At 67.8% G+C, this 84,329-nt stretch carries 87 protein-coding genes, 1 pseudogene and 2 riboswitches; of the genes and pseudogenes, 33 read left to right on the top strand and 55 right to left on the bottom strand.

Features of this window, described 5'->3' with window-relative positions; translation table 11 throughout:
• Positions 1–1,245: pseudogene (glmU, locus tag CF68_RS16550) on the bottom strand (bifunctional UDP-N-acetylglucosamine diphosphorylase/glucosamine-1-phosphate N-acetyltransferase GlmU); the annotation flags it as partial.
• Positions 1,246–1,586: 341 nt separating this feature from the next.
• Here glmU and CF68_RS16545 point away from each other — a divergent pair.
• Positions 1,587–2,414 carry a DUF6279 family lipoprotein gene (locus CF68_RS16545; RefSeq protein ID WP_010813349.1) on the top strand — a complete coding sequence of 276 codons (828 nt, stop codon included), beginning with the start codon at positions 1,587–1,589 and terminating at the stop codon, positions 2,412–2,414.
• Positions 2,415–2,665: 251 nt separating this feature from the next.
• Here the strand turns inward: CF68_RS16545 and ttcA are convergent, their stop codons facing one another.
• From ttcA to CF68_RS16530, 3 genes are all read right to left on the bottom strand, one after another.
• Positions 2,666–3,604 (bottom strand): tRNA 2-thiocytidine(32) synthetase TtcA, encoded by a 939-nt coding sequence (gene ttcA, locus CF68_RS16540; protein WP_035820628.1) that lies wholly within the window; start codon positions 3,602–3,604, stop codon positions 2,666–2,668.
• Between the two features lie 109 nt (positions 3,605–3,713).
• Positions 3,714–4,115, bottom strand: a complete 402-nt coding sequence (locus tag CF68_RS16535) for a dihydroneopterin aldolase (protein WP_011614433.1) — start codon at positions 4,113–4,115, stop codon at positions 3,714–3,716.
• An 87-nt stretch (positions 4,116–4,202) separates the two neighbouring features.
• Positions 4,203–5,054 (bottom strand): SDR family oxidoreductase, encoded by an 852-nt coding sequence (locus CF68_RS16530; RefSeq protein ID WP_084187269.1) that lies wholly within the window; start codon positions 5,052–5,054, stop codon positions 4,203–4,205.
• A gap of 15 nt (positions 5,055–5,069) precedes the next feature.
• Between CF68_RS16530 and CF68_RS16525 the strand changes: the two genes are divergently transcribed.
• Both CF68_RS16525 and CF68_RS16520 read left to right on the top strand, forming a co-directional pair.
• Positions 5,070–6,269: a class I SAM-dependent methyltransferase gene (locus tag CF68_RS16525; protein ID WP_035820625.1), complete on the top strand. Its 1,200-nt coding sequence runs from the start codon at positions 5,070–5,072 to the stop codon at positions 6,267–6,269.
• 16 nt (positions 6,270–6,285) lie between these two features.
• Complete coding sequence (locus CF68_RS16520; RefSeq protein WP_013955344.1) at positions 6,286–6,480, top strand: DUF2905 domain-containing protein; 195 nt, start codon at positions 6,286–6,288, stop codon at positions 6,478–6,480.
• Positions 6,481–6,489: 9 nt separating this feature from the next.
• On the opposite strand, the gene CF68_RS16515 is transcribed toward CF68_RS16520, so the two are convergent.
• The 4 genes from CF68_RS16515 to CF68_RS16500 are packed head-to-tail and all read right to left on the bottom strand — an operon-like array spanning position 6,490 to position 10,746.
• Entirely contained in the window at positions 6,490–7,344 is an 855-nt protein-coding gene (locus CF68_RS16515) for a carbohydrate ABC transporter permease (protein WP_035820621.1), read from the bottom strand.
• 1 nt (position 7,345) lies between these two features.
• The gene (locus CF68_RS16510; protein ID WP_035820618.1) at positions 7,346–8,293 is read right to left on the bottom strand and encodes a carbohydrate ABC transporter permease; all 948 of its coding nucleotides are present in this window, start codon (positions 8,291–8,293) and stop codon (positions 7,346–7,348) included.
• Complete coding sequence (locus tag CF68_RS16505; RefSeq protein ID WP_035820615.1) at positions 8,290–9,318, bottom strand: ABC transporter ATP-binding protein; 1,029 nt, start codon at positions 9,316–9,318, stop codon at positions 8,290–8,292. Before CF68_RS16505 ends, CF68_RS16510 begins: the two co-directional genes overlap by 4 nt.
• A 21-nt stretch (positions 9,319–9,339) precedes the next feature.
• A complete protein-coding gene (locus tag CF68_RS16500) occupies positions 9,340–10,746 on the bottom strand; it encodes an ABC transporter substrate-binding protein (protein WP_035820612.1) in 1,407 nt (468 codons plus the stop codon).
• A gap of 183 nt (positions 10,747–10,929) precedes the next feature.
• Here CF68_RS16500 and CF68_RS16495 point away from each other — a divergent pair, with 183 nt between their 5' ends.
• Genes CF68_RS16495 through CF68_RS16470 form a run of 6 tightly spaced genes read left to right on the top strand, consistent with a single transcriptional unit; the run spans position 10,930 to position 16,200 of the window.
• Entirely contained in the window at positions 10,930–12,213 is a 1,284-nt protein-coding gene (locus CF68_RS16495) for an amino acid ABC transporter substrate-binding protein (protein WP_152548500.1), read from the top strand.
• 25 nt (positions 12,214–12,238) lie between these two features.
• The gene (locus CF68_RS16490) at positions 12,239–13,135 is read left to right on the top strand and encodes a branched-chain amino acid ABC transporter permease (protein ID WP_035820609.1); all 897 of its coding nucleotides are present in this window, start codon (positions 12,239–12,241) and stop codon (positions 13,133–13,135) included.
• On the top strand, positions 13,132–14,148 hold the full coding sequence (locus CF68_RS16485; RefSeq protein WP_235205789.1) for a branched-chain amino acid ABC transporter permease: 1,017 nt from the start codon (positions 13,132–13,134) through the stop codon (positions 14,146–14,148). The genes CF68_RS16490 and CF68_RS16485 overlap by 4 nt, the downstream gene beginning before the upstream one ends.
• Positions 14,145–14,891: an ABC transporter ATP-binding protein gene (locus CF68_RS16480; RefSeq protein WP_035820607.1), complete on the top strand. Its 747-nt coding sequence runs from the start codon at positions 14,145–14,147 to the stop codon at positions 14,889–14,891. Before CF68_RS16485 ends, CF68_RS16480 begins: the two co-directional genes overlap by 4 nt.
• Positions 14,888–15,721, top strand: coding sequence for an ABC transporter ATP-binding protein (locus tag CF68_RS16475; protein WP_035820605.1), 834 nt, complete (start codon positions 14,888–14,890; stop codon positions 15,719–15,721). Before CF68_RS16480 ends, CF68_RS16475 begins: the two co-directional genes overlap by 4 nt.
• A 41-nt stretch (positions 15,722–15,762) precedes the next feature.
• Positions 15,763–16,200, top strand: coding sequence for a universal stress protein (locus CF68_RS16470; protein WP_035820603.1), 438 nt, complete (start codon positions 15,763–15,765; stop codon positions 16,198–16,200).
• Here the strand turns inward: CF68_RS16470 and CF68_RS16465 are convergent.
• The 4 genes from CF68_RS16465 to CF68_RS16450 all read right to left on the bottom strand — a co-directional run bounded on the left by CF68_RS16465 (position 16,197) and on the right by CF68_RS16450 (position 21,456).
• Positions 16,197–17,432, bottom strand: coding sequence for a multifunctional CCA addition/repair protein (locus CF68_RS16465; protein ID WP_035820602.1), 1,236 nt, complete (start codon positions 17,430–17,432; stop codon positions 16,197–16,199). The genes CF68_RS16470 and CF68_RS16465 overlap by 4 nt on opposite strands.
• Positions 17,433–17,488: 56 nt before the next feature.
• The gene (locus tag CF68_RS16460) at positions 17,489–18,187 is read right to left on the bottom strand and encodes a glutathione S-transferase family protein (RefSeq protein ID WP_035820601.1); all 699 of its coding nucleotides are present in this window, start codon (positions 18,185–18,187) and stop codon (positions 17,489–17,491) included.
• A 186-nt stretch (positions 18,188–18,373) separates the two neighbouring features.
• Positions 18,374–19,396, bottom strand: coding sequence for a complex I NDUFA9 subunit family protein (locus CF68_RS16455; RefSeq protein ID WP_035820600.1), 1,023 nt, complete (start codon positions 19,394–19,396; stop codon positions 18,374–18,376).
• A 107-nt stretch (positions 19,397–19,503) separates the two neighbouring features.
• Entirely contained in the window at positions 19,504–21,456 is a 1,953-nt protein-coding gene (locus CF68_RS16450) for a lytic transglycosylase domain-containing protein (protein ID WP_035820598.1), read from the bottom strand.
• A 105-nt stretch (positions 21,457–21,561) separates the two neighbouring features.
• On the opposite strand from CF68_RS16450, the gene CF68_RS16445 reads away from it, so the two are divergent.
• Entirely contained in the window at positions 21,562–22,146 is a 585-nt protein-coding gene (locus CF68_RS16445) for a 5-formyltetrahydrofolate cyclo-ligase (RefSeq protein ID WP_035820595.1), read from the top strand.
• Here CF68_RS16445 and CF68_RS16440 read toward each other — a convergent pair.
• From CF68_RS16440 to ahcY, 5 genes are all read right to left on the bottom strand, one after another.
• A complete protein-coding gene (locus tag CF68_RS16440) occupies positions 22,143–22,901 on the bottom strand; it encodes a Mut7-C RNAse domain-containing protein (RefSeq protein WP_035820594.1) in 759 nt (252 codons plus the stop codon). The genes CF68_RS16445 and CF68_RS16440 overlap by 4 nt on opposite strands.
• A 51-nt stretch (positions 22,902–22,952) precedes the next feature.
• Entirely contained in the window at positions 22,953–23,312 is a 360-nt protein-coding gene (locus tag CF68_RS16435; RefSeq protein ID WP_035820592.1) for a TfoX/Sxy family protein, read from the bottom strand.
• Positions 23,313–23,320: 8 nt separating this feature from the next.
• Entirely contained in the window at positions 23,321–24,151 is an 831-nt protein-coding gene (gene metF / locus CF68_RS16430) for a methylenetetrahydrofolate reductase [NAD(P)H] (RefSeq protein ID WP_035820589.1), read from the bottom strand.
• A gap of 61 nt (positions 24,152–24,212) precedes the next feature.
• Positions 24,213–24,563: a phage holin family protein gene (locus tag CF68_RS16425; protein ID WP_035820587.1), complete on the bottom strand. Its 351-nt coding sequence runs from the start codon at positions 24,561–24,563 to the stop codon at positions 24,213–24,215.
• A gap of 71 nt (positions 24,564–24,634) precedes the next feature.
• Positions 24,635–26,053, bottom strand: coding sequence for an adenosylhomocysteinase (ahcY, locus tag CF68_RS16420; RefSeq protein ID WP_010813332.1), 1,419 nt, complete (start codon positions 26,051–26,053; stop codon positions 24,635–24,637).
• A 123-nt stretch (positions 26,054–26,176) separates the two neighbouring features.
• Positions 26,177–26,292, bottom strand: a riboswitch (S-adenosyl-L-homocysteine riboswitch).
• Positions 26,293–26,350: 58 nt separating this feature from the next.
• On the opposite strand from ahcY, the gene thiD reads away from it, so the two are divergent.
• Positions 26,351–27,178, top strand: a complete 828-nt coding sequence (gene thiD / locus CF68_RS16415) for a bifunctional hydroxymethylpyrimidine kinase/phosphomethylpyrimidine kinase (protein WP_051591552.1) — start codon at positions 26,351–26,353, stop codon at positions 27,176–27,178.
• A 5-nt stretch (positions 27,179–27,183) separates the two neighbouring features.
• The gene (locus tag CF68_RS16410) at positions 27,184–27,618 is read left to right on the top strand and encodes a PGDYG domain-containing protein (protein ID WP_010813330.1); all 435 of its coding nucleotides are present in this window, start codon (positions 27,184–27,186) and stop codon (positions 27,616–27,618) included.
• 21 nt (positions 27,619–27,639) lie between these two features.
• Here CF68_RS16410 and CF68_RS16405 read toward each other — a convergent pair whose 3' ends face one another.
• The 8 genes from CF68_RS16405 to thiC all read right to left on the bottom strand — a co-directional run bounded on the left by CF68_RS16405 (position 27,640) and on the right by thiC (position 34,417).
• Positions 27,640–28,092 (bottom strand): PaaI family thioesterase, encoded by a 453-nt coding sequence (locus CF68_RS16405; protein WP_035820583.1) that lies wholly within the window; start codon positions 28,090–28,092, stop codon positions 27,640–27,642.
• Between the two features lie 103 nt (positions 28,093–28,195).
• Complete coding sequence (locus CF68_RS16400; protein WP_235205788.1) at positions 28,196–28,459, bottom strand: TraY domain-containing protein; 264 nt, start codon at positions 28,457–28,459, stop codon at positions 28,196–28,198.
• A gap of 35 nt (positions 28,460–28,494) precedes the next feature.
• On the bottom strand, positions 28,495–29,010 hold the full coding sequence (locus CF68_RS16395) for a GNAT family N-acetyltransferase (protein WP_035820581.1): 516 nt from the start codon (positions 29,008–29,010) through the stop codon (positions 28,495–28,497).
• A 13-nt stretch (positions 29,011–29,023) separates the two neighbouring features.
• Positions 29,024–30,160, bottom strand: a complete 1,137-nt coding sequence (locus CF68_RS16390; protein ID WP_035820579.1) for a thiamine phosphate synthase — start codon at positions 30,158–30,160, stop codon at positions 29,024–29,026.
• Complete coding sequence (locus CF68_RS16385) at positions 30,157–30,993, bottom strand: thiazole synthase (protein WP_010813326.1); 837 nt, start codon at positions 30,991–30,993, stop codon at positions 30,157–30,159. The genes CF68_RS16390 and CF68_RS16385 overlap by 4 nt, the downstream gene beginning before the upstream one ends.
• Before the next feature lie 3 nt (positions 30,994–30,996).
• Entirely contained in the window at positions 30,997–31,194 is a 198-nt protein-coding gene (gene thiS, locus CF68_RS16380) for a sulfur carrier protein ThiS (protein ID WP_035820661.1), read from the bottom strand.
• Between the two features lie 12 nt (positions 31,195–31,206).
• Positions 31,207–32,400 carry an FAD-dependent oxidoreductase gene (locus CF68_RS16375; protein ID WP_035820577.1) on the bottom strand — a complete coding sequence of 398 codons (1,194 nt, stop codon included), beginning with the start codon at positions 32,398–32,400 and terminating at the stop codon, positions 31,207–31,209.
• A 136-nt stretch (positions 32,401–32,536) separates the two neighbouring features.
• On the bottom strand, positions 32,537–34,417 hold the full coding sequence (gene thiC / locus CF68_RS16370; RefSeq protein WP_035820575.1) for a phosphomethylpyrimidine synthase ThiC: 1,881 nt from the start codon (positions 34,415–34,417) through the stop codon (positions 32,537–32,539).
• Positions 34,418–34,518: 101 nt separating this feature from the next.
• Positions 34,519–34,620: riboswitch (TPP riboswitch) on the bottom strand.
• A gap of 198 nt (positions 34,621–34,818) precedes the next feature.
• Here thiC and CF68_RS16365 point away from each other — a divergent pair.
• A complete protein-coding gene (locus CF68_RS16365; protein ID WP_035820573.1) occupies positions 34,819–36,480 on the top strand; it encodes an acyl-CoA dehydrogenase family protein in 1,662 nt (553 codons plus the stop codon).
• Between the two features lie 4 nt (positions 36,481–36,484).
• Here the strand turns inward: CF68_RS16365 and CF68_RS16360 are convergent, their stop codons facing one another.
• A complete protein-coding gene (locus CF68_RS16360; RefSeq protein WP_035820571.1) occupies positions 36,485–38,164 on the bottom strand; it encodes a GMC family oxidoreductase in 1,680 nt (559 codons plus the stop codon).
• Positions 38,165–38,479: 315 nt separating this feature from the next.
• Here CF68_RS16360 and CF68_RS16355 point away from each other — a divergent pair, with 315 nt between their 5' ends.
• Positions 38,480–39,883 carry a coniferyl aldehyde dehydrogenase gene (locus CF68_RS16355; protein WP_035820569.1) on the top strand — a complete coding sequence of 468 codons (1,404 nt, stop codon included), beginning with the start codon at positions 38,480–38,482 and terminating at the stop codon, positions 39,881–39,883.
• Here CF68_RS16355 and CF68_RS16350 read toward each other — a convergent pair whose 3' ends face one another.
• Positions 39,884–40,825, bottom strand: a complete 942-nt coding sequence (locus CF68_RS16350) for a Kdo hydroxylase family protein (protein WP_035820568.1) — start codon at positions 40,823–40,825, stop codon at positions 39,884–39,886.
• 202 nt (positions 40,826–41,027) lie between these two features.
• Complete coding sequence (metK, locus tag CF68_RS16345) at positions 41,028–42,191, bottom strand: methionine adenosyltransferase (RefSeq protein WP_029047350.1); 1,164 nt, start codon at positions 42,189–42,191, stop codon at positions 41,028–41,030.
• A 334-nt stretch (positions 42,192–42,525) separates the two neighbouring features.
• Between metK and CF68_RS16340 the strand changes: the two genes are divergently transcribed.
• The 4 genes from CF68_RS16340 to CF68_RS16325 all read left to right on the top strand — a co-directional run bounded on the left by CF68_RS16340 (position 42,526) and on the right by CF68_RS16325 (position 46,144).
• The gene (locus CF68_RS16340; protein ID WP_035820566.1) at positions 42,526–43,428 is read left to right on the top strand and encodes a lysophospholipid acyltransferase family protein; all 903 of its coding nucleotides are present in this window, start codon (positions 42,526–42,528) and stop codon (positions 43,426–43,428) included.
• Positions 43,425–44,318 carry a lipid A biosynthesis lauroyl acyltransferase gene (locus CF68_RS16335; RefSeq protein WP_035820564.1) on the top strand — a complete coding sequence of 298 codons (894 nt, stop codon included), beginning with the start codon at positions 43,425–43,427 and terminating at the stop codon, positions 44,316–44,318. The genes CF68_RS16340 and CF68_RS16335 overlap by 4 nt, the downstream gene beginning before the upstream one ends.
• A gap of 42 nt (positions 44,319–44,360) precedes the next feature.
• The gene (dapF, locus tag CF68_RS16330; protein ID WP_035820562.1) at positions 44,361–45,227 is read left to right on the top strand and encodes a diaminopimelate epimerase; all 867 of its coding nucleotides are present in this window, start codon (positions 44,361–44,363) and stop codon (positions 45,225–45,227) included.
• A 107-nt stretch (positions 45,228–45,334) separates the two neighbouring features.
• A complete protein-coding gene (locus CF68_RS16325; RefSeq protein WP_035820560.1) occupies positions 45,335–46,144 on the top strand; it encodes a polyphosphate kinase 2 family protein in 810 nt (269 codons plus the stop codon).
• Positions 46,145–46,158: 14 nt separating this feature from the next.
• Here the strand turns inward: CF68_RS16325 and CF68_RS16320 are convergent, their stop codons facing one another.
• Both CF68_RS16320 and pyrE read right to left on the bottom strand, forming a co-directional pair.
• Positions 46,159–47,466 (bottom strand): patatin-like phospholipase family protein, encoded by a 1,308-nt coding sequence (locus CF68_RS16320; protein ID WP_035820559.1) that lies wholly within the window; start codon positions 47,464–47,466, stop codon positions 46,159–46,161.
• A 90-nt stretch (positions 47,467–47,556) separates the two neighbouring features.
• Positions 47,557–48,243 carry an orotate phosphoribosyltransferase gene (pyrE, locus tag CF68_RS16315; protein ID WP_152548499.1) on the bottom strand — a complete coding sequence of 229 codons (687 nt, stop codon included), beginning with the start codon at positions 48,241–48,243 and terminating at the stop codon, positions 47,557–47,559.
• A 27-nt stretch (positions 48,244–48,270) separates the two neighbouring features.
• Here pyrE and CF68_RS16310 point away from each other — a divergent pair, with 27 nt between their 5' ends.
• Positions 48,271–49,047 (top strand): exodeoxyribonuclease III, encoded by a 777-nt coding sequence (locus tag CF68_RS16310; protein WP_035820557.1) that lies wholly within the window; start codon positions 48,271–48,273, stop codon positions 49,045–49,047.
• Positions 49,048–49,056: 9 nt separating this feature from the next.
• Here CF68_RS16310 and CF68_RS16305 read toward each other — a convergent pair whose 3' ends face one another.
• On the bottom strand, positions 49,057–49,458 hold the full coding sequence (locus CF68_RS16305) for a type II toxin-antitoxin system MqsA family antitoxin (protein WP_035820555.1): 402 nt from the start codon (positions 49,456–49,458) through the stop codon (positions 49,057–49,059).
• Entirely contained in the window at positions 49,430–49,768 is a 339-nt protein-coding gene (locus tag CF68_RS16300; protein WP_051591551.1) for a type II toxin-antitoxin system MqsR family toxin, read from the bottom strand. Before CF68_RS16300 ends, CF68_RS16305 begins: the two co-directional genes overlap by 29 nt.
• Positions 49,769–49,940: 172 nt before the next feature.
• Here CF68_RS16300 and argC point away from each other — a divergent pair, with 172 nt between their 5' ends.
• Positions 49,941–50,888 (top strand): N-acetyl-gamma-glutamyl-phosphate reductase, encoded by a 948-nt coding sequence (gene argC / locus CF68_RS16295; protein ID WP_035820552.1) that lies wholly within the window; start codon positions 49,941–49,943, stop codon positions 50,886–50,888.
• A gap of 69 nt (positions 50,889–50,957) precedes the next feature.
• Here the strand turns inward: argC and CF68_RS16290 are convergent, their stop codons facing one another.
• A complete protein-coding gene (locus CF68_RS16290; RefSeq protein ID WP_035820549.1) occupies positions 50,958–51,920 on the bottom strand; it encodes a M48 family metallopeptidase in 963 nt (320 codons plus the stop codon).
• Between the two features lie 150 nt (positions 51,921–52,070).
• Between CF68_RS16290 and CF68_RS16285 the strand changes: the two genes are divergently transcribed.
• A complete protein-coding gene (locus CF68_RS16285) occupies positions 52,071–53,330 on the top strand; it encodes a muropeptide transporter (protein WP_035820546.1) in 1,260 nt (419 codons plus the stop codon).
• A gap of 13 nt (positions 53,331–53,343) precedes the next feature.
• Here the strand turns inward: CF68_RS16285 and CF68_RS16280 are convergent, their stop codons facing one another.
• Together CF68_RS16280 and CF68_RS16275 are read right to left on the bottom strand one after the other, a co-directional pair.
• Entirely contained in the window at positions 53,344–54,192 is an 849-nt protein-coding gene (locus CF68_RS16280) for an acyl-CoA thioesterase II (protein ID WP_035820543.1), read from the bottom strand.
• A gap of 124 nt (positions 54,193–54,316) precedes the next feature.
• Positions 54,317–55,204: a DMT family transporter gene (locus CF68_RS16275; protein ID WP_035820540.1), complete on the bottom strand. Its 888-nt coding sequence runs from the start codon at positions 55,202–55,204 to the stop codon at positions 54,317–54,319.
• 109 nt (positions 55,205–55,313) lie between these two features.
• Here CF68_RS16275 and CF68_RS16270 point away from each other — a divergent pair, with 109 nt between their 5' ends.
• Positions 55,314–56,228 (top strand): LysR family transcriptional regulator, encoded by a 915-nt coding sequence (locus CF68_RS16270; RefSeq protein WP_035820538.1) that lies wholly within the window; start codon positions 55,314–55,316, stop codon positions 56,226–56,228.
• On the opposite strand, the gene CF68_RS16265 is transcribed toward CF68_RS16270, so the two are convergent.
• Positions 56,229–56,819 (bottom strand): TetR/AcrR family transcriptional regulator, encoded by a 591-nt coding sequence (locus CF68_RS16265; protein WP_035820534.1) that lies wholly within the window; start codon positions 56,817–56,819, stop codon positions 56,229–56,231.
• Positions 56,820–56,884: 65 nt separating this feature from the next.
• Here CF68_RS16265 and CF68_RS16260 point away from each other — a divergent pair, with 65 nt between their 5' ends.
• Entirely contained in the window at positions 56,885–57,313 is a 429-nt protein-coding gene (locus tag CF68_RS16260; RefSeq protein ID WP_035820532.1) for a VOC family protein, read from the top strand.
• Between the two features lie 10 nt (positions 57,314–57,323).
• Here the strand turns inward: CF68_RS16260 and metW are convergent, their stop codons facing one another.
• The 5 genes from metW to argB form a co-directional block, all read right to left on the bottom strand.
• Positions 57,324–57,935, bottom strand: coding sequence for a methionine biosynthesis protein MetW (gene metW / locus CF68_RS16255; protein ID WP_010813300.1), 612 nt, complete (start codon positions 57,933–57,935; stop codon positions 57,324–57,326).
• A complete protein-coding gene (locus CF68_RS16250) occupies positions 57,932–59,113 on the bottom strand; it encodes a homoserine O-acetyltransferase (RefSeq protein WP_035820529.1) in 1,182 nt (393 codons plus the stop codon). Before CF68_RS16250 ends, metW begins: the two co-directional genes overlap by 4 nt.
• 275 nt (positions 59,114–59,388) lie before the next feature.
• On the bottom strand, positions 59,389–60,060 hold the full coding sequence (slmA, locus tag CF68_RS16245; protein WP_035820526.1) for a nucleoid occlusion factor SlmA: 672 nt from the start codon (positions 60,058–60,060) through the stop codon (positions 59,389–59,391).
• Positions 60,057–60,995, bottom strand: a complete 939-nt coding sequence (locus tag CF68_RS16240; RefSeq protein WP_035820653.1) for a pyrimidine 5'-nucleotidase — start codon at positions 60,993–60,995, stop codon at positions 60,057–60,059. The genes slmA and CF68_RS16240 overlap by 4 nt, the downstream gene beginning before the upstream one ends.
• Positions 60,996–61,066: 71 nt before the next feature.
• On the bottom strand, positions 61,067–61,984 hold the full coding sequence (gene argB / locus CF68_RS16235; protein ID WP_010813296.1) for an acetylglutamate kinase: 918 nt from the start codon (positions 61,982–61,984) through the stop codon (positions 61,067–61,069).
• Positions 61,985–62,338: 354 nt separating this feature from the next.
• On the opposite strand from argB, the gene CF68_RS16230 reads away from it, so the two are divergent.
• Complete coding sequence (locus CF68_RS16230; RefSeq protein ID WP_035820523.1) at positions 62,339–62,569, top strand: cysteine-rich CWC family protein; 231 nt, start codon at positions 62,339–62,341, stop codon at positions 62,567–62,569.
• On the opposite strand, the gene CF68_RS16225 is transcribed toward CF68_RS16230, so the two are convergent.
• Positions 62,542–63,072 carry a DMT family transporter gene (locus tag CF68_RS16225; protein WP_035820651.1) on the bottom strand — a complete coding sequence of 177 codons (531 nt, stop codon included), beginning with the start codon at positions 63,070–63,072 and terminating at the stop codon, positions 62,542–62,544. The genes CF68_RS16230 and CF68_RS16225 overlap by 28 nt on opposite strands.
• A gap of 93 nt (positions 63,073–63,165) precedes the next feature.
• On the opposite strand from CF68_RS16225, the gene CF68_RS16220 reads away from it, so the two are divergent.
• Complete coding sequence (locus tag CF68_RS16220; protein ID WP_035820521.1) at positions 63,166–64,101, top strand: LysR family transcriptional regulator; 936 nt, start codon at positions 63,166–63,168, stop codon at positions 64,099–64,101.
• 185 nt (positions 64,102–64,286) lie between these two features.
• On the opposite strand, the gene CF68_RS16215 is transcribed toward CF68_RS16220, so the two are convergent.
• The gene (locus tag CF68_RS16215) at positions 64,287–64,775 is read right to left on the bottom strand and encodes a copper chaperone PCu(A)C (protein WP_035820519.1); all 489 of its coding nucleotides are present in this window, start codon (positions 64,773–64,775) and stop codon (positions 64,287–64,289) included.
• Positions 64,776–64,951: 176 nt separating this feature from the next.
• On the opposite strand from CF68_RS16215, the gene CF68_RS16210 reads away from it, so the two are divergent.
• Together CF68_RS16210 and CF68_RS16205 are read left to right on the top strand one after the other, a co-directional pair.
• Complete coding sequence (locus CF68_RS16210; RefSeq protein WP_035820516.1) at positions 64,952–66,346, top strand: ATP-binding protein; 1,395 nt, start codon at positions 64,952–64,954, stop codon at positions 66,344–66,346.
• Complete coding sequence (locus tag CF68_RS16205) at positions 66,343–66,954, top strand: response regulator transcription factor (protein ID WP_011614398.1); 612 nt, start codon at positions 66,343–66,345, stop codon at positions 66,952–66,954. Before CF68_RS16210 ends, CF68_RS16205 begins: the two co-directional genes overlap by 4 nt.
• 74 nt (positions 66,955–67,028) lie before the next feature.
• Here CF68_RS16205 and CF68_RS16200 read toward each other — a convergent pair whose 3' ends face one another.
• From CF68_RS16200 to CF68_RS16180, 5 genes are all read right to left on the bottom strand, one after another.
• Positions 67,029–67,322 carry a hypothetical protein gene (locus tag CF68_RS16200; RefSeq protein ID WP_035820514.1) on the bottom strand — a complete coding sequence of 98 codons (294 nt, stop codon included), beginning with the start codon at positions 67,320–67,322 and terminating at the stop codon, positions 67,029–67,031.
• Positions 67,323–67,620: 298 nt separating this feature from the next.
• Positions 67,621–68,952 carry an ATP-dependent protease ATPase subunit HslU gene (gene hslU, locus CF68_RS16195; RefSeq protein ID WP_035820512.1) on the bottom strand — a complete coding sequence of 444 codons (1,332 nt, stop codon included), beginning with the start codon at positions 68,950–68,952 and terminating at the stop codon, positions 67,621–67,623.
• Between the two features lie 50 nt (positions 68,953–69,002).
• Complete coding sequence (gene hslV / locus CF68_RS16190; RefSeq protein WP_010813287.1) at positions 69,003–69,539, bottom strand: ATP-dependent protease subunit HslV; 537 nt, start codon at positions 69,537–69,539, stop codon at positions 69,003–69,005.
• 218 nt (positions 69,540–69,757) lie between these two features.
• On the bottom strand, positions 69,758–70,744 hold the full coding sequence (locus CF68_RS16185) for a tripartite tricarboxylate transporter substrate-binding protein (protein ID WP_035820510.1): 987 nt from the start codon (positions 70,742–70,744) through the stop codon (positions 69,758–69,760).
• A 294-nt stretch (positions 70,745–71,038) separates the two neighbouring features.
• On the bottom strand, positions 71,039–71,938 hold the full coding sequence (locus CF68_RS16180) for an alpha/beta fold hydrolase (RefSeq protein WP_035820508.1): 900 nt from the start codon (positions 71,936–71,938) through the stop codon (positions 71,039–71,041).
• Between the two features lie 147 nt (positions 71,939–72,085).
• On the opposite strand from CF68_RS16180, the gene CF68_RS16175 reads away from it, so the two are divergent.
• From CF68_RS16175 to CF68_RS16150, 6 genes are all read left to right on the top strand, one after another.
• Positions 72,086–72,622, top strand: coding sequence for a Fur family transcriptional regulator (locus CF68_RS16175; RefSeq protein ID WP_035820505.1), 537 nt, complete (start codon positions 72,086–72,088; stop codon positions 72,620–72,622).
• Between the two features lie 30 nt (positions 72,623–72,652).
• On the top strand, positions 72,653–73,738 hold the full coding sequence (locus CF68_RS16170) for a GTP-binding protein (protein ID WP_035820502.1): 1,086 nt from the start codon (positions 72,653–72,655) through the stop codon (positions 73,736–73,738).
• Between the two features lie 612 nt (positions 73,739–74,350).
• Positions 74,351–74,770 (top strand): RNA polymerase-binding protein DksA, encoded by a 420-nt coding sequence (gene dksA / locus CF68_RS16165; protein WP_010813282.1) that lies wholly within the window; start codon positions 74,351–74,353, stop codon positions 74,768–74,770.
• A gap of 231 nt (positions 74,771–75,001) precedes the next feature.
• On the top strand, positions 75,002–76,285 hold the full coding sequence (locus tag CF68_RS16160; RefSeq protein ID WP_035820500.1) for a GTP-binding protein: 1,284 nt from the start codon (positions 75,002–75,004) through the stop codon (positions 76,283–76,285).
• Positions 76,209–76,676 (top strand): hypothetical protein, encoded by a 468-nt coding sequence (locus CF68_RS16155; protein WP_369798884.1) that lies wholly within the window; start codon positions 76,209–76,211, stop codon positions 76,674–76,676. The genes CF68_RS16160 and CF68_RS16155 overlap by 77 nt, the downstream gene beginning before the upstream one ends.
• A 159-nt stretch (positions 76,677–76,835) precedes the next feature.
• Positions 76,836–79,022 carry a TonB-dependent receptor gene (locus CF68_RS16150; protein WP_035820496.1) on the top strand — a complete coding sequence of 729 codons (2,187 nt, stop codon included), beginning with the start codon at positions 76,836–76,838 and terminating at the stop codon, positions 79,020–79,022.
• A 22-nt stretch (positions 79,023–79,044) separates the two neighbouring features.
• Here CF68_RS16150 and CF68_RS16145 read toward each other — a convergent pair whose 3' ends face one another.
• The 7 genes from CF68_RS16145 to CF68_RS16115 form a co-directional block, all read right to left on the bottom strand.
• On the bottom strand, positions 79,045–80,001 hold the full coding sequence (locus tag CF68_RS16145) for an MBL fold metallo-hydrolase (RefSeq protein WP_051591550.1): 957 nt from the start codon (positions 79,999–80,001) through the stop codon (positions 79,045–79,047).
• Positions 79,971–80,213 (bottom strand): DUF1289 domain-containing protein, encoded by a 243-nt coding sequence (locus tag CF68_RS16140; protein WP_035820648.1) that lies wholly within the window; start codon positions 80,211–80,213, stop codon positions 79,971–79,973. The genes CF68_RS16145 and CF68_RS16140 overlap by 31 nt, the downstream gene beginning before the upstream one ends.
• A gap of 21 nt (positions 80,214–80,234) precedes the next feature.
• Positions 80,235–80,663, bottom strand: a complete 429-nt coding sequence (locus CF68_RS16135; RefSeq protein ID WP_035820494.1) for a thioesterase family protein — start codon at positions 80,661–80,663, stop codon at positions 80,235–80,237.
• The gene (locus CF68_RS16130; RefSeq protein ID WP_035820492.1) at positions 80,660–81,160 is read right to left on the bottom strand and encodes a YbaK/EbsC family protein; all 501 of its coding nucleotides are present in this window, start codon (positions 81,158–81,160) and stop codon (positions 80,660–80,662) included. Before CF68_RS16130 ends, CF68_RS16135 begins: the two co-directional genes overlap by 4 nt.
• Before the next feature lie 41 nt (positions 81,161–81,201).
• Positions 81,202–82,137: a hydroxymethylglutaryl-CoA lyase gene (locus tag CF68_RS16125; RefSeq protein ID WP_035820489.1), complete on the bottom strand. Its 936-nt coding sequence runs from the start codon at positions 82,135–82,137 to the stop codon at positions 81,202–81,204.
• 35 nt (positions 82,138–82,172) lie between these two features.
• Complete coding sequence (locus CF68_RS16120) at positions 82,173–83,114, bottom strand: glyoxylate/hydroxypyruvate reductase A (protein WP_035820487.1); 942 nt, start codon at positions 83,112–83,114, stop codon at positions 82,173–82,175.
• Positions 83,115–83,223: 109 nt separating this feature from the next.
• On the bottom strand, positions 83,224–84,329 hold a 1,106-nt coding region (locus tag CF68_RS16115), incomplete at its 5' end, for a biotin/lipoyl-containing protein (protein WP_035820485.1).

The raw sequence follows: 84,329 nt of genomic DNA, 5'->3' as shown, positions 1-84,329 counted from the left end.
CGGTTTGGGGGGGGGCGCCTCCTTGGTCAGCGTGGTGCCGGCGCCCAGCGTGGCGCCGCGGCGCACCGTCACCGGGGCCACCAGCTGGGTGTCGGAGCCGATAAAGACATCGTCCTCGATCACCGTGCGGTGCTTGTTCACCCCGTCATAGTTGCAGGTGATGGTACCCGCGCCAATATTGACGCGCGACCCCACCGTGGCATCGCCCACATAAGCCAGGTGGTTGGCCTTGCTGTGCGCGGCCACCTGCGCGTTCTTGACCTCGACAAAATTGCCGATATGCACGTCCTCGCCCAGCTCGGTGCCAGGGCGCAGCCGCGCGTACGGCCCGATGCGCCCGGCGGGGCCAACCTTCGCCTCGTCGATATGGCAGAACGGGTGCACCTGGGCGCCGGCGCCGACGGTGCTGTTGCGGATCACGCAATGGGCGCCGATGCGCACACCGTCTTCCAGGTGCACGCGCCCTTCGAATACGCAGCCGACATCGATGGTAACGTCGCGCCCGCAGCTCAGTTCGCCGCGCACGTCGATGCGGGCCGGATCCAGCAGCGTCACGCCGGCTTCCAGCAGGCGCCGTGCCTGGTTGCCCTGGTGGATGCGCTCGACCTCGGCCAGCTGCAGCTTGCTGTTGACGCCGAGTGTCTCCCAGATCGCCGCCGGCTGGGCCGAGACGGTCTCCACGCCATCGGCCACGGCGCGCTCGACCGTGTCTGTCAGGTAGTACTCGCCCTGGGCATTGTCGTTGCGCAGCGTCGACAGCCACTTGCGCAGGTGGCCGGTGGGGCACACGATAATGCCGGTGTTGATCTCGCGGATCGCCTTCTCGGCCTCGCTGGCGTCCTTCTGCTCGACAATGCGGACGATGCTGCCCGCGGCATCGCGCACGATGCGGCCATAGCCGGTCGGGTCAGGCATTTCCACGGTCAGCACGCCAAAGCGCTGCGTGCCGGCTTCGGCCACGAGTGCCTGGAGCGTGGCAGCGCTGGTGAGCGGCACGTCACCATACAGAACCAACGTGGGCTGGCTTTCGTCCAACAAGGGAAGTGCCTGCATCACCGCATGGCCCGTGCCCAGCTGCTGGGGCTGTTCGGCAAAGGCGACATCGTCGGCGGCAACGGCCTCGCGCACGCGCCCGGCACCGTGGCCGACCACGACCACCAGCCGCGACGGCGACAGCGCACGTGCCGTGTCCAGGACATGCGCGAGCATGGGCCGGCCGGCTACCGGGTGCAGTACCTTGGGCAAATCGGAATACATCCGCTTGCCCATGCCCGCGGCGAGAATGACGATATTCACAAGGAGACCCCTAAGTGAGTGTGTCCGAAAATATTCTTGAAAACGCCAGCCGGGTGTTTGGCGGACTGCGCCGCCAGGCTTGGCGAAAACGTGCGGCCAGGCCTGCGCATAATCCCGCAATCCCTTGCCAGGACTTGGCTGGCGGCAACCTGGGTAGCCCGGCTGCGATGCGCGCCGATTTTAACATGGCGGTTTCTGCGCATCGGACCGCCGTTTCTGAATTTCACAATTGCTGGGCCCGGCGGATTTTCGCGATTCTGGGCGCGGCGGCCTTGTGCGCCTGCAGCGCCATGAAGCTGGGATACCAGCAGGGCGACCACCTGGCCTACTGGTGGATCGACAACTACGTCGATGTCAGCACGGCCCAGGAACCGCTCACGCGCGAGGCCATTGCGCGCTTTTTTGCCTGGCATCGCAAGGCGCAGTTGCCGGAAATCGCCACCTTGCTGCAGCAGGCCAAGGCCGACGTGCGCCAACCGGTGACCCCGGCCACGGTCGAGCACTTCCAGGATGCCTCGCAGCAACTGGCGCGCAAGTCGTTCGAACAGGCGATGCCCGACCTCGCCGACCTGTTGCTGACGCTGACGCCTGAGCAGATCGGCCGCATGGAAAAGAAATTTGCCGAGGGCAATGCCAAGTACCGCAAGAAATTCCTGAATCCAGACCCTGCCGAGCGCGAGGAAGCGCGCTATGACAAGGTGATGGACTACGCGCGGCTGGTCTACGGCAACTTCTCCAGCGATCAGGAAAAGGCCATCCGCGCCAGGATGGGCCCGGTGGTGCAGAATGCCGAGGCGCGCTACGCCGAGCGCGTCGCCCGGCAGCAGGAATGGCTCAGGATGGTGCGCTACGTGCAGGCCACGCAGCCGCCCAAGGCGCAGGTGATAGACGTGCTGCGCCGCTTCCGCGAATACTGGCAGAACCCGCCAGCCAAGCATGCCGCCAGCCACGAAGCCAGCATCAATGCGGGCATCGCGCTGACCGTGGCCATCGCCAACATGACCACGCCGCAGCAGAAGGCACACGCGCAAGACCGGTTCCAGAAATGGATCGACGACACGCATGCGCTGATACGCGAGAAGGCAAACGCCCCGGTGCAGTCGGCGGCGACGAACTGAGGGCTTTGAACGACCTCTTGTGTACTCCCTCTCCCGCGTGCGGGAGAGGGTTGGGGTGAGGGCCGGAGCTTCTACGGGCGCTATGCTGGATAAAACCGACGGCCCGGCTTGATGTGGTTTCTAGCTAAACCACCCCTCACCCCGGCCCTCTCCCCATGAGGGGGAGGGGAGAGGGAGAACACCTTGCTTAGGCTAGCTCGGGCGGCTTTGGCGCACCCAAAACCGCCGGCAAGCTTACGCTGTCGGCAGTCTTAAGTGCCGGCCTGCTCCGCCGGTGCCGCGGCAGCCGCGGGCGGGCGCTCGAAGCGCACGAACTCCATCCGGTTCTCTTCCACATTGCCGGCAAACATCAGCGGCTGCTGCTGGAAGGTGGTTTCGCCGAACAGTGACGCTTCATCCACCTTGGCCAGGCCGGTGGCCAGCCCGGTGAACGGGAACAGGTCGGTATCGGCCAGGTGCGACGGCACCACGTTGCGCAGCGCCGAGAAGATATTGTCGATACGGCCCGGGTTCTGGCGCTCCCAGTCCTGCAGCATCTCGCTGACCTTCTTGCGCTGCAGGTTTTCCTGCGAGCCGCACAGGTTGCACGGGATGATCGGGAATTCCATGGCGCGCGCGTACGACGCGATGTCCTTCTCCGAGCAGTACGCCAGCGGGCGGATCACGATGTGCTGGCCGTCGTCGGTCGACAGCTTGGGCGGCATCGCCTTCATCTTGCCGCCGAAGAACATGTTCAGGAAGAAGGTCTGGACGATGTCGTCGCGGTGGTGGCCCAGCGCGATCTTGTTGGCGCCCAGCTCCTTGGCGGTGCGGTAGATCACGCCACGCCGCAGGCGCGAGCACAGCGAGCAGGTGGTCTTGCCCTCGGGCACCTTCTCCTTGACGATCGAGTAGGTATCCGCCTCGACGATCACATATTCCACGCCGACCGACTTCAGGTACTCCGGCAGGATGTGTTCCGGGAAGCCGGGCTGCTTCTGGTCCAGGTTCATCGCGATCAGCTTGAACTTGATCGGCGCGCGCTTCTGCAGCGCCATCAGGACCGACAGCATGGTGTACGAGTCCTTGCCGCCACTCATGCAGACCAGCACGGTGTCGCCGTCCTCGATCATGCCGAAGTCGCCGATGGCCTTGCCGGTTTGCGATTGCAGCCTCGTCTCGAGGCGGTAGAAGTTGTTCGAGTGGCTCATGGAGCATCCTGTTGCATGGCGCCCGCCGGATGGAATGGCCGGCGCGGCGCGAAGGGGCAACATTTTACGTCAGGCGCCCGCAAGCTGCAGGCGCGCAGGCACTGGCGGCTCAGGCCTGCTTGATATGGAATACCTCGACGCCGACCGAATCGCAATCCGGGTAGACATCGGGCTTCTCGGTCGACACGCGCACGGCGCGCACCTTGGGGTGCTTGAGCATGGCGCGGGCCACGTCGTCGCACAGCGTTTCCTGCAGGTGCACGTGGCCCTGCGCCATGCGCTCGGCCACGGTGTTGCGCATGAAGTCGTAGTCGACCACTTCGTCGAGCTTGTCGGCCTGCGGGGTGCTCTGCGCCAGCGGCACGAACAGGTCGATATTGATCAGCACCCGCTGTTCGCCCTTCTTCTCGAATTCGTGCACGCCGATATTGATCTGCACTTCGTAGTTGCGCAGGAACATGCGTCGGCAGTCTTGCAGGCTGGGGTGGGAAAGGGCGGCGAGCATGGTCATGAGCGGGCTGCTGAGGGGAAAAAGGAAGCCGCGCCCGGCGGGCGCGGCACATCAGGCACTACGGTATTCGGGTTGCTGGCTTCCAGCTTACTCGGTCAGGAACATCACGTCGCGCGCCAGCGGCATCAGGTGCTGGCCGCCGTCCACGTACAGCGTGGTGCCGGTCACGGCGCGCGCCTGCGCCAGGTAGGCCACCGCCTGGGCGATGTCCTCGGGCGTGGACGACTGGCCCAGCGGAGTCACGCGGTGCGCGCGGCGGAAGCTTTGCTCCGACTGCTCGCCCGACACCAGCGTGATGCCCGGGGCCACGCCCACCACGCGCAGGCGCGGCGCCAGCGCCTGCGCCAGTTGCACCGTGGCGGTCTGCAGCGCGGCCTTGGACAGCGTGTACGACAGGAAGTCCGGGTTCAGGTTATCCAGCTTCTGGTCGAGCAGGTTGATCACCACGCCGCGCGGTTCGGCGGCCTTGTCGTTGCCGGCAGCGGCCGCCAGGGCCTTGTGCAGTTCACGCGCGAGCAGCAGCGGCGCCGCCACGTTGGTGCGCATATGCGTATCCAGCGACGCATATGAGAAGCTGGTCGCCACATCGTACTGGAACAGCGAAGCGTTGTTGACCAGGCAAGTGGGCACGCCCAGCGCGGCGGTGCAATCGGCCACCAGGCGGCCGGTGGCGGCCTCGTCGGCCAGGTCGGCGCGCAGCACCGCGGCACGGCGGCCCAGTGCGCGGATCTGCGTGGCCAGGGCCTCGGCCTCGTCCACCGAGCGATGGCAGTGTACGGCCACGTCCCAGCCCTGCGCCGCCAGTTCAAGCGCGATGGCGCGGCCCAGGCGGCGCGCGCCGCCGGTCACCAGCGCCACGCCGCGGGCGGTGGCGCGCTGGCTACCAGTGCTATGGGTCTGGTCACCGGTCTGGCTGGCAGGAGTCTTGGATGCGGGCATTGCTACAATCGCAGGATGCAGAAAGCCGCTAGTCTACCCCTTCCCCCCGCCGACGCGCAGGCCGCGTCCGATACCCTTACCGCTCGCATTGGCGAATCCATCGATGCGGCCGGCGGCTGGATCGGCTTCGACCGCTATATGGCGCTGGCGCTGTACGCGCCCGGCCTGGGCTATTACAGCGGCGGTTCGGCCAAGTTCGGGCGCGATGCCCGCGACGGCAGCGATTTCATCACCGCCCCGGAGCTGAGCCCTTTTTTCGCGCGCACGCTGGCGCGCCAGTTCGCGCCGCTGCTGGCGCAGGGAATGCCGCGCATGCTGGAATTCGGCGCCGGCACCGGCCGGCTGGCTGCGGACCTGCTGCTGGGGCTGGAGCAGGAAGGCCAGTCGCCGGACACCTACGCCATCGTCGAGCTGTCGGGCGAACTGCGCGCGCGCCAGCAGGCCACGCTGGCGCAGCGCGCGCCGCACCTGGCGGACCGCGTCACCTGGCTTGATACGCTGCCTGCTAGCTTTGAAGGCGTGATCGTCGGCAATGAAGTGCTGGATGCGATGCCGGTACAGCTCTACGCACGCAGCGGTGGCCGCTGGCATGAGCGCGGCGTAGTGCACAGCGTAGTGCGCAGCGACGATGCCGCCCCCGCCTTCCGCTTCGAGGACCGCCCGCTGGCCGATGCCGACGTGCCCGAGGCACTGCGCGCTATCCCCGGCGACCACGACCTCGTCACCGAGACCCATGCCGAAGCCGAGGGCTTTACCCGCGCGGTCGGCGCCATGCTGGCGCGCGGCGCGGCCTTCTTTATCGACTACGGCTTCCCGGCGGGCGAGTACTACCACCCGCAGCGCGCCGGCGGCACGCTGATGTGCCACTACCGCCATCATGCGCACCCGGACCCGTTCCTGTACCCGGGCCTGCAGGACATCACCGCGCACGTGAATTTCAGCGGCATTGCGCTCGCCGCGGTGGATGCGGGACTGACCGTGGCGGGCTTTGCCTCGCAGGCGCGCTTCCTGATGAATGCAGGCATCACCGAGCTGCTGATGGCGCTGGACCCGTCCGACGCCCGCGCCTTCCTGCCGCAGGCCAATGCGGTGCAGAAGCTGTTGTCAGAAGCCGAGATGGGCGAGCTGTTCAAGGTGATCGCGCTCACGCGCGGCCTGGACGACAGCGAACCGATGGACGGCTTTGCCCGCGGCGACCGCTGCCATACCCTGTAACGGCACCGGAGCCGCCATGCTGCGCTGGACCCTGACGATTTTCCTGAGCGTGATCATCCTGTCCGCGGCGCTGCCATGGCTGCAGAAGGTCGGGCTGGGGCGGCTGCCTGGCGATGTGCGCTTCCGGCTGTTCGGGCGCGAGTTTGTACTGCCGTTTGCTTCGACGATCCTGCTGTCGATGGTGGCGCTGGTGATCGGCAAGCTGCTTTAGTCCACCGAATCACTTGATCGCGCCGACAGTAAACCCCGCGACGAAGCGGTCAAGGAAACTGTTGTAGAGCGCAGCGACCGGCACGCTGACGATCAGGCAGGCGCCCATCAGCGAACCCCAGAAATAGACATCGCCCCGCACCAGGAAGGTCGGCACGCCGACGCTCACCGTGTACTGCGACGAACTGGTGATGAAGGTCAGCGCATAGACGAATTCCTGCATCGCCAGCGTCGCGCTGAAGATGACCACGGTCAGTATCCCGCTCGACGACAGCGGCACCACCACCTTCAGGAACGCGCCGAAGCGGCTCAGGCCGTCCATCATCGCGGCTTCCTCGATGTCGCGCGGCACCGCCTTGAAGAACCCCATCATCAGCCAGCTGCAGAACGGCACCGTGAAGCTGGGGTACACCAGCACCAGCGACCACAGCGAGTCCTGCAGGCCCAGTACGCCGATGATGCGCGAGAACGGGATGAACAGGATGGTGGGCGGAATCAGGTAGGTCAGGAAGATGCCGATGGCCCACTGCCGGCCCCATCGCCCTGACAGCCGGGCCAGGCTATAGCCGGCGGGCACGGCCAGCAGCAGCGTGATCAGCACCACGCCTACGGCCACGACCAGGGTATTGAACAGCCAGCGCAGATAGCGGGTCTCGCCGAACAGGATCCGCAGGTTCTCCATCGTGGGCGGCAGGTTGAACAGGAACGGGTTGTTGGCGGTGTTGATCAGGTCGTGCACATCCTTGAAGGTCGTGATCAGCATCCAGTAGAAGGGAAACGCGCAGAACGTCGCAAATGCGGCGATGACGCCGAAATGGGCGCCGCGCGCGGCCCAGCGTCGCCAGGTGATGGCAGCTGGGCGCATTTCAGGTCACCTCGGTGCGGCGCGCCACGGTCAGTAGCACGATCACGACCGCCACCAGCACCGGGAACAGGAACAGCGAGATGGCGGCCCCTTCCGCCAGGTCGCCGCCCTGGATGCCGGTGAAGAAGGCCAGGCTGGCCAGCACCTGGGTGGTGTCGTATGGGCCGCCGCGGGTCAGCACGTAGATGATGATCATGTCGGTGAAGGTGAAGACGATGCCGAACAGCAGCGCCACCAGCATGATGGGCATCACCAGCGGAATGTTGATGAGGAACAGGTGCCGCCAGAAGCCGGCGCCATCCATGGCGGCGGCGTCGTGGATGTCCTGCGGGATGCCGCTCAGGCCGGCGAGGATGATCACCGTGGCCAGTGGCAGCAGGCGCCAGACATCCACCACGATGACCGAGGCCATCGCCAGGTCCGGCTGGCCGAGCCACACCGGCCAGTTGCGCGGCCCCAGCACGCCGATCGCGGCCAGGGTCCAGTTGATGATGCTGTAGACCGGATCGAAGATCCACAGCCAGCCGATGGTGCCGAGCGAGATCGGCGCCACCCACGGCAGCAGGATCAGCAACCGCACCAGCCATTTGCCGCGGAAGTCCTGGTACAGGGCCATTGCCAGCATCTTGGCCAGCACCACCACCAGCGCCTGCGACACCAGCGTGAATACCAGCGCATTGCGCAGCGAACGCCAGAACGTATTGCTTTCCAGAACGCGCCGGAAGTTCTCCAGGCCGACGAAGTGCAGCACCTGGCTGCCTACCGTGGCATCCGAAAGGCTGTAGTAGATCGACAGCATGAACGGAAAGCCGACCAGCAGCGCGATGTAGATCACCGCCGGGGCCAGCATGGCGCGGCCGAGCCAGCGGTCGTCGTCGGCCAGGCGCTGCGCGGGCTGGCGCGCCTGGTCCTGCGCGGGCTGCCCGGTGGCGATGTGCTGCGGCTTCACGGTGCGGCTCCCAGGCTGGCCCCGGATTTCGCATCGAAGCGGCGCAGGTCGCGCTCGCGCACCACGAACCGGTGGCCGGTGCCGGCCTCGATCGGGACCGTCACCGTGCAGGGAATGCGCGAGACCACGCTGGCCGGCGGCAGCGGCGCTTCCAGCTTGCCGTACACCAGGCGGTCCGAGCCCAGGTTCTCGATGCGCGTCACGTCCACAGCAAAGGCGCGCAGCGCATCCGCCGCAGGATAGGCTTCGCGCGGCAGGAAATGCTCGGGCCGGAACCCGGTCACGACCCCGTCGGCCTCGATCAGGTTCATCGGCGGCGAGCCGATAAAGGTGGCGACGAAGAGATTGGCGGGATGCTCATAGACCTCCTGCGGCGTGCCGATCTGGTGAATCCTGCCGTGGTCGAGGATGGCAATGCGATCGCCCAGGCCCAGCGCCTCGATCTGGTCATGCGTCACGTAGATGGTAGTGATGGCCAGCCGGCGCTGGAACCGTTGCAGCTCGTCGCGCGCCGAGGTCCGGAGCTTGGCATCCAGATTGGACAAGGGCTCGTCGAGCAGGAACGCCACCGGCTCGCGCACCACCGCACGCGCCAGCGCCACCCGCTGGCGCTCGCCGCCGGACAGCTGGCGCGGCTTGCGTTGCAGCAGATGGCCGATGCCGAACAATTGCGCGGCCCAGTCCACCTTGCGCCCGACCTCCTCACGCGACATGTGCCTGGCCCGCAGCGGGAAGGCGATGTTGTCGAACACATTGAGGTGCGGGTACAGGGCGTAGCTCTGGAACACCATCGCCATGTTGCGCAGCCTGGGCGGCAGCGCCGTAACGACGCGGCCGTCCACCAGGATATCGCCGTGGCTGGGCGCCTCGAGCCCGGCAATCAGGCGCAGCAGCGTGGTCTTGCCGGAGCCGGACGGCCCCAGCAGGACCAGGAACTCGGCATCGCGGGCGCCAAGGTCGACGTTATCGACCGCGTTGGCGCCATCGAAATGCTTGGTGAGCGAGCGAACTTCTACCGAAGCCATATCCCCATATCCAGCCGCGCGCTACACCATGCCCTTGTCGCGCCACTTGGAGAAAATGCGCTTGCACGCGGCATCGGCGATCCGGACCGCGTTCTCCGGCGTCTCGTCGCCCGTGGCTGCCTTGGCGAACATGGTATTGAGGACCCAGGTATTGAAGATCTCGTCGACGGCGGCGTTGGCGTAGCCGGGGTAGCCGACATTGGTCGCCTGGTTCATCAGCGCGCCGAGCACCTTGTACTTGTCGCGCGGCGTGGCCTTCTGGTCGTCGGCGATCAGCTTCTGCAGGTCGGGCACGGTGCTGGGGAAGCAGGGGAAGTTGTAGAACTCGCTGCCCAGGAAGCCCTGCCGGAAGTTGTCGATATAGTCGACCAGGAACTTCTTCGCGCCAGCGATGTTCTCGGCAAATTTCCAGATCACGTAGCAGTCCATCACGTGCTCCAGCGCGATGCGCCGCACCGGCCCCTGCAAGGCCTGCGTAAGCCAGATGTCGCGCGCAATCGGCAGGTTCTTGTTCTCGCCCTCGCGGGTGATGGAGATGGCGTTCAGGCAGAGCGAGATCTTGCCGGCCAGCATGGCGCGGTTGTTGGACGATGGGTCCCATGCCAGCACTTCCGGCGTCATGGCCTCCTGGTACAGCGCCTTGACGAACTTCACCGCTTCCAGGGTGTTCTTCGAGTTCAGCACCACGGTGTGCCGGTCGTCCTGGATCGAGCCGCCGAAGGAATACAGGATGGCGCGCATCGCCATCGCGGTGTCGAGTTCCGCGGACAGCCCGACGCCAACCGGAATGCCGTGCTTGGCCTTGATCTTGCGGCCGGCTGCGAGGATGTCCAGCCAGGTGTCCGGCGGCTTCATGCCGACATCGTCCCAGAGGTCCTTGCGGTAGTTGATCGGGTCCGGCACGAAGCTGTCAGAGAAGCCGAAGTACTTCTTCGTCTTCGGGTTGTACGTGCTCTTGATCGCCAGCTCCATCGGCTTGCCATGCTTGCGCTGGCATTCCTCGTAGAGTTCGCGATGGTCGATCACCTGCTCCTCGTAGACTGGCGGCGGCGACAGGAACATGAACAGGTCGTGCCCTTTCTGTGCCGACACTTCGGCGGCGGCACGCGTGGCCAGAGCGGGAATGCCGACGTGGTCGACCACCACCTCGGTGTCATTCTTCTGGCCCCACTGCTTCACATAGGTGTCGTCGAACCACTTGTCGTAGCCCGGCACGAAGTGGTTCCACTGCAGGATCTTGAGGGTGTGCTTGGCCGCACGGGCATTCCTGGGGATAAGGAAGGGTCCGAGGCCGGCCGCAAGCCCGACGGCGCCCGTGGTCCGGATGAATCTGCGCCTGCCGGTGTTGGTGTCCGCGGTGTCGGTATCCGCATAGGTGCTGGTGGCGACGGCCGTATCGGTACCACCTGGATGCGCTGTCTTGGCCATGGCTATCTCCTTGTACGAGAAAGCGGTCGGCTCCCACCCCGGTTCAGGTAGCCAGCATCTTAAGGGTAGGCTTCATTTCATGAATAGGAAATCCCGATACATGTCATGAAGTGATGGAACCGTGACTTGCAGCCCTTCCCCTTTCCGAAATGAGTCCTAAGCTGGAAAGAGTGAGGAGGTGATATGAAAACCGCATCCACACGCAGCTTGCCAGCCGGTGCCAGGCGCGCCATCCACATACGCCTTGCCACCCTCTGCACCCTGGCCGGCCTTGGCCTGGCCCTGTCGTTCCCCGTGGCAGCCAAGGTGGAGGGCGACACCATCGTCCTCGGCGCCGCGGTCTCGCTGACCGGCAAGTACTCCACCAATGGCAATAACACCCAGGACGGCTACAACCTTGCCGTCAAGCGCGTCAACGAGATGGGCGGCGTCAAGGTCGACGGCAAGGCCTACAAGCTGAAGATCATTTTCTACGACGACGAATCGACCTCCGCGCGCGGCGCACAGCTGGCCGAACGGCTGATCAACCAGGACGGCGTCAAGTTCGTGCTGGGGCCATACAGTTCCGGCCTCACCAAGGCGATCGCCCCGGTCACGGAGAAGTACCGGATCCCGATGGTCGAGGGCAACGGCGCGGACCGCAACCTGTTCACGCAGGGCTACCGCTACATGTTCGCGGTGCTCAATACCTCCGACTACTACCTGCGCGCCGCCATCACCCTTGCTGCCGAGGAAGCGCAGCGGGCAGGCAAGTCGCCGAAGAGCCTCAAGGTGGCCATCGCCATCGAGAACGACAACTTCTCGCAGGACGTGCGCGACGGCGTGGAAGAGGATGCGAAACGCCTGGGCATGCAGGTGGTGATCGACGACAAGCTGCCGCCCGAGCTGAACGACATGTCGGCCACGCTGGCCAAGGTGAAGGCGCTCAAGCCGGACATCCTGGTGGTATCCGGGCATGAGAAGGGCGCGGTGCTGGCGGTGCGGCAGGTGGCGGAGATGCGCATCGATGTGCCGATGCTGGCGCTGACCCACTGCGACTCCGCGCAGATCATCGAGAAGTTCGGCAAGAGCGCCGAATTCGCGGTGTGCGGCTCGCAATGGGACCGCACGCTCAGCTACAAGGACCGCTGGTTCGGCACGGCCGACCAGTACGCGCAGCGCTTCGAGAAGGAGTACCACTACGAGGCGCCATACCAGGCGGCCGAGTCCACCGCCGCGGTGCTGGCCTTCGTCGACGCATTCGAGCGCGCCGCCTCGTTCGATACGGAGAAGGTCCGCGATGCCCTGGCAAAAACCGACCTGATGACGTTCTACGGCCCGCTCAGGTTCGACCAGAGCGGCAAGAACATCGCCAAGTCGATGGTGCTGTACCAGGTACAGGACGGCAAGTTCAAGGTGGTCGCGCCGGGCAAGTGGGCGTCGTCGAAGGTCATCTATCCGGCTCCTGCCTGGGCGCGGCGCAAATAGAGGGCTGCCGCGCGGCCTGACGCAGATGACCAATCTCGCGGTCCTCTTCCAGAGTCCTGAGCTGAACCTGCAGCTCGTAGTGGATGGCCTGCTGGCCGGCGCGATCTTTGCGCTGGCCGCCTACGGCATGGCGCTGGTATGGGGCGTGATGAACCTCATCAACGTGGCCCAGGGCGAGCTGGTGATGCTGGGCGGCTATATCGTGATCTGGCTGGTTGGCAAGGGCGTGCCCGCAATGCTGGCCGTGCCGGTTGCCGCAGCGGTGATGTATTGCGTGGGCTGGGGACTCTATCGCATCGTCATCTTCCGGCTGGTCGAGCGCGATCTCTTTGTCTCGGTGCTGGCCACCTTCGGCCTGAGCATCGTGCTGCAGCAGCTCGCCAACCTTGCTTTCGGCGCCAACGTGCGCACGCTCGATGCGGGGCTGGGCAGCCTGTTGCTGCCGGTCGGACTGGTGGTGCCGAAGATCAAGCTGGCGGCGTTCGCCGCAGCCCTGGCGCTGGGCGCCGGCCTGATGCTGTTCCTCAGGCATTCCCGCCGCGGCCAGGCGATCCGGGCTACCGCCCAGAACGCGCGCGCTGCCCGTGTGCTGGGGGTGGACGCCGATCGCATCTACGCCTCGACCTTCGCCCTCAATGCCGCCATCTGCGGCGCGGCGGGCGGGCTGGTGGCAATGACGTGGATCATCCACCCCTACCTGGGCCTGCCCTATACCGTGCGCGCCTTCATGATCGTGGTGGTGGCCGGGCTGGGCAGCATGCTGCCGGTGCTCGGCGCCGGCGGCGGGCTGGGCATTGCCGAGAACTATGCCGGCTTCCTGCTCGGCACCGAATACCAGACCGCCTTCCTCTATGCGCTGCTGGTGGTGATCCTGGTAAGCCGCAACCTGATGCTGCGCCGGCGGCGCGGCTACCTGCGATGAACCCGCACCTGCGCGGCGCGCGCCGGTCCGCATCGGAGGTCCCGGCCACCTCCCCGGTGGCCTGGCTGGCGCTGCTTGCGGGCAGCCTGGGCGCGCTGATCGCGCCGTGGCTGTTCGCCGGCATCACCACGCAACTGACCTTTCTCTGGCTGATGGTGCTGTTCGCGCTGACGTGGGACGTGATGGGCGGGCAGATGGGCTACAACTCCTTCGGCAACATCGTGTTCTTCGGCGTGGGCGCCTATGTCTGCGCGGTGGCGCAGCGCGACTTCGGGCTGGGCTACTTCGCCGGCCTGGCGGCGGGTACCGGCCTGGCGGCGCTGGCGGCCGTGGCGGCGGCGCTGGCGCTGGGTCCGGCCATGCTGGGCTTGCGCGGCCACTACTTCGCCATCGGCACGCTGGGCCTGGGCATCGCCTTCGCCGACGCCGCCGCTGGCTGGGACTTCATCGGCGCGGGATCGGGCATGACGCTGCCGCTGTTCCCTGGTGCTGCCGGCAGCCGCGAGCCGTTCTTCTACTACGCGATGCTGGTGCTGGCCGTGGTGACCCTGCTGTCGCTGCGCTGGCTCTATGCGCGGCCATTCGGTCTCGCGCTCAATGCCATCCGCGACGACGAGGACAAGGCCGAGGCGCTCGGCCTGCACACCACGCGCTACAAGATCCTGGCCTGGTGCGTGTGCGCCCTCTTCCTCGGCATGGCGGGCGCCCTGGCGGGCAACCTGGTGGGCTTCATCGATCCGCGGGAGCTGGCCTTTGCCGGCGCCACCTTCGGCGTGTGGATGGTGGTGATGGCAATCCTGGGCGGCAAGGGCACGCTGTGGGGCCCGGTGATCGGCGCCGCGCTGTTCCACCTGACCCAGGAGCTGTTCTGGACTTACCTGCTGAACTGGCAGCGCGTTGCGCTGGGCGTGCTGATCGTGCTGATCGTGGTGCTGTTCCCGACCGGCATCATGGGCTGGCTGCGCGACTACAGTGCCAACCGCCGCCGCATCACGGGGAGTGCCGCGCCATGACCGACCTGCTTGCGGTGCGCGGCGTCAGCAAGCGCTTCGGCGGCGTCGTCGCCAACCATGACATCTCCCTGCAGGTGCCGCACGGCAGCATCGTGGGCCTGATCGGGCCGAACGGTTCGGGCAAGACGACCCTGTTCAATTCGATCGTCGGCTACCACCCGATCGACGGCGGATCGATCGCGTTCGACGGGCGCGAGATCTCGCGGCTGCGCGTTCCCGAGATTGCGCGCCTGGGCCTGGTGCGCACCTTCCAGCAGACGCGGGTGTTCGGCAAGATGAGCTGCCTGCAGAACCTGCTGGTCAGCGTGCCACATGTGCATGAAGGACTCGCCGCCATGTGCACGCGGCAGGCACCTGCGGTGACGGAGCGGGCCCGGCAGACCCTGCGCATGGCCGGGTTGCAGGACCACGCGGACCAGCGCGGCGCCGACCTCTCGTTCGGGCAGCAGAAGCTGCTCGAGATCTGCATGGCCCTGATGAACGAGCCCAGGCTGCTGCTGCTCGATGAGCCGACCGCCGGCGTGAACCCGGTGATGATCGACAGCCTGATCGCGCTGCTCAGGGACATCAACGCGCGGCTGGGCATCACGCTGCTGGTGATCGAACACAACATGCGGGTGATGATGCAGCTGGCCGGCCACATCTATTGCCTGGCGCATGGCGAGGTGCTGGCGCAGGGATCGCCGGCGCAGATCACTGCCAACCGCGCGGTGATCGAGGCCTACCTGGGAGGACAGCCATGATCAGCGCGCACACCGCGGCCCAGCCGGCTATCCACGCGCCTGCCGCCACGCTCGCCGCAGCGCTCTCGCGTCCCCGGCCAACGATCGAGCAACTCGGGCAACTGGCCGGCGGCACGCCGATGGTCGCCGTGGACAACCTGGTCGCCGGCTATGGCGGCATGGAGATCCTGCACGGCTTCAGCCTGCGCGTGGCGCGCGGCGGTTCGCTGTGCCTGATCGGCCCGAACGGCGCGGGCAAGTCCACCGTGCTGCGCGCCATCTACGGCCTGGCCCGGGTCATGTCGGGCAGCATCACCGTGGACGGCATGCCTGTCACCCAGCTGCGCGCCGAGCAGAAACTCCGGCAGGCGGGCTTGGCCTACGTGCTGCAGGAGGGCTCGATTTTTCCCGATATGACAGTCGAGGAGAACCTGGCGATGGGCGGCTATCTGATGCGGCACCCGCGCGACGCGGCGGCAGCCGCCGAGCGCATCTTCCAGCGCCACGACGCGCTCGCGCAGCGGCGCGGCCAGCGCGCCAGCGTGCTTTCCGGCGGCGAGCGCAGGCTGCTGGAAATTTCGCGCGCGCTGATGATGGATCCGGCTGTATTGCTGGTGGACGAGCCCTCGATCGGGCTGGAGCCGCGCTATGTCGACATGGTGTTCGAGCTGCTGCGCCATCTGCAGCTTGAGGAAGGCAAGACCATCATCCTGGTCGAGCAGAACGCCCGCAAAGGGCTCTCATTCGCCGACCTCGGCTATGTGCTGGTGGCCGGGCAGCTGGCCATGGCCGGCACCGGTGACGAACTGAGCCGGGACCCGGAGGTCGGCCGGCTGTTTCTTGGCGCCTGAGCCACCGCTGCGGTGCGGCGCCGGCTTACAAGGAGACCAAAATGTTCAAGCATCTGCTCGTGGCGGTCGACGGCTCGGACCTGTCCGATACGGCCTACCGCAAAGCCATCGCGCTGGCCAGCTCGATACAGGCCCGCCTTACCGCGATCCAGGTCGTTGCGCACTATGACGTGATGCGCCTGCAGACCGCCATGCTCCAGGAAACCCGGCAACGCTTCATGCAGGAAGCCTACCGGCAGGCCGAGGCCTACCTGGCGACGATCGCGCAAGAGGCCGCCGCGGCCGGCGTGCCCTGCGAAACCGCCTGCCCCACCGGCGACCACATCTTCCAGGCCATCGTCGATGAGGCCGAGGCGAGGAAGTGCGACCTGATCGTGATGGCCTCGCACGGGCGGCGCGGAGTGCAGGCATTGGTGATCGGCAGCGAAACGCACAAGGTGCTGACGCATACCAAGATTCCAGTGCTGGTCTATCGCTAGCTGTCTATCCGCTGCGCCACCGCCGCCACGCGCGCCGCATGAACGCGGTCGCGGATCTGGCTGGCATCGTCGCCGCATGCGCGCGCGACGGCGCCGGCGTCGACGGCTGCCGCTGCGTCCAGCGCAGCCAGCAAGCGCGCCGCCTGGGGATACGCGCTCGCCTCAAAGCCCTTGCGTCCGCGCATGTCGGCCTCGCAGGCCTGCAGTGCTTCGGCAAAGCGGGCCGGCTTGCGCAGCGCATCGCAGCGTTCAAGCAGGCGCACCACGGCTGCCGCGCTGAATTCCAGCGAGCGGTGGATATTGCCGTGCTCGCGCGCCACCACCACCGCCAGGTCGCGGCAGTCGTTGGGAACGCGCAGCCGCGCGCAGACAGCTTCCAGCAGCTTGACGCTGCGCATCTCGTGGCCGGTATGTCGCGGCAGCACATCTTCGGGCGTGGTGCCCTTGCCCAGGTCATGCACCAGCGCGGCAAAGCGCACCGGCAGCGGCGCGCCCAGCGCCGCGGCGCAGTCGATCACCATCATCACGTGCACGCCGGTATCCACCTCGGGGTGGTAGTCGGCGCGCTGCGGCACGCCCCACAGCCGCTCCAGCTCGGGCAGCAGCCGCGCCAGCGCGCCGCATTCGCGCAGCACCTCGAACATGCGCGACGGGCGCGCCTCCATCAGCCCGCGCGCCAGTTCCTGCCACACGCGCTCCGGGACCAGGGCATCGACTTCGCCCGCGGCCACCATCTCGCGCATCAGGCGCATGGTCTCGGCGGCAACGGTGAAGTCCTGGAAGCGCGCGGCAAAGCGCGCCAGCCGCAGGATGCGCACCGGGTCTTCGGCAAAGGCGTCGGAAACATGGCGGAACAGGCGCGCGGCCAGGTCGCGCTGGCCGCCGTGCGGATCGATCACGGGACCGGCCAGGTTGCCGTCGGCATCGACGGCGCGCGCCATCGCGTTGATGGTCAGGTCGCGCCGGACCAGGTCGTCCTCAAGCGTGACATCGGGCTCGCAGTAGAAGGCAAAGCCCTTGTAGCCCATCGCGGTCTTGCGCTCGGTGCGGGCCAGCGCGTACTCCTCCTGGGTGCGCGGATGCAGGAAGACCGGGAAATCCTTGCCCACCGGGCGAAAGCCCGCGGCCTCCATCTGCGCCGGGGTCGCGCCAACGACCACGTAGTCGCGGTCCTGGCTGGGCTTGCCCAGCAGTTCGTCGCGGATCGCGCCGCCGACGGCATACACCTGCATCGTTCTGGCCTCGTCATGGGCTGGTGCCGGGCTGGCGCCCGGCACCAGCGGTATTGCTAGTGGTTGATGATTATCGCATCGGGACGATCAGGGGCCAGCCGGTAGGGTTCGTCGTCGGCCAGGAAGTCGCGTTCCTCGCGTGCGCCGGCAATCCATTGCTGCATCGCGGGCAGCGCCAGCATGAAGTCGGCATAGGCCTTGGCGTCCTCGGCTTCATCGGGCAGATGGATGCCGTAGGTGGCAAAGCGGCTCACCACCGGCGCAAAGAACGCGTCGGCCACGGTGAACTCGCCGAACAGGAACGGCCCGCTCGCGCCGTGCTGCTTGCGCAGCCCTTCCCAGATCGCGGCGATGCGCTCCACGTCGCGCTGCACGGCCACGTTCCAGCCGCGCCCGGGCAGCACCGCGGTCACGTTCATCGGCAACTGGCTGCGCAGGTTGCCGAAGCCCGAATGCATCTCGGCGCAGACGGCGCGCGCCACCGCGCGCTGGGCGCGGTCGGCCGGCCACAGGTGCTTTTCCGGGAAGCGCTCGGCCAGGTATTCGGAGATCGCCAGCGAATCCCACACCGTGACCTCGCCATCGACCAGCGCCGGCACCTTGCCCGCGGGCGAGTAGCGCGCGATCTCGGCGGCGAAGCTGCCGGTGAACAGGCGCACCTGCACTTCTTCGAAATCAATGCCGGCCTGGCGCAGCAGCAGCCACGGGCGCAGCGACCAGGAGGAATAGTTCTTGTTGCCGATGACGAGCTTCATCGTGGGTCCTTGGGGGAGGAAACGGAGGGAGACGGCGCAGGCGCGGCGCCCGCGGGCCTGCAGGACGGCATGGCGGCCGCGCGCCGGACTGGTCATTCTGCCAGCGCGGCCGCCCGCGTCAAAGTGAATTGCGCTAGCAACCGATATGAAATCCGGTCACATAGGGCGCACCGGGCCGCCGGCGCGTCAGCGGTGCACGCTGGCCCGCATATGCGTCATCGCGGTATCGCGGTTGCGCCCGGCCAGCGCGTCGGTCATGACCGACTCCAGGCTGGCCGGATGCAGGTTCAGTTCGGGTGCCACCGGGTGTTCCAGCACATTGTCGAGCTGCATCGAGTCGAGGTTGTCGCGCGACAGCAGCGGTTCGCCCGGCATATGCTCCATGATGCTGGCCTGCACCCGTGCCAGCGCATCGGGCAGCGCGATCACCGGGCGCGGATGCCCGGACGCGCGGCCGGCAAAGCGCACCAGCTCTTCCAGCGTATAGACCTGCGGGCCGCCCAGCTCATAGCCGTGGCCGATGGTGGCCGGGTTCACCATCGCGTTCAGGTAGGCCTGCACCACATCCTGCACGAATACCGGCTGGAAGCGCGCATGCGCACACGCCAGCGGCACCACCGGGGCCATCTGCTGCATGTGGGCGAACAGGTTCAGGAAATGGTCGTCGGGACCGAACACCACCGAGGGCCGGAAGATGGTCCAGTCCAGCCCGCTGGCGCGCACCACGCGCTCGCCGTCGCCCTTGCTGCGCAGGTACATCGACGGCCCGTTGCTGTCGGCGCCCAGCGCGCTCATATGCAACAGCCGGCGCACGCCGGTGGACAGGCAGGACGCCGCGATCTGCCGCACCATCTCCACATGCGCACTGGCAAAGGCTTCGCCGTAGGGGTCGGCGCGCTCTCCGTGCAGCACGCCCACCAGGTTGACGACGATGCCATCCACGCCCAGCGAGCCGATGGCGTCGTCCAGCGCGGCATTGTCGGCCAGGCCCAGCTCCACCACTTCCACGCGCGGCAGCAGCAGCAGGTGCTGCGCGTGCTCAATATTGCGCGTGCCGACCACGATGCGGTCGGGGGCGATGGGGGAATCGGGGTTGGCGCCAGGCTCAAGCGGCGCGCCCGAGGCCGAGGCAGCCCCGGCCAGGCGCGAGACGAGGTGGCTGCCGATAAAGCCGGCACCACCGATGACGAGGACGTTGCTGGTCTGCATGATGCCTCCGTGCCAAGAAAACTGCACGCCGCGGCACCCTGCGCCAGCCCGGGCCCGCCGGATCGTCCCGGCAGGGCCCGTCCTGCCCGCCCCCCGCAGGGGCAACTTCAGGGCAGGCTGGTGGTAGTCACCGCCGACGGCGCGACCATGCCCAGGCGCGATTTCAGCGACTGCGGCCGGCCACTCATCAATGCAGCATAGTACGTGGCGTTGGAAAGCACATTCTTCACATAGCCGCGCGTTTCATTGAACGGAATGGTCTCTGCAAAGATCGCGCCTTCCACCGGCCGCGCCAGCGTGCTGCGCCAGGCCTTGGGCCGGCCCGGGCCGGCGTTATACGCAGCCGACGCCAGCGTCCACGAGCTGTCCAGGTCGGTCAGCACCATGTTCAGGTAATTGGTGCCAAGCAGGATGTTGATATTGGGATCGCCCATCATCGACGGCGAAAAGTCGTTCATGCCGATCTTGCGCGCGACGTACTTGGCCGTGGCCGGCATCACCTGCATCAGGCCATGTGCGCCCGCCGACGAGCGCGCATTCATGATGAAGCGCGATTCCTGGCGGATCAGGCCGTAGACCCATGCCATGTCCAGGCCGACATCGTCGGTGGCGCGCTGCATGATGTCGCGGTACGGCATCAGGAAACGCAGCGTGAAGTCATGCTCGTTGCGGGTGCGGTCGGCGGAGTTGACGGTGCGGTCCAGCAGCTCCAGGCGGCGCGCATACTCGGCCGCGGCCAGCAGCTCGCGGTCGCTCATATTACGCAGCTCCCAGTTCCACTCGCGGTTGCCTTCGAAGCGCAGGTTCATGGCGTAGAACTTCTGCGCCCGCTGAAAACCGGGGCGCGAGCGCATGGCCATGGCCTCGGCGTCGCTGACGGTGGTGCGCGCCGGCAGCGTGATGCGGTTGCCCAGCTCTTCGCTGGCCAGCTGGCCGTAGAAGTTGAACTGGCCGGCGATCTGCTGGAAATTCTGCTGGGCCTCGGTGTCGCGGCCGTCGGCCTTGAGCGCGCGGCCATACCAGTAGATCCAGGCCGGGTCCTTGGCGCGCAGTTCGGGGCGCATCAGCTCCACCGCCTGGCGCACCTGCTTCCAGTCGCCCTGGCGCAGCGCGGCGCGCACGCGCCATTCCTGCGTGTCGTCGGAGAGCCACTGGTTGCCGCCCAGGTCCATCTGGCGGCGATAGTAGCCGGCCGCATCGGGCAGCAGCTTCTTGGCCGCGAACTGGCCGATCACGCCCCAGGCCGCGCCCTGCTCGTCGCGCGACAGCGTACCCTGGGCCGTGCCGAGGTAGGCCACCGCCTGCAACGGGTCGGTGCGTGCCATCTTGACGACAGTGGCGAGCGTATCGCCATCCGCGCGTGCGTCAGGCACCAGCGCGGCAATCTTGCCGGCCAGCGTGACATAGTTCTGCTCCAGCGCCAGACGCGCCTGGTAGGCGACATCGCTGCGCTGGATCTGCTGGCTTTGCGCCAGGTAGCCGATCAGGTCGACACAGCCTTCGCCGTAGTACCTGGGGTCGCTCAGCACATTGCGCGCATCGGCGGCCACGTTCTGCCCCTTGAGCGCGCGCGACAGCAGCGCATAGCATTCGACCTGGGTATCGTCCTTGAGCGCAAACTGCGGGTATTCGACATCGAAATTGGCCCAGTCGCGCTTCTTGCCCAGCACCAGCAGCCAGTCATTGCGCATGCGGTCGGCAATGGCCTCGCCCTTGTAGCGCTGCAGGAACACGCGCACCTGGTCGTCGGGCGCATCAATGCGCGCCAGGCCGCTGGCGTCGAACAGCTGCGGCTTGATGCGGAAGTACTCGACATAGGACGGGACCGGGTAGTCCACCAGCGTGGCCGAGATCGCGTAGGCACGCTCCACGTCGTTCTTGCGCGCGGCTTCGCGCAGCGCGGTGAAGGCCTCGTCGGGATCGCTCGGGATCACCGCCGCCTGCGGGCGCGACACCGCCTGCGGGCGCTTCTGCGCATGGACGGGCGTGACAAGCAGTGCACATGCCAGCGCGATCCAGGCGGCCCGGCCGGCACGCTGCAGATATACTCCCTTCAGCATTCTTTGCTTCCTTGTCGATGACGGCGGCGCCGGCGCCGGCAACCTTGTGCCCAGCCGCGGTTCCGCCGTCCGTGTTGGTTCGGACGAGGGGCATTATCCCACGCCATGTCATCCACTCCTGCCACGACCGCACCCAACCCCGCCGCCGAAGACCGTCGTGCACTGCGCACGCAGTTGCTGGCGCAGCGCGCCGCCCTGCCCGCGCGCGCCGAGGCCGACGCGCGCATCGCCGCCGCACTGTCCGGATTACTGGCCGGACTGGCCGTGCGCTGCCTGGGGTTCTACTGGCCGATCCAGCAGGAGTTCGATGCGCGCGACGCGGTCGGCCGCTGGCTCGCCGCCATGCCTGGCCGCAGCGCCGCGCTGCCGTCGGTCAGCCGCCCGGGCGCGCCGCTGGATTTCCACCTGTGGACACCGGATACGCCCATGGCCACCGGCCACTACGGCATCCCGGTGCCGGACGGCACCGAGGCCGTGACGCCCGATGCACTGCTCATACCCTGTGTCGGTTTCAGCCCGGACAAGTTCCGCCTGGGCTATGGCGGTGGCTTCTACGACCGCACGCTGGCGGCCATGGCGCAGCGGCCAGTGGCGATCGGCATTGGCTACGAAACCTGCCGGCTACCGTTGCAGGCGCAGCCGCATGACATCGCCATGGACTGGATCGTCACGGAATCCGGTCAGTTCTAGCCTGGCTCGGCCTCATCGCGCCGCACCAACTCGTCCACCAGCGCACGCATGCAGCGCCAGTGCGAGCCCTCCCAGAACACGCGCCGGCACTGGTCGCAGGTGACAAAAGTGCGATGGCGCTCCAGCACCCCTTGCGGCACGCGCCCCGCCGCGCCCGCCGCATCCAGCGCGCGCAGCGGCGCATTGCAGTCCAGACATAGCGAAAATGGCCGTGCGCTGCGCGCCAGGTCCAGCCGCGCAAAGATCTCCCGCACCTGCAGTTGCGACTTGATCGCGCGCACATAGCAGCCGTGGGTGATGCCGCGGCGCTTGAGCAGCTCGCGGTCGCGCGTCAGCACCACGCGGCCCTGGTCGACGGCGATGCGCTCGATCTCGCTGTCTTCGAAATGGTTGTCGTAGAGGGTGTCGAAGCCGGTCATGCGCAGCAGGTGCGCCAGGCCGCCCAGGTGCGCGTCGGCGACAAAGCGCATCACCCGCAGCGGCTGCTCGCGTACCCGCAGCAGCGGGGACACGTCGAGCCGTTCGAACTTGGGATAGACCGAGACCCGGTCGCCATCGCACAGCTGCCGCTCGAAGCCGGACGATTCGCCATTGACCAGGATCAGCTCGACTTCGGTATGCGGCACGCCCAGCGCCTCGATCATGTGCTTGACCGTGGCGGCGCGCGCGCAGGCGCAGGACAGGTCACGCCGGCGCTGGTCCGGCGCGAGGAAGTCGTTCAGTTCCTCGTAGAAGCGGAAGGTGGCGGTGACCATGGTGCCGAGTATGGCACTGTCGGCAGATCGGCGCGATAGCGGGACCTTGCCTCAGCCCGCATTCCCCAGCCGCAGCGCCGCCTCAACCGCCAGCTTCGCCCAGGGCGTCATCGCGCCGGGCGATTCCAGCGCCGCCGGCGGCAGGCTCAGGTAGTGGCGCATGGTGACCTCGCGCTTTGCCGACTGGTAGCGGAAGGGCTCGCTGCCCTCGGCCTCGAACTTGCCGCGCGTGGCGTCATCCGCCTTCAGGTAGCAGGTGCCGCCCGACACCAGCGCAAACATCAGCCCGTCATAGAACAGGCCATGGCCGCCGAACATGCGCCTGGCGCTGACAGGGCCGATGCGCGCCGCCAGCGGCCCCATCAGCTCGAGCAGATGTTCGATGAAGGGATCGGGGCGGCGCGTGACCATGGCGGGCTTTACAGCTTCAGGCGCTGCCAGATCGCCTTGGTGGCGCCGGCGGCATTGAGCGTGTAGAAGTGCAGGCCCGGCACGCCCGCGGCGAGCAGGCGCTCGCACAGCGCGGTGACCACGTCCAGGCCGAAGGCGCGGATCGATTCGCGGTCGTCGCCGAAGCTCTCCAGCCGCTTGGCCACCCAGCGCGGCACTTCGGCGCCGCACATCTCGGAGAAGCGCATCAGCTGCGAGTAGTTGGTGATCGGCATGATACCCGGCACGATCGGCACCTCAACGCCCTGCGCACGCACATCGTCGACAAAGCGGAAGTAGGCGTCGGCGTTGTAGAAGTACTGCGTGATGGCGGAGTCGGCGCCGGCCTTGACCTTGCGCACGAAGTTCTCGAGGTCGTGGCGCGGCGACTTGGCCTGCGGGTGGTACTCGGGATAGGCGGCGACTTCGATATTGAACCAGTCGCCGGTCTCGGCCCGGATGAACTCCACCAGCTCGTTGGCGTAGCGGAACTCGCCGATCTCGCCCATGCCCGAGGGCATGTCGCCGCGCAGCGCGACGATATGGCGGATGCCGCCCTCGCGGTACTGCTGCAGGATCGCGCGGATGCTCTCGCGCGACGAGCCCACGCACGACAGGTGCGGCGCGGCCTCGATGCCCTCGCGCTGGATTTCCAGCACCGCGTCCAGGGTGCCCTGCTGCGTGGTGCCGCCGGCGCCGAACGTCACCGAGATGTACTTGGGCTTGAGCGGGGCCAGCTGCGCACGCGTGTTGCGCAGTTTCTCCGTGCCCTCCGCCGTCTTGGGCGGGAAGAATTCAAAGCTGAAGTAGCGGTCTTGCATGATGGTGGCGCGCCGCGTTGGCGCGGCGCGCGGTATGGGATTCGTGTCAGTGCAGGCCGCGTCAGGCGGTGCGTTCGCCCAGGAGCAGGCTGGCCAGCAGCCACGAGATCACGCTGTACAGGATGGAGCCCAGCAGGGCCGCCCAGAAACCGCCGACGGTAAAGCCCGACAGCAGGTTGCCGACAAACAGGAACAGCAGCGCGTTGATGACGAAGATAAACAACCCCAGCGTCAGCAGCGTGACCGGCAGCGTCAGGATCACCAGGATCGGACGGATCAGCGTATTGACCAGGCCCAGCACCAGCGCCGCCAGCATCGCCGAGCCAAAGCTCTGGATGTGGATCGACGAGATGAGGTACGGCAACACGAACAGCGCAACAGCGTTGATGATCCAGACGACCAGTAGTCTCATGACGGCTCCTTGAATGTGGTTTCTCCCCCTCTCCCGCAAGCGGGAGGGGGAGCCCTGCCTTCCTGCGCGGATCAGTAGCGGTAGTGGTCGGCCTTGTACGGGCCTTCCTTCTTCACGCCGATATACGCGGCCTGCTGTTCGGTCAGTTCGGTCAGCTGCGCGTTCAGCTTGCGCAGCTGCAGGCGCGCCACCTTCTCGTCCAGGTGCTTGGGCAGCGTGTAGACGCCGACCGGATACTTGCCGCTGTCGCGTTCCTGCCAGAGTTCGATCTGGGCGATGGTCTGGTTGGCGAACGAGCTGCTCATCACGTACGACGGGTGGCCGGTGGCGCAGCCCAGGTTCACCAGGCGGCCCTTGGCCAGGATGATCAGCTTCTTGCCGTCGGGGAACTTGACGTGATCGACCTGCGGCTTGATCTCATCCCATTCGTACTTCTCGATCGAGGCGATGTCGATCTCGTTGTCGAAGTGGCCGATATTGCAGACGATGGCCTGGTCCTTCATCTTTGCCATGTGGTCATGGGTGATGACATGGTAGTTGCCGGTGCAGGTGACGAAGATATCGCCATGCTCCGCGGCGTAGTCCATGGTCACCACGCGGTAGCCTTCCATCGCGGCCTGCAGCGCGCAGATCGGGTCGATCTCGGTCACCCACACCTGCGCCGACAGCGCGCGCAGCGCCTGTGCGCTGCCCTTGCCCACGTCGCCGTAGCCGGCCACGATGGCAACCTTGCCGGCGATCATCACGTCGGTGGCGCGCTTGATGCCGTCCACCAGCGACTCACGGCAGCCGTACAGGTTGTCGAACTTGCTCTTGGTCACGGAGTCGTTGACGTTGATGGCCGGAAAACGGAGCTCACCCTTTTGAGCCATCTGGTACAAGCGGTGCACGCCGGTGGTGGTTTCCTCGGTCACGCCGCGGATGGCCTCCAGGTTGCGGCTGTACCAGCTCGGATCCTTGGCCAGCTTTTCCTTGATGGCGGCGAACAGGTAGGTCTCTTCCTCGCTGCCCGGCTTGGCGATGAGCGACGCGTCCTTCTCGGCGCGCGCACCCAGGTGCAGCAGCAGCGTGGCGTCGCCGCCGTCGTCCAGGATCATGTTGGGGGTGCCGCCGTCCGACCAGTCGAAGATGCGGTGCGTGAAGTCCCAGTATTCCTTCAGCGATTCGCCCTTGAAGGCGAACACGGGCGTGCCGCCGGCGGCGATCGCGGCGGCGGCGTGGTCCTGGGTCGAGTAGATGTTGCACGAGGCCCAGCGCACGTCGGCGCCCAGTGCCTTGAGCGTCTCGATCAGCACGGCGGTCTGGATGGTCATGTGCAGCGAGCCGGCGATGCGTGCGCCCTTGAGCGGCTGCGCGGCGGCGAATTCGTCGCGGATTGCCATCAGGCCGGGCATTTCGGTCTCGGCAATGGCGATTTCCTTGCGGCCCCAGCCGGCCAGGTTGATGTCGGCGACTAGGTAGTCTTGCTTCAGGTCGGTCACAGCGTTCATGTTTCACTCCCGGTGAAGAGTGGCACGCAGGTGACGAGTACGAGGGAATCTGGCAGCTGTGGCATGGCGCAAGGGCACATGCGAAGCACGCGGATAGGTCGACTCGCCTCCGTGCGGACCACGGATCAGCGAGCGCCGTTGAAGACAGTCCGAGCCTGGCGGATGGCATGGGGCGGCTGTGCCGCCGGCCGCGCGATGTGCTTCGCAGGCCTCCATCCGTTGCAACGCTCCTCGGAGTGGCGGTATTGTAGCGTGCCCGGGCGCCTTGCGCACCGGCTCCCTCCGATTCCTGCACAGATGATCCCAACGCCACCCCGTACCCTGACCATCGCCGGTTCCGACTCCGGCGGCGGCGCCGGCATCCAGGCCGACCTGAAGACCTTTTCCGCGCTGGGCTGCTTCGGCATGAGCGCCATCACCGCGATCACCGCGCAGAACACGCTGGGCGTGACCGGCGTGCATGCCATTCCCGCCGCCATGGTGGCCGCGCAGATCGATGCCGTGGCCAGCGATATCGGCGTGGACGCAGCCAAGACCGGCATGCTGGGCACCGCCGCCATCGTCGAGGCCGTGGCCGCGGCGGCGGACCGGCACGGCATCCGCAGGCTGGTGGTGGACCCGGTGATGATCTCGACCTCGGGCGCGACGCTGTCCGATGACGCCACCACGCAGGCCATGGTGCGGCTGCTGTTCCCGCGCGCGCTGCTGGTCACACCCAACCTGCCCGAAGCCTCGTACCTGCTGGGCCGCAAGATCACGCGCCGCGCCGAGATGGAACAGGCCGCCGCCGACCTGATCGCGATGGGCTGCCCCGCGGTGCTGCTCAAGGGCGGCCACCTCGAAGACGGTACCACCGCCGGCGGCCTGGACGACCTGCTGATGCTGGCCGACGGCAGCGTGCGCGTGTTCACGCATCCGCGTGTCGATACCCGCAACCTGCACGGCACCGGCTGCACGCTGGCCGCCGCGATTGCCGCGCAGCTGGCGCGCGGCGATGCGCTGGAGGCGGCGGTGGGCACGGCGCTGGACTATGTGGCGCAGGCCATCGCGGCGGGCGCGGGGCTGCGGCTGGGCGCCGGCAACGGGCCGCTGAACCATTTGTTCGCGCCGCGCGCGCTGGGCTGACAGACATGACGATGCTGGCCGATATCGACCTGCGCAGCGACCCGGCTGCCGCGTTCTACCTCAAGCATGAAGTCGTCGACGTGGTGTTCGCCACCGGGCCCGGCGAGCTGATCAGCCGCGAGGGACCCAACCGCTACCAGCCTGGCGATGCGCTGATCACCAGCCGCGGCGGCGACCGCTGGTGCGTCTCGCGCGACCGCTTCGACCCCAAGTACGAGGCCGTGCCGCCGCTCGCGCACGGCCAGGACGGCGCCTACCGCAACAAGCCGATCCCGGTACTGGCGCGCGAGATGCACGAGGCCTTCAGCATCGCGCGCAGCGCCGGCGGCGACGTGCTGCACGGCAAGCCGGGCGACTGGCTGATGCAATACGCGCCCGGCGACTATGGCATCACCGAGCGCGCACGCTTCGAACAGGTGTACCGGCCGCTGCAGGACTGAGCGGCCAGGCCGACGCCGGGGTCAGTTGCCGCCGGCGGACAGCGGCACCAGCTTGAATGCGGCCCGCGCCACGCACACCACGGTGCCGGCAGCATCCTTGACCTCGCCCTCGCAGAATGCAATGCGCGCACCGCGGCGCAGGCAGCGCGCCTCCAGCGTCAGCTCGCCGCGCGCTGCTGCCAGGAAATGCGTGGACATGTCGATGGTGATCACGCCGGTTTCCAGCGGCGCATGCGAGCGCGCCGCACCGCTCAGCGTGAAGTCCAGCGTCGCCATCAGCGTGCCGCCATGCACATCGCCGCGGCTGTTGACCAGCGACGGGTGCGCCGGCAGCCGCGTGCGGCATAGGCCCTCCTCAATCTGAACCGGCTGCAGGCCGAAATAGCGCATCAGCGGCACGTCGATGCCGAAGTAGGGCTTTTCGGGCGTGCCGGGGGCGACGGGGGTGATTTCGGGGGCGGGCTGGGAGGACATGGTAGGGATGGCGGGGGATGGTTGGCGGGGAATGCTGCCCGCCATCATAGCGGCGGGCTGCCGCTCGGTTTTGGCGGCTGGGCGAATGTCGCACAAATCTTGGTCAGCAGCGCGCCTTCTGGGGCTTCGCGCAGCCAGGCTCTTCCAGCGCCACTTCCAAAACATCGAGCGACACCGTTACTTCTTCGCCAGTGTGTAGTCGACGGACGACCATGTCCGCCAAATGCCGGTCTTCGAGATCATCCAAGTGACGGATGATGGCCTGGCGAGCGTAGAAAGTTTCACTCCGGCCAGTACGCCTGGCGAGCGCTTTCAGTCGCTGCTCGATCTGTTTCGGGAGCCGCAGGACGATCAAGGTGGCCTCCATTGAGGCTCACTAGTATGTCACCGCAGAGTCACTGCTCAAAGCACTTGCCGCATCGCCACGCGCTTCCGTAAGCCTGCCGCCCGCTGCGCCGCGAGCGCATCCGCCAGCAGCGGACAAAGCTCGTCTTCGCGCAACTGCCTGAACCCAAGCGACGCATAGAACGGCGCATTCCACGGCAAATGCGCAAACGTGGTCAGGTTCAGCGACCGCAATCCGTCCGCCCGCGCCCAGCCCTGCACCGCCTCAACCAGCGAGCGCCCGATACCGCGACGCCCATGGTCCGGGTGGACATCCATTTCATCGAGGTAACCGCATTCGCCTTTGCGGCTGGCCAGCGCAAAGCCGGCCAGTTCGCCGCCGCGCTCCGCCACCCAAAGGCGCCGCTCGCGCTGCGCGGCGGCAAGTGCCGATTCAGGCGTACTGATCAGACGCAGTAGCGCGGGCAGGTCGGCGTCAGGAAACAGCGCCGCCGCTGCCAGCTCGATCTCGGGCAGGCTCGCCAGGTCGTCCGCCACCGCAAGGCGGACGCAGTGCGCGGCGGTCGGCGCCATGGCGAGGCTGTGCTCAGGTGGCCGGGAACAGGCTGACCAGGTGGGCCACCGCGGCCGGCACGTCATCAGCCTCGGTCACCGCGCGCACCACGGCGGCACTGCCGACGCCCACCGCCAGCACCTCGCGCATATTGGCCGCATTGACGCCACCGATGCCCACCAGCGACGGGATCACCGGCTGCATCAGCTTCACATAGGCGCGGAAGCGGCCCATGCCCTGCGGCTGGGTCGGCATCACCTTGGTGGTGGTCGGGAAGATCGCGCCCAGCGCCAGGTAGCTGGGGCGGATCGCGGCCACGCGCAGCATCTCGGCATAGCCATGGGTGGAGACACCCAGGCGCAGACCCGAAGCACGGATCGCATCGAGGTCGGCGTCATCCAGGTCTTCCTGGCCGAGGTGGATGCCGTAGATGCCGCTGTGCTCGCCACCGTTGGCCGCGCGGTAGTCGATCGCTGCCTGCCAGTGGTCGTTGACGAACAGGCGCGAAGACGAGCCCTGCATGGCCTTCGCCGCGCGTGCGATCTCGGCGCGCACCGCGGCCGGGTCGTCGGACTTGAAGCGCAGCTGCACCGTCGGCACGTTCAGCGGCGCCAGGCGCTCGATCCATTCGGCGCTTGGCACCACCACGTACAGGCCCAGCGCGGGGCACGGCGCGAACGGCGCCGCGGCCTGCTCTGGCGCCGCCAGGGCGGCGTGCCGCACGTGCGGGAAGCGGGCAAAGTCAGACGGCCAGTCGGCCGAGCCCGGCTCCCAGGCTCGCGCCAGGCACAGCGCGTCGTGCGCGGGGAAATGCAGCGACAGGCTGGCCAGCAGCACCGCGACGAAGGCGGGCGAATGCGGCTGGTCGGTGTCGGCGGCAACGGAGAAGACCCATGTGCCCATCGGCGAGCGCACCGTGTCGATCCACTGGCCGCCCTCGCGGTCGGTCTCGATCAGCGTGGCGCCCGCAGCGGCGACGCGCGCGATCGTGCCTGCGTCAGCTTCGCCGTCGAACAGCAGCACGTCATGGGCGCCGGGTTGCGCCGGCGCGTCGGCCAGGCGCCAGGCCTGCCACGGCTTGTCATCGACGCCGAAGGTCTCGCCATAGTGTTCCAGCACCGCCTGGCGCAGCGGGCCGTCGCTGGCGGCATGCACGGCGCGGCGGGTCATGCGCGCTGCTCCGTGCTGTCGGCGTGCCAGAACGGCATGCCGACGACAGGGGTACTGGCCTGCGCCACCTCGCGCTCGGGCATCGGCCCGGCCAGGTAGGCGGTGCGGCCGGCCTCTACGGCCTGCGCAAAGGCGCGCGCCATATTGACCGGGTAAGCGGCCTGCGCCACCGCGGTATTGAGCAGCACGCCGTCGTAGCCCCACTCCAGCACCTGCGCCGCGTGCGACGGCAGGCCCAGGCCGGCATCGACGATCAGCGGCGTATCGGGCAGGCGCTCGCGCAGCACGCGCATCGCGTGCGGGTTGACCGCGCCGCGGCCGGTGCCGATCGGGGCGGCCCATGGCATCAGCGCCTGGCAGCCCACGTCGAGCAGGCGGCGGCACAGCACCAGGTCTTCGGTGCAGTATGGCAGCACCTTGAAGCCTTCCTTGATCAGGGTCTCGGCCACGGCCGGCAGGTTCAGCGTATCGGGCTGCAGCGTGTAGTCGTCGCCGATCAGCTCCAGCTTGATCCAGGGCGTCTCGAAGACCTCGCGCGCCATCATCGCGGTAGTGATCACTTCCTGCGCGGTGAAGCAGCCGGCGGTATTGGGCAGCACCGGCACGTCCAGCGCCTTGAGCATCTGCCAGAAGGCCTGGCCGCCTTCGCCGGCGCCCACCGCACCCTGGCGGCGCAGCGCAACGGTGATCATGGCGGGCCTGGAGGCCTGCACGGCCGCCTCCAGCGTGGCCGGCGACGGGTAGCGCGCGGTGCCCAGCAGCAGGCGCGAGCCGAACGACTCGCCATACAGCACGAACGGGTCGCGCAAGGTTTCGGAGGGTTCGAATGTCATGGGTCAGCCTCCCGTCACGGGTTGCACGAGGTCGATGCGGTCGCCTGCCGCAAGAATGGTGTTGGCGTGGGCGCCGCGCGGCACGAACTGGCCGTTGACCGCCGCGGCAAAGGGGGGCGCGATCTGCGCCGCGTTCACCGCGTCCGCCAGCGTGGCGGAATCGGCAAGGGCGAGCGGTCGGCCGTTGAGCAGGATATCCATGTCAGTCATGCGTTAGTGCAGCAGCCCGCCGGGTGCGGCCATGGTGGTGGCGGCGGGCGCTTCGGTCACGGCCTCGATCATGCCAGGCCAGCGCAGCGCGGCCGGCACCGCATGGGCGGCGGGATCGCCCTTGAGCAGCGCGCCCACCACCGCGCACGCGGCCTCGGTCACCGCCGGCGCAATCAGAAAGCCATGCCGGTACAAGCCGTTGACGCGCACCACGCGCGCGCGCTGGTCCACGCGGATCGCCGGCAGGTGGTCGGGCCGCGTCGGGCGCCGCTGCACGTTCAGCTCCAGCACGCGCGCTTCGCCGAAGGCGGGATGCAGCGAATGCGCCGCCGACAGCAGCTCCAGCGCGGAACGCACGCTCATGGGCGAATCATCCTCGCTTTCCAGCTCGGTGGCACCGATCACGTACAGGTCGTTGGGCTTGGGCGCGATATAGATCGGGTAGCGCGGATGCAGCAGCCGTACCGGCCGGTGCAGCCTGACGTCGGGCGCGTGCACGCGCACCACTTCGCCGCGCAGGCCGCGCAGCCCCGGCTGGGTGCCACCGGGTTGCGCCGGCCAGGACGCGCGTGCGCCCAGGCCGCGGCAATCCAGCACCACGTCGGCGCGGATGCCGAGTTTGGGCAGCGATTCGGCATCGACCTCGCCAGCCTCCCAGACGCAATGCACGCCTTCGCTGACCGCGCACGACAACAGCGCGCGCAGCGCGCCACGGTTGTCGAGCTGGCCTTCGCCCGCGAGCAGCAGGCCCTGCGGGAAGCGGCCCGCCAGCGCGGGCTCGACTTCGGCCACGCCCTTGCCGTCCAGCGCGCGCAGCCGCTGCGACACCAGTTCGGGCGGCGCCACCGCGCGCACGCGGCTGGTGAACAGCGACATCTCGGCGCGGTCGCGCGCATGCCAGACCACCAGCGTGCCGTCCTCCTGGAAGAAGACCGGCTCAGGCAATTCGGCCAGCCACGCGCGCCACAGGTCGACGCTGGCGATGCCCAGGTCGACGATGCGGCGCTCGGCAATGGCCGATTCCGCCAGCGGCGCCAGCATGGCCGCGGCCACATAGGCGGCCGAGCCCGCGCCGTCCGGCCCGGCCCGCTCCACCAGCGCCACGCGGGCGCGGCTGCGTACCAGTTGCCAGGCGGCCAGGCGGCCGGCAAGACCGGCCCCGAGGATGGCGACGTCAAACGACTGCACTGCTGTCATGAGGGGTGTTGTGCCGGACGGGGCGTGCGGCCGCGCCGGCCTCCTTGTTGTCGGTGCCGCCGCGCGAGGCGCTGCGCGGCGGCGAAACACGAGCGGGCATGGATGCGACGCCATGCCCGTACTGCCTGTCACTGCATCACGAGTAGATCTTGCTGCCCTTCTTCAGGAACTCGATCGACTTCTCTTCCATGCCCTGCTTCGCTTCCTTGGGCAGCGAGGCCGCGTAGTCGCGCACTTCCTGCGTGATCTTCATCGAGCAGAACTTCGGCCCGCACATCGAGCAGAAGTGGGCGATCTTGGCGCCTTCGGCCGGCAGCGTGGCGTCGTGGTACGAACGCGCGCGTTCCGGATCCAGGCCCAGGTTGAACTGGTCTTCCCAGCGGAACTCGAAGCGTGCCTTGGACAGCGCGTTGTCGCGCAACTGCGCGCCCGGCCAGCCCTTGGCAAGGTCCGCGGCGTGCGCGGCGATCTTGTAGGTGATGATGCCTTCGCGCACATCTTCCTTGTCCGGCAGGCCCAGGTGTTCCTTGGGCGTGACGTAGCACAGCATGGCGGTGCCCATCCAGCCGATATTGGCCGCACCGATGCCGCTGGTGATGTGGTCGTAGCCGGGGGCGATGTCCGTCACCAGCGGTCCGAGCGTATAGAACGGCGCTTCATAGCAGTGCTTCAGCTCTTCATCCATATTGGCCTGGATGCGCTGCAGCGGCACGTGGCCCGGGCCTTCGATCATCACCTGCACATCGTGCTCCCACGCCTTGGCGGTGAGCTCGCCCAGCGTGCGCAGTTCGCCGAACTGGGCGTCGTCGTTGGAGTCAGCGATGCAGCCCGGACGCAGGCCGTCACCGAGGCTGAACGACACGTCATAGGCCTTCATGATTTCGCAGATCTCATCGAAGTGCGTGTACAGGAAGTTTTCCTTGTGGTGCGCCAGGCACCACTTGGCCATGATCGAGCCACCGCGCGAGACGATGCCCGTGACGCGGTCGGCGGTCAGCGGCACGTAGCGCAGCAGCACGCCGGCGTGGATGGTGAAATAGTCCACGCCCTGCTCGGCCTGCTCGATCAGCGTGTCGCGGAACATCTCCCAGGTCAGGTCCTCGGCGATGCCGCCGGTCTTGTCCAGCGCCTGGTAGATAGGCACCGTGCCGATCGGCACCGGCGAGTTGCGCAGGATCCATTCGCGGGTTTCATGGATGTGCTTGCCGGTGGACAGGTCCATGATGGTGTCGGCGCCCCAGCGGATCGACCACACCATCTTTTCCACTTCCTCGGCCAGCGACGAGGTCACCGCCGAGTTGCCCAGGTTGCCGTTGATCTTGACGCGGAAATTGCGCCCGATCGCCATCGGCTCCAGCTCGGTGTGGTTGATGTTGGCGGGAATGATGGCGCGGCCCGAGGCGATTTCCTTGCGCACGAATTCCGGCGTGATGTCTTCCGGGCGCAGCGGCAGGCCGGCGCCCAGCGCGTTGCCGGGGTGCTGGCGCAGCAGCGCCTTGTATTCGGGCTTGTCGTACAGCGCCTGCAGGTTCAGCGATTCGCGCAGCGCCACGTATTCCATTTCCGGCGTGATGATGCCCTTGCGCGCATAGTGCATCTGCGACACGTTGGCGCCGGCCTTGGCGCGGCGCGGGTTGGTCAGCTGGGCAAAGCGCAGGTGCGCGGTGGCGGGGTCGTTGGCGCGGTCGCGGCCGTATTCCGACGACAGGCCCTTGAGCACTTCGGTATCGCCGCGCTCATCGATCCACTTGGCGCGCAGCGCCGGCAGGCCGGCCTTCAGGTCGATATGCACGTCCGGGTCGCTGTACGGGCCCGAGGTGTCGTACACCGGGATCGGCGGATTGGACATCTCGCCCTTGTCGGTGCGAGTCGACGTTTGCAGGATCGTGCGCAGCGGCACGCGGATATCCGGGCGGCTGCCGGTCAGGTAGGTCTTGCTGGAAGCCGGATAGGCGAATTTCTGGTCGAGGTCGCTTTCGAGCGATTCGAAGGATGCAGCGGGGGCAGTACGGGCCATGGGTGTCGTCCTCTCTCTTGCGGGGGTGGACGAAACCAGGAGCCTTGTGAGCGCTGCCTGGGGCCTGGGGCCTGGGGCGGCGAGTCCCGGAGGGACTGGAGACTTGGTCTTGTGAAACTTCCCACGCCGGTACTAGCCGGATCGGGTTCGAAGGGACTCTCTCAGCCGCACGGCCCATCCGTACGGCACCCCTGTTTCATCCAACGGGGTGAATTTAAGCACAAGCCCCTGGCGGGCGCTAGTGCCAATTCACGTCCATTTGTGGTGCCACAGCTGTGCGCACAGGTATCAAATGACGCATGCTGCAACGCACGAATCCCACGCAAGGGCATGGCAATGCACTCAAACGCGCGTCACGTGCTCTACCATGCAAGCAGGACGCGTCCACCTTCCATGCCGCCATGACTGAAGCTGCCACCCACCGCGTATTCAACCAGGTGCCCGATCTCGCGCACTACAACCTGTTCGCCACCGATCCGGCGCTGCGCGGCGCGCTGGAGCGGCTGGGAGGCGGCTGGCATGCCGGTGCGCTGGACCAGTTCGGCGCGCGCCTGGGCGAGCCGGAAGTCCAGCAATGGGCAGCCGATGCCAACCGCCACACGCCCGAGCTGCACACGCACAGCCGCACCGGCGAGCGCATCGACGCCGTGGATTTCCACCCGAGCTGGCACGCGCTGCTGGGCTTGCTGCGCAGCCAGCAGCTGCAGGCCCTGCCCTTCGCGCAACCGCGCGCGGGCGCATGGGTGGCGCGCACCGCCGGCTACTTCCTGCAGGCGCAGGTGGAATCCGGCTCGCTGTGCCCGCCCACCATGACCTTCGCCAGCATCCCGGTGCTGCGCAAGGAAACCGCACTGTTTGCCGAGCTGGAGCCGCGGCTCTATGCGACCGAACACGATGCACGCGACCTGCCATGGCGCAGCAAGAGCGCGATCATGATCGGCATGGGCATGACCGAGAAGCAGGGCGGCTCGGACGTGCGCGCCAACACCACCGTGGCGCGCGCGGTGCGCGGCGAAGGCCGCGGCGCGGAATACGCGCTGACCGGGCACAAGTGGTTCTTCTCCGCGCCGATGTGCGATGCGCACCTGGTGGTCGCGCGCATGGGCGCCGAAGACGGCCCGCTGTCGTGCTTCTTCGTGCCGCGCTTTCGCGACGACGGCAGCAAGAACGCGGTGCTGATCCAGCGGCTCAAGGACAAGCTCGGCAACCGCTCCAATTCCAGCAGCGAGGTGGAGTTCCGCGACGCCACCGGCATCCTGATCGGCGAGGAAGGCCGCGGCATCCCGACCATCATCGAGATGGCCACCAGCACGCGGCTGGACTGCGTGATCGGCAGCGCCGCGATCCTGCGCGCCGCCTTTGTGCACGCGCTGCACCATGCGCGCCACCGCAGCGCCTTCGGGCGCCTGCTGGCCGACCAGCCGCTGATGCGCAATGTGCTGGCCGACCTGGCGCTGGAATCCGAAGCGGCCACGCTGCTGATGATGGAACTGGGCCACGCCTTCGAGCACGCTGACGATGATCCGCTCGCGGCGGCATGGAAGCGCGTGGTCACCCCCGCGGCCAAGTTCTGGGTCTGCAAGCGCACGCTGGAAGCCACCGGCGAAGCGATGGAAGTCTGGGGCGGCAACGGCTATGTCGAAGAAAGCCCGATGGCGCGCCTTTACCGCGAGGCGCCGGTCAACTCGATCTGGGAGGGCTCGGGCAACATCATGTGCCTGGACGTGCTGCGCGCGATCCAGCGCAATCCCGACGATGCCGCACGCTTGCTGCAAGACCTGTCGCGCCGCGCCGGCGGCCATCCGGCGGTACGCGCGGAACTGGCGTCGCTGCAGGCCATGCTGCACGAGAACCCCGAACTGCTGGAAGCCAATGCACGCCGCTTTGCGCAGGGACTGGTGCTGACCGCACAGGCCGCGCTGATGCTGGCGCATGCCGATACCGAGAATGCCGAGCTGTTCGTCGCCAGCCGGCTGGGACGGCAGCACGGGCGCGTGTTCGGCACGCTGGATGCGGATGCCGACGTGCTCAAGCGGGTGTTCTCGCGCGGCTTCGAAGGCTGACGATTCACGCCTCCATCGATTCCAGCACCCGCAGCATCACCCGCGGCGCATAGCGGATCAGGTCATGCGCGCGCTCGCCGATCATGATGGCGGGCGCATTGAGGTTGCCGCCGACCAGGGTCGGCATCACCGACGCATCGACCACGCGCAAGCCCTCGACGCCGCGCACGCGCAACTGCGGGTCCACCACCGCCATCGCATCCATGCCCATGCGGCAGGTGCCGACCGGGTGATAGATGGTGTCGGCATGCTCGCGGATCAGCTCGCGCACGGCAGCGTCGTCGCTGCCATCGGCACGCAGGCCGGCGGAATATAGTTCGCGCCCGCCGAAGCCGGCCAGCTGCGGCTGCGCAAAGATGCTGCGCACGATGCGCACGCCGGCCACCATGTCGTCCAGGTCGCGCGCATCGCTCAGGTATTGCGGGTCGATCAGCGGCGCGCGCCGGATATCGTGCGAGGCCAGCCGCACCTCGCCGCGGCTGCGCGGGCGCAGCACGCAGACATGGCAGGAATAGCCGTGGCCGAAGTTCAGCCGGCGCATGTGGTCATCCGCCATGCCGACCACGAAATGCAGCTGCAGGTCGGGCTCGGGCAGATCCGGGCGACTGCGCAGGAAGCCGCCTGCCTCGGCGAAGTTGCTTGACATCATGCCGGTGCGTTCGCGCCGGTAGCGCAGCATTTCAGGCACCAGCCGCGCCAGGCCGCCGAACGACACGCCGAACAATTCAGGCACGGCCACGCGCTTGTGCAGCACGATATCCAGGTGGTCCTGCAGGTTGGCGCCCACGCCGGGCAGGTCATGCACGACGGCGATGCCGTGTTCGCGCAAGTGCGCGGCGGGGCCGACGCCCGACACCATCAGCAGCTGCGGCGAGCCGAACGTGCCCGCGCACACGATCACGTCGCGGCGCGCGCGCAGCAGGTGCCGGCGGCCCTCGCGCACCACCTGCACCCCGGCCGCATGGCGGCCTTCGAAGACAATGCGCAGCGCCTGCGTATCGGTCAGCACCTGCAGGTGCGCGCGGCCGCCGTTGCAGGCCCGGTCGCGCTTGTTGCCACCGTGCAGGTAGGCACGCGCCGCGTTCCAGCGCTCGCCCGCGTGCTGCGTGACCTGGTACCAGCCCACGCCCTCCTGCTCTTCGCCGTTGAAATCGTCGTTGCGCGGGAAGCCCGCCTGCTGCGCGGCCTCGATGAAGCGTTCGGCAAAGGGGTTGGGGGTGCGCAGGTCGCTCACGTGCAACGGGCCGTTGCCGCCGTGCAGCGGGTCGTCATCGCTGCCGGCCAGGCGCTCGTTGCACTCGGCGCGGCGGAAGTACGGCAGCACGTCGTCCCACGACCAGCCGTCGCAGCCGGCGGCGGCCCACGCGTCGTAGTCGGCGGCACGGCCGCGCGTGTAGATCATGGCGTTGATCGAGGAACTGCCGCCCAGCCCGCGCCCGCGCGGCTGGTAGCCGCGGCGGCCGTTCAGGCCTGGCTGCGGCACGGTTTCATAGCCGTAGTTGCGTGCCCCCGCGCGCGGCAGCAGCGCGGCAAGCGCCGCGGGTGTGCGTACCAGCACATGGTGATCGTGGTGCCCGGCCTCGACCAGGGCAATGGTGTCGTCGCCGCTGTCGGCAAGCCGCCCCGCCAGCGCACAGCCCGCCGAGCCCGCGCCGACGATGACGTAGTCAAAGGTGGTTTCCATCTGTCTCCCCGCGAGTCCGCAGGCGGCGCGCGTGCGTGAGCCGGGCCGCGCCAGTGCGTGCGCGCCCTGTCCGCCCAGCGGATGGCAAGCTGTGAGATTCAGTGTAGGCGCTAGCCCGGACGGTGGAGAAGCCCGGTGGCGCGGGCCGCCGGCGCGGCGCAGACGGGCGTTTGAATTGCCCTTCTGGTAGGAAACTTCCATTGCCATGGCTGGCACGCTACCTTATCGTGCGCGGGAACACGCGGACCGCTGCATCGCCACCCGCCGCGATCCGCTTCCACTGTCCCCGCTTGTCCCTTGCCCAGGAGCGCAGCAATGCGAGAAGTCCCCGACCTGTCGTCCGTCTTTGGCGCCATGCACGCCGCGTCGCGGCGCGACCAGCTGCCCGCCTGGGCCGTGCGCGCTGACCGCCTGCAGCGCCTGCGCCGGCTGGTGACAGAGAACGAGGCTGCCATTGCCGCCGCCATCCACGCGGACTTCACCAACCGGCCGCGGCAGGAAACCGCGCTGCTGGAGGTATTCCCGAGCCTGGGCGGCATCGACGACGCGCTGCGCCACGGCAAGCGCTGGATGCGCGTGCGCCGCGCCGCCACCGGCTTCTGGTTCCGCCCGGGCCGCTCGCGGCTGGTGCCGCAGCCGCTGGGAGTGGTGGGCATCGTGGTGCCCTGGAACTATCCGCTGTACCTGACGGTGGGGCCGCTGGCCGGCGCGCTGGCGGCGGGCAACCGCGCCATGGTGAAGCTGTCTGAATACACGCCGCGCTTTGCGGCCTTGTTCGCGCAACTGGTGCCGCAGCACTTTGCGCCGGACGAGATCGTGGTGGTCAACGGCGATGCCGAGGTGGCGAGCGCCTTTACCGCGCTGCCCTTCGACCACCTGCTGTTCACCGGCTCGACCGCGGTCGGCCACCATGTGATGCGCGCGGCGGCCGCCAACCTGACGCCGGTGACGCTGGAACTCGGCGGCAAATCGCCGGCGATTATCGGCGCCGGCGCCGACCTGCCGCGTGCGGTGGAGCGCATCCTGGTGGGCAAGCTGATGAACGCGGGCCAGACCTGCATCGCGCCAGACTACGTGCTCGTGCCGGAAGACCTGCGCGGGCAGCTGGTGGAGGCCGCACGCCAGTGCGTGGGCCGGCTCTATCCGGACCTGGCGCGCAACGGGGACTACACCAGCATCATCAGCCCGCGCCACTTCGCGCGCCTGGCGGCGCTGGTGGACGAAGCCGCGGCGCAAGGGGCCACCGTGGTGCCGCTGTCCGATGCCCAGCCGGACGCGCAGGCGCGGCGCCTGCCGCCGGTGCTGCTGCTGGATGCGCCCGAAGGCGTCACGGCGATGCGCGAGGAGATCTTCGGGCCGGTGCTGCCCGTGGTAACATACCGCACCCTGGACGAGGCGGTGGACTACATCAATGCGCGCCCGCGCCCGCTGGCGTTATACCTGTTCGAGCGCGACCGCGGCGCCATCGGCCATGTGATGAACCAGACCGTTGCCGGCGGCGTCACGATCAACGACACGCTGTTCCATATCGCCCAGGACGGCCTGCCCTTCGGCGGGGTCGGCGCCAGCGGCATGGGCGCCTATCACGGCCAGGCGGGCTTCGACACCTTCTCCAAGGTGAAGCCGGTGTTCCACCAGGCCGGCCTGAACGGCGCCGGCCTGCTCAAGCCGCCTTACGGCAAGACCTTCGAGACGATGTTGCGCCTGCTTCTGCGTTGATCAGGACACCAGCATTGGCCGCCCGAGCATGCGCGACAGCACCGCCTCGGGCGAGTGGGTGTGGTCGGAAATCGCCTGCGGCGCCAGGTAGATGGTCTGCTCCATCATCGCCCGCCCGCGCATGGCCGCGTGCAGCAGCTGGTCGCTGAAGACGATCCAGGTGGAACCCGGCGGGAAGTGGAATTCCTGCTGCGGCACCTTGGCCTGGTAGTCCAGGTCGGCCTTGGCCAGGTCATGCAGCTGCAGCATGCGATGGTCGTATTCCGAGCGCTTGCGCTTGGTGATATGCAGCAGCTTCATCAACGCCGCCTGGCCAGGCCACATGCCATGGGTCCTGGGCACGAACTTCTGCGCAAAATCGGCGAACGGCTCGCCCACGCGCCACACGCGCGCCGCGGCCGGGTCGATATTGTGGAACACGCGCAACAGGCGCTTGCCCAGCATCGGGTTGGACGGGAACGAGTCCACGTGCAGGCGGGTGTCGTCCTTGCGCCAGCTGACCGGGCGCCCGGCGATCTCGCTGGGCCGCAGCGAGGTGCCGGCGCGCGTCATGTGGGGGATGTATTCCGGGAACAGCGTGCGCACCAGCAATTCGCTGTTGTCGGCATAGCGGCGGATCAGCGTGTACAGGTCCGCCAGGTCCTGCGGGCTGCCCTGGGCGCCGCGCACCGCGGTGTCGTCGGCGCGCAGGTTGATGTTCTTGGACTTGCCGTCGGAATAGCGGCTGTCCAGGAAGCGCTCTTCGCCCGGCTGGAAACGGAAATTCAGGTTCGGGAAGTACAGCACGGCGCCCTGCTCCAGCTCGCGGCGCAGCGTGGCGCGTTCCTCGGCCGTGACCTGCGGCGCCCAGTCGGTATACGGCTGCGGGCGGATCAGGTTGAGCTGGCCGGCGGCGGGCGGCTGGGTTGAAGTCGAGGGGGCAAGGACAGGCGCTTCGGACATGGCATCCTCTGGAAACGGTCACCAGTGTTTGGGGTCGGCCGCCGGCGTGGCGGCTGGGGATGGCGGGATTTTACTCCCTGCAGTCAGCCGTGGCGCCGGCGTCACGCGGCGACTGGACCAGGATCAAGCCCGCGTAAAAAAACCCCGCGGGCCCTTGCGGGCCGGCGGGGCTTGCCGTCAGTGCTGCTGGCGCGGGTGGCGCTTACAGGCCGGCCGCGGCGCGCAGGGCAGCCGCCTTGTCGGTCGCTTCCCACGAGAATTCCGGCTCTTCGCGGCCGAAGTGGCCGTAGGCGGCAGTCTTCTCATAGATCGGACGCAGCAGGTCCAGCATCTGCACGATGCCCTTCGGACGCAGGTCGAAATGCTCCTGCACCAGTTCGGCAATCTTGGCGTCGGGGATCTTGCCGGTGCCTTCGGTGTAGACCGTCACGTTGATCGGGCGGGCCACGCCGATGGCGTAGCTGACCTGCACCTGGCACTGGCGCGCCAGGCCCGAGGCCACCACGTTCTTGGCCACGTAGCGCGCGGCGTAGGCGGCCGAGCGGTCGACCTTGGACGGGTCCTTGCCCGAGAACGCGCCGCCGCCGTGGGGCGAAGCGCCGCCGTAGGTATCGACGATGATCTTGCGCCCGGTCAGGCCGCAGTCGCCCTGCGGGCCGCCGATGACGAAGCGCCCGGTCGGATTCACCAGGTACTTGGTTTCCTTCAGCATCTCGGCCGGCAGCACCGGCTTGATGATCTCTTCGATCACCGCTTCGCGGATCTGGGCCTGGGTGATGTCCGGCGAATGCTGGGTCGACAGCACCACTGTATCCACGCTGTGCGGCTTGCCGTCGACATAACGCACCGTGACCTGCGACTTGGCGTCCGGGCGCAGCCAGGGCAGGCGGCCGTCGCGGCGCAGCAGCGACTGGCGCTCGACCAGGCGGTGGGCGTAGTAGATCGGGAACGGCATCAGTTCCGGGGTCTCGTCGCAGGCGTAGCCGAACATCAGGCCCTGGTCGCCGGCACCCTGGTTCAGGTAGTCGTCGGAAGCTCGGTCCACGCCCTGGGCGATGTCGGGCGATTGCTTGTCATAGGCGACCAGCACCGCGCAGCCCTTGTAGTCGATCCCGTACTCGGTATTGTCGTAGCCGATGCGCTTGATGGTGTCGCGCGCGATCTGGATATAGTCGACGTTGGCGGTCGTGGTGATTTCCCCCGCCAGCACCACCAGACCGGTGTTGCAAAGCGTCTCGGCCGCCACACGCGCATACTTGTCCTGCGCCAGGATGGCGTCCAGGACGGCGTCGGAAATCTGGTCGGCGACCTTATCGGGATGGCCTTCGGAGACGGATTCCGAAGTAAAAAGGAAGTCGTTTGCCACGAACTTATTCTCCAGGTTGGCTATTGCGTGCCAGCACGTTCGGTTCATGGCGGCGACGCTTTAGCGGTATTTCAGGCAGCCCGGTCAGAGCCGCATCGCCCCGCAAGTTGTCAGTTAACTCGGCGATACACGCTATTATACGCGCCTGCCGGACTCGTTGCAGCGCGCCAGGGGCGCCGGCGCAACACCAGCGCCGCCTTGGCGCGCGCTGGCCGTGCGCCTTGCCGGATGTCGGCACGCTGCGCGCGGATCTGAATACCGCCATCGAAAAAAACGCCTGTTGGCCCGCCCGTTTTCCGGCACGGACGCGCGACAGGCTCGCTTTTCGCGCCTGATGACCTTTCTTTTCTGGCTTATCTCCCGTTTTCCGCTCCGCCTGCTTCAAGCCATGGGGGGCGTGCTTGGGCTAATCGCGGCGAGACTGCCCGGCCGCTATAGCCAGCGCGTTAGGGAAAACTTCCGCCTTGCGTTTCCGGATGCGACCGACGCGATGATCGACGAAGCCGGCCGCTCGGCCGGGCGCATGATCATCGAGATGCCTTACTTCTGGAGCCGCAGCAAGATCGGCGCGAAGCTGCATGGCTTCGACGACGACATGTGGCCGGCCTTGGGGGCGCTGCAAGCGCGCGGTAAGGGGCTCATCATCCTGACGCCGCACCTGGGCTGCTTTGAAGTGCTGCCCCAGTCCCATGCCTTGCTGCGCCCGATCACCGCCCTGTTCAAGCCGCCGCACCAGCCGTGGCTGCGCGACTGGATCGAGAAAATGCGTACGCGCCCCAATGTGCATATGGCGCCGGCCACGCCACGCGGCGTGCGCATGCTGGTCAAGGCGCTCAAGCGCGGCCAGGCGGTGGGCATCCTGCCGGACCAGGTCCCGACCGGCGGTGAAGGCAACTGGGCGCCGTTCTTTGGCAAGCCGGCCTACACCATGGCGCTGGTGCGCCGGCTGCAGCAACTGACGCAGGCGCCGGTGGTGGTGGTGTTTGCCGAGCGGCTGCCGCGCGGCGCGGGCTATCGCGGCCACTACCGGGTGATCGACGGCGGCGGCATGCTGCCCGAGGATGCCGCCGAGGCCGCCGGCGTGATCAACCGCCATATCGAACAACTGGTGGCGATGGCGCCCACGCAGTACCTGTGGGGCTACCACCGCTACAAGCATCCGGCCGGCGCCGAGCTGCCGCCTGACTATACCGCCAGCACCGCGACCAAGACGACCACTGATCCTTCCCTTTCATGAGCCGCGTGTTCACCTGGCTCGGCATCGGACTGCTGACGGTGCTGGGCAAGCTGCCGTATCCGTTTGTTGCCCGCTTCGGCGAAGGGCTGGGCAGCCTGCTCTACCTGGTCCCCAGCGAACGCCGCCGCGTGGTGCGGGCAAACCTGCGCCTGTGCTTCCCTGACAAGACCGAGACCGAGATCGACGAACTGTCTCGCGAGAGCTTCCGCATCCTGTTCCGCAGCTTTGCCGAGCGCGGCATCTTCTGGACCGGCAGTGAAGCGCAGATGCGCCGCTGGGTGCAGATCGACGACCAGGCCGGCCTGGTGGCGCTGGATGGCACCCCGCATATCCTGGTGACGCTGCACCTGTCGGGCGTGGAAGCCGGCGCGATCCGGCTCACCATCCACCTGCGCGAGCATCTCGGCCGCTCCGGCGCATCGCTCTATACCAGGCAGAAGAACGACCTGTTCGACCACTTCCTGAAGCACGCGCGCGGGCGCTTCGGCGCCAACATGATCGCGCGCAACGACAGCGCGCGCGACATCCTGCGCTGCCTGAAGAAAGGCGAGGCGCTGCAGCTGATCGCCGACATGGATTTCGGCGAGCGCGACTCGGAGTTCGTGCCGTTCTTCGGCGTGCAGGCGCTGACACTGACCTCGGTGTCGCGGCTGGCACGCCTGACCGGGGCCAAGGTGGTGCCGATCTACACCGAGATGCTGCCCGACTACCAGGGCTATGTGCTGCGCATCCTGCCGCCCTGGGAAGACTACCCCGGCGCAAGCGTCACCGACGACACGCGCCGCATGAATGCCTTCTTCGAGGACTGCATCCGCCCGCGCGTGCCGGAGTACTACTGGGTGCACAAGCGCTTCAAGCACCGCCTGCCGGGCGAGCCCGAGATCTACTGAGCGCGCCGGCACATCCGGCGCCGCGCAGCTACAATCCCCACCATGAAACTCCAGTTCACCAAGATGCACGGCGCGGGCAACGACTTTGTCGTGCTCGACGGCATCCACCAGCAGATCGACCTGACCCCGGCGCAATGGCGTGCGCTGGCCAGCCGGCATTTCGGCGTGGGCGCGGACCAGATCCTGATCGTTGAAAAGCCGTCCCGCCCCGATGTCGACTTCCGCTACCGCATCGTCAATGCGGATGGCAGCGAGGTGGAGCACTGCGGCAACGGCGCGCGCTGCTTTGTGCGTTTTGTCACCGACAAGGGCATGACCGACAAGCGCTCGGTGCGCGTCGAGGTGATGAACGGCGTCATTACCCTGACGCTGCAGGACGACGGCCAGGTCACGGTGGACATGGGTGCGCCCGAGCTGGAACCGGCGCGCGTGCCGTTCCGTGCGGAAGGCCTGCCCACCCGCGCGGAAGGCGCGGACACGCTGTACGGCCTGGAGGTCAACGGCCGCACCGGATGGATCTCGGCGGTATCGATGGGCAATCCGCACGCGGTGCAGGTGGTGGACGACGTGGAGAACTTCCCGGTGCTGCAGGACGGCCCGGTGGTCGAGCACCATTCCGCCTTCCCCAACCGCGTCAATGCCGGCTTCATGCAGGTACAGGACCGCAACACCATCCGGCTGCGTGTCTACGAACGTGGTGCCGGCGAAACCCTGGCCTGCGGCACCGGCGCCTGCGCGGCCGTGGTGGCCGGCATCCGGCGCGGCCTGCTGGACTCGCCGGTACGGGTGCATACCCATGGCGGCGAACTGACCATTGCCTGGGACGGCGGTGCGGAACCGGTGCGCATGACCGGCCCGGCCACCACCGTGTTTGAAGGCAGCATTGACCTGGCAGCCCTGCCGGCCTGACCATAGGGGCTGTGCGCCCCATTCCACACGCTCCGCATTCCTTGCCGCGGAGCCCCGGCCGGGGCGTCCATTCCCTTGATCTTGCTGGTCAGACCGATGGAGCGCCCATGCCGCTGGACGATTTCCGCATCACCTCGGGCAAGCGTTTTCGCCTTGCCGACTTCGACCCGGGCAGCAAGCCGCTGTCGTGCGGCAAAAAAGAAGAAGACCTGGCCCGCATCATCGAGCTGAGCAACGCCCTCGACGCGCAGCAGGACATCTTCTACGCCGAGCACCGGCGCAAGCTGCTGGTGGTGCTGCAGGGCATGGATACCAGCGGCAAGGACGGCACCGTGCGCGGCGTGTTCCGCAGCTTCGATCCGCTGGGCATCCGCGTGGTGGGCTTCAAGTCCCCGTCGCCGGAGGAACTGGCGCGCGACTACCTGTGGCGCATCCACCTGCAGGTACCGAAGACGGGCGAGATCGTGGTCTTCAACCGCAGCCACTATGAAGACGTGCTGATCACGCGCGTGCACAACTGGATCGACGCCGCCGAGTGCGAGCGGCGCTTCCGCCAGATCCGGGACTTCGAGTCGATGCTGACCGAGACCGGCACCACCATCGTCAAGTGCTTCCTGCATATATCCCGCGACGAGCAGAAGGCACGGCTCGAAGCGCGCCTGGCGGACCCGGAGAAGCACTGGAAGTTCGACACCAACGACCTCGCCGAGCGCAAGCACTGGAAGGCCTACATGGACGCCTACGAGGCTGCCATCATGGCGACCAGCACGCCCGAATGCCCGTGGTACGTGGTGCCGGCCGACTCCAAGACACACCGCAACCTGATGGTGGCGGAGATCCTGACCAAGGTCTTCGAGGACCTCAAGCCGGCCTATCCGCCGGCCCGGCCGGAACTGGCCGGGATCAAGGTCGACTGAGCCGCCCGGCCGCCTCAGCCACCGTTGCCGCGGTGCACGTCGTGCGTGACGAAGGGGTGCTCGCGGCTGGGCATCGCCAGCCATTGCGGGTGGCGCAGGGTCTGGCGGATATCGTCCAGGCCGCTGGTCCAGTGTTCGTGCATGGTCAGCGAGCCGAACTGGTAGTCCTTGGCCATGTTCTCGAACGACTTGTCGCGGTAGATCAGCTGGATCACGTTGCGCCGGGCATCGCAAGCCTGTTCCGCGGCGCGCCGGTACCATGCGTTGTCGCGCTTTGACGCGGGCACCAGCGCCATCACTTCATTGAGCATGCGGCGCATGTTCTGCTGCTCGCGCATGTAGTCGGTAATGGCGCGCGTGCGGCTGGAATAGCGGATCTCCTTCTCGCGCTCGGCCACGTCGACCAGATCGTGCGGCAGCTTGCCGCGCGCGCTCCACAGGTCGACCTGGAAGATCAGCGCGTCGCGCCGCGGCTGCGCCGTCAGCACCTCGGCCAGCGGCGTGTTCGATACCAGCCCGCCATCCCAGTAGTACTCGCCATCGATCTCCACCGCCGGAAACCCCGGCGGCAGCGCGCCCGAGGCCATGAAATGCTCGGGGCAGAGCTTGTCGCGGGTATTGTCGAAGTAGGCGAAATTGCCGGTGCGCACATTGACCGCCCCCACCGAGACGCGCATCAGGTCGGGGCGGTGGTTGATCAGGTCGAAGTCGGCAAAACGCTCCAGCGTCGCCTTCAGCGGCGTGGTGTCGTAGAAGCTGGCATGGCTCGGGTCCGAGTAGCGCGACATCAGTTCCGGCCAGCTGCGCGGCTGGAAGAAGCCACGCTGGCCTTCCAGCATGGCACGCGCCGCATGCAGGCCATCGAACCAGATCCGCATCGGCTCGGGCCAGCCTTCGGCATGGTCGGCGAACCAGGTATGCGACAGGCTGGGCAGCCACGGCTGCGCGCAGATGTACTCCCAGAAGGCGCGCAGTTGTTCCACGCGGCGCTGGGGCGGATTGCCGGCGATGATGGCGGCGTTGAGCGCACCGATGGAGATGCCGGCAACCCAGTTCGGGTAGATGCCGCCCTCGGCAAGACCCTGGTACACGCCGGCCTGGTAGGCCCCGAGCGCGCCGCCGCCCTGCAGCACCAGCGCGCGCACGGCATAGGCCTCGTGCGCCGGCCGGTCCGGGGCCTTGGCAGCTTGGCGCACCGGCTTGCGCGGCCGCACCTGCGCGCCGCGCTCGGCCAGCGAGTCGCCATTGCCGGCCGATTCCGCCGTTGTGGATGGCGTTGCCGCCTGCCGCCCTGCCCGTTCCTGCCGCTCTTTTGCCGCCACGCCGCGCTCCCTCCCAGTCTGAAAGTCAGCCGTCCGCCCGCTGTCTGCGGATTGGGCGCCGGTGTCCGGCGCCCATGTTCATCAACGGTTTCAGACGCCGTAGCGCTGACGATAGGCCGCCACGGCCTCGCGCGAAGCCCCCAGCGCCGGGTCCTGCGACGCATCCAGGTACGCCAGCAGGTCCTTCAGGCTGGCGATCGCGATCACCGGGATGCCGAATTCGCGCTGCACGTCCTGCACCGCGGAATGGGTGCCGACCTGCTCGGCGGTACCGCTCTTTTCCATGCGGTCCAGTGCGATCAGCACCGCGGCCGGCTCGGCGCCGGCGGCGCGGATCATGTTCACCGATTCGCGCACCGAGGTGCCGGCGGAGATCACGTCGTCGACAATGACCACCTTGCCCTGCAGCTTGGCCCCGACCAGCGTGCCGCCTTCGCCGTGGTCCTTGGCTTCCTTGCGGTTGTAGGCGAAGCCGACGTCACGTCCCATGCCAGCCAGCGCCACCGCGGTGGCCGACGCCAGCGTGATGCCCTTGTAGGCCGGCCCGAACAGCACGTCGAACTGCACGCCCGAGGCCAGCAGCGTTTTGGCATAGAATTGCGCCACCTCGCCCAGCATCGCGCCCTGGTTGAACAGGCCGGCGTTGAAGAAGTAAGGCGACTTGCGGCCGGCCTTGGTGACGAACTCGCCAAACGACAGCACGCCCGCATCGAGCGCAAAGCGGATAAAGGTCTGGCTGAGATCGGCACCCGCGGGCGGTTTCTGCTGCGTCATCATTTCTCTCTGAATTCAAAATTTCCCCGAATGTTACGGATTATCAGCGCCAACCTCAACGGCATCCGCTCCGCGTCGAAGAAGGGCTTTTTCGACTGGATGGGCAAGCAGGACGCAGACATGGTCTGTGTGCAGGAACTGAAGGCGCAGGCCGCCGACATGACGGAAGCGTTCCTTGCGCCACATGGCTACCACGGCTATTTCCACTATGCCGAGAAGAAGGGCTACAGCGGCGTGGGCCTTTACACGCGCCATCAGCCCGAGCGCGTGGTCACCGGCTTCGGCATTCCCGAGTTCGACAACGAAGGCCGCTATGTGGAAGTGCAGTACCCGCACCTGGCGGTGATCTCGGTGTACGTGCCGTCCGGCTCCAGCGGCGAGGAGCGCCAGCAGGCCAAGTTCCGCTTCATGGAGGCCTTCCTGCCGCACCTGCTGCAACTGAATGCAAGCGGGCGCGAGATCGTGCTGTGCGGTGACGTCAACATTGCGCACAAGGAAATCGACATCAAGAACTGGAAGGGCAACCTGAAGAACTCAGGTTTCCTGCCGGAAGAGCGCGCCTGGATCGGCGAACTGTTCGACAGCCACGGCTATGTCGACGTGTTCCGCAAGCTGGACCCGCGCCCCGACCAGTACACCTGGTGGAGCAACCGCGGCCAGGCCTACGCCAAGAACGTCGGCTGGCGCATCGACTACCACCTGGCCACGCCCAGGATCGCCGACACCGCGCATCTTTGCTCGATCTACAAGGACGAGAAGTTCAGCGACCACGCGCCGCTGTCGATCGACTACGACTTCCCGCTCTGAGCATGGCGCTTACGCCGCCCGGATCTCTTCGAGCAGTTCCGGGTGGCGGTCAAGCAGCCTGAGCAGCTTGACCAGCGCCAGCGGCGGCTTGGTCCGGCCGGTCTCGTAGCGCGAGAACGCGTTGACACCGCCGCCGAAGATCTCGGCGGCCTCACGCTGGTCGAGGCGGAGTTTCTTGCGCACGCCGGTGATGTAGGCAGGCTCGACAAATGCGGCGTTGACCTGGCGGTTGAACGCGTTCATCAGCTTCATCACCCGGTCGCTCTCCTGCCAGTCGGTCACGGATTCGCCGCATTCCGGGCAGAACTCGCCGCGCACGGCTTCCAGGACCGTGGTTTCGCCACGATAGGTGTAGGGGACATCGCGCACGTCGGCCACCAGTTCAGCCGCGCCGCACACGGGGCATTTCATTTTGCTCAGCTCCTTCATCGTCCTTGAACGACACGACCAGCAGGTCTTCAGTCACGGTCAGCTTCAGGTACACCCCGCCGTATGGTGTCACCGGGCGGTAGACGTCCTGCCAGACGGTGTGATTGGCATAGGCCGTCATGCTCTTGTAGAAATCGGCACTGCTCAGGCCCGCGACCACCTGTGCCAGCCCGGCCATGTCAAAGCCGAGTGCCGATGCGCCCTCACGCGCGCACCGGGTGACGCGCACCCGCTTTGCTCCAATCAACTCCCTGACCCGCCAGAGCAGGTAATGCGCCGTCCCCTTTTCCATGCAAATTAACCTACTTGGTTATATCCTGCAAGCCAGGAACTGTGCCAGATCGCAATAATCCCATCGGTACAAACCCCTGCGACCAGCCCCCATCCCCGCTACAATGCAGGTTCCCTATCGCATGCGGCAGGGGACGTTTCGCATTTCCCGCACCTCATTGAGTGAGTCAGCCATGGTTTTCAAAGTGTTCGTCGATGGTCAGGAAGGCACCACCGGTCTCCGGCTGCTTGACTATCTCTCCGGCCGTTCCGACGTGGAACTGCTGCGCATTGCCGATGACAAGCGCAAGGACCCGGCCGAACGAGCACGATTCCTGAACGCCGCCGACGTCGCCTTCCTGTGCCTGCCCGATGCGGCCTCGCGCGAGGCGGTATCGCTGGTGACCAACCCGAACACCTGCGTGATCGACGCCAGCACGGCGTTCCGCACCACCGACAGCTGGGCCTACGGCCTGCCCGAGCTGGCGCGCGGCCAGCGCGAGAAGATCCGCGACAGCAAGCGCATTGCGGTGCCGGGCTGCCACGCCAGCGCCTTCGTGCTGGCAGTGCGTCCGCTGGTGGATGCCGGTGTGCTGCCGGCCGACTATCCGGTTTCGGCGTTCTCGCTGACCGGCTACAGCGGCGGCGGCAAGTCGATGATTGCCGAGTTCGAAGCCGGCGGTAACCCGAAGCTGGACAGCCCGCGCCCGTACGCGCTGGGCCTGGAACACAAGCACCTGCCCGAGATGCGCGTACAGGCCGGCCTGGCGCAGGCGCCGGTCTTCAACCCGATCGTCGGCAACTTCCTGAAGGGCCTGGCGGTGACCGTGCCGGTGTTCACGGACCGGCTGGCGCGCAAGGTCAGCGCCGAGCAGATCGTCGAGATCTACCGCAAGCACTATGAAGGCGAGCAGTTCGTGCGCGTGATGCCGTACAACAGCGCCGACAACCTCGACGGCGGCTTCTTCGACGTGCAGGCCAACAACGACACCAACCGTGTCGACCTGTTCGTGTTCGGCAATGCCGAGCGCCTGAACCTGGTGGCCCGCCTGGACAACCTGGGCAAGGGTGCGGCCGGCGCGGCGGTGCAATGCATGAACGTGCATGTGGGCGCCGACGAGGCCACGGGGCTGCGCGCCTGACGCGGCAGCAAGCCTGAATGAGGAAAAAGCCGGCATTGCCGGCTTTTTTCATTTGCGTCAGCGGACCGCTCAGCGTTGCAGCGGCTTCTGCCGGTCGTCGTCGCCGCTGTCCACCGGCGCGCCGCCCAGGCCCGCCATATTGGCGCGGTATGGGGGCAGCTTGTCCACCGTGGTATTGCTCGCGCGCGCGTAGAGCGGCAGCACCTCCGGCAGGTGCTTCTCCAGGTCGGCGATGCGGCTGCGCCCGGACGGATGCGTGGACAGGAACTCTGTGCCGGACTGGCTCACCTTGCCCATCTTCTGCCACAGCGACACCGCGGCGCGCGGGTCGTAGCCGGCGCGCGCGGCGATATCCATGCCGACCAGGTCCGCCTCGGACTCATCCGCGCGCGAGAAGCGCAGCGTCAGCAGGTGGGCGCCGGTGCCCAGCGCCATATTGCCAAGGTTGCCGAAGCCGAACAGCTGCGAGATCACGTTGGCGCCGAGGTTGGTGATCTCGGACTTGGCGGCGCGCTCGCGCGCATGCTCCTGCAGCGCGTGGGCGATCTCGTGGCCCATCGCCATGGCGATCTCGTCGTCGGTCAGCTTGAGCTGGTCGAGCAAGCCGGTATAGAACGCGATCTTGCCGCCCGGCATGCAGAACGCATTGACCTGTTTGGAGCCGATCAGGTTGATCTCCCACTGCCACTGCCGTGCGCGCTCGTTCCAGCGTGCGGTCTGCGGCAGCAGCCGCTTGCCGATGGTGCGCAGGCGTACCAGCTGCGGGTTGTCGGCGGCGGCCAGTGCATGCTTGGCGATGGCTTCCTGCTTGAGCTGCTCGTATTCCTGCGCGGCCTGCTGCTCGATGGCCTCGACCGGCACGATCTTGCGCACGGCCGAGCCGCTGCGGTCCAGCCGGATGCCGCCAGCCTCGCTGTCCTGCGCCTGGGCGGGCAGGCACCAGGCCATGGGCGCCGCCACCGCGGCCAGCGCCAGCGCGCGGACCAGCCGGTCACGGGTAGGACGCTGAACACCTTGCAGGCGGCGGAGCATTTGCGGTTCCTCGGACGCAGTGGAAGACCAGGCAGGCGGATCGGTGATCCGCGGCAACCATGCCGTGCCGCATGTGGCGGGCAGGCAAACAGGTGATGCAATAATACACGGCGCCCGCGCAGCCGCGCGGCGCTTCACGCCGGCCCGTTCATGACCTTCCAGACCTATCTCGATATCTTCCGCAACCGCCGCATCGGCGCCATGCTGGCGCTGGGCTTCGCCTCCGGGCTGCCGCTGGCGCTGACCTCCGGCACCCTGCAGGCATGGATGACGGTCGAGGGGCTGGATATCAAGACCATCGGCTTCTTCTCGCTGGTGGGCCAGGCCTATATCTTCAAGTTCCTGTGGGCGCCGCTGATGGACCGCTACACGCCGCCGCTGCTGGGGCGCCGGCGTGGCTGGCTGCTGGTGACGCAGCTGGGGCTGGTGCTGGGCATCGCCGGCATGGCCTTCTGCCCGCCGCGCGAGGCGCTGTGGACGCTGGCGGCGCTGGCCACGCTGGTGGCCTTCCTGTCGGCGTCGCAGGACATCGTCTTCGACGCCTACAGCACCGACGTGCTGCGCCCGCCCGAGCGCGGCGCCGGCGCCGCGGTGAAGGTGCTGGGCTACCGGCTGGCGATGCTGGTCTCGGGCGGCCTGGCGTTGTGGCTGGCCGACCGCGTGCTGGGCTGGCAGCAGACCTACCTGCTGATGGCGGCACTGATGGGCGTGGGCATCGTCACGCTGCTGTGGGCGCCGGAACCGGACGTGCCCGCGCGCGCGCCGCGCTCGCTGGAAGAGGCGGTGGTAGGGCCGCTGCGCGACTTCTTTGGCCGCCAGGGCGCGTGGTGGCTGCTGCTGCTGATCGTGCTGTACAAGCTCGGCGACGCCTTTGCCGGCAGCCTGTCGACCACCTTCCTGATCCGCGGCGTGGGCTTCTCGGCGGGCGAGGTGGGCATCGTCAACAAGACCCTGGGGCTGGCCGCCACCATCATCGGCGCGCTGTTCGGCGGCACCCTGATGGTGCGCCTGGGCCTGTACCGCTCGCTGATGCTGTTCGGCGTGCTGCAGGCGGTATCGAACCTGGGCTACTGGATCCTGGCGGTGACGCCGCCGCACCTGTGGACCATGGGGACGGCCATTGCGATCGAGAACCTGTGCGGGGGCATGGGCACGGCGGCCTTCGTGGCGCTGCTGATGACGCTGTGCAACCGCTCGTTCTCGGCCACGCAGTACGCGCTGCTGTCGGCGCTGGCGTCGGTGGGCCGAGTCTATGTGGGGCCCTCCTCGGGCTATATGGTCGAGGCCTGGGGCTGGGCGCCGTTCTACCTGGGCACGGTGGTGGTGGCGCTGCCCGGCGTGATGCTGCTCTGGGCCATGCGCCACACCGTGCATCGCTATGAGGCCCAGGCGCGCGAAGCGATCGCCTGAGCCCGCGCCTGCCTCACTCCTTGTAGTAGACGATCTGGTGCGAGCTGGTGATCAGCTCGCCGCCGGCGCTCCATAGCTGCGCGCGCTGGTCGAAGAAGCCCTGCCTGAACACCTGCGCCTGCGCGCTGGCCAGCACGTGGCTGTCGCCCAGCGCCGCCAGCGTGGCCGCATCGGCATGGAAATAAGTGGTCATCGACACCGTGCCGGCCGGCACGAAGCCCGCGCGCTTGAGGAAGATGCGCGGGTAGAAGCTGTCGGCCCAGGCCGCCACCGCGGCAAAGTCCGGCGTGCGCGCCGGCGCGTCGCGCAGCCAGAACTGCGTCAGGCTGTCCGGGTGCTCGGTGCCGGCCTCGGTGGCCGGCTTGGCGCCGCGCACCGGACGCATCTCGTAGGACTTGAGCCAGCGCACCGGCGCAAACCCGCTCATGGCCGGGAGGGTGTGGGCCGCTGGCACCTCCGGCATCAATGCCTCGCCGCAGGCCCAGGTCTCGCGGCGCACCGCAAACATGGCGGTGGCAGTGGTGGCCACGGCATCGCCCTGGCGCAGCTCCAGCGTCCAGTGCTGGGTCGAGCGGTTGGTGCGCACCGGGCGCGCCTCGATCTCGAACGGGCCCTCGGCGATCGGCCCGGCAAAGTTGACCGTCAGCGAGACCGGGTCGCCCAGGCGCTGCGGATGGTCCAGCGCCGCCTGCAGCAGCGTGGCGGCGGTGATGCCGCCGAACGGACCGATCATGTTCCAGTACTCGGGCGTGGTGCGGCCCAGGAAGCAGTGCTCGCCGGCCGGCTCCAGCGCCAGCGCGTCGTCAAAGGGATGGAGCGGGCTGGCGGCGGTGGCCGCCTGGGTCTGGGGCGCAGTGGGCATGGCTGGTATGGGTTGGTGACTCGCAGGGAATAGCACGATCGTTCGATCCGCTGCCTACACTAACCGTAGTCAGCGTTCGGGTCAAGACGGCAGTCCTCCAGCCGCTGGAACCATCGCGCCCGCATCAGCCTTGCACCCGCCGCCGCAGCGGCAGGCTCCAGCCCAGCTGGTTGGCGACCACGCCCAGCAGCACCAGCGCCATGCCGGCGACCTGCAGCGGCCCCAGCACCACGCCGAACACCATCACGTCGATGACGATCGCGACCAGCGGATAGATGAAGGACAGCGTTGCGATCGACACCACGGTAAGGCGCTGGAAGGCGCCATACAGTAGCGTGTACATCACGCCCGTATGCACCAGCCCCAGCGCCAGCAGCGCGGCCCAGGTGCCGGTGCCGTAGCTGCCCGCAGCAGGATGCGCCAGCGGTGCCAGCATCAACACTCCCAGCACCATCTGCAACCCGGCAATCTGGCCTGGCGGGATGGCCTGCAGCCGGCGCGTGGCCAGGGTCGTCACCGCATACAGCAGTGCGGCCAGCAGGCCCAGGCCGATGCCGGCCAGCATCGCTGTGTCAGTGGCGCCATGCTCCAGCCCGGTGATCAGCATCACCCCGGCAAAGGCCAGCACCAGCCATGGCAGCCGCGCGAACGGGAACGGCTCGCGCTGGATCACCGAGGTCAGCAGCAGCAGGAAGAACGGCTGGGTGTGGTAGACCACCGTGGCAATGGCGATGCCGCTGTACGCATACGCCGAGAACAGCGCCAGCCAGTTGAGCACCAGCGTGACGCCGCCCAGCGCCAGCCAGCCAAGCTGCGCGCGGCTCATCCGCACCCAGCCGCGCTGCAGCGTCAGCACGCCCAGCAGCGCCGCGCCGCCGAACAGGCAGCGGAAGAAGACCACATCGAGCGGCGGTTGGCCGCTGGTGACCACGAACCAGCCGATGGTGCCAGACAGCAGCATGGCCGCGACCATGCGCCAGGCGCCGCCTGGCAAGGGTTGTTGGGTAGGCATGACAGACTCCGGTCAGACAATGGCGCATTGTTCCACCATGCAATCTGCTCAACAATCCCGTCATTACTCAATTAGTATTTGATCTGAAGTCAAAGAATGAGGACGTGCAATGCCGGATATGCCACTTAATGCGATGGCCGTGTTTGCACGCGTGGTCGAATGCGGCAGCTTCTCGGCTGCCGCACTCGACCTGGGCATGACCCCATCGGCGGTCAGCCGGCACGTCTCCCGGCTGGAAGCCACGCTCGGTGCCAGCCTGCTGCAGCGGACCACGCGCGCCTTTGCGCTGACCGAGCTGGGCCAGTCGGTCTACGCCGCCTGCGCCCGCATGACCGCCGCCGCGCGCGAGGTCACCGCGCTCGCCGGCGAGCACGGCGGCTCGCCGCATGGCGTGCTGCGCGTGAGCGCGCCGGTCTCGTTCGGGCAGGCCTGGCTGGCGCCGCGGCTGCCGGCGCTGCTGGCCAAATACCCGGGGCTGGACCTGCAGCTGACGCTGGCCGACCGCATGGTCGACCTGGTCGAAGAAGGGATGGACGTGGCCGTACGCATCGCGCGCGAACTGGCGCCCGGGCTGGCCGCGCGCCCGCTGCGCGAGGTGCGCTACCGGCTGGTGGCCTCGCCCGGCTACCTGGCCCGCCACGGCACGCCGGCCACGCCCGCCGACCTTCCCGCCGCGCGCTGCCTGTACCTGGGCTACGGCAACTTCGGTGAGCGCTGGACCATGCGCCACCAGGCCGGCGGCGAGAAAGTGGAGGTGCGCATCCCGCCGCGCCTGACGCTGAACAACAGCCTGGCGATCATGAGCATGGTGGAGCGCGATACCGGCATCGGGCTGGTGCCGGACTTCTCGTTGGGCGATGCGCTGGACCAGGGCCGGGTCGTCACCGTGCTGGCCGACTGGGACATCCTCGAGCCCTACATCGGCACGGCCTACGCGGTCTACACGCCCACCCGGCATGTACCGCCCAAGGTGCGCGCCTTTGTCGATCACCTGGCCGGCACCGCCGGCGACGCGCCGCGCTGATCACCGCGCCGACTGGCCCAGGACCCGGCGCAGCAGCCACAGCATCGCGCCGCGCACGCGCACGGCATCGGCCCCGGCCTCGATCTCCAGCGCGGCGCGGTCGAACGCCGCCGACAGCAGCGGCGCCACGTCGCCCTGCGGATCCAGGCCAGCGGCCTCCAGCCCCTCACGCAGCGTGCGGGCGGCGTTGGCGTCGTCCAGCGCGAGCGTTTCGCGCAGTCCCAGCACCGCCGGCCCTTCCACCAGCAGCAGGCGCGTGCGGCCCGGCACTGTCATGGCCTCCAGGTAGGCCTGCGCCCCGGCGATCAGGGCGTCCGCGGCATCCAGTCCTGCGGGCGCCGCGGCTTCAATATCGTCCGCCACGGCAGCAGCCTCCTCCGCCAGCACGTGCCGGAACAGGTCGCGCTTGTCGGCGAAATGGTGGTACAGCGCGCCGCGCGTGATGCCGGCGGCGGCGCAGACGTCAGGGGTGGAGGTGTCCCCATAGCCGCGGCTGACAAACAGCGCGCGCGCGGCATCGAGCAGCGCCTGCCGGGTTGCCTCGGTACGTTCGCGGTTGGATCGGGCCACGCATAGCCTCCTTGCATACATGCAGCCTGTATCTTAATATGGATTTACATACAGACTGCATGTATCTGAACGACAGAGGAGCATCCATGAAAGTCAGCAGCTATTACCCCGTCATCATGACCGGCGAGGTTGCCGGCACTGCCGCGTTCTACCAGCGCCATTTCGGCTTTGTGGCGCTGTTCACCAGCGACTGGTACGTGCACCTGCAACTGGCCGGCGATGCGTCGGTCAACCTCGCGGTGCTGGACGGCAGCCACGAGACCATCCCCGCCCCGGCCCGCGGCCAGTGCGCAAAGGGATTGCTGCTGAACTTCGAGGTGGAAGACCCGGATGCGGTCCATGACCGCCTGCAGGCGGCCGGGCTGCCGATCCTGCTGCCGCTGCGCGACGAGGCCTTCGGGCAGCGGCATTTCATTACCGCCGACCCGAACGGCGTGCTGATCGACATCATCAAGCCGATCCCGCCGTCGGGAGAGTTTGCCGCGCAGTACGAGGCGGGCGCGCTGCCCGGCTGACGCGCCTGGCTCAGGCCGCGCAGACCCGGTACACCGCCAGGCTGCCGCGCCAGTTGCCGCCCCAGTTGACGGTCACGCCCTCGTGCATCACCACGCGGTCGATCACGCGCAGGCCGACCTTGGGCGCCAGCGCCTCGAAGTCGCTGATGGTCAGCACGCGCACGTTGGGCGTGTTGTACCACTGGTAGGGCAGCGATTCCGACACCGGCATGCGGCCGCGGAACACCGACAGCCGGTGCGGCCAGTAGCCGAAGTTCGGGAACGACACGATGCACTCGCGCCCCACCCGCAGCGTGTCGCGCAGCACCTGCGCGGTGTTGTGGATGGTCTGCAGCGTCTGCGACAGGATCACCGTGTCGAAGCTCTTGTCCTCGAACAGCGCCAGGCCGCCTTCCAGGTTCTGCTGGATGACATGAACGCCCTTCTGCGCGCACGCCAGCACGCCTTCATCGCGGATCTCGATGCCGTAGGCCTGCACGTCGAGCTCGTCCTGTAGCACGCGCAGCAGGCTGCCGTCGCCGCAGCCCAGGTCGAGCACGGTGGAATGGGGTTCGATCCAGCGCGCGATCGCGCGGAAATCGGGGCGCAGCGCCAGGATATTGGGATTGGCCAGGGCGTTCATGCGCCGATCTCCTCTGCGATGCGGTCGTAGTAGGCGCGCATCAGGTCGTGATAGCGCGGGTCGTCGAGCAGGAAGGCGTCGTGGCCGTGCGGCGCGTCGATCTCGGCGTACGAGACCGGGCGCTTGTTGTCCAGCAGCGCCTTGACCAGCTCGCGGCTGCGGCTGGGCGCAAAGCGCCAGTCGGTGCCGAAGCTCGCCACCAGGAAGCTGGCCTGGGTCTGCGCCATCGCGCGCGTCAGGTCGCCGCCGAAGGCCAGCGCCGGGTCGAAGTAGTCGAGCGCGCGCGTGATCAGCAGGTAGGTGTTGGCGTCGAAGTATTCGGCGAACTTGTCGCCCTGGTAGCGCAGGTAGCTCTCTACCTGGAATTCGACATCGAACGAGAAGCGGATGTCGTCGGTCTTCAGCTCGCGGCCGAACTTCTCGGCCATGTCCTCGTCCGACAGGTAGGTGATATGGCCGATCATGCGCGCCACGCGCAGGCCGCGCTTGGGCTTGACGCCATGCGCGTAGTAGTTGCCGCCGTGGAAATCGGGATCGGACAGGATGGCGCTGCGCGCGACCTCGTTGAAGGCGATGTTCTGCGCCGACAGCTTGGGCGTGGACGCAACCACGATGCAGTGGCGCAGGCGCTCCGGGTACATCAGGCTCCAGGCCACCGCCTGCATGCCGCCCAGGCTGCCGCCCATCACCGCGGCGAACTGCGTGATGCCGAACGCGTCGGCCACGAGCGCCTGTGCATTGACCCAGTCTTCCACCGTGACCACCGGGAACGCCGCGCCGTAGGGCGCGCCGGTGGCCGGGTTGAGGCTCATCGGTCCGGTCGAGCCGAAGCACGAGCCCAGGTTGTTGACGCCGATGACGAAAAAGCGATTGGTATCGAGCGGCTTGCCGGGCCCGACCATGTTGTCCCACCAGCCCACGTCGCGCGGGTCTTCCGCATAGACGCCGGCCACATGGTGCGAGGCATTGAGCGCGTGGCACACCAGCACCGCGTTGGAGCGGGCCGCATTGAGCGTGCCATAGGTCTCGACCATCAGGTCGTAGCCGGCAATGGACGAGCCGTTGCGCAGCTTCAGCGGCTCAGCAAAGTGCATGCGCTGCGGCGCAACCACGCCGACCGAATCGGGCGGCAGGTCGAACGCGGCAGGCGCGGCGGTCGGCAGGGCGACATCAGTCATGGAATCCGGCCCGTGGCGAACGGGCATAAAAAAAACCCGACCGGCATTTGCGTATGAAGCGTCGCAGCCAAGTCGGGATTCACTGGATTCCTTGCGGGATTCCGCGTGCCGGCGCCATCCACTACCGTGGTGGCATGGGGCGCCGACCCAACCTCTTTAGCCGCATTTGTAGTGGCAACCCGGAACTTGGTCCCTTGGCTGCCGCGCGCCCGCAAGCCAGTCATCAAATCGGCGCGACCGGGCAATTATAGAGCAATCGGCCCGGCGTGTTGATTTCACCCTAGCAAGACCCGCAGGTGCGCCTCGGCATGGTCCGACGGCGACTTGCGGAAGCCGCTCTTGGCATAGCGGTGCCACTGCCCCTGCACCGCCGCCATGATCAGCGCCGCGCGCGCCGGGATGTCGGCGTCCGCCGGGAACGCGGCCTGTGTCACCGCCATCTTCAGGCACTGGCGCAGCGAGGCCTCGATGCGGTCCACCACCTGGTTGATGCGCTCCTGCAGGCGTTCGTGCTCGCCCACCAGCGCCTCGCCGGTCAGCACGCGCGTCATGCCCGGGTTCTTCTCGGCAAACGACAGCAGCATGCGCACGATGGCATGGGCCTGGCGCAGGCCGTGCTCCTCCTTGTCGGTGATCTGGTTGATCAGGCCGAACACGGTCTGCTCGATAAAGCCGATCAGGCCCTCGTACATCTGCGCCTTGCTGGCGAAATGGCGGTACAGCGCCGCCTCGGACACGCTCAGGCGCGCAGCCAGCGCGGCCGTTGTGATCTTCTCCCCGCGCGGGTGCTCCAGCATGGTGGCCAGCGTCTGCAGGATCTGCACGCGGCGCTCGCCCGGGCGCGGGCGCTTGCGCACCGGCGTGGCCGGCGGCTGGGCTCCGTCCTGCGCATCCTGCGCACTGCCTGAAATGACCGCCTCTGGCTCGCGCCCGTTGCTTTGCGTCATGACCCGATTCTCCGCATTCGTCGTTGGAGTTGATGCATCGATTGTACTTTTATGTCCACATAGGCCGGCCGGTTCGGCACGCGGGCGCGCACGCGCCGCACGTTGTCGGGCTGCGCCTGCGGTGCCTGGGTCTCCGCGGCCACCAGCGTAACCGACTGCTCCTGCGCGGCGTGGCCGACATGGCGCCGGTCCTCTGCCTCCAGCGTCGAGCGTACCGCGGCATCGCGCCGGCTGCCGTCGTCGCGCACGGCGGGCACCTCATGCGGGCGCGATGGCGCGATCGTGCGCAGGTAGCCCGTCACCCACGCGGTGCGGATGCCGGTGCCGGCATAGCGCTTGAGGTGCGACATGGTGTCTTCCACCAGCACCGCGCGATGTGGCGCGATGCGGGTCTGCACCAGCAGCCGGCACAGCATGCGGCGGTCCGGCTTGGGCCGCAGGTGGCCATGCACCCACATCTGCTCGATTGCCACCACGCGCTCGAAGCAATGCCGTATGCCCGCTATCTCCAGCACCGCCCGCGCGTAGTCCTGCGGCGCATTGGTGACCAGGATCTTGCGCCCCGGCAGGCGCCGCAGGTGCGCGGCCAGCCCGCGCCGCACCCGCACCATGTCGGCCAACTCCGGGAATTCATGCGCGGCGCGCAGGAAGTCAGCCGGGTCCACGCCGTGGTGCCGGATCATGCCGAGCAGCGTGGCGCCGTAGCGCTGCCAGTAATCCACGCGCACGCGGCTGGCGGTGGCCTCGTCGCAGCCGAGCACGCGCGCCACGTAGGCGGTCATCAGCCGGTTGATGGCCGGGAAGATCGCATGCGAGGCGTCGTGCAGGGTGTTGTCGAGATCGAACAGCCAGACCGTATCGCCCGAGGTATTGCCCGCGGGGCGGCGGCAGAGGCGAGCGCGGACACGGCGCGGAGAAGGAAGACTGGAAGGCACGCCGGGCAACTCGGAGGGTGATGGGATGTCCGGGGCGGCCGGCCGCTGCCGGCACCGCCCCGAGGCTCCGCTCAGTGCGAGCGGATCATGGTGCCGAAGGCCTGCTCGGTCAGGATTTCCAGCAGCAGCGAATGCTCAATGCGGCCGTCGATGATGTGCACCGAATGCACGCCGCTCTTGGCCGCGTCCAGCGCCGACGAGATCTTCGGCAGCATGCCGCCCGAGATGGTGCCGTCGGCGAACAGCTCTTCGATCTCGCGTGCGGACAGGTCGGTCAGCAGGTTGCCCTTCTTGTCCATCACGCCCGGGATGTTGGTCATCATCACCAGCTTCTCGGCCTTCAGGATCTCGGCCATCTTGCCGGCAACCACGTCGGCGTTGATGTTGTAGGCCTGGCCGTCGTCGGAGAAGCCGATCGGCGAGATCACCGGGATAAAGGCGTCGTCCTGCAGCGCCTTGACCACCGCGGGGTTGATCGCCTCGATGTCGCCCACATAGCCGATATCGATGAAGGCGCCCGGGTTCTCGCGGTCCGGCATCTGCAGGCGCTTGGCGCGGATCAGGCCGCCGTCCTTGCCGGTCAGGCCCACGGCCTGGCCGCCGTACTGGTTGATCAGCATCACGATGTCCTGCTGGACTTCACCGCCCAGCACCCACTCGACCACTTCCATGGTCTCTTCGTCGGTGACGCGCATGCCCTGCACGAAGGTGCCGACCTTGCCGACCTTCTTCAGTGCCTCATCGATCTGCGGGCCGCCGCCGTGCACCACCACCGGGTTCATGCCGACCAGCTTGAGCAGGATCACGTCGCGCGCGAAGCCGTGCTTGAGCTTCTCTTCGGTCATGGCATTGCCGCCGTACTTGACCACGATGGTCTTGCCGTGGAACTTGCGGATATACGGCAGGGCCTCGGCGAGGATCTCGGCTTTCAGCGCGGGAGCAATGGCGGCCACCGTGGTTGCGGCAGGCCCGGGGTTGTCGGCGTTCATGGGGGACATCCGTGAGAATCAACAGGTATGATGGCTAATCGGCCACGTAGCCAGGGATAACCAACGGGGATCGCCCGAAAGTGCGCCATCCGGCCATGGCAGGCGCCGATTTTACAAGAAACCGCGCGGGGCGCGAGTCAACCGGCCGAACGTGGTCCCGCGAATTGCCTGCAAGCGGCGTGCAAGCGCCCCACGGGGCACCAACGCGTTCCGTCCACGCAACAACGTGCCGCCACCTCAGCCGTTTGGCTTGCGCCGCGGCACAGCGTTCCCCACCTTGACCATCATGCCCGCCGCCAGCCGCCTCTTGCCAGCCCGGATCCCCGACTTCCCGCCAGCGCCGGGAAGCCAGCCATGAGCGACCCCTCGGCCGTGCTGACCGGCCAGCTGCGCCCGGTCGAACATTGCAGCCACTGCGGCGCGGGCTTTGTCTGCGGCTACGTGGCGGGGCTGCCCGAGTGCTGGTGCGCCAGCCAGCCGCTGCTGCCGGCGCGGCGCATCGTGCCGGGCCAGCACTGCCTGTGTCCGGCCTGCCTGGCAGCGCGCCGGCAAGCGGCTCAGGAACCTGATTCCGCCGCTGGCTGAGGCGCCGGCCCGGGCCCTGCGGCGCTGCCCCACTGCATCACCAGCATCCCCGCCACGATCAGCGCCGCGCCCGCCAGCCGCGCCGGCGTGAGCGCGCGCACCGCAAAGCCGGCCAGCCCGAACTGGTCCACCAGCAGCGCCGCCAGCATCTGGCCCGCCACCACCGCGGCGATAAAACCCGCGGCGCCCAGCTTCGGCGCCATCATCAGCGCGGCCGAAATATAGAACACCCCCAGCACCCCTCCGATCCAGAGCCAGCCCGGCGCGCGCGCCAGTGCCGCTGGCGCCGGCAGTGGCACGCGCATCAGCCACAGCACGGGCAGCAGCGCCGCCAGGCTGACCAGCAGCGACACCAGCGTGGCCGACAGCGGATGCCCGAGCGTGCGCCCGAGGGTGGCATTGGCACCGGCCTGGAACGGGATCGCTGCGCCGGCCAGCACGGCCGTACCAAGCGGCAGCCAGAGTGAAATCGGGAGGGAAAACGGCAACTGGGTGCCTGACATGAAGCGCTCCATAGGGCAAGATGCGATGCCAGCAGTTTGAAATATCGCAATGCGAATTTCCAATTCTGCTTTCGTACGTTTATTATTCGCCGAATGAATAGCCTACGCGGAATCGACCTCAACCTGCTGGTGGTGCTCGAAGCACTGCTGGCCGAGCGCCATATCTCCCGCGCCGCGCTGCGGCTGCACCTGAGCCAGCCGGCGGTCAGCCACGCGCTCGGGCGGCTGCGGCAGCTGCTCGACGATCCCATCCTGGTGCGCGGCAAGGGCGGCCTGGTGCTGAGCGCGCGCGCCCATGAGCTGTCCGGCCCGCTCGCCGAGGCGCTGGCGCAGGTGCGCATCCTGCTGGGGCCGAGCGGCTTCCAGCCGGCCACCGCGCGGCGCAGCTTCCGGCTGGCCATGTCCGACTACGGCGCGCTGGTGGTGCTGCCGCGGCTGCTGCGCGCGGTGCGCAAGGCCGCGCCCAATATCGACCTGGTGGTGTCGCAGGCCAGCCGCGAAGGCATGACCGCTCAGGTGGCCGATGGCGAAATCGACATGGCGCTGGGCGTGTTCACCCACCAGCCGGAAGGCGTGAAATCCGCGGAGTTGTTCTGCGAGAGCTATGCCTGCGCGGTGGATGCCGCCACCGTGCGCGATACCGGCCGGCTCGACCAGGTGGCCTACCTGGCGCGCTCGCACGTGCTGGTGGCCACGCACAGCGAACGCATGGACGCGATCGACACCGCGGTGGCCAAGCTGGGGGGACGGCGCAAGATCGCCTGCGTGGTGCCGCACTGGAGCGTGGCACCGGCGCTGATCGCCGGGACCAACCTGGTGCTGACCACGGCGCGGCGCAGCCTGGCCGCGCTGGAGGAGGACCCGCGCTACGCCGTGTTCGCGCCGCCGTTTGCGCTGGACGACTTCACCTTCAGCATGATCTGGCACGAGCGCACCGAAGCCGATCCCGCCCACGCCTGGTTGCGCAAGCGCGTGCTGGCTGCGGCGGCCAGTCAGGAATTGGAAGAGCCGATCAGCTTGCGCGGCTGACGGCGCACCACTGGCTTGGCCGGCGCCGGCGGCCGTGACTCACGGCGCGGCGCGGGACTGGCAGGTGACTTGCTGGTTCCCGACTGGCCGCGAAAGACCAGCTTTTGGCGGGTGCCGTGCTGCTTGTTGGCCATGATGCTGGATGGATGGATGGCTGGATGGACGAGGCCGGGCCGGTCAGGCGCTCAGTGCTTGTGCTCGCCGTGGCTGCCGCTCGCGCCGGCGGCAGCGGGCACCATGTCACGCACTTCGGCCGTGACCTTCTGCTCGATCACCTTGCCCCCCTGCTCGATCTTCAGCGTGATGGGCACGGTGTCGCCCTTCTTCAGCTGCGACTTCAGGTCCATCAGCATCACGTGGTAGCCGCCCGGCTTCAGTTCGACGTCCTTCATCTTGGGCAGGTCCAGCGACTTGACCTGGCGCATGCGCATCACGTTGCCTTCCATCTTCATCTCGTGCAGCTCGGCCGCGGCCACCGGCGACGACACCCCGACCAGCTTCGCGTTGTCGTGCGCGTGCAGCACCATGAAGGCGCCGGAGGCAGTCTGGGTCGGCACCGTGCCGCGCACCCAGGCGTTGCTGACATCGACCTGGGCCAGCGCGGCGCCGGACGCCAGCGCGGCGGCGAGGGCGACCGATGCGGCCAGCGTGGCCGAGCGGAATTTGGCTTGCATGAAAGGCTCTCCTGAAAGCAGACATTAGACCATGGCGATGCCCGCCCGTGCATGCCCCAGGCAACCCCGCCATGCGGCGTACAGCCGGCTAGTCTGGCACCCTGCCCGGCGCGGCGCCAATGCGGCAAGGTGTCGCACGCACCGGTGCCCCGCGGCCGCATTGATACACTCGCGCCATGACCACCGCCGCAGCCGTGACCCGCTTGCCCGACCTCCCCTTCCTGTCGCCACTGCCGGCGGGCACCTCCGCCCGCCATGGCCAGGTGACGCTGCGCCGGCTGTTCTGGCTGCGCTGGGCACTGCTGGCGGGACAGGCGCTGACCGTGCTGAGCTGCGAGCCCATCGCCGGCATCCGCCTGCCCTACGGGCCGCTGCTGGTGGTGTTCGGCCTGCAGGCGCTGTTCAACCTGCTGACCGGCCTGCGCCTGCGCCAGCACACGCGGCGCAACAGCGCCCCCGGCGAGGCCGAGCTGATGGGCCAGCTGCTGGTGGACCTGACCGCGCTGTCGGCCATCCTGTTCTACACCGGCGGCGCGACCAACCCCTTTGTCTCGTTCTACCTGCCGGGGCTGGCCATTGCCGCCGCCATCCTGCCGTGGCGCCAGGTGATCGCGCTGGCGCTGTACGCGCTCGCCTGCTACACGCTGCTGCTGTTTGAATATGTGCCGCTGGACCTGCACAACCCGGACAACGCGGTGAACTACCACCTGGCCGGCATGTGGCTGAACTTCGTCGTCAGCGCGGTGATGATCGCGCTGTTCGTGGCGCGCCTGTCCGGCGTGCTGCGCCAGCGCGAGGCGCAGCTGAACCTGGCGCGCGAGCAGCTGCTGCGCGAGGCGCGCGTGGAAGACCTGAACGGCCAGGCCGCCGCGGTCGCGCATGAGATCGGCACGCCGCTGGCCACGCTGGCGGTCATCGCCGGCGAGCTGCGTGCAGATGCCTCCGACGCGGGCCGCGGCACTTCCGCAATCAACAGCTACCTGCCCGACCTGCAGACCATGGAACAGCAACTGGCGCTGTGCCGCACAACGCTCGCGCGCCTGCGCGAAGACCCGGCCACGCTGGCGCCCCAGCGCATCGACGGCTGGCTGCCGGCCTTTGCCGAGCGCTGGCAGCTGCGCCACCCCAACGCCGGCCTGCAGGCCAGTGCCACGCCGGGTGCCGGCGCGCAGGCGGTGGAAACCGCGCGCGTGGGCCAGATCCTGACCATCCTGCTGGACAACGCCGCGCGCAGCCAGCAAGGCGCCAGCCGCGGCCAGGAGCCGCTGCAGCTGCAGATCGCCATGGCGCCCGGCAATACCGCGCCGTGGCTGTCGTTCCGCATCGCCGACCACGGCGACGGCATTCCCGAGATGCTGCGCGGCCAGTTGGGCGAAACCCCGGTGGCCAGCCAGCACGGCGGCCAGGGCATCGGCCTGTACCTGGCGCAAAGCGCCGCCCGGCAGATGGGCGGCGAACTGGCCTGGCATGACCGCGCCGGCGGCGGCACCGTTGCCGAGCTGCGCCTGCCCGCGCTCTCCACCCTTTCCGCATCCGCCGCCACCGCCGCCACGGCACCACGAATCCCATGACCGACACCCTCACCCCGGTACCCGAAGCCACCGCACCGGCTGGCACGCCCTTCCTGGTCATCGACGACGACGAAGTCTTTGCCGGCACCCTGGCACGCGCGCTCACGCGACGCGGCTATGCCGTGCAGGTGGCGCATGACGGCCGCACCGCACTGGCGCTGGCATCACGCATCGAGTTTGCCTATGTCACGCTGGACCTGCACCTGGAGCCGCCACCGGACGCCGGCAGCACCGTGCCCGCCGAATCGGGACTGCAGCTGGTGTCGCCGCTGCGCCAGGCGTTGCCGGACGCACGCATCCTGATCCTGACCGGCTACGCCAGCATCGCCACCGCGGTGGCGGCGGTCAAGCAAGGCGCGGACGAATACCTGGCCAAGCCGGCCAATGTCGATTCGATCCTGACCGCGCTGATGGCGGGCGTGTCCGAAGATGCGGCACAGGCCGCGCTGGAAGAACCGGTGCCACTGTCGGTGGCGCGGCTGGAATGGGAGCATATCCAGCGCGTGCTGGCCGAGCATGACGGCAATATCTCCGCCACGGCACGGGCGCTGAACATGCACCGGCGCACCTTGCAGCGCAAGCTGGGCAAGCGGCCGGTGTCGCGGTAATTGTCACGGCAACAAGCAAAAAGGCCGCGCACAGGCGCGGCCTTTTGCATGCCCGATGGCAAGCGCCATCCGGGTTACAGGCGCAGCTGGACATAGTCCCAGTCCAGGCCCTCGGCACTGTCCTGTGGCGTGCTGCCTTGTGCGATGCGCATGGCATCGCCGGCATGGCGGTCCGCCAGCGTGAACAGCGCGCCCGAGTCCAGCGCCAGTGTTGCCGCCGCGGCAGCGGCCGCACCGACCGTGCCCGATTGCGCCGCTTCGGCAGCCGGAATGGCCGGACGCACACACAGGAACGCGGTCGCCGCCGCCAGTGCGGCCAGCAGGCCACCCGTGGCGAGCACTACCCGCCGGGTCTTGTAGTTGACCATCTGATTTCTCCTGCCAGTGAGTTGATGGGGATGCGGTGGCTCCCGCACCGGTCAATCGACCGTCAAGGTGCGCAAGGGTCGCATCGGCCGGCAGGGGTGCGCCAGCGGGCTTACCAATGCTTACGATGGTTACCGGGGTGTGGCAGGAGGAAACGCATGGACATTGAAATCCGTTCCCTGCACGCGGCGTGCATGTGATCGCCAAGCCGGGCCAGCGCCAGCCGCCGCGTCGTACAAGACGTCATGCAAAAAAAAATGGGCGCACCGTAGTGCGCCCTGGCATCGTGGCCGCGCTGATTTACAGCACGTAGCGCGACAGGTCCTCATTGCCGGCGAGGTCCCCGAGGCGCTCATCGACATACGCCGCATCGATCGTCACAGTCTCGCCCGACGACCTGGTGGCGTGGAAAGACAGGTCCTCCAGCAGCCGCTCCATCACCGTGTACAGGCGTCGCGCGCCGATGTTCTCGACCTTCTCGTTGACCGAGAAGGCGATCTCGGCCAGCCGGCGGATGCCGTCCGGCGCGAACACCAGGCTGACCGCTTCGGTGTTCAGCAGCGCCTGGTATTGCTTGGTCAGGCTGGCATCGGTCTGCGTCAGGATGGCCTCGAAGTCCTGCACGGACAGGGAATCCAGCTCGACCCGGATCGGGAAGCGGCCCTGCAGTTCGGGAATCAGGTCGCTCGGCTTGGACAGGTGGAACGCACCCGAGGCAATGAACAGGATGTGGTCCGTCTTGATCATGCCGTACTTGGTGCTCACCGTAGTGCCCTCGACCAGCGGCAGCAGGTCGCGCTGCACGCCCTGGCGCGACACCTCGCCGCCGCCGATTTCGCTGCGGCTGGCGATCTTGTCGATCTCGTCCAGGAACACGATGCCGTTCTGCTCGACATTGGCGATGGCCTTGTGCTTGAGCTCCTCGTCATTGACCAGCTTGGCGGCCTCTTCGTCGATCAGCAGCTTGAAGGCTTCCTTGACCTTCATCTTGCGGCGCGCCTTCTTGCCCTGGCCCAGGCCGGCAAACATGGTGCGGATCTGCTCGGTCATGTCTTCCATGCCCGGCGGGCCCATGATGTCCATGCTCGGCATGCCGGCGGAGAGCTCCAGCTCGATTTCCTTGTCGTCGAGCGAGCCTTCGCGCAGCTTCTTGCGGAACACCTGGCGCGTGTTGGAATCCTTTTCTTCCGGCTGCGCGAAGCCGATATCGCGCGCCGGCGGCAGCAGCACGTCGAGCAGGCGGTCCTCGGCCGCGTCCTCGGCCTTGGTGCGCACCTTCTTCATCTCGGACTCGCGCGTCTGCTTGATTGCCATCTCGGCCAGGTCGCGCACGATGGTGTCGACATCGCGGCCGACATAGCCCACCTCGGTGAACTTGGTCGCCTCGATCTTGATGAAGGGCGCGTCGGCCAGCTTGGCCAAGCGGCGCGCGATCTCGGTCTTGCCGACGCCGGTCGGGCCGATCATCAGGATGTTCTTGGGGGTGATTTCCTGGCGCAGGGGCTCGGCCACCTGCTGGCGGCGCCAGCGGTTGCGCAGCGCCACCGCCACGGCCTTCTTGGCCTTGTTCTGGCCGATGATGTGCTTGTCGAGTTCGGAAACGATTTCCGACGGGGTCATGGTGTGCGACATGGTATCCGTTCAGTGGGGGCTCGCCGGCCTGCGCGGTGGCCGGCCTGCGCTTATTCCAGCGTCTCGATGACGAAGTTGGTGTTGGTGTAGATGCAGAGCTCGCCGGCAATGGTCAGCGCCTTCTCGACCACGTCCTTGGGCGCCATTTCGGTGTTCTCGACCAGCGCCTTGGCGGCCGACTGCGCATACGCGCCGCCCGAGCCGATCGCGGCGATGCCGCCCTCGGGGTCGAGCACGTCGCCGTTGCCGGTGATGACCAGCGTGGTGTCGCGGTCGGCGGTGATCAGCATGGCTTCCAGCCGGCGCAGGGCGCGGTCCGAACGCCAGTCCTTGGCCAGGTCGACCGCGGCGCGGGTCAGGTTGCCCTGGTACTTTTCCAGCTTGGCCTCGAAGCGGTCCAGCAGCGAGAAGGCGTCGGCGGTGCTGCCGGCAAACCCGACCAGCACCTTGCCGTTGTAGATGCGGCGCACCTTGCGCGCGGTGCCCTTCATCACGATATTGCCGAGAGTGACCTGACCATCACCGCCGAGTGCGACCTGATTGCCGCGGCGGACGCTGACGATGGTAGTGCCGTGATACTGTTCCATGGTGGCTTCCGTGAATATGTCAGGACCGTAGTTGGCGACGCCCCCGGCGGGTTTCAAGGCCCTCGCGTGCGCCGGGCGCGGTCTGACCAATATAGGATGCCTGCCGCCACGTTGCCCGGCGCCGTGCCCAAACAAAAAGGGCCATGCGTTGCCGCATGGCCCTTGTCCGCGACGCGCGGGGCCACTGGCCCGCGCGCCTCGCGCATCACTCCACCAGATCAGTCCGCATACACGCCGGCCTTCTTGATCACCGGGGTCCACTTGTTGATCTCGGCGGTCAGGAGGGTGCGCAGCGAATCCGGCGTGGCGCGCTGTGCCGGCGCGGCTTCGGCGCCCAGCTCGGCCATCTTGGAGCGGAAGGTCGGGTCGGCCACGGCCTTCTGCAGCGCAGCCGACAGCTTGTCGATCACCGGCTTGGGCGTGCCCTTGGGCGCGTACATGGCGTGCCAGACCTTCACTTCCACGCCCGGCAGGCCTTGCTCGGCCGCCGTCGGGATATCCTTGAACGCTTCCACGCGGCGTGCCTGCATGGCCGCGTACGGCTTGACCGAGTTGGCCTTGAGATGGCCTGCGAGATTGGTGGTCTGGTCGCACAGCAGGTTGACCTGGCCGCCCAGGATATCGGTCAGTGCCGGCGCGGCGCCCTTGTACGGCACGGTGGTCAGTTCGGTCTGGATCGCGCTCTGGAACAGCAGGCCGCACAGGTGCGAAGCCGAGCCGATGCCGGCATTGGCCAGCGACAGCTTGCTGGCGTTGGCCTTGAGGTACGGCAGCAGATCCTTGAAGCTGTTCGGCGGCAGCGACTTGTTGCCGACCAGGATCATCGGCACGTCGGCGATTTCGCCGACCATCTCGAAGTCCTTGAGCGGATCGAAGCCCAGGTTGCGGTACAGCGCCGGGGCCGTGGCCATGCCGATATGGTGGATCAGCAGGGTGTGGCCGTCGTTCTTGGCCTGGGCCACCTTCTTGGCGCCGATGGTGCCGCCGGCGCCGCCGAGGTTCTCGATGATCATGGTCGCGCCCAGATGCTTGGACATGATCGCGGTCAGCTCGCGCGAGAGCTTGTCGGTCGGACCACCCGCGGCAAACGGCACCACCGCCGACACCGGCTTGCTGCCGGGATATTCCTGGGCGTACGCGCCCGACAACACACCCATTGCGCTGACTGCCAGCGCGGCCGCGACCATCTTTATTACTCGTTTCATGCTCTCTTCTCCTGATTCCCTTTGATACCCGTCTTGCAATGCGTTGCCGCCGGCCCGGCCCCTGCTTGTGCGGGGCGCATCTGGCGCGGTCTCTGTGGCCGCGCTCTTGGACCATGCCGGCTGGCTCGGCTGCCCCCACCGTAAACGGCAAGGGCGGGCCTTGATGTTAGCAACTCCAGACAATACGCAGGTATAGGGGCTAACCCGCTTGCAATCAGCCGCATATGGCGGGAAACGGGGAGGATATGGCAGAGATCGGATGCAAAGGCATGCGTTTGTGACACCCGGTGCGGCCTAATGGAAGAAACCGAGCATTTCCTCAAGCAGAGGTTCGGCGGCCTCTTCCGGGATGTAGTGCCCGCACGGCAGCGCCTGGCCGCTAATGTCGGTCGCCACCTCCTGCCACAGCGCCAGCGGCTCGAAGCAGCGCGCCACCACGCCATGCTCGCCCCACAGCACGCGCAGCGGCAGCGCGAGCCGGCGCCCCGCCTCGCGGTCGGCGCGGTCGTGCTCCAGGTCGATGGTGGCGGCGGCGCGATAGTCCTCGCACATGGCATGCACGCGCGCCGGGTCGCGCATCGCCGCGGTGTAGGCAGCCATGGCGTCGGGGGCGAAAGGCGTCAGGCCCGCGTGGCGCAGGCCCATCAGCTTCTGGATGTAGAAATCGGGCTCGGCGTTGATCAGCGTCTCCGGGAACGGCGCCGGCTGGATCAGGAAGAACCAGTGCCAGTAGGCGGCGGCAAAGGCCATGCTGGTGCGCTCGTACATTGCCAGCGTGGGCGCGATGTCCAGCAGCATGGCGCGGCTGACCGCGTCCGGATGGTCCATGCACAGCCGGTGCGAGACGCGGGCACCGCGGTCATGGCCGCACAGCGCAAAGCGCTCGAAACCGAATGCCGCCATCAGCGACACCTGGTCCTGCGCCATGGTGCGCTTGCTGTAGTGCTCGTGGCCTGCATTGCCGGGCGGGGCCGAGCTGCTGCCGTAGCCGCGCAGGTCGGTGGCGATCACCGTGAAGTGATCGGCCAGCGCCGGCGCCACCCGGTGCCAGATCAGGTGGCTCTGCGGGTGCCCGTGCAACAGCAGCAGCGGCGGCCCGGAACCGCCGCGCACGCCGGCGATCTCGACCTCGCCGACATGCTGCCGGAAGGTTTCGAAGTTCGGGAACAGCAGCGCGCTGGCGTCATTCAGCATGGGTCGTCTCCGCTCTGGGGCTTATGGGTAGTCCTGTGCCGATCATAGGCGCAAACCGCCTCATCGGCGTGGCTGCGCCGGCTTCGCCATTCGGCCCGCTGACGCAACTGAATTGCATCAACCGGGGGCCTATGGTTAAATCCGCCCATGACCCGTCCCAGTCCGGACCGGCCGGCCGCTGTGCCGGAACCGGCGATCCCCACCCCTGAGTCCCTGGAAGCCGCCCACGAGCGCCTGCGCCAGCTGGGCGCGCGCGTGACCCAGCCGCGGCTGTGCATCCTGGCCTGCCTGATCGGCAGCGATGAGGCGCTGACGCACCAGGCCGTGATCGACCGCCTGCCCGAACCGGGCGAGACCATCGACCGCGTCACCGTCTACCGTGTGCTGGACTGGCTGGTGGAACAGGGCGTGGCGCAGAAGCGTGCCGGCAACGACCGCGTGTTTCGCTTCAGCCTGGTCGAGCATGAGGCCGCGCGCGCACAGGAGCACCGCCAGCACAGCCATTTCCACTGCACCCGCTGCGACCGCACCTTCTGCCTGGACGATGCCAGCGCACCGGTGCAGCCGGCCGCGCCGCGCGTGCCCAGCGGCTTTGCCATCGAACATGTCGAACTGACCGTGAACGGCGTCTGCGCCGAGTGCGGCAAGCGTGCGCCCGCCCCGCTTGGCGGCGCTTCGCACTGAACGGCAATCTCTCATACCCGGAGAACAACAATGTCCAAACTGACCCCGGTCACGATCCTGACCGGCTTTCTCGGCAGCGGCAAGACCACCCTGCTCAAGCGCATCCTGAACGAGCAGCACGGCATGAAGATTGCCGTCATCGAGAACGAGTTCGGCGAAGAGAACATCGATAACGAGATCCTGGTGCAGGACGGCCGCGAGCAGATCGTGCAGATGAGCAACGGCTGCATCTGCTGCACCATCCGCGGCGACCTGGTGCAGGCGCTGTCGACGCTGCTGACGCGCCGCGACGCCGGCGAGATCAACTTCGACCGCGTGGTGATCGAGACCACCGGCGTGGCCAACCCCGGCCCGGTGGCGCAGACCTTCTTCATGGACGAGGAAATTGCCTCGCGCTACCTGCTCGACGCGGTGATCACGCTGGTCGACGCCAAGCACGCCCACCTGCAGTTGGACAAGCAGGAAGAGGCGCAGCGCCAGGTTGGCTTTGCCGATGCCATCTTCATCACCAAGTCCGACCTGGTGACCGAAGCCGACGTGGCCGAGCTGCGCCACCGCCTGCTGCACATGAACCCGCGCGCGCCGATCCGCCTGGTCAACTTCGGCGAGGCGCCGATCGACACCATCTTCGACCTGCGCGGCTTCAACCTGAACGCCAAGCTGGAGATCGACCCGGAATTCCTGAGCGCCGACGACCATGACCACGATCATGACCATGAGCACGGCGAGCATTGCGGCGACGACTGCGGCCATGACCACGGGCACGACCATGCGCACGGCCATGGCCACGCGCACGACCACCACCATCACCACCACCATACCGACCGCATTGCGTCGTTCGTCTTCCGCAGCGACAAGCCCTTCCACTACGGCAAGCTGGAGGAATTCCTGTCCGGCATCCTGGCCGTTTACGGGGAAAAACTGCTGCGCTACAAGGGCGTACTATATATGGACGGTGTGGACCGCAAAGTGGTGTTCCAGGGGGTCCACCAGCTGATGGGCAGCGACATCGGCGCCAAGTGGGATGAAGAGACCCCGGGCACGCGCATGGTGTTCATCGGCGTGGACCTGCCCCGCGACGCCATCCTCAAGGGCCTGGAGAACTGCCTGGCCTGAGTGCCCTAGTCGCCCCATCGGCGATGCCCCCTCCAGACCCCGCTCCGCGGCCGCCCCCCGTTCGGGGTACCGGGGAAATACCGAAGCGCCAGCCGGTTTTCCCCGTATCTCGGAGAAATTTGTTCAAGTACAATAGGCCGGATTTGATACCGGTGGCGCACCTTTTTCCCGCTGCCGGCATTTGGTCCATCGGATCTGGTGGACTTGCAAGGCGGCGGTTGTCGTCAGCATGAGGCAGGCCGCCGGCAGGTGCGGTCGCAGTGCTTCGTGCGGAGACCGCCTTTTTTCCGCCTGGGGTGCCCCGACGCGCGCCGTCACTGACTGACGCGAGAGAGAGGTGTCCCCATGACAGCCGCAACGAAGACCAAAGAAAGCCGCAGCAAGACTGGTACTGCAGCGGCAGAGACGCTCAAGGCGCAGCCTGTGAAGGCCGCGCCCGCTCCCCGCGGCAGTACGGCGAACGCCGAAGCGGGCGCAACGAAGGGAGGCCCGCGAAGCAGCAAGACTGCAGCCAGCCAGAGTGAAACAGCCGTGGCGCGCAAGCGCGCGGACAGCGCACCCGAGCGGACCCAGACGCCGCCGGCCGCATCAACAAGAGAATCAGCAGCAACCATGAGCAGCAACAAACTTCTGACTGAAGCTGAAATCCTGAAGATGAGCGACAAGGATTACATGAACGAAGCGCAGCTCGCCTTCTTCAAGCACCGTCTTGAGCAGCTGCGCGACGAAATCCTGAAGAACGCTGACCAGACCACGGAACACCTGCGCGAAACGGTCATCGTGCCGGATCCGGCCGACCGTGCCACCATCGAGGAAGAGCATGCGCTGGAACTGCGCACGCGCGACCGCGAGCGCAAGCTGCTGAAGAAGGTGGAGCAGTCGCTGCAGCGCATCGAGTCCGGCGACTACGGCTGGTGCGAGGAAACCGGCGAGCCGATCGGCGTGCCGCGCCTCCTTGCCCGTCCCACGGCCACACTGTCGCTGGAAGCGCAGCAACGCCGCGAACTGCGCCAGAAGCTGTTCGGCGACTGAAGCGCCGCGCGCCGGCACGGCCGGTGCGGCAGGCGTAACGTGACGGCCCGGTTACCCGGGCCGTTTGCTTTGGCGGGCCGCGTCCGCCTTGTCGTGCCGTCGCCACGGCCTACCATTGAGAATCGTCCGGCTGTTACGGCCCCGGCCTTTCTGGTAAATTCGCAACCTTGTTGCAACAACGCGGCCAGCGCCTGGGCTGCGTTGTCCCCCGTCACTTCCACCTCTCCTGCCATGGCTGATCGCCTGCCCGTCACCGTGCTGTCCGGATTCCCCGGCGCCGGCAAGACCACGCTGCTGAACCACCTGCTTGCGCACAGCGCGGGCCGGCGTATGGCCGTGCTGGTCTGCGGGCCGCAGCACGGGCAGGCGCTGGCGCCGCTGCCGCCCGGCTGCGAGGCCACGGTGTTGCCCACGGGCGACGCACTGCTCGGCGAAGCCGCCCGGCTTGCCGCCGAGGGCCGCTTTGACGCGCTGCTGATGGAAGCCGACGGCCTGGACGAGCCGCTCGCAATTGCCGAAGGCTTCCTGTTCGAGGCCGAGCATGGCGCCGGGCCCGACGCGGCGGTGCAACCCGACACGCTGGTGACGGTGATCAATGCCGCCACCTTCCTGCGCGATCTCAACGAGGCCGAGTTCCTGGCCGACCGCGGGCTGGCGCAGGCCACGGACGATGACCGGACCGTGGCCGAAGTGCTGGTGGCGCAGGTCGAATGCTGCGACGTGATCGTGCTGAACAAGGCCGACCTCGCCAGCGCCACGGAACTGGCGCGGCTGCACGCCGTGCTGCAGGCGCTGAACCCGCGCGCCGACATCGTCGAAGCCAGCTTCGGCAAGGTCCCGCCCGAGCGCGTGCAAGGCACCGGCCGCTTCGACTTTGAAGCCGCCGCGGACGCACCGGGCTGGCTTGCCGCGCTGCGCGGCGAGGTCCCGGCAGCCGACGCCAGCGGCGTTTCCACGATGGTCTACCGCCGCCGCCGCCCGTTCCACCCGCAACGCTTCGCCGACCTGATCCATACCGAATGGCTGCGCGAGCACGGCAGCGTGCTGCGCTCCAGGGGCCTGTTCTGGCTGGCCAGCCGCATGGACACCGCGGGCGACTGGAACCAGTCCGGCGGCGTCTGCCGCCATGGCGGCGCCGGCGCCTGGTGGGCTGCGCTGGATCCGGCCGAATGGCCGGCCGACACCGCCGAACGCGCCGAAGTAGAAGCCGACATGCAGCTCGACGGCGCCCCGGCAGCCTTCGGCGACCGTCGCCAGGAACTGGTGCTGACCGGCCTGGACCTGGACCATGCGGCGCTGCAGGCCCGGCTCGACGCCTGCCTGCTGACCGATGCCGAGATGGCCGCGGGCGCACAAGCCTGGGCGGCCTACCCGGATCCCTTCCCCGGCTGGGTCGACGACTTCGACGACGACCACGATCATGCCCATGGCCACGACCATGGCGACAACGATTGCGGCTGCGGCGATCCCGACCACCACCACGGCAACCACGCCGGCCATCCGCATGCGCACTGACTGGTTCGCCCGCCTGCGCACGCACGGCCCGGGCCTCTGGTCCGCGCTGTGGCTGGCGCTATGCCTGCTGCTGGCGCAGCACGCCGGGCTGACCCACCGCATCGTGCACGGCGGCCCGCTCGCGCCGTCGGCCTCCGTGACAACGGCCGACGCCGCCTCGGCCGACGACCCCGAGCCGCACCCGCTGGCGCAGAAATTCAGCGGCCACTCATGCGTGCTGTTCGATGGCGCCACGGTTGCCGACACCCTGTGCGGCAAGCTGCCGCTGCCGCAGCTTGCCTTTGGCAAACCGGTCAAGCCGGCCAACCTGGCCTGGCGCTGGCCCGACCTGCCCGCTACCCACCCCTTCCAATCGCGCGCGCCGCCGGCGCCGGCCATCGCCCTCGCCTGATCCGGGACGCGGCCCTCGCCGCGCACCCGGCCTGACCAATTCCGAGCTGAACGCCTGCCCATTCCGGCTGCGCGGCCACGCCCATCGCGGGCGGCCGGCGCCGTGCCGGGCAGCTGCCGTGCCAGCCGGGCCGATTGCCATTGCCTCGCTCCGCGCGCCATGTCAAAGAATCGTTACACCGTACCAACCAGCGCACCGCGCCTGACCCCGCTGGCGGCCCTTGCCGCTTCCCTCACCGCCACCATGGCCACCGCCTTCGTGGCGCCCGCCGCGCTGGCACAGGCCGCCGCGGCACCTGCCGCCGATAGCGCACCCGCAACGGCCACTGCCACCGCGCCAGCCGGCGCCACGCTGCGCGAAGTCGTCGTCACCGCCAACCCGCTCGGCAGCGACCTCAACGACATGGTGGCGCCGGTCTCGACGCTCGGCGGCGACGCCCTGGCCGTGCGCCAGGGCAGCACGCTGGGCGACACGCTCGACAAGCTGCCCGGGGTCTCGTCCAGCTACTTCGGCCCCAATGCCAGCCGGCCGGTGATCCGCGGCCTGGACGGCGACCGCATCAAGGTGCTGCAGAACGGCGGCACCACGGTCGACGCCTCCACGCTGTCCTACGACCACGCAGTGCCGGTGGACCCGCTCGTGGCCGAGCGCATCGAGGTCGTGCGCGGCCCGGCGGCGCTGATGTACGGCGGCAACGCCATCGGCGGCGTGGTCAACGTGATCGACAACCGGATTCCGAAGGAGCCGATCGAAGGCATCGGCGGCGCGGTCGATGCCAGCGCCACCGCGGGCGGCGACCAGGCGCGCAACGCCAGCGCGCTGATCGAGGCCGGCAACGGCAAGTTCGCCGTCCACGCCGACGCCTTCGCGCGCAAGACCAGCGACCTGCGCATCCCCGGCTACGCCCGCAGCCACCGCCTGCGCACCGCCGATCCGCTGCCCGAAGGCGAGACCGAAGCCTATGGCCGCCTGCCCAACACCAGCGCGCAGCAGGAAGGCGGCGCGATGGGCGGCTCCTACACCTGGGCCGATGGCTTCGTCGGCGCCAACTACAGCGCCTACCGCAATGAGTACGGCACGCCCGCCGAGGACGACGTGCGGCTGAAGATGCGGCAGGACCGCTTTGCGCTGGAAGGCGAGGCGCGCAACCTGGCCGGCAACACCGCCGGCTGGCTCGAATCGGTCAAGGGCAAGTTCAGCTATACCGACTACGAGCACAAGGAAATCGAGGGCGGCGAGACCGGCACGATCTTCAAGAACCGGGGCTGGGATGCGCGCCTGGAGGCCAGGCACGCGAAGATCGGCAACATGACGGGCGTGATCGGCACGCAGTTCGGCCATACCGACTTCTCGGCACTGGGCGAAGAGGCATTCGTGCCGAGCACCAATACGGATAACGCGGCGCTGTTCGTGTTCGAGGAACTGCCGCTGACCGCTTCCGGCGACCTCAAGCTGAACCTGGGCGGGCGCCTGGACCACAGCAGCATCAAGGCCAGCGCCAACGGCAACGACCGCTTTACCGATGCCAACCGCAGCTTCAACGCCACCAGCGCCTCGGCCGGCCTGCTCTACAAGGTCAACCCGCTGTGGTCGCTGACCAGCAACCTGTCGTACACCGAGCGCGCGCCAACCTTCTACGAGCTGTATGCCAACGGCCCCCACGTGGCCACCGGCGCCTGGGAGCTGGGCGACCCCAATGCCAACAAGGAACGGGCCACGTCGATCGACCTGGGCGTGCGCTTCAAGTCCGGCGCGCACAGCGCCAGCGTGTCGGGCTACTACAGCCGCTTTGCCAACTACCTGGCGCTGAACGCCACCGGCCGCACGCGTGACGAAGCAGGCGACGTGGTCGCCGCCGGCAGCCCGGATGCGCTGCCGGAGTTCCAGTACCTGGGTGTGCCGGCCACGCTGTACGGCTTCGAGGTCGAAGGCAAGACGCGCTTGCTGCAGAAAATGCTGACCACCAGCGACACGCTGGACTTCGAGGCGCGCGCCGACTACGTGCGCGGCGAGAACCGCGATACCGGCGAACCGCTGCCGCGCCTGGCACCGCTGCGCCTGGGTGGCGCGCTGGTGTATGGCGCGGGCCCGTGGGGCGCGCGCGTGGATGTGACCTACGCCGCCAAGCAGACCCGCGTGCCAACCAACGACACGCCGACCGATGCCTATACGCTGCTGAGCCTGGCGCTGACCTACAAGTTCAAGGTGTCGGGCACGCAGACGCTGGTGTACCTGCGCGGCGACAACCTGACCAACCAGGATGCGCGCAACTCGGCGTCGATCCTGCGTGATATCGCGCCGCTGGCCGGGCGCAGTGTGAAAGTGGGGTTCAGGACGTCGTTCTGAGGATGCAGGCAGGCGTGGTGAATCAATCCCGGTTCACCACCCACTCCCCCTCCACCGCCAGCGCCTTCACTCCCGCCAGCGCGCGCACCGTCTGCGCGCAGATCTCGGCCATCGCCAGCCCCGGCATGAAGCGCTGGCGGATGCGCACCATCAGCGGCGCGGCTTCCATCCATGCCACCAGCGCGTCCTGGGCCATGCGCTGCTGCTCCAGCAGCTTGAACTTGACCAGCACCTTGACCGCATGGCTGGCATTGCGCGCCGGGTCGGCGCTCAGGTAGGCCAGGCGCCCCCGGGCGCGTTCGACCGCCGCCGCCACATCGGTGAACATGCGGCCGTGGCCAGGGATCACCAGCCGCGCGTCCAGTTGCGCGATCCGTTCCAGCACCGCCGCCTGCTCGGCGAAGCCGCTCTCGCCATCCAGCTCGGGGAAGATCACGCCGAAGCCGTTCTCCCACAGCGCATCGCCGGAAACCAGGATGTGCTCGGCCGGCGCGAACAGCATCACCGCATGCGGGTCATGGCCGGGCGCGGCCACGACTTGCCAGTCGATGCCGCCCAGGCGCAGCGTGTCGCCGTCGTCCAGCACGCTGTCGAAGGTGAAGCGGTCGCACTGCTGGCCGGTAGCGTTATAGCTGAGCGCTTCCGTATCCCACGCGGCAACGGCTGCGGCCTCGGCCGCGGGGATCGCGGTGCGCGGCTGCCAGCGGCCCTGCAGCGCGGCATTGCCGCCGCAGTGGTCGGAGTGGAGATGGGTATTGATCACGCGTGCGAGCGGCCGGCCCTGCAAGGCGGCCGCCACCAGCGCCACCGTCTGCGGCGCGTGGGTGACGTAGCCGGTATCGACCAGCACCGTATCGTCGCCCTCAACGAACAGGATGTTGTTTGCCGACAGCCAGCCACGCTCGAACACGCGCATGGTGGCCGGCAACTGCGGGACCGGGCGTTCGCTCAAGGGGATGTCTCCTCGCCTGCCAGCCATGTGGCGCGCTGCGGCAGTTGCGCCCAGATGCGGCGCTTGTCTTCGTCGCCGGCGGACGACCAGCCGGCAATCTCGTCGATGGTGCGCAGGCAGCCCGCGCAGTAGCCGGTGGCCGGATCCATGCGGCAGACGTTGCGGCATGGCGACGGCACCGGCGAGGCGCGCTGCGCGGCGTCGGCTTGCGCGGCCAGCAAGGCAGGCGTGAGGGCCATGGCGTTGCGCTCGGTCGCCACTCAGCCCGCCGCGCGCGCGGCCTTGGCCGCCACTTTCTGGTTGAAGCGGCCGGCGTCGATAAGGTGGCGCTCATGCACGCCCTCGGAGATCTTGTCCTCGCCGTCCCAGGCGCTCAGCTGGAAGCGCAGGCGGCGCCCGTCCACCTCGACCAGTTCGCCCTTGACCATCACCGTCATGCCCGGCGGCGTCGGCGCCAGGTGCGAGAAGCTGACCAGTGTGCCGAGCGACTGCTCGCGCGGCCAGTCCAGGTGCTCGCGCAGCATCTGCAGGCAGGCGCATTCCATGATCCCGACCATATAGCCGGTTGCCAGCACGTCGGGCATCTCGGGGCACCCCGGGATATCGTCGTACAGGCGCGGCACGGTGGCCTTGGGCGGCACCGTGTATTGCCAGCTGAAGGTCAGGCCGGGGCGCAGGTCGGGACTCATGCCACCGAGCCTGCCGCGACGTCGGCCACTTCAGCGCCCGTCATCTGCTGCAACTGCTGCGGCGTCAGGTTGAATACCGCATGGGGATGCCCCGCCGCGGCCCACAAGCTGTCATAGCGGAACAGGTCCTGGTCCAGCAGCATCACCGGCGCCACCGCATGGCCGATCGGGCAAACGCCGCCGATGGCATAGCCGGTCTTCTCGCGCACGAAGCGCGCGTCGGCCTTGCCCAGCGCGCCCACGCGCGCGGCCACCTTGGCCTCGTCGACGCGGTTGCTGCCGCTGGCAATCACCAGCACCGGCGCATCGTCGGCCACGCGCCGGAAGATGATGGACTTGGCGATCTCCGCCACGCTGCAGCCCAGCCCCGCCGCGGCCTCGGCCGAGGTCTTGCCGGTGGCCGGCAGCATCACCACGGGCCGGTCATGGCCAAGCCCGGCCAGCAGGTCGGCCACGCGCTGCGCGGACTCGGGCAGCGCTTCGTCATTCACCGTCATGCGTACTTCTCCTTGTCCTGTGGCCCGCGCCTGATCCGCACTTACGCGCAGGCGGGCGCCGCATCGCTGGCGGCGGCCCACTTGGTCAGCAAGGCACGGCCCACGCGCGAGCTGTTGGTGCGGCCGATTGCCTGCGAGATATAGTCGCCGGTTCGCACCACCGCTTCCAGGTCGATGCCGGTGTGGATGCCCATGCCGTGCAGCATGTACAGCACGTCCTCGGTCGCCACGTTGCCGGTCGCGCCCTTGGCGTACGGGCATCCGCCCAGCCCCGCCACCGACGCATGGAAGATCGAGATGCCCACTTCCAGGCTGGCCAGGATATTGGACAGCGCCTGCCCGTAGGTATCGTGGAAATGGCCCGACAGGCGGTCCAGCGCAAACTCCGCCGCCGCGGCGCGCATCACTTCCTGCACGCGCACGGGGGTGCCCACGCCGATGGTGTCGGCAATGTCGATCTCGTCGCAGCCCAGTTCGCGCATGCGCCGCACCACGTCGACCACCGCATGCACCGGCACCTCGCCCTGGTACGGGCAGCCCAGCGCGCACGAGATGCTGCCGCGCAGGCGCACGCCCTTCTCCTTGGCTGCGGCGGCCACCGGCGCAAAGCGCGCGATCGACTCGGCGATCGAGCAGTTGATGTTCTTCTGCGAGAACGCCTCGCTGGCGGCGCCGAAGATCACGACCTCGTCGGCACCGGCCTCGATCGCGCCTTCAAACCCCTTCATGTTCGGCGTCAGCGCCGAATACAGCGTGCCGGGCCGGCGCTGGATGCGCGCCATCACGTCGGCACCGTCGGCCATCTGCGGCACCCACTTGGGCGACACGAACGACGCGGCCTCGATATTGACGAAGCCGGCATCGGTCAGCTGGTTGATCAGCGCGACCTTGACCTCGGTCGGCACCATCGCCTTCTCGTTCTGCAGGCCGTCGCGCGGGCCGACTTCAACGATCTTCACATAGTTCGGCATGGTCATGGCTGTCTCCTGTCTCTAATTCGTCTTGGTCGGGCTCAGTAGCCCCGCTGCACGTCGACCACGCCCGCGATCGGCTGGCCCGCGCGCAGCGCGCGGATCTTGCCGGCGATCTGCGCGATGCTGTCTTCGCGCAGCGTCAGCGCAGAGATATGCGGCGTGAGGGTGATGCGCGGCTCCTGCCAGAACGGGTGTTCGGCAGGCAGCGGCTCGGTTCGGAACACGTCGAGCGTGGCACCCGCAACCTGCCCCGACTGCACCGCGGCAAGCAGGTCTTCCTCGACCAGGTGCTGCCCGCGCGCGACGTTGATCACATACGCGCCCTGCGCCAGCCGCGCGAACAGCCCGGCGTTGAGGATGTTCCCGGTCTGCGGCGTCAGCGGCAGCACATTGACCAGCACGCGCAGGCCATCCAGGAACGGTGCCTGCCCGGCATCGCCATAGAAGCCGCTCACGCCTTCGATGGCGCGCGCGGTGCGGCTCCAGCCGCGCACCGGGAAGCCGAAGCCCGCCAGCGTGCGCGCGATATGCGTGCCGAGCGTGCCCACCCCCATCACGCCGATGGTGAAGTCCGCGCGGCGATGCGGCTTCAGGAACTTCCAGTTGCCGGCGCGCTGCTGGGCCTCGTAGGCGTCCATCTTGCGGAAATAGCGCAGTACGGCGTGGGTGACGTACTCGGCCATCTGCGCGGCCATGCCGGCATCGTCGAGCCGCACGATCGGCACGCCCGCGGGCAAGGCGTCAGGGGCTTCATCGCGCAGGCGCAGGATGCCGTCGACGCCGGCGCCCAGGTTGAACACCGCCTTCAGCTCGGTACGGCCACGCAGCATCTCCACCGGCGGGCGCCAGACCACGGCGTAGTCGGCCGGTTCGCCACGGCTGTCCTCCCACGTCACGCATTGCGCTTCGGGCAGTGCCTCGGCGAAGCCTGCGATCCAGGGGTCGTAGCGGCCATCGGGGACGTACAACTGCAACTTCATTTTGTCTCCAGGGGGATTCTGGTGGGGTTAAAGGCGTATTTTGGCAGAGGAACGGTGATGGGGTTGGTTGGGGCAACGGTGGCCGCGCCCCTGCCACCCCTGTCGCGCATCAAGCCCCTGACTTCCCCTCGAACGCCAGAAGCTGCGCCCCCTCCACAACCTGCTCCCCCACGCCGTAAAGCACCTCACTCACCACCCCATCCACCGGTGCGCTGATGGTGTGCTCCATCTTCATGGCCTCCATCACCAGCAACGGCGTGCCGCGCGTGACGGTGCTGCCAGCCTCGACCATCACGGCAATGACCTTCCCGGGCATCGGCGCGGTGAGCTTGCCGCCTTCGCTTTCGGTCTCGCCGGCATGGGCCAGTGGATCGAGCCAGGTCAGGCTCACATGCCGCCCGGCATAGAAGACGTGGAAGGTCTCGCCATCGGCATGCACCTGCCCGTGCGCGCGCCGGGTGCCGAGGTTGATGCGGATATCGTCGGCCTGGCAGGTGCAGGCAAAGGGCGCCGCCTGGTCCGCATAGATCAGCGTGCTGCCGCGCTCATTGGTGCTCAGCGTCACCTCCAGCACCTGCTCGCCATAGCCGAAGCGCAGCGTGCGCGACACGCCGCCGTTCAGCCGCCACGCGCCGCCATGGGTCCACGGCGAATGCTGGTCGGCGGCGTCGATGCGGCGCTCGCGGGCCTCGCGGTCGAACAGCGCCGCCACCGCCAGCGCGATGACTTCCAGGCCGACCGGCGCCGGCGGCGGGAACAAGACCTTCTCGTTGCGCTCGATCAGCCCGGTGTCGAGATCGGCGGTGCGGAACGCCTGGGACGACACCAGCCGCTGCAGGAAAGCCACGTTGGTCGACAACCCTACCACGTGGTAGGCCGCCAGCGCCTGGCGCATGCGCGCCAGCGCCTCGTCGCGGTCCTTGCCCCAGACGATCAGCTTGGCGATCATCGGGTCGTAGAACGGGCTGATGGTGTCGCCCTCGCGCACGCCGGCATCGATGCGGATACCCGCCGGGCCGTGTGCATCCTCACCGCGCATGAACTGCACCGCCGGCGGCGTGCGCAGGAAGCGCAACGTGCCGGTGGACGGCAGGAACTGCTTGTCGGGATTCTCGGCGTAGATGCGCGCTTCCAGCGCATGGCCGTCGATGCGCAGCTGGTCCTGCGTGAGCGGCAGCGCTTCACCGGCGGCGACGCGCAGCTGCCATTCGACCA

This window comes from Cupriavidus sp. SK-4 (assembly GCF_000611125.1).
GTDB lineage: Bacteria > Pseudomonadota > Gammaproteobacteria > Burkholderiales > Burkholderiaceae > Cupriavidus > Cupriavidus necator.
The sequence above is the reverse complement of the archived record's forward strand: the minus strand, read 5'-3'. Positions and strand labels throughout refer to the sequence as shown.

What these genes read in the sequence shown, in the direction of transcription:
- CF68_RS16545 (WP_010813349.1), top strand. Translation starts at nt 1,587, where the DNA reads ATGAAGCTGGGATACCAGCAGGGCGACCACCTGGCCTACTGGTGGATC.
- ttcA (WP_035820628.1), bottom strand. Translation starts at nt 3,604, where the DNA reads ATGAGCCACTCGAACAACTTCTACCGCCTCGAGACGAGGCTGCAATCG.
- CF68_RS16535 (WP_011614433.1), bottom strand. Translation starts at nt 4,115, where the DNA reads ATGACCATGCTCGCCGCCCTTTCCCACCCCAGCCTGCAAGACTGCCGA.
- CF68_RS16530 (WP_084187269.1), bottom strand. Translation starts at nt 5,054, where the DNA reads ATGCCCGCATCCAAGACTCCTGCCAGCCAGACCGGTGACCAGACCCAT.
- CF68_RS16525 (WP_035820625.1), top strand. Translation starts at nt 5,070, where the DNA reads ATGCAGAAAGCCGCTAGTCTACCCCTTCCCCCCGCCGACGCGCAGGCC.
- CF68_RS16520 (WP_013955344.1), top strand. Translation starts at nt 6,286, where the DNA reads ATGCTGCGCTGGACCCTGACGATTTTCCTGAGCGTGATCATCCTGTCC.
- CF68_RS16515 (WP_035820621.1), bottom strand. Translation starts at nt 7,344, where the DNA reads ATGCGCCCAGCTGCCATCACCTGGCGACGCTGGGCCGCGCGCGGCGCC.
- CF68_RS16505 (WP_035820615.1), bottom strand. Translation starts at nt 9,318, where the DNA reads ATGGCTTCGGTAGAAGTTCGCTCGCTCACCAAGCATTTCGATGGCGCC.
- CF68_RS16500 (WP_035820612.1), bottom strand. Translation starts at nt 10,746, where the DNA reads ATGGCCAAGACAGCGCATCCAGGTGGTACCGATACGGCCGTCGCCACC.
- CF68_RS16495 (WP_152548500.1), top strand. Translation starts at nt 10,930, where the DNA reads ATGAAAACCGCATCCACACGCAGCTTGCCAGCCGGTGCCAGGCGCGCC.
- CF68_RS16490 (WP_035820609.1), top strand. Translation starts at nt 12,239, where the DNA reads ATGACCAATCTCGCGGTCCTCTTCCAGAGTCCTGAGCTGAACCTGCAG.
- CF68_RS16485 (WP_235205789.1), top strand. Translation starts at nt 13,132, where the DNA reads ATGAACCCGCACCTGCGCGGCGCGCGCCGGTCCGCATCGGAGGTCCCG.
- CF68_RS16480 (WP_035820607.1), top strand. Translation starts at nt 14,145, where the DNA reads ATGACCGACCTGCTTGCGGTGCGCGGCGTCAGCAAGCGCTTCGGCGGC.
- CF68_RS16475 (WP_035820605.1), top strand. Translation starts at nt 14,888, where the DNA reads ATGATCAGCGCGCACACCGCGGCCCAGCCGGCTATCCACGCGCCTGCC.
- CF68_RS16470 (WP_035820603.1), top strand. Translation starts at nt 15,763, where the DNA reads ATGTTCAAGCATCTGCTCGTGGCGGTCGACGGCTCGGACCTGTCCGAT.
- CF68_RS16465 (WP_035820602.1), bottom strand. Translation starts at nt 17,432, where the DNA reads ATGCAGGTGTATGCCGTCGGCGGCGCGATCCGCGACGAACTGCTGGGC.
- CF68_RS16460 (WP_035820601.1), bottom strand. Translation starts at nt 18,187, where the DNA reads ATGAAGCTCGTCATCGGCAACAAGAACTATTCCTCCTGGTCGCTGCGC.
- CF68_RS16455 (WP_035820600.1), bottom strand. Translation starts at nt 19,396, where the DNA reads ATGCAGACCAGCAACGTCCTCGTCATCGGTGGTGCCGGCTTTATCGGC.
- CF68_RS16450 (WP_035820598.1), bottom strand. Translation starts at nt 21,456, where the DNA reads ATGCTGAAGGGAGTATATCTGCAGCGTGCCGGCCGGGCCGCCTGGATC.
- CF68_RS16445 (WP_035820595.1), top strand. Translation starts at nt 21,562, where the DNA reads ATGTCATCCACTCCTGCCACGACCGCACCCAACCCCGCCGCCGAAGAC.
- CF68_RS16440 (WP_035820594.1), bottom strand. Translation starts at nt 22,901, where the DNA reads ATGGTCACCGCCACCTTCCGCTTCTACGAGGAACTGAACGACTTCCTC.
- CF68_RS16435 (WP_035820592.1), bottom strand. Translation starts at nt 23,312, where the DNA reads ATGGTCACGCGCCGCCCCGATCCCTTCATCGAACATCTGCTCGAGCTG.
- metF (WP_035820589.1), bottom strand. Translation starts at nt 24,151, where the DNA reads ATGCAAGACCGCTACTTCAGCTTTGAATTCTTCCCGCCCAAGACGGCG.
- CF68_RS16425 (WP_035820587.1), bottom strand. Translation starts at nt 24,563, where the DNA reads ATGAGACTACTGGTCGTCTGGATCATCAACGCTGTTGCGCTGTTCGTG.
- ahcY (WP_010813332.1), bottom strand. Translation starts at nt 26,053, where the DNA reads ATGAACGCTGTGACCGACCTGAAGCAAGACTACCTAGTCGCCGACATC.
- thiD (WP_051591552.1), top strand. Translation starts at nt 26,351, where the DNA reads ATGATCCCAACGCCACCCCGTACCCTGACCATCGCCGGTTCCGACTCC.
- CF68_RS16410 (WP_010813330.1), top strand. Translation starts at nt 27,184, where the DNA reads ATGACGATGCTGGCCGATATCGACCTGCGCAGCGACCCGGCTGCCGCG.
- CF68_RS16405 (WP_035820583.1), bottom strand. Translation starts at nt 28,092, where the DNA reads ATGTCCTCCCAGCCCGCCCCCGAAATCACCCCCGTCGCCCCCGGCACG.
- CF68_RS16400 (WP_235205788.1), bottom strand. Translation starts at nt 28,459, where the DNA reads ATGGAGGCCACCTTGATCGTCCTGCGGCTCCCGAAACAGATCGAGCAG.
- CF68_RS16395 (WP_035820581.1), bottom strand. Translation starts at nt 29,010, where the DNA reads ATGGCGCCGACCGCCGCGCACTGCGTCCGCCTTGCGGTGGCGGACGAC.
- CF68_RS16390 (WP_035820579.1), bottom strand. Translation starts at nt 30,160, where the DNA reads ATGACCCGCCGCGCCGTGCATGCCGCCAGCGACGGCCCGCTGCGCCAG.
- CF68_RS16385 (WP_010813326.1), bottom strand. Translation starts at nt 30,993, where the DNA reads ATGACATTCGAACCCTCCGAAACCTTGCGCGACCCGTTCGTGCTGTAT.
- thiS (WP_035820661.1), bottom strand. Translation starts at nt 31,194, where the DNA reads ATGGATATCCTGCTCAACGGCCGACCGCTCGCCCTTGCCGATTCCGCC.
- CF68_RS16375 (WP_035820577.1), bottom strand. Translation starts at nt 32,400, where the DNA reads ATGACAGCAGTGCAGTCGTTTGACGTCGCCATCCTCGGGGCCGGTCTT.
- thiC (WP_035820575.1), bottom strand. Translation starts at nt 34,417, where the DNA reads ATGGCCCGTACTGCCCCCGCTGCATCCTTCGAATCGCTCGAAAGCGAC.
- CF68_RS16365 (WP_035820573.1), top strand. Translation starts at nt 34,819, where the DNA reads ATGACTGAAGCTGCCACCCACCGCGTATTCAACCAGGTGCCCGATCTC.
- CF68_RS16360 (WP_035820571.1), bottom strand. Translation starts at nt 38,164, where the DNA reads ATGGAAACCACCTTTGACTACGTCATCGTCGGCGCGGGCTCGGCGGGC.
- CF68_RS16355 (WP_035820569.1), top strand. Translation starts at nt 38,480, where the DNA reads ATGCGAGAAGTCCCCGACCTGTCGTCCGTCTTTGGCGCCATGCACGCC.
- CF68_RS16350 (WP_035820568.1), bottom strand. Translation starts at nt 40,825, where the DNA reads ATGTCCGAAGCGCCTGTCCTTGCCCCCTCGACTTCAACCCAGCCGCCC.
- CF68_RS16340 (WP_035820566.1), top strand. Translation starts at nt 42,526, where the DNA reads ATGACCTTTCTTTTCTGGCTTATCTCCCGTTTTCCGCTCCGCCTGCTT.
- CF68_RS16335 (WP_035820564.1), top strand. Translation starts at nt 43,425, where the DNA reads ATGAGCCGCGTGTTCACCTGGCTCGGCATCGGACTGCTGACGGTGCTG.
- dapF (WP_035820562.1), top strand. Translation starts at nt 44,361, where the DNA reads ATGAAACTCCAGTTCACCAAGATGCACGGCGCGGGCAACGACTTTGTC.
- CF68_RS16325 (WP_035820560.1), top strand. Translation starts at nt 45,335, where the DNA reads ATGCCGCTGGACGATTTCCGCATCACCTCGGGCAAGCGTTTTCGCCTT.
- pyrE (WP_152548499.1), bottom strand. Translation starts at nt 48,243, where the DNA reads ATGATGACGCAGCAGAAACCGCCCGCGGGTGCCGATCTCAGCCAGACC.
- CF68_RS16310 (WP_035820557.1), top strand. Translation starts at nt 48,271, where the DNA reads ATGTTACGGATTATCAGCGCCAACCTCAACGGCATCCGCTCCGCGTCG.
- CF68_RS16305 (WP_035820555.1), bottom strand. Translation starts at nt 49,458, where the DNA reads ATGAAATGCCCCGTGTGCGGCGCGGCTGAACTGGTGGCCGACGTGCGC.
- CF68_RS16300 (WP_051591551.1), bottom strand. Translation starts at nt 49,768, where the DNA reads ATGGAAAAGGGGACGGCGCATTACCTGCTCTGGCGGGTCAGGGAGTTG.
- argC (WP_035820552.1), top strand. Translation starts at nt 49,941, where the DNA reads ATGGTTTTCAAAGTGTTCGTCGATGGTCAGGAAGGCACCACCGGTCTC.
- CF68_RS16290 (WP_035820549.1), bottom strand. Translation starts at nt 51,920, where the DNA reads ATGCTCCGCCGCCTGCAAGGTGTTCAGCGTCCTACCCGTGACCGGCTG.
- CF68_RS16285 (WP_035820546.1), top strand. Translation starts at nt 52,071, where the DNA reads ATGACCTTCCAGACCTATCTCGATATCTTCCGCAACCGCCGCATCGGC.
- CF68_RS16280 (WP_035820543.1), bottom strand. Translation starts at nt 54,192, where the DNA reads ATGCCCACTGCGCCCCAGACCCAGGCGGCCACCGCCGCCAGCCCGCTC.
- CF68_RS16275 (WP_035820540.1), bottom strand. Translation starts at nt 55,204, where the DNA reads ATGCCTACCCAACAACCCTTGCCAGGCGGCGCCTGGCGCATGGTCGCG.
- CF68_RS16270 (WP_035820538.1), top strand. Translation starts at nt 55,314, where the DNA reads ATGCCGGATATGCCACTTAATGCGATGGCCGTGTTTGCACGCGTGGTC.
- CF68_RS16265 (WP_035820534.1), bottom strand. Translation starts at nt 56,819, where the DNA reads ATGTATGCAAGGAGGCTATGCGTGGCCCGATCCAACCGCGAACGTACC.
- CF68_RS16260 (WP_035820532.1), top strand. Translation starts at nt 56,885, where the DNA reads ATGAAAGTCAGCAGCTATTACCCCGTCATCATGACCGGCGAGGTTGCC.
- metW (WP_010813300.1), bottom strand. Translation starts at nt 57,935, where the DNA reads ATGAACGCCCTGGCCAATCCCAATATCCTGGCGCTGCGCCCCGATTTC.
- CF68_RS16250 (WP_035820529.1), bottom strand. Translation starts at nt 59,113, where the DNA reads ATGACTGATGTCGCCCTGCCGACCGCCGCGCCTGCCGCGTTCGACCTG.
- slmA (WP_035820526.1), bottom strand. Translation starts at nt 60,060, where the DNA reads ATGACGCAAAGCAACGGGCGCGAGCCAGAGGCGGTCATTTCAGGCAGT.
- argB (WP_010813296.1), bottom strand. Translation starts at nt 61,984, where the DNA reads ATGAACGCCGACAACCCCGGGCCTGCCGCAACCACGGTGGCCGCCATT.
- CF68_RS16230 (WP_035820523.1), top strand. Translation starts at nt 62,339, where the DNA reads ATGAGCGACCCCTCGGCCGTGCTGACCGGCCAGCTGCGCCCGGTCGAA.
- CF68_RS16225 (WP_035820651.1), bottom strand. Translation starts at nt 63,072, where the DNA reads ATGTCAGGCACCCAGTTGCCGTTTTCCCTCCCGATTTCACTCTGGCTG.
- CF68_RS16220 (WP_035820521.1), top strand. Translation starts at nt 63,166, where the DNA reads ATGAATAGCCTACGCGGAATCGACCTCAACCTGCTGGTGGTGCTCGAA.
- CF68_RS16215 (WP_035820519.1), bottom strand. Translation starts at nt 64,775, where the DNA reads ATGCAAGCCAAATTCCGCTCGGCCACGCTGGCCGCATCGGTCGCCCTC.
- CF68_RS16210 (WP_035820516.1), top strand. Translation starts at nt 64,952, where the DNA reads ATGACCACCGCCGCAGCCGTGACCCGCTTGCCCGACCTCCCCTTCCTG.
- CF68_RS16205 (WP_011614398.1), top strand. Translation starts at nt 66,343, where the DNA reads ATGACCGACACCCTCACCCCGGTACCCGAAGCCACCGCACCGGCTGGC.
- CF68_RS16200 (WP_035820514.1), bottom strand. Translation starts at nt 67,322, where the DNA reads ATGGTCAACTACAAGACCCGGCGGGTAGTGCTCGCCACGGGTGGCCTG.
- hslU (WP_035820512.1), bottom strand. Translation starts at nt 68,952, where the DNA reads ATGTCGCACACCATGACCCCGTCGGAAATCGTTTCCGAACTCGACAAG.
- hslV (WP_010813287.1), bottom strand. Translation starts at nt 69,539, where the DNA reads ATGGAACAGTATCACGGCACTACCATCGTCAGCGTCCGCCGCGGCAAT.
- CF68_RS16185 (WP_035820510.1), bottom strand. Translation starts at nt 70,744, where the DNA reads ATGAAACGAGTAATAAAGATGGTCGCGGCCGCGCTGGCAGTCAGCGCA.
- CF68_RS16180 (WP_035820508.1), bottom strand. Translation starts at nt 71,938, where the DNA reads ATGCTGAATGACGCCAGCGCGCTGCTGTTCCCGAACTTCGAAACCTTC.
- CF68_RS16175 (WP_035820505.1), top strand. Translation starts at nt 72,086, where the DNA reads ATGACCCGTCCCAGTCCGGACCGGCCGGCCGCTGTGCCGGAACCGGCG.
- CF68_RS16170 (WP_035820502.1), top strand. Translation starts at nt 72,653, where the DNA reads ATGTCCAAACTGACCCCGGTCACGATCCTGACCGGCTTTCTCGGCAGC.
- dksA (WP_010813282.1), top strand. Translation starts at nt 74,351, where the DNA reads ATGAGCAGCAACAAACTTCTGACTGAAGCTGAAATCCTGAAGATGAGC.
- CF68_RS16160 (WP_035820500.1), top strand. Translation starts at nt 75,002, where the DNA reads ATGGCTGATCGCCTGCCCGTCACCGTGCTGTCCGGATTCCCCGGCGCC.
- CF68_RS16155 (WP_369798884.1), top strand. Translation starts at nt 76,209, where the DNA reads ATGGCGACAACGATTGCGGCTGCGGCGATCCCGACCACCACCACGGCA.
- CF68_RS16150 (WP_035820496.1), top strand. Translation starts at nt 76,836, where the DNA reads ATGTCAAAGAATCGTTACACCGTACCAACCAGCGCACCGCGCCTGACC.
- CF68_RS16145 (WP_051591550.1), bottom strand. Translation starts at nt 80,001, where the DNA reads ATGGCTGGCAGGCGAGGAGACATCCCCTTGAGCGAACGCCCGGTCCCG.
- CF68_RS16140 (WP_035820648.1), bottom strand. Translation starts at nt 80,213, where the DNA reads ATGGCCCTCACGCCTGCCTTGCTGGCCGCGCAAGCCGACGCCGCGCAG.
- CF68_RS16135 (WP_035820494.1), bottom strand. Translation starts at nt 80,663, where the DNA reads ATGAGTCCCGACCTGCGCCCCGGCCTGACCTTCAGCTGGCAATACACG.
- CF68_RS16130 (WP_035820492.1), bottom strand. Translation starts at nt 81,160, where the DNA reads ATGACGGTGAATGACGAAGCGCTGCCCGAGTCCGCGCAGCGCGTGGCC.
- CF68_RS16125 (WP_035820489.1), bottom strand. Translation starts at nt 82,137, where the DNA reads ATGACCATGCCGAACTATGTGAAGATCGTTGAAGTCGGCCCGCGCGAC.
- CF68_RS16120 (WP_035820487.1), bottom strand. Translation starts at nt 83,114, where the DNA reads ATGAAGTTGCAGTTGTACGTCCCCGATGGCCGCTACGACCCCTGGATC.